This is a genomic window from Bradyrhizobium sp. LHD-71, from assembly GCF_031157255.1.
GTDB lineage: Bacteria > Pseudomonadota > Alphaproteobacteria > Rhizobiales > Xanthobacteraceae > P52-10.
This window is the reverse complement of the sequence record NZ_JAVIFX010000008.1, coordinates 113472-228814: the sequence shown is the minus strand read 5'-3', so window position 1 is coordinate 228814 and position 115343 is coordinate 113472. Positions and strand designations below refer to the sequence as shown.

The 115343-nt window shown below is 62.6% G+C and carries 98 protein-coding genes and 2 pseudogenes (1 of these 100 only partly in view); 34 read left to right on the top strand and 66 right to left on the bottom strand.

Annotated features, from left to right (window positions below):
- The first annotated feature begins 57 nt into the window (after positions 1-57).
- Entirely contained in the window at positions 58-516 is a 459-nt protein-coding gene (locus RCO31_RS11425) for a cupin domain-containing protein (protein WP_308968444.1), read from the top strand.
- A gap of 34 nt (positions 517-550) precedes the next feature.
- Here RCO31_RS11425 and RCO31_RS11420 read toward each other — a convergent pair whose 3' ends face one another.
- Together RCO31_RS11420 and RCO31_RS11415 are read right to left on the bottom strand one after the other, a co-directional pair.
- Positions 551-1792, bottom strand: a complete 1242-nt coding sequence (locus tag RCO31_RS11420) for a flavin-dependent oxidoreductase (RefSeq protein ID WP_308968443.1) — start codon at positions 1790-1792, stop codon at positions 551-553.
- Positions 1793-2538: 746 nt separating this feature from the next.
- Positions 2539-3114, bottom strand: a pseudogene (locus RCO31_RS11415) (sigma-70 family RNA polymerase sigma factor); the annotation flags it as partial.
- A gap of 930 nt (positions 3115-4044) precedes the next feature.
- Here RCO31_RS11415 and RCO31_RS11410 point away from each other — a divergent pair.
- Complete coding sequence (locus RCO31_RS11410; protein WP_308968442.1) at positions 4045-4878, top strand: alpha/beta hydrolase; 834 nt, start codon at positions 4045-4047, stop codon at positions 4876-4878.
- 429 nt (positions 4879-5307) lie between these two features.
- On the opposite strand, the gene RCO31_RS11405 is transcribed toward RCO31_RS11410, so the two are convergent.
- From RCO31_RS11405 to RCO31_RS11390, 4 genes are all read right to left on the bottom strand, one after another.
- Complete coding sequence (locus RCO31_RS11405) at positions 5308-6348, bottom strand: D-cysteine desulfhydrase family protein (RefSeq protein WP_308968441.1); 1041 nt, start codon at positions 6346-6348, stop codon at positions 5308-5310.
- A 189-nt stretch (positions 6349-6537) separates the two neighbouring features.
- The gene (locus RCO31_RS11400; RefSeq protein ID WP_308968440.1) at positions 6538-7311 is read right to left on the bottom strand and encodes an alpha/beta hydrolase; all 774 of its coding nucleotides are present in this window, start codon (positions 7309-7311) and stop codon (positions 6538-6540) included.
- A 10-nt stretch (positions 7312-7321) separates the two neighbouring features.
- Positions 7322-7909, bottom strand: coding sequence for a thiamine pyrophosphate-dependent enzyme (locus RCO31_RS11395; RefSeq protein ID WP_308968439.1), 588 nt, complete (start codon positions 7907-7909; stop codon positions 7322-7324).
- Between the two features lie 5 nt (positions 7910-7914).
- The gene (locus RCO31_RS11390; RefSeq protein ID WP_308968438.1) at positions 7915-8439 is read right to left on the bottom strand and encodes a thiamine pyrophosphate-binding protein; all 525 of its coding nucleotides are present in this window, start codon (positions 8437-8439) and stop codon (positions 7915-7917) included.
- A gap of 254 nt (positions 8440-8693) precedes the next feature.
- On the opposite strand from RCO31_RS11390, the gene RCO31_RS11385 reads away from it, so the two are divergent.
- Positions 8694-10001 (top strand): FAD-binding oxidoreductase, encoded by a 1308-nt coding sequence (locus RCO31_RS11385; protein ID WP_308968437.1) that lies wholly within the window; start codon positions 8694-8696, stop codon positions 9999-10001.
- 2 nt (positions 10002-10003) lie between these two features.
- Here RCO31_RS11385 and RCO31_RS11380 read toward each other — a convergent pair whose 3' ends face one another.
- From RCO31_RS11380 to RCO31_RS11360, 5 genes are read right to left on the bottom strand one after another with little or no spacing between them, the layout of a single operon-like run.
- On the bottom strand, positions 10004-11161 hold the full coding sequence (locus RCO31_RS11380) for a Xaa-Pro peptidase family protein (RefSeq protein WP_308968436.1): 1158 nt from the start codon (positions 11159-11161) through the stop codon (positions 10004-10006).
- 24 nt (positions 11162-11185) lie between these two features.
- Positions 11186-11974, bottom strand: coding sequence for an ABC transporter ATP-binding protein (locus RCO31_RS11375; protein WP_308968435.1), 789 nt, complete (start codon positions 11972-11974; stop codon positions 11186-11188).
- An 8-nt stretch (positions 11975-11982) separates the two neighbouring features.
- The gene (locus RCO31_RS11370; protein WP_308968434.1) at positions 11983-12828 is read right to left on the bottom strand and encodes an ABC transporter permease; all 846 of its coding nucleotides are present in this window, start codon (positions 12826-12828) and stop codon (positions 11983-11985) included.
- Between the two features lie 5 nt (positions 12829-12833).
- Positions 12834-13838, bottom strand: a complete 1005-nt coding sequence (locus tag RCO31_RS11365; RefSeq protein ID WP_308968433.1) for an ABC transporter substrate-binding protein — start codon at positions 13836-13838, stop codon at positions 12834-12836.
- A 40-nt stretch (positions 13839-13878) separates the two neighbouring features.
- Positions 13879-14961 (bottom strand): LLM class flavin-dependent oxidoreductase, encoded by a 1083-nt coding sequence (locus tag RCO31_RS11360; RefSeq protein WP_308968432.1) that lies wholly within the window; start codon positions 14959-14961, stop codon positions 13879-13881.
- A gap of 115 nt (positions 14962-15076) precedes the next feature.
- On the opposite strand from RCO31_RS11360, the gene RCO31_RS11355 reads away from it, so the two are divergent.
- A complete protein-coding gene (locus RCO31_RS11355) occupies positions 15077-16003 on the top strand; it encodes a LysR family transcriptional regulator (RefSeq protein WP_308968431.1) in 927 nt (308 codons plus the stop codon).
- A 51-nt stretch (positions 16004-16054) separates the two neighbouring features.
- Here RCO31_RS11355 and RCO31_RS11350 read toward each other — a convergent pair whose 3' ends face one another.
- Together RCO31_RS11350 and RCO31_RS11345 are read right to left on the bottom strand one after the other, a co-directional pair.
- Complete coding sequence (locus RCO31_RS11350; protein ID WP_308968430.1) at positions 16055-16234, bottom strand: hypothetical protein; 180 nt, start codon at positions 16232-16234, stop codon at positions 16055-16057.
- Between the two features lie 285 nt (positions 16235-16519).
- On the bottom strand, positions 16520-17938 hold the full coding sequence (locus RCO31_RS11345; protein WP_308968429.1) for a M20 family metallopeptidase: 1419 nt from the start codon (positions 17936-17938) through the stop codon (positions 16520-16522).
- Positions 17939-18142: 204 nt separating this feature from the next.
- On the opposite strand from RCO31_RS11345, the gene RCO31_RS11340 reads away from it, so the two are divergent.
- Both RCO31_RS11340 and ggt read left to right on the top strand, forming a co-directional pair.
- Positions 18143-18880 carry a sulfite exporter TauE/SafE family protein gene (locus RCO31_RS11340; protein WP_308968428.1) on the top strand — a complete coding sequence of 246 codons (738 nt, stop codon included), beginning with the start codon at positions 18143-18145 and terminating at the stop codon, positions 18878-18880.
- A 117-nt stretch (positions 18881-18997) separates the two neighbouring features.
- On the top strand, positions 18998-20632 hold the full coding sequence (ggt, locus tag RCO31_RS11335) for a gamma-glutamyltransferase (RefSeq protein ID WP_308968427.1): 1635 nt from the start codon (positions 18998-19000) through the stop codon (positions 20630-20632).
- Between the two features lie 84 nt (positions 20633-20716).
- Here ggt and dinB read toward each other — a convergent pair whose 3' ends face one another.
- The 3 genes from dinB to RCO31_RS11320 form a co-directional block, all read right to left on the bottom strand.
- Positions 20717-21964, bottom strand: a complete 1248-nt coding sequence (dinB, locus tag RCO31_RS11330; protein WP_308968426.1) for a DNA polymerase IV — start codon at positions 21962-21964, stop codon at positions 20717-20719.
- Between the two features lie 177 nt (positions 21965-22141).
- A complete protein-coding gene (locus RCO31_RS11325; RefSeq protein ID WP_308968425.1) occupies positions 22142-22930 on the bottom strand; it encodes an alpha/beta hydrolase in 789 nt (262 codons plus the stop codon).
- A 68-nt stretch (positions 22931-22998) separates the two neighbouring features.
- Positions 22999-24618 (bottom strand): FAD-dependent monooxygenase, encoded by a 1620-nt coding sequence (locus RCO31_RS11320; RefSeq protein WP_308968424.1) that lies wholly within the window; start codon positions 24616-24618, stop codon positions 22999-23001.
- A gap of 258 nt (positions 24619-24876) precedes the next feature.
- Here RCO31_RS11320 and RCO31_RS11315 point away from each other — a divergent pair, with 258 nt between their 5' ends.
- From RCO31_RS11315 to RCO31_RS11305, 3 genes are all read left to right on the top strand, one after another.
- A complete protein-coding gene (locus RCO31_RS11315; protein ID WP_308968423.1) occupies positions 24877-25833 on the top strand; it encodes a tripartite tricarboxylate transporter substrate binding protein in 957 nt (318 codons plus the stop codon).
- 190 nt (positions 25834-26023) lie between these two features.
- Positions 26024-26749 (top strand): cupin domain-containing protein, encoded by a 726-nt coding sequence (locus tag RCO31_RS11310; RefSeq protein WP_308968422.1) that lies wholly within the window; start codon positions 26024-26026, stop codon positions 26747-26749.
- A 75-nt stretch (positions 26750-26824) separates the two neighbouring features.
- Entirely contained in the window at positions 26825-28006 is a 1182-nt protein-coding gene (locus RCO31_RS11305) for a Xaa-Pro peptidase family protein (protein ID WP_308968421.1), read from the top strand.
- Between the two features lie 241 nt (positions 28007-28247).
- Here the strand turns inward: RCO31_RS11305 and RCO31_RS11300 are convergent, their stop codons facing one another.
- Both RCO31_RS11300 and RCO31_RS11295 read right to left on the bottom strand, forming a co-directional pair.
- Positions 28248-28889: a hydrolase gene (locus RCO31_RS11300; protein WP_308968459.1), complete on the bottom strand. Its 642-nt coding sequence runs from the start codon at positions 28887-28889 to the stop codon at positions 28248-28250.
- 199 nt (positions 28890-29088) lie between these two features.
- Positions 29089-30021, bottom strand: coding sequence for a LysR family transcriptional regulator (locus tag RCO31_RS11295; RefSeq protein WP_308968420.1), 933 nt, complete (start codon positions 30019-30021; stop codon positions 29089-29091).
- Between the two features lie 270 nt (positions 30022-30291).
- Here RCO31_RS11295 and RCO31_RS11290 point away from each other — a divergent pair.
- A pseudogene (locus RCO31_RS11290) lies at positions 30292-31313 on the top strand (LLM class flavin-dependent oxidoreductase).
- Positions 31314-31557: 244 nt separating this feature from the next.
- Positions 31558-32538 (top strand): MBL fold metallo-hydrolase, encoded by a 981-nt coding sequence (locus RCO31_RS11285; protein ID WP_308968419.1) that lies wholly within the window; start codon positions 31558-31560, stop codon positions 32536-32538.
- Between the two features lie 86 nt (positions 32539-32624).
- Here RCO31_RS11285 and RCO31_RS11280 read toward each other — a convergent pair whose 3' ends face one another.
- From RCO31_RS11280 to RCO31_RS11260, 5 genes are all read right to left on the bottom strand, one after another.
- Complete coding sequence (locus tag RCO31_RS11280) at positions 32625-33518, bottom strand: alpha/beta hydrolase (protein ID WP_308968418.1); 894 nt, start codon at positions 33516-33518, stop codon at positions 32625-32627.
- A 284-nt stretch (positions 33519-33802) separates the two neighbouring features.
- A complete protein-coding gene (locus RCO31_RS11275; RefSeq protein WP_308968417.1) occupies positions 33803-35524 on the bottom strand; it encodes a gamma-glutamyltransferase family protein in 1722 nt (573 codons plus the stop codon).
- 170 nt (positions 35525-35694) lie between these two features.
- The gene (locus tag RCO31_RS11270) at positions 35695-37167 is read right to left on the bottom strand and encodes an MmgE/PrpD family protein (protein ID WP_308968416.1); all 1473 of its coding nucleotides are present in this window, start codon (positions 37165-37167) and stop codon (positions 35695-35697) included.
- Positions 37168-37174: 7 nt separating this feature from the next.
- Positions 37175-38659: an FAD-dependent tricarballylate dehydrogenase TcuA gene (tcuA, locus tag RCO31_RS11265; protein WP_308968415.1), complete on the bottom strand. Its 1485-nt coding sequence runs from the start codon at positions 38657-38659 to the stop codon at positions 37175-37177.
- Positions 38660-38855: 196 nt separating this feature from the next.
- Positions 38856-39563 carry a GntR family transcriptional regulator gene (locus tag RCO31_RS11260; RefSeq protein ID WP_308968414.1) on the bottom strand — a complete coding sequence of 236 codons (708 nt, stop codon included), beginning with the start codon at positions 39561-39563 and terminating at the stop codon, positions 38856-38858.
- Between the two features lie 132 nt (positions 39564-39695).
- Here RCO31_RS11260 and RCO31_RS11255 point away from each other — a divergent pair, with 132 nt between their 5' ends.
- Positions 39696-41102: an MmgE/PrpD family protein gene (locus RCO31_RS11255; RefSeq protein WP_308968413.1), complete on the top strand. Its 1407-nt coding sequence runs from the start codon at positions 39696-39698 to the stop codon at positions 41100-41102.
- A 33-nt stretch (positions 41103-41135) separates the two neighbouring features.
- On the opposite strand, the gene RCO31_RS11250 is transcribed toward RCO31_RS11255, so the two are convergent.
- The 6 genes from RCO31_RS11250 to RCO31_RS11225 form a co-directional block, all read right to left on the bottom strand.
- Entirely contained in the window at positions 41136-42533 is a 1398-nt protein-coding gene (locus tag RCO31_RS11250; RefSeq protein ID WP_308968412.1) for an acyclic terpene utilization AtuA family protein, read from the bottom strand.
- A complete protein-coding gene (locus tag RCO31_RS11245) occupies positions 42530-42832 on the bottom strand; it encodes a DUF4387 domain-containing protein (protein ID WP_308968411.1) in 303 nt (100 codons plus the stop codon). Before RCO31_RS11245 ends, RCO31_RS11250 begins: the two co-directional genes overlap by 4 nt.
- A gap of 11 nt (positions 42833-42843) precedes the next feature.
- On the bottom strand, positions 42844-42966 hold the full coding sequence (locus RCO31_RS11240) for a hypothetical protein (protein WP_308968410.1): 123 nt from the start codon (positions 42964-42966) through the stop codon (positions 42844-42846).
- A complete protein-coding gene (locus RCO31_RS11235; RefSeq protein WP_308968409.1) occupies positions 42963-44051 on the bottom strand; it encodes an ABC transporter ATP-binding protein in 1089 nt (362 codons plus the stop codon). The genes RCO31_RS11240 and RCO31_RS11235 overlap by 4 nt, the downstream gene beginning before the upstream one ends.
- A 12-nt stretch (positions 44052-44063) precedes the next feature.
- Positions 44064-45791: an iron ABC transporter permease gene (locus RCO31_RS11230; RefSeq protein ID WP_308968408.1), complete on the bottom strand. Its 1728-nt coding sequence runs from the start codon at positions 45789-45791 to the stop codon at positions 44064-44066.
- Positions 45792-45907: 116 nt separating this feature from the next.
- The gene (locus tag RCO31_RS11225) at positions 45908-46957 is read right to left on the bottom strand and encodes an extracellular solute-binding protein (RefSeq protein ID WP_308968407.1); all 1050 of its coding nucleotides are present in this window, start codon (positions 46955-46957) and stop codon (positions 45908-45910) included.
- Positions 46958-47116: 159 nt separating this feature from the next.
- Here RCO31_RS11225 and RCO31_RS11220 point away from each other — a divergent pair, with 159 nt between their 5' ends.
- A complete protein-coding gene (locus RCO31_RS11220; protein WP_308968406.1) occupies positions 47117-48007 on the top strand; it encodes an oxaloacetate decarboxylase in 891 nt (296 codons plus the stop codon).
- A gap of 8 nt (positions 48008-48015) precedes the next feature.
- On the opposite strand, the gene RCO31_RS11215 is transcribed toward RCO31_RS11220, so the two are convergent.
- Complete coding sequence (locus RCO31_RS11215) at positions 48016-48714, bottom strand: GntR family transcriptional regulator (RefSeq protein WP_308968405.1); 699 nt, start codon at positions 48712-48714, stop codon at positions 48016-48018.
- A 350-nt stretch (positions 48715-49064) separates the two neighbouring features.
- Between RCO31_RS11215 and RCO31_RS11210 the strand changes: the two genes are divergently transcribed.
- Together RCO31_RS11210 and RCO31_RS11205 are read left to right on the top strand one after the other, a co-directional pair.
- Positions 49065-50249 (top strand): PrpF domain-containing protein, encoded by a 1185-nt coding sequence (locus RCO31_RS11210; RefSeq protein WP_308968404.1) that lies wholly within the window; start codon positions 49065-49067, stop codon positions 50247-50249.
- Complete coding sequence (locus RCO31_RS11205; protein WP_308968403.1) at positions 50246-51631, top strand: MmgE/PrpD family protein; 1386 nt, start codon at positions 50246-50248, stop codon at positions 51629-51631. Before RCO31_RS11210 ends, RCO31_RS11205 begins: the two co-directional genes overlap by 4 nt.
- Here the strand turns inward: RCO31_RS11205 and RCO31_RS11200 are convergent, their stop codons facing one another.
- The 9 genes from RCO31_RS11200 to RCO31_RS11160 are packed head-to-tail and all read right to left on the bottom strand — an operon-like array spanning position 51632 to position 63590.
- Positions 51632-52963, bottom strand: coding sequence for an FAD-binding oxidoreductase (locus tag RCO31_RS11200; RefSeq protein WP_308968402.1), 1332 nt, complete (start codon positions 52961-52963; stop codon positions 51632-51634).
- A 17-nt stretch (positions 52964-52980) separates the two neighbouring features.
- Entirely contained in the window at positions 52981-53847 is an 867-nt protein-coding gene (locus tag RCO31_RS11195) for an N-formylglutamate amidohydrolase (protein ID WP_308968401.1), read from the bottom strand.
- Complete coding sequence (locus RCO31_RS11190; RefSeq protein WP_308968400.1) at positions 53844-54539, bottom strand: SDR family NAD(P)-dependent oxidoreductase; 696 nt, start codon at positions 54537-54539, stop codon at positions 53844-53846. Before RCO31_RS11190 ends, RCO31_RS11195 begins: the two co-directional genes overlap by 4 nt.
- Complete coding sequence (locus RCO31_RS11185) at positions 54536-55519, bottom strand: oligopeptide/dipeptide ABC transporter ATP-binding protein (RefSeq protein WP_308968399.1); 984 nt, start codon at positions 55517-55519, stop codon at positions 54536-54538. Before RCO31_RS11185 ends, RCO31_RS11190 begins: the two co-directional genes overlap by 4 nt.
- Positions 55516-57357 carry a dipeptide/oligopeptide/nickel ABC transporter permease/ATP-binding protein gene (locus tag RCO31_RS11180; RefSeq protein WP_308968398.1) on the bottom strand — a complete coding sequence of 614 codons (1842 nt, stop codon included), beginning with the start codon at positions 57355-57357 and terminating at the stop codon, positions 55516-55518. The genes RCO31_RS11185 and RCO31_RS11180 overlap by 4 nt, the downstream gene beginning before the upstream one ends.
- The gene (locus tag RCO31_RS11175; protein ID WP_308968397.1) at positions 57357-58310 is read right to left on the bottom strand and encodes an ABC transporter permease; all 954 of its coding nucleotides are present in this window, start codon (positions 58308-58310) and stop codon (positions 57357-57359) included. Before RCO31_RS11175 ends, RCO31_RS11180 begins: the two co-directional genes overlap by 1 nt.
- A 5-nt stretch (positions 58311-58315) precedes the next feature.
- Entirely contained in the window at positions 58316-59836 is a 1521-nt protein-coding gene (locus RCO31_RS11170; RefSeq protein ID WP_308968396.1) for an ABC transporter substrate-binding protein, read from the bottom strand.
- Between the two features lie 38 nt (positions 59837-59874).
- Entirely contained in the window at positions 59875-61524 is a 1650-nt protein-coding gene (locus RCO31_RS11165; protein ID WP_308968395.1) for a hydantoinase B/oxoprolinase family protein, read from the bottom strand.
- Complete coding sequence (locus RCO31_RS11160; RefSeq protein WP_308968394.1) at positions 61521-63590, bottom strand: hydantoinase/oxoprolinase family protein; 2070 nt, start codon at positions 63588-63590, stop codon at positions 61521-61523. Before RCO31_RS11160 ends, RCO31_RS11165 begins: the two co-directional genes overlap by 4 nt.
- 135 nt (positions 63591-63725) lie before the next feature.
- Here RCO31_RS11160 and RCO31_RS11155 point away from each other — a divergent pair, with 135 nt between their 5' ends.
- Positions 63726-64586, top strand: coding sequence for an IclR family transcriptional regulator (locus RCO31_RS11155; protein WP_308968393.1), 861 nt, complete (start codon positions 63726-63728; stop codon positions 64584-64586).
- A 44-nt stretch (positions 64587-64630) separates the two neighbouring features.
- On the opposite strand, the gene RCO31_RS11150 is transcribed toward RCO31_RS11155, so the two are convergent.
- The 7 genes from RCO31_RS11150 to RCO31_RS11120 all read right to left on the bottom strand — a co-directional run bounded on the left by RCO31_RS11150 (position 64631) and on the right by RCO31_RS11120 (position 72719).
- Positions 64631-65608: a tripartite tricarboxylate transporter substrate binding protein gene (locus RCO31_RS11150; protein WP_308968392.1), complete on the bottom strand. Its 978-nt coding sequence runs from the start codon at positions 65606-65608 to the stop codon at positions 64631-64633.
- A gap of 40 nt (positions 65609-65648) precedes the next feature.
- A complete protein-coding gene (locus tag RCO31_RS11145; RefSeq protein WP_308968391.1) occupies positions 65649-66722 on the bottom strand; it encodes an acyl-CoA dehydrogenase family protein in 1074 nt (357 codons plus the stop codon).
- 9 nt (positions 66723-66731) lie between these two features.
- Positions 66732-67913 (bottom strand): acyl-CoA dehydrogenase family protein, encoded by a 1182-nt coding sequence (locus RCO31_RS11140; protein ID WP_308968390.1) that lies wholly within the window; start codon positions 67911-67913, stop codon positions 66732-66734.
- 39 nt (positions 67914-67952) lie between these two features.
- Positions 67953-68720, bottom strand: coding sequence for an enoyl-CoA hydratase/isomerase family protein (locus tag RCO31_RS11135; protein ID WP_308968389.1), 768 nt, complete (start codon positions 68718-68720; stop codon positions 67953-67955).
- Between the two features lie 14 nt (positions 68721-68734).
- The gene (locus RCO31_RS11130) at positions 68735-69997 is read right to left on the bottom strand and encodes a MaoC family dehydratase N-terminal domain-containing protein (protein ID WP_308968388.1); all 1263 of its coding nucleotides are present in this window, start codon (positions 69995-69997) and stop codon (positions 68735-68737) included.
- A gap of 45 nt (positions 69998-70042) precedes the next feature.
- Positions 70043-71557 (bottom strand): fatty acid--CoA ligase family protein, encoded by a 1515-nt coding sequence (locus RCO31_RS11125; RefSeq protein ID WP_308968387.1) that lies wholly within the window; start codon positions 71555-71557, stop codon positions 70043-70045.
- A gap of 154 nt (positions 71558-71711) precedes the next feature.
- The gene (locus tag RCO31_RS11120) at positions 71712-72719 is read right to left on the bottom strand and encodes a nitronate monooxygenase (protein ID WP_308968386.1); all 1008 of its coding nucleotides are present in this window, start codon (positions 72717-72719) and stop codon (positions 71712-71714) included.
- Between the two features lie 156 nt (positions 72720-72875).
- Here RCO31_RS11120 and RCO31_RS11115 point away from each other — a divergent pair, with 156 nt between their 5' ends.
- On the top strand, positions 72876-73640 hold the full coding sequence (locus tag RCO31_RS11115; protein WP_308968458.1) for an FCD domain-containing protein: 765 nt from the start codon (positions 72876-72878) through the stop codon (positions 73638-73640).
- 260 nt (positions 73641-73900) lie between these two features.
- Here RCO31_RS11115 and RCO31_RS11110 read toward each other — a convergent pair whose 3' ends face one another.
- The 3 genes from RCO31_RS11110 to RCO31_RS11100 form a co-directional block, all read right to left on the bottom strand.
- Entirely contained in the window at positions 73901-74629 is a 729-nt protein-coding gene (locus tag RCO31_RS11110; RefSeq protein ID WP_308968385.1) for a transporter substrate-binding domain-containing protein, read from the bottom strand.
- 175 nt (positions 74630-74804) lie between these two features.
- Positions 74805-75854 (bottom strand): aldose epimerase family protein, encoded by a 1050-nt coding sequence (locus tag RCO31_RS11105; protein WP_308968384.1) that lies wholly within the window; start codon positions 75852-75854, stop codon positions 74805-74807.
- Between the two features lie 67 nt (positions 75855-75921).
- The gene (locus RCO31_RS11100) at positions 75922-76905 is read right to left on the bottom strand and encodes an SMP-30/gluconolactonase/LRE family protein (RefSeq protein ID WP_308968383.1); all 984 of its coding nucleotides are present in this window, start codon (positions 76903-76905) and stop codon (positions 75922-75924) included.
- Between the two features lie 340 nt (positions 76906-77245).
- Here RCO31_RS11100 and RCO31_RS11095 point away from each other — a divergent pair, with 340 nt between their 5' ends.
- The 3 genes from RCO31_RS11095 to RCO31_RS11085 are packed head-to-tail and all read left to right on the top strand — an operon-like array spanning position 77246 to position 79107.
- On the top strand, positions 77246-77692 hold the full coding sequence (locus RCO31_RS11095) for a DoxX family protein (RefSeq protein ID WP_308968382.1): 447 nt from the start codon (positions 77246-77248) through the stop codon (positions 77690-77692).
- A 27-nt stretch (positions 77693-77719) separates the two neighbouring features.
- On the top strand, positions 77720-78175 hold the full coding sequence (locus RCO31_RS11090; protein WP_308968381.1) for a cupin domain-containing protein: 456 nt from the start codon (positions 77720-77722) through the stop codon (positions 78173-78175).
- A gap of 44 nt (positions 78176-78219) precedes the next feature.
- Complete coding sequence (locus RCO31_RS11085; RefSeq protein WP_308968380.1) at positions 78220-79107, top strand: VOC family protein; 888 nt, start codon at positions 78220-78222, stop codon at positions 79105-79107.
- 222 nt (positions 79108-79329) lie between these two features.
- Here RCO31_RS11085 and RCO31_RS11080 read toward each other — a convergent pair whose 3' ends face one another.
- The 7 genes from RCO31_RS11080 to RCO31_RS11050 form a co-directional block, all read right to left on the bottom strand.
- Positions 79330-79974: an aspartate/glutamate racemase family protein gene (locus tag RCO31_RS11080; protein ID WP_308968379.1), complete on the bottom strand. Its 645-nt coding sequence runs from the start codon at positions 79972-79974 to the stop codon at positions 79330-79332.
- A gap of 229 nt (positions 79975-80203) precedes the next feature.
- Positions 80204-80920 (bottom strand): polysaccharide deacetylase family protein, encoded by a 717-nt coding sequence (locus tag RCO31_RS11075; RefSeq protein ID WP_308968378.1) that lies wholly within the window; start codon positions 80918-80920, stop codon positions 80204-80206.
- 197 nt (positions 80921-81117) lie between these two features.
- Positions 81118-81927 (bottom strand): ABC transporter permease, encoded by an 810-nt coding sequence (locus tag RCO31_RS11070; protein ID WP_308968377.1) that lies wholly within the window; start codon positions 81925-81927, stop codon positions 81118-81120.
- Positions 81917-82774 (bottom strand): ABC transporter permease, encoded by an 858-nt coding sequence (locus RCO31_RS11065; protein WP_308968376.1) that lies wholly within the window; start codon positions 82772-82774, stop codon positions 81917-81919. Before RCO31_RS11065 ends, RCO31_RS11070 begins: the two co-directional genes overlap by 11 nt.
- Before the next feature lie 9 nt (positions 82775-82783).
- Positions 82784-83827 (bottom strand): ABC transporter substrate-binding protein, encoded by a 1044-nt coding sequence (locus RCO31_RS11060; protein WP_308968375.1) that lies wholly within the window; start codon positions 83825-83827, stop codon positions 82784-82786.
- 1 nt (position 83828) lies between these two features.
- Entirely contained in the window at positions 83829-84941 is a 1113-nt protein-coding gene (locus RCO31_RS11055; protein ID WP_308968374.1) for an ABC transporter ATP-binding protein, read from the bottom strand.
- A complete protein-coding gene (locus tag RCO31_RS11050; protein ID WP_308968373.1) occupies positions 84938-86467 on the bottom strand; it encodes an amidohydrolase family protein in 1530 nt (509 codons plus the stop codon). The genes RCO31_RS11055 and RCO31_RS11050 overlap by 4 nt, the downstream gene beginning before the upstream one ends.
- Before the next feature lie 205 nt (positions 86468-86672).
- On the opposite strand from RCO31_RS11050, the gene RCO31_RS11045 reads away from it, so the two are divergent.
- The 6 genes from RCO31_RS11045 (at position 86673) to RCO31_RS11020 (ending at position 95013) form a co-directional block, all read left to right on the top strand.
- On the top strand, positions 86673-87440 hold the full coding sequence (locus RCO31_RS11045; RefSeq protein WP_308968372.1) for a GntR family transcriptional regulator: 768 nt from the start codon (positions 86673-86675) through the stop codon (positions 87438-87440).
- A 9-nt stretch (positions 87441-87449) separates the two neighbouring features.
- Positions 87450-88832: an amidase gene (locus RCO31_RS11040; RefSeq protein WP_308968371.1), complete on the top strand. Its 1383-nt coding sequence runs from the start codon at positions 87450-87452 to the stop codon at positions 88830-88832.
- 805 nt (positions 88833-89637) lie between these two features.
- A complete protein-coding gene (locus tag RCO31_RS11035) occupies positions 89638-90096 on the top strand; it encodes a tripartite tricarboxylate transporter TctB family protein (protein WP_308968370.1) in 459 nt (152 codons plus the stop codon).
- A 16-nt stretch (positions 90097-90112) separates the two neighbouring features.
- Positions 90113-91612: a tripartite tricarboxylate transporter permease gene (locus RCO31_RS11030; RefSeq protein WP_308968369.1), complete on the top strand. Its 1500-nt coding sequence runs from the start codon at positions 90113-90115 to the stop codon at positions 91610-91612.
- Between the two features lie 202 nt (positions 91613-91814).
- Positions 91815-93629 carry an ATP-binding protein gene (locus RCO31_RS11025; RefSeq protein ID WP_308968368.1) on the top strand — a complete coding sequence of 605 codons (1815 nt, stop codon included), beginning with the start codon at positions 91815-91817 and terminating at the stop codon, positions 93627-93629.
- Positions 93622-95013, top strand: a complete 1392-nt coding sequence (locus RCO31_RS11020; protein ID WP_308968367.1) for a sigma-54 dependent transcriptional regulator — start codon at positions 93622-93624, stop codon at positions 95011-95013. Before RCO31_RS11025 ends, RCO31_RS11020 begins: the two co-directional genes overlap by 8 nt.
- Before the next feature lie 63 nt (positions 95014-95076).
- Here the strand turns inward: RCO31_RS11020 and RCO31_RS11015 are convergent, their stop codons facing one another.
- Both RCO31_RS11015 and RCO31_RS11010 read right to left on the bottom strand, forming a co-directional pair.
- Complete coding sequence (locus RCO31_RS11015) at positions 95077-96207, bottom strand: zinc-binding dehydrogenase (RefSeq protein WP_308968366.1); 1131 nt, start codon at positions 96205-96207, stop codon at positions 95077-95079.
- Between the two features lie 166 nt (positions 96208-96373).
- Complete coding sequence (locus RCO31_RS11010) at positions 96374-97336, bottom strand: tripartite tricarboxylate transporter substrate binding protein (protein WP_308968365.1); 963 nt, start codon at positions 97334-97336, stop codon at positions 96374-96376.
- A gap of 199 nt (positions 97337-97535) precedes the next feature.
- On the opposite strand from RCO31_RS11010, the gene RCO31_RS11005 reads away from it, so the two are divergent.
- From RCO31_RS11005 to RCO31_RS10985, 5 genes are all read left to right on the top strand, one after another.
- Positions 97536-98705: an acyl-CoA dehydrogenase family protein gene (locus RCO31_RS11005; RefSeq protein ID WP_308968364.1), complete on the top strand. Its 1170-nt coding sequence runs from the start codon at positions 97536-97538 to the stop codon at positions 98703-98705.
- A 42-nt stretch (positions 98706-98747) separates the two neighbouring features.
- Complete coding sequence (locus RCO31_RS11000; protein WP_308968363.1) at positions 98748-99530, top strand: enoyl-CoA hydratase-related protein; 783 nt, start codon at positions 98748-98750, stop codon at positions 99528-99530.
- Between the two features lie 26 nt (positions 99531-99556).
- Positions 99557-101347 (top strand): acyclic terpene utilization AtuA family protein, encoded by a 1791-nt coding sequence (locus RCO31_RS10995; protein WP_308968362.1) that lies wholly within the window; start codon positions 99557-99559, stop codon positions 101345-101347.
- Positions 101348-101459: 112 nt separating this feature from the next.
- Entirely contained in the window at positions 101460-102671 is a 1212-nt protein-coding gene (locus RCO31_RS10990; protein ID WP_308968361.1) for a CoA transferase, read from the top strand.
- Positions 102672-102780: 109 nt separating this feature from the next.
- On the top strand, positions 102781-103521 hold the full coding sequence (locus tag RCO31_RS10985; RefSeq protein ID WP_308968360.1) for a GntR family transcriptional regulator: 741 nt from the start codon (positions 102781-102783) through the stop codon (positions 103519-103521).
- A 95-nt stretch (positions 103522-103616) separates the two neighbouring features.
- Here the strand turns inward: RCO31_RS10985 and RCO31_RS10980 are convergent, their stop codons facing one another.
- On the bottom strand, positions 103617-105032 hold the full coding sequence (locus tag RCO31_RS10980) for an MmgE/PrpD family protein (protein WP_308968359.1): 1416 nt from the start codon (positions 105030-105032) through the stop codon (positions 103617-103619).
- The gene (locus RCO31_RS10975; RefSeq protein ID WP_308968358.1) at positions 105032-106051 is read right to left on the bottom strand and encodes an ABC transporter substrate-binding protein; all 1020 of its coding nucleotides are present in this window, start codon (positions 106049-106051) and stop codon (positions 105032-105034) included. The genes RCO31_RS10980 and RCO31_RS10975 overlap by 1 nt, the downstream gene beginning before the upstream one ends.
- A gap of 246 nt (positions 106052-106297) precedes the next feature.
- Here RCO31_RS10975 and RCO31_RS10970 point away from each other — a divergent pair, with 246 nt between their 5' ends.
- Entirely contained in the window at positions 106298-106678 is a 381-nt protein-coding gene (locus tag RCO31_RS10970; RefSeq protein ID WP_308968357.1) for an OB-fold domain-containing protein, read from the top strand.
- Between the two features lie 31 nt (positions 106679-106709).
- Positions 106710-107861 carry a thiolase gene (locus tag RCO31_RS10965; RefSeq protein WP_308968356.1) on the top strand — a complete coding sequence of 384 codons (1152 nt, stop codon included), beginning with the start codon at positions 106710-106712 and terminating at the stop codon, positions 107859-107861.
- A 10-nt stretch (positions 107862-107871) separates the two neighbouring features.
- Here RCO31_RS10965 and RCO31_RS10960 read toward each other — a convergent pair whose 3' ends face one another.
- The 3 genes from RCO31_RS10960 to RCO31_RS10950 all read right to left on the bottom strand — a co-directional run bounded on the left by RCO31_RS10960 (position 107872) and on the right by RCO31_RS10950 (position 111169).
- The gene (locus RCO31_RS10960) at positions 107872-108831 is read right to left on the bottom strand and encodes a tripartite tricarboxylate transporter substrate binding protein (protein ID WP_308968457.1); all 960 of its coding nucleotides are present in this window, start codon (positions 108829-108831) and stop codon (positions 107872-107874) included.
- Positions 108832-108941: 110 nt separating this feature from the next.
- The gene (locus tag RCO31_RS10955; protein WP_308968355.1) at positions 108942-110183 is read right to left on the bottom strand and encodes an acyl-CoA dehydrogenase; all 1242 of its coding nucleotides are present in this window, start codon (positions 110181-110183) and stop codon (positions 108942-108944) included.
- 32 nt (positions 110184-110215) lie between these two features.
- Entirely contained in the window at positions 110216-111169 is a 954-nt protein-coding gene (locus RCO31_RS10950; RefSeq protein ID WP_308968354.1) for a tripartite tricarboxylate transporter substrate binding protein, read from the bottom strand.
- A 263-nt stretch (positions 111170-111432) separates the two neighbouring features.
- Between RCO31_RS10950 and RCO31_RS10945 the strand changes: the two genes are divergently transcribed.
- Complete coding sequence (locus RCO31_RS10945) at positions 111433-112665, top strand: CoA transferase (RefSeq protein WP_308968353.1); 1233 nt, start codon at positions 111433-111435, stop codon at positions 112663-112665.
- 69 nt (positions 112666-112734) lie between these two features.
- On the opposite strand, the gene RCO31_RS10940 is transcribed toward RCO31_RS10945, so the two are convergent.
- From RCO31_RS10940 to RCO31_RS10930, 3 genes are all read right to left on the bottom strand, one after another.
- Complete coding sequence (locus RCO31_RS10940) at positions 112735-113598, bottom strand: CoA ester lyase (RefSeq protein ID WP_308968352.1); 864 nt, start codon at positions 113596-113598, stop codon at positions 112735-112737.
- Positions 113599-113601: 3 nt separating this feature from the next.
- The gene (locus RCO31_RS10935) at positions 113602-114768 is read right to left on the bottom strand and encodes an acyl-CoA dehydrogenase family protein (RefSeq protein ID WP_308968351.1); all 1167 of its coding nucleotides are present in this window, start codon (positions 114766-114768) and stop codon (positions 113602-113604) included.
- Positions 114769-114841: 73 nt separating this feature from the next.
- Positions 114842-115343, bottom strand: partial view of an FCD domain-containing protein gene (locus RCO31_RS10930; RefSeq protein WP_308968350.1) — the 3' portion only. The gene runs 269 nt beyond the window's last position; only the last 502 of its 771 coding nucleotides appear in the window; the start codon falls outside the window, past its right edge; the stop codon is at positions 114842-114844.

Sequence of the window (115343 nt, the reverse complement as noted above, 5' to 3'; positions counted from 1 at the left end):
TTCTTTTGACACAGTGCCAGACCTCCGGGTCTGGCACGCACCTGCGGAGGTCATGCCATGGCGACACTTTTGGAGAGCGCTGGCGTTACACGCGCCAATGAGGGCCTGCAGGGGATCAGCTGGAGCATTCTCGGCCAAACCTACGTGCCGAAGTCGCGGACCGAACATTCGTTCTCGTGGCATGCGACCTTCCCGCCGGGTACGTTCGTGCCCCCGCATATCCATCCTGACCAGGACGAGTATCTCTATATCCTTGAAGGCCGGCTCGAGTTCATGCTCGACGGCGCCGACGAATTTGCCACACCAGGTGACCTGGTAAGGCTGCCGATGGGCAAGCCGCACGGCATCTTCAACAAATCACAGCAAGTCGCGAAGGTGCTGTTCTGGGTATCACCGGCGCAAAAGCTGTTTGAGCTGTTCCAGGATATCCACAACATGAAGGAGCAAAAGCCCGAGGATGTGATCACGCTCGCTGCCGAGTACAACATCCACTTCCTGCCGCCTCCGCCGGGATAGACCCAGCCAGTTGGAACGATGCCATCAACTGCGGCTACCGCTTCGCCGCTCGCTCCGTCGCAAACCCCGCCTTCACGGCATAGCCGCGCACGATCGCCTCGCGGGCCTCGTAGCTGAGCACCGCATCGACATCTTTAAAGCCTTGCGGCGCCAGCTCTTCGACAGCGTCGATCACCCCCTCCGGACCGCCCCGTCGATTCGCAGCAACAATCTCCGCTGTCATCGGCAGGCGTTGCTTCTCGTAGGCCACCAGCGCCTGGCGTGGATGCTCGGCACGCACGAGCGCATCCGCAAGACAGCGTGCGTCCAAGATCGCCTGGGAAGCACCGTTTGAGCCGACTGGATACATCGGATGCGCGGCATCGCCCAGCAGCGTCACGCGCCCCTGCGACCAGTATGGCAGTGGATCTCGATCGCAACACGGATACTCCCAGAACTCCGGCGTCGCCGCGATCAGCGCGGCAAAATCGACATACGGAATGGAGAAGTTCTTCACATGCGGCATCAGCTCTTCACGCTTGCCCATCCGTGACCAGTCCTCGCGACGCTGCGGCGGCGTTGAACCGTCGCTGACCCGTACCAGCACCGCCCAATTGGTCAGCCGATGCGTTGGGACTGAGCCTTCCGCAATCGGATAGATCACCGCCTTGGCGTTGAGCCCGCCCGCGATGAGCATCGAGCGGCCGGTGAGGAACGCCGGCCAGTCGGCGGCGCCCCGCCACAACATCAGTCCATTCCAACAGGGCGGGCCTTCCTCGGGAAATAACGTCCGACGCAAGGTCGAATGAATGCCATCTGCGCCGATCAAAATGTCGCCCCGCGCGCTGGTAACTTTGGCGCCCGTACGATCGAAGAAGTGGGCCGTCACGCCACCTTCCTCCTGCGTGAAGGCGCCGAGCTGACAGCCGGTGTGAACAACATCGGCTCCGAGACGCTCGATCACGGCCTTGTGGATTACGCGCTGCAGTCGTCCACGATGAATTGAGAACTGCGGCACATCGTGGCCCGCGTCTATCCCGCGCTTTTCGTGCCAGACCTGCTGGCCATGCCGCGTCAAGTAGAACAGCTCTGCGGTACGAACGGCAACACTGTCGAGCCTCTCCAGCAATCCAAGCTCGGTTAGCTCGCGAATCGCGTGCGGCAGAGTATTGATGCCGACGCCGAGCTCGCGGATTGAATCCGACTGTTCGAAGAGCTCGCAATCAAATCCACGGTCCCGCAACATCAGCGCCGTGGTCAATCCGCCGATGCCACCACCGGCAATGATCGCCTTCATACTCTGCTCCGCGCACATGCATCATCTCTGCCCTCAGCCCGAGAGAGTGATGCCGTCGCGCGGCATTTTAACGAAATTTGTCGTTTCCGCTACGCCGTCGTCGTCGGCCCGCGCCCGCTCACCGGCGGCGCTGACTGTTTCGGCTTTGGCGGCATGTACGAGTCCGACCTTTTTGCTAAAACCTTGGCCAACCTTCGAACGCTAGAACCTTTGCGCCGTCCAGTACCCAGAGCATCGCGCGTTCGCCTCATGCCCCGACCACGTACCGCGTCCGGAACTGCTCGTCAGCTTGCCGGAACCTGCCGCAAACTTGTCCTGAACATGGACGGACGCGCGAACGGCACCGCCGGCCGTGACCTTACCTCTGAACCTCACAAGGTTGGGATGACTGACAATGCCGTCGGAAATATTGACGCTGAAGTTGTAGGGATCACAGGCTCCCTGCTGTGTGACAAAGTTCAAGCTCCAGGACCCGTCGTAGGGCGATCGTCCCGATCCGGCAGAGGCCGCGGTTACGAATGATACGAATGAAAGCGCTGACACGAGGCAAATAGCAGCAGTAGATTTCACGTTGAGCTCTCCTCAGGAAGGGTTCGTCTGCTTAAAGCGCCTGTCATGAATATGGACTTCAGGTTCGGTATTCAAAGCCCGCTCGGTTGACGTTCTGTAGAGGCAATTGCGGAAAATCCAGCCGCGCCATTCCTGAAAACTCTATTCGTCTTGTCTCTATCGCGAGACATCGCAGCCTCGAAACCGGCGTCCAAGAGAATGCTCGCCAGGTGTTTGCGTGCATAGAACACTCGGCTCTTCACGGTGGCCCGCGGGATGCCGACCATCTCGCTCACTTCGGCGATCGACTTTTCCCGATAGTAGAACAGATCGATGATTTCGCGATGAGCCGGCGACAGCTTGTCCAGACATGCCTGCAAAATGCAGTTCGTCTCCTTGCGATCGAGCGCCACTTCCGGACTGTCACCGGCATCCGCCACTCGAAGTACATGATGCTGGTCGATATGCTCGTGTGTGCGCTCTTTCAGCAGGTTCAACGCCTTGAACCGGGCGATCGAAAGCAGCCATGTGGAAACGCGCGAGCGGCCTTCGAATCTGTTTGCGGAGCGCCAAACATCCAGGAACACCTGACTGACGATATCGTCTGCAATTCCAGGATTGCGAACCATCCGATGGATGAAGCTGAAGACCTTTGCGCGGTGACGGGCGAACATGATGTGCATAGCGGCTTTGTCGCCTTCCGCAACGCTCTTCAGAAGCATCTCGTCAGAGGCCTCCTCTTGGAGGTTACGATCCGCTGCACGATCGGGCAACGCAAGCGCTCGACGACGCGTCGGCTTGCAGACGGCATAGGCCAACTCGTCATCGCCGGCCGCACCAGGCTGAGGACTTTTCAGGTTGCGATGTTTTCCGATCGAGTCAGCCTGCATCGCGATTGGGCGATCAGGCGCACCACCGGATGAACTGATTTTCCGCCGCAACCGACGAGCCGGGGTTTGCGCTTCTTGTTCAGCCTGGTACATGGTCATTTGCCCTCTCCGCCTGATGTTGACGAGATGGAGCAAGGATGCGTCGCGTTGCGTAGTCCGCGCTACTCTACGAGGGGCTCGTGCCTCTAACCTCCTGGTGTAGGGTGCACTAACCAGAAAGCATGATGCGGAGGGGTGCGCGGCGTAGCGACGCGTGCCGCGCATTGACCACGATTCGGTCGCTTGCGACCCGCTCACGGCCATCGCTTTCTGTTCGCACTAGCCCCAAGTACAGGTCAATCTATCCGCTTTGGCCAATGAACTAGACTGCTGCGCGATGTAGTTGCGCGGCATTTGCCGTAACCGTTCGTTGGAGACGTAACGGTTTCGGACAATCGTACGCAACACGGACAAATCGATTGTGTCGATTGCGACGACGCTCGGTCGCAGCTCGCCGAGACCTTTGCTGCGGCATGCAAGCGGCTGACCGGCGAAACCCTGATGATTGGCGGCGACGAACACGTTAACCGCAATCGCGATGCGGGCACAGCAATCGCTCTGGCGCAGCCGCAGGATGAGTTCGGTAATTTCGGGTCCATGTAACGGAGAGAAACGATGATCTGGAGCCTTCCACTCAACCAGTTGCCGATCGCATCGCGACGCAGCGTTCTCGTGACCGGACTCATGTCCGCGCTTTCAATCACCCCTCGCCTTTCTTCGGCGGCAGGCGGGGAGATCAAGACTTCATCTCAACCTAATCAAAGGAGCGAACCGATGACGACCGTAACGACGAACGATGGTGTCCATATCTTCTACAAGGACTGGGGCCCGAAGACCGCTCAGCCGATCGTCTTTCACCACGGCTGGCCACTAAGCTCCGACGACTGGGATACCCAGATGCTTTACTTCGTCGGTAAAGGCTACCGCGTCGTCGCCCATGACCGTCGCGGTCACGGCCGCTCCAGCCAGGTGAGCGACGGCCACGATATGGATCACTACGCCGCTGACGTTGCCGCAGTGGTCGACCAGCTCGGGCTTCGCAACGCCATTCACATCGGCCATTCCACTGGCGGCGGCGAGGCGGCGCGTTATGTCGCGCGTTACGGCAATGGCCGTGTGGCGAAGCTGGTGCTGATCGGCGCCGTGCCGCCGCTCATGCTGAAGACAGCAGCAAATCCTGGCGGCCTGCCGATCGAGGTTTTTGATGGCCTGCGCAAAGAGCTCGTCGCCAACAGAGCGCAATTCTATCTCGATTTCGCGAGCGGACCCTTCTACGGCTACAACCGTCCGGACGCCAAACCATCGCAGGCGATCATCCGGAATTGGTGGCGCCAGGGCATGATGGGCAGCGCCAAGGCGCACCACGACGGCATCAAGGCGTTCTCGGAAACAGACTTCAGCGAAGATCTGAAACGCATCACTGTACCCACGCTCGTTCTGCACGGTGATGACGATCAGATCGTGCCTGTCGCCGACTCAGCGCCCCTGTCGGCCAAGCTCCTGAAAAACAGCGCCCTGAAAATATACGAGAAGCTGCCGCACGGCATGTGCACGACCCATGCCGACGTCGTCAACGCCGAACTGCTCTCGTTCATTGCTGCGGCCTAGCCTTCTCGCGAACAGCAGCCGTTGATGTGCGGGGCCGCGAGGGCTGGACGAAGTGCTGATCTGACGAGTCAACCAATTGTTAGGAGAGAAAGAAATGTCGGAAGCATTCAATCCAAGAATCGCGACCTCAGTTCCCCGGAGAGCATCCTGCCGGACAACCTGGCTTACCCTATCCATCGCGACGCCGCTGTTGCTTCTCACGAGCCCAATCGCGGCTCAGGAGCTGCCTGTACCGCAATTCGAGAGTTACAATGGACGAGCACCGATCACCGCACCTGTGGGCCACCGGCAGCCGCGGGCCGCCGACATTCCTCAGGCGTCAAGGCCGGACCTGCTGGACGAGCGCGAGACGGCCACCCTAAAACGCAAGCTCATGATTTGCAGGGGCTGCTGAAGCAAACGATCAGGATCGGCTTCTCCCGAACGAAATCATGCTCCGTCAGCGCTGCTGAGTAGCGCGCTTCCGTAGGCAAAGAGTGCGGGTTCTCCGCCCGTATGAACGAACACGATGTGGTCGTCGCGCGTCCAGCGACCACTGCGGATCATCGCGATCAGGCCCGCAAGCCCTTTGCCTGAATAGACAGGATCGAGCACCAGGGCTTCCAACCGCCCTGCAAGTCTTATGGCTTCGATGGTCGCGTCATGGGGAACGCCGTAGGCGGGCCCCGCATGCCCGGCAACGACCTCGACTCGTTCATTTGAGAAGGACGTGCCGAGCATTTCCGCCGCCTCGGCCCCGTACCGCAAGACGTCTGCACGAACGCGATCCGGCTCCGCATCGATGTCGATGCCGACGATGTCCGTATTCGGCATCGCCAAGGCTGCTCCTACAACGAGACCCGCCTGCGTCCCACCACTGCCGGAACAGTGCGCGACTGCGCGCGGAGCGAACCCGCACGCCTGGCTCTGCCGGGCAATCTCCAAAACCGTTGTGGCGTAACCTATGGCGCCAAGGCCATTCGAGACGCCGTACGGCACCACGTAAGGGCGACGGCCTTCGTTCGACAGCTTCTCCGCGAGCGTCCTGATCGCGAGATTGCGATCGCCAGTCCACGGGACATGGTGAAGCTGAGCACCGAACAGTTTGTTCAGCAGGACATTGCCGGACGTTTCGTATTCCGGTGTGGGCGGTTTCAAACGGCCATGGTAGACGGCCAGATGGCACTCCAGACCGAGCTTGGCTGCGACGGCGGCCACCTGTCGCTGACTGTTCGACTGGACAACACCACCTGAAACGAGTGTGTCGGCCCCGGCATCGAGCGCTTCTCGCAGCACATAGTCCAGCTTGCGCAGCTTGTTACCGCCAAATCCAAGACCTGTGCAGTCCTCCCGCTTCACCCAAAGCTGAGGTCCACCAAGATGTTCGGTAAGCCTCTTGAGCGGCTGCAGAGGCGTCGGCAGATTTGCAAGGCCAACACGCCCATATCGGGCGAGCCGGTTCTCCAGGTCCGAATAGAGCGGCTGTTCCATGGCGAGAATGTAGACCCCGCTTCACGAGCCGACAAGAATTTGCCTACCCCGGCGCTACAGCATGATGATCGGTCTCGCGTTATGAGCATCGAAAGACGGACGAAGCGCTCGGCGGAAGCTCGTCGCTTGCGCGCAACAACGCCCAGGAACGGCAGCGCCACGTCCAACGTCCCGGAAGTCATCGAGAGTTCAACTCAGGAACATGCGCACAAGGGCGGCGTAGTCGTCCGCATTCAGCGTCGGCGACGCATGGCCGCCCCAGGGAAAGATGACTTTCCGGGCATGCAGGATGCGCTCGGCGATCGCATGCGACAGATAGACTGGCGTGACGCGGTCGTCCTCAGCGCAGGTAATCAGGGTCGGAATCTTGATCTCGCCCAATCGGTCGGCAAGATCGAAGCGGCAGATCGCATCGATCCGGCTGAGCACGATATCGGTCGCAGGAAAGCGCGCCAGCGATGCTTCTTCGGCGCGGCGGACGCTCGCTTCATTGGCCGTGAACCAGTCGGGCGGATACATTGAAAAAGACGACGCCCGCACATAGCCGTCAGGCCCGAGCTTTCGCAGCACATCCTTGCGAAATTCGAAGCTGCGAACGAAATAGGGGTCCGGTGCCGACCAGGTCGAGGAAAGCACTGCGCGAGAGATCCGCTCCGGCGCGTTCAACGCAATCCATTGGACGATGGCGCCGCCCGTCGAATGCCCGACGAAGTCCGCGCGCGTGATTCCCAGACCATCCATCAACGTGAGCGCATCGCGGGCCATCTGTTCAACCGAATAGGTGATCAGGCTCTGGACGCTCTCGCCGGTGCCGCGATGATCATGGGTAATCAGCCGAAACTGCGGTGCGAGGCGCGGCACCTGCGCAGCCCACGAGGTCTTCACCCCGCTCAGGCCGGTCACCAGCATCACTGGAGGGCCCGCGCCATGCTCTTCGTAATGGATGTCACCGATCATCGGCATTCGTTCGACCTCATGCCTTCTCGACTCCAAGCGCAATACGGAAGCGCCGCGCGATCGCTGTTCCATCCTTTACGGGCAGGCTCCATGGATCTTCGGACAAGGCGATCTTGGCAACAGCAAAGCACGGCCCTTCTTCCTTGAAGAGGAAGCTTGCAAGTTCATCCGCCTTGCCCTGTTCGGTGACGTGCATGGTTCGACTGATGCCGAAGCCGCGCGCGACCGCGCACAGGTCAGCCCGTTCCGACGTCAGCCCGGTCTGCCGCCCGGTTTCCCCGAAGCTTTCATTATCGAGCACCAGGATGGAAAGGTTCTTCGCACCCTGCGCGCTCACCACGCCGAGCGATCCGATGCCCATCAGCATCTCTCCATCCCCGGTCAACGCGAGCACGCGCCGGTCGGGGCGTGCGAGCGCGACACCGAGCGCGGTCGGCACCGCGAGCCCCATGCCGCCCCAGGAGTAAAGATATTCCGGACTGTCGCCTGCCGCGGAGCAATCCCAGGTGGGTGAACCGAGACCCGGAATCACCAGCGCATTGCCGCGTTGCGCCAGCAATGTTGCGACGAAGGGACGGCGATTGATCTTGTTCGACGTTGCCATTGTGCTCACTTCTGTCCGAAACCTTTGGCGCCGATCACCTGCTGCGAAACCAGCACCGCGCAGGAAAAGCCGCCCTGGAACGCGAGGTCCGCTGCACCGACGAAAGCCGGCGCAACATCCTTTGGATCGTCGGCCGGAAAGCATTTGACGCCGACCGCCTCGAGGACCGGTCGAGTCGCCTGGCCCATCTGTACCTGCCAGGGATTGAACTCACCCCACTGGCCGCGCATGGTCACCAGCATCAGACATGGTGCACGCATCACGGCGGGCAGACCGAGCGCATTGATGCAATTTCCGACGCCGGAAGATTGCATCGCGATCATCGAACGCTTGCCCCCCAGCCATTGGCCGGTCACGATGCCCATCCCCTCCTCTTCGGTGGTGAGCGTGATCAGCCGCATATCACGATCCGCCTTCACCAGATTGAGCAGCCGGGTCAGCCCACCATCGGGTATCGTGCATACGGTATCGATCTCGCGTTTCTTGATCTCGCGAAACACCTCATCCGACCAGTGCGTTTCCTCTGTCATTAACTGTAGTCCTGTTGCTGCTCGTTGATCCGTCGCGTTTCCCGACTGGTTCGCCTCAAGATAACGCCCATTTTACCTTCAGGCGCAAGTGCTGCCGTCACTGATATCTGCATGCCGACGTCACTCGAATGACGCTTGCGGCTGTAGCTTGCAAACGCGCTGGCACGAGGCACCGCTGCCCTCGCGTTTTGCCGGCGTGCTTTCCTGCTTCCGCTCGATGTGTCAGCATGCCGTCCAATCGATCGAGGCACTGCATGGGCCTGATTCAACGTCGCGTCACCAACGACACGAGCGCTCCTCCCTCGCTCTATGGCGCGGCCGGCGTCGAGCCGACGGTGCCGGCCGCCAAGGGGTGGGACAACCGTGTCGACGTCGCAATCGTCGGTGGCGGGATAACGGGCCTCTGGACGGCCTACAACCTTGCGACGAACGGCGCGAGCGTCGCTGTGCTGGAAAGCCATGAGGTCGGGCATGGCGCCTCCGGCCGCGCGTTCGGCCAGCTCGTCCCATATCTCAAGCACAGTCATGAAAAGATCATTGCCGATCTCGGCGAAGAGCGCGGCACAAGACTCTCGGCGGCTGTCGCTGTCGCGCCGGCCGAGGTGGCCGCGTTCATCGAGCGTTACCAGATCGCATGCGCGGCAACGCGTACCGGCATCCTCATCGGCGCGCGCACCAAAGCAGGATCCGCTCAGCTCGAAGCGACCGCCGCCGCACTGCGCGGCGCGCCGGCCAAGATGTTCTACGGCAGTGCCGCTGCTGATCTCGTCGGCAGCGATTTCTACCCGGCAGTGCTGCTCGATCCACGCGGCTTCCATCTCGATCCACTTGCCTATGCGCGCGGCCTCGCCCGGGCGGCGGCCGCACATGGCGCGTTGATCCACCCCGTCACGCGCGTCGACCGCATCGCCCCGCGCGGTTCGGAATGGGACATCATCTGCGGCACGCGCCAGCTCACCGCTGAAAAAGTGATCATCGCAACCAATGCGTATTCGGGACCGCTGTGGCCGGACCTCGCGCGCAGCGTGGTGCCGTTCCTGGTGCACGGAGCCGTCACCGAGCCACTGCCCGAAGGCGTGCTTGCGGACATCCTGCCGCAGGGACAGCCGCTGACCGATACGAGGCGTCTTTATTCGGGCGTGCGCAAGTTCGGCGGACGCCTGCACGTTTCGATCGACGGCGCATCTTTCGTCCCTGGTCGGGCGGACGCGGCAAGGATGGTTCAGCGACGACTGCGCGAGCTCTATCCCCGACTGCCCGCGCCACACGTCGAGAACAGCTGGAGCGGCTGGATCGCGCTCACCACGGATCAGTATCCGCACATTCATCGGCTGGCTGAAGGCGTGTGGAGCGCAGTCGGTTGCAACGGCCGCGGTCTCGCTGCCGCGAGCCTGCTCGGTCGCGACCTTGCGGCGCTCGCCCGCGGCGCCGGCGACAACGCGACAGTATTTCCGGTCAGACCGTTGCGGCCGCTGCCGCTGCACGATGCGGCGGCGCTGGTTGTCGCCACGGTGGTTTCGACCAAGCGATGGCTCGATCGCATCGATGCCACAACACGATAAGCTCATTCAACCGTCGCGATCTCGCGCGGCGTGGTCGAAAGACGCTCGACGCCGGTCTCCGTGATGATGACGTTGTCGATCAGACGCACACCGAGACCTTCCTCTTTGCTGAACAGGCCAGGCTCGACTGTCATCACCATATTGGCCTGCAGTACATCGTTGCTGCCGCCGAACATATTGGTCGGCTCGCCCCAGGAGGGCGGAAAGCCGGGCGCCATGCCGTAACCGGACGTGTGCTGCCGGTAGTGGTCGAGCCCGGCACGTGCGATCACGCTTTTCAGCGCCTCATGAGCGTTGATCGCCGGGGCTCCGGCCTTCATCTCGGCGATCGCCGCATCCGAAGCGTCGCAGACCACCCTATGCAGCTCCTTTAGCCGCGCGCCCGGTTTGCCGATCGACCATTGACGGCCGAGCGTGGAGGTGTAGCGCTTATACGCTCCCCCAAGCTCGACCAGTCCGGTGTCGCCGCGTTGCATGCGCCTCTCCGTCGGTCCGCCGAGCGCGAATGCGCTGCGCTCACCGGTCATCAGGTTCATCGTGCTCGCCGGCAAGAAACTGCCCGAGGACAGGATCTTCTGGTAGGCGGCGGCTGACAGTTCCAGTTCAGTTGCCCCCTCGCGCGCCACCGACAGCAGCGCGGTCCACGCGTCCGCGGCGATCCGCGCAGAGCGGCGATGGTAATCGAGTTCCTGCGCCGACTTGGTAAGCTTTAGGCCGTTGATCAGATTATTCGGCTCGGCAACCAGCGCTGGCCCGAGCAGGTCTCTCAGCTTCACGTAGTGATGCGGATGCAAGTAATAGGGCGGCACCTCCATGCCGACGCGGGCCGTCCTCAGTCCAAGTTCATCGGCGAACCTGGCGAAAGCCTCCATCGGATCTTCCGGCTCGCGGCCATTATAGCTGCGCACTTCATCCGCCATCGAGTCGGCCTCGAACTCGTTGCGCTCCATCTCACGCGTGAACACGGCGAGTTTACCGGGCGCGGCTGAAACCGGCAGGCACTGGAACGCCGTGTAGCTCTTGTTGTCCTGGCCGATCAGCCAGCGCATCGATACAGGATGGATCACCAGCAGCCAGTCGAGGCCGGCTTTGCCGATCGCTTCGCGTGTCCGGCTTAGCCGGCCTGCGAATTCTTCTTTCGTGAAATCTTGCTTGGACATTTCCGCTTTCCCTCAACAGGGTTCTTAGTCTGGCGCAGTGCCGTGCCGTCGCACTTCGCTTTCGATCAGGCTCCAGACGGCCGATTTGAGTTCGCCATACTGCGGCGAGAACTGCACCGCGATCTGTCGCGGCGCCGGCAGCTCGTTCGGAATGACTGCCTTGATCCGGCCGGGCCGGGCAGACATCACGACCAGGCGCGACGACAGGAGAAGCGCTTCATCGATCGAGTGGGTAATGAACACAATGGTTTTTCCGCTCTGCTGATGGATCTTGAGCAGCTCCTCCTGCATGACCTGTCGCGTCATGGCATCGAGCGCCGCGAACGGCTCGTCCATCAGCAACACCTCGGGATCGGCCGCCAGCATGCGCGCGATCGTCACGCGCTGCTGCATACCGCCGGAAAGCTCGGCCGGATAATGCTCCTCGAAGCCGCGAAGGTTGACCATCGCGATGAAATCTGCGGCACGCTCGCGACGTTCGGTTCGCGATAGTCCTTTCATACGCAAACCGAATTCCACATTGCCGCGCACCGTCTTCCATGGAAACAGCGCATAGGACTGGAAAATCATGCCGCAGCGCGGCTCGACTTTCAGGATCTTCTGTCCGCGCAACAGCACCTCGCCTGCTGTCGGCTGGATGAAACCGGCGAACATGTTGAGGATCGTCGATTTTCCACAACCCGATGCGCCGAGCAGACAGATGAACTCACCCTCGTCGATCTCGAGCGAAAGATCGTCGACTGCGAGGACCTGCTGGTCTTTGGCGTTTGTGAACGTCTTGCTGACCCTGTGCGCGGCAAGAATGGGCGACATTGTTTCCATCATGTTCTCTGATGCCGTTCCCAGGGCAACAACAGCCGCTCGAGCATGTTTGCAAGCTTATCGGTGACCAGCACGACGAGCGAGATGCACAACATGCCGACCAGGACGAGCGCGAGGTTGCCCCAGTCCTTGCCCTGCCAGATCAATGCGCCGAGGCCATTCTGTGCTGCGATCATTTCGGCGGAAAGGACGCAGGACCAGGAAATCGCCAGCGTGACTTTCAACCCGGCGATGATACCAGGCAGCGCGCCGGGCAGGATCACGTGCAGCATGACGCCAACATCGCTGGCCCCGAGGTTTCGCGCGGCCCGGATCAAAAGCGGATCCACCCGTCTGGTGCTCTCAACCGTATAGAGCAGGATATAGATCCACGACCCCATGAACACGATGGCAACCTTCTGCCCTTCGCCGATACCAAGCCAGAGCATGGTCAGCGGAATCCAGGTGATCGAGGGCAACGGTCGCAACAAGGAGACGAACGGATCCATCGCGGCTTTGGCGGGAGCCCACACCGCCATGATAACTCCGAGCGGGATCGCGACGATGCCGGCGAGCGCAAAACCGAGCAGAACACGCTGCGTGGACATCCAGATGTCCTTGCCGAGCTGACCGTTCGCAAGGTTCTCGAACCCCTCATTGATCACCCTGCCCGGCTTGGGAAGGAAGACGGGCGATACCCAGCCACGCTCGGTCGAGATGTACCAGACCCCCAGCACGGTCAGCACCGAAAGCGTGCTGATCGCGAGCAACAACGCCGACCGCCTGACCCGAGTGGCCGGTCGCTCAGCCGCTGCCGGCTGTTCGGCAAGCGCGCCGGTCGGCCGCTCGTTGGCTATGTCGGTCACGGAACTCACTTCGGGATAAAGCTCACATTCTCCCAGACCTTCACGTCCGGCGCTCTCGCTATCTTGCCATTGTCGGCCAGCCACTTGGACAGATACTCCATTTGTCCGGTATGCAGCCGCATGTGTTCCGGCCAGTTCTCGGCGCCGAAATATTTGAACTGTTTCATGGCAGCGAGCACGACCTGCGGATCCTGCCGGAAATAGTGCGCCACGGCCTTGGCCGTGTCTTCAGGATTCTCGTTGGTGTACTCCACTCCTTTGAAGATCGCCGTCGCGATCTTCCGCGCCTGGTCGGGGCTTTCATCGACCAGCTTGCGCGAGATGATCATGATATCGGGCGAGGCCATGGTGCCGAACTTCTTGTAGTTCGGCGTGTCCATGTCGGTGCCAAGCAGCTTGCCGCCGGGGGCTGCGTTCTTGACGTTGGTGAACAACGGCTCCCAGACACACGCCGCATCGACGTCGCCCCGCGCTATGGCACCGGCCATCTCGCCACCCGGCAGGTTGACGAACTGCACATCCTTTTCGGTCATGCCCTCGTTTTCGAGGAGACCGTTCAAGGTGATCTGCGCGGACGTGTTCGCCGCGACTTTCTTGCCTTTGAGATCCTTGAATGACGCGAAGCCTTGCCGCGCCCAACACCCTTCGTTACCGGGACTGTCATCGACATTGGCGAAAAAGTAGAACGACTTGTTATCGTTCGCCATTTCGCTGATCACGGCGATACGACCAAGATTGCTGAAGGCAACCGACCCTGCAGTCAGCGCGCGAATTCGATCCGCTGAGCTCGCAATTGCCTTCACTTCAAGATCGATGCCGAGCTCCTTGAAGTACCCCTTCTCGATTGCAAGCATGATCGGAACATGCCCCCACCAACCGTTCGACAGCGCAACGTCGAGCTTGACGTTTTGAGCGAGCGCCGGCGCTCTGCCGGCATCGATTGCAAAAACCAGGAAGTTGAGCAGGGCAAACGGGAGACTTGCGACAAGCAACCTCGGCAGGCGACCCATGGTGTTCTCCTAACGACTGTACGTTGGATTTCCGCGGCGGTCAGGCTGCCGCATGCTCCTTCACTTCAAAACGCGGGATCACCTTCTCGCCAATCAGGTCGATCGACCTCAGGACCTGATCATGCGTCGTTTCGCCCGCCTGCAGCACGAAGATCAGCTGGTCGAGTCCGGCTTCCGCCCATTGCTCAACCTGGCGACAGATCGAATCCGGGTTGCCGCCGATCGCCATGCCGTCAGCAAGCAGCTGATCGTTCGAGCGCGCTCGGAATTTCGCCACCACCGCTTCCTTGCCTCCGGCGGTCGCGAAGCGCACATGGTTGAGCTCGGCGTCGTTGTCGCCATTGTACCAGCGCGCTGCCGCGCAAGCGATGTCCTTGCCGATACGATCGTCCTCATGGCAGCAGGCGAGCGCGAACGCGGCGACATTCTCGTTCGACACTTTGCCGACAAAGCCCTTCGGATCGGCCGAGCGGATTGTCTCGCGATAGGTGCGAATTGCCGATCGGGTCTCACTGATGCTGTTGCGCGTCACACCGATGATGCCGACGCCCTGCTTCGCGGCATGCTCGTAGGTGCTGAGATTGGAGGCCGCGATCCATAGCGGCGGATGCGGCGCCTGAATCGGACGCGGCAGGATGTGCCGCGGCGGAAGATCGAAATGCTTGCCCTTATAGCCGGAGAAGTGCTCGCTCTCGAACATCTTCATCACGGCCTCGAGCGCCTCGTTTGCGATCGAAAAGCTTTCCTCCTTCTTCACGCCGAAGGCTTCGGTCATGTAGGGCGTCGAGCCGCGGCCGAAGCCGAACTCGACCCGACCGTTGCTCAGCAGGTCGGCAGTCGCGATCCGCTCGGCCAGCATGTAGGGATTGTGCGTGGTCAGCAGCAGGACCGCGAAGCCAAGCCTGATTCTGCTGGTGCGCTGACTGATCGCCGCATGCAGCAGATCCGGACACGGACTATGACCGATTTGCTTGAAGAAGTGCATTTCAGTCAGCCAGTAGTAGTGAAAACCCGCCGCCTCGCCGGCCACCGCCTGCTCGATCACATTACGATAAGTCGTCAACTCCGCGTTGGGCTCCCACGGCCGTGGAATCTGCAACTGCGTCATCAGGCCGAATTTCATTGCACACCTCCGCTCGACAGTTGGGAAGCCTAGTCGGCGGCGGCGCCTTGCGTCCAAGGCATAATCCTCATAGTGTTTATAACCTTTTGTTTCCGAGCCCTTGGGCGGTTGAACAATGGATGCGCGGGCGCTGCGCTATTTTCAGGCAGTCGTCGAGTTCGGCAGCTACAGCCGCGCTTCGGAATTTCTTCGGATCTCGCAGCCGGCAGTCAGCCGGCAAGTGGACCGGCTCGAGCAGGAGCTCGGCAAGCGGCTGCTCGTGCGCAACGGACTGGGCGCCACGCCGACCGACGCAGGGCGCCTGTTGTTCGAGCGCAGCCAGCATATCCTGCGACAACTCGAGGACGCCGCTGCGGAGATCAAGAGTGGCGCCGGCGGCTCAGCCGGCACGATCGTGATCGCGATTCCGCCGGGTGTGGGGCATTTCCTGTTGCCACCGCTGGTCGAGAGCTATCGCAAATCCTTCCCCAACACGTCGCTGAAAATCATCTCGGGCTACAGCGGTTACATCCACGAGGCGCTGGTGCGTGGCCGCGCGGACGTCGCCTGCCTGCACGGACCACTGCCACAGAAGGGCTTTCGCATTGTGCCGCTGCTGGAGGAAGAGGTGTTTCTGGTCGGCCAACGCGGTACGCTGCCGACGCGGCGCGCCTACGTCACGAGCGCGGAACTGCTCAATCTTCCCCTCATCCTTCCAAGCCGGTCGCACGCGTCGCGACGCATCCTGGAAGAGCGCGCTTTTGCCATCAATGCCACCGTGAACGTCATCATGGAGGTTGACGACACGTCGCTGGTCCGCACCCTGTTGCGTCAGGGTCTCGGGTTCAGCGTTCTGAGCCAAGGCGCCTTTGAGAATGAAATCGATCGCAAGGAGCTCGAAACGCGATCGATCCGACCGCGCATGTCGTGGCCGCTTGCCATGATGACAGCGTCGGGACGGCCGCGTTCCGAGCCGCTCGAAGCCTTGATGGTGACGATCCGGGAAAGAGTGCGCGACTTGATCGCCAGCGGCCATTGGCCGGCGAAACACGTCGACAAATGATTGAGGTCACTCAGGGCAGCGGTTTCTCATAAACCGGCAGCAACGGTTCCATCAGCCGCCAAGCACATTACCCCAGCCGTCAAATATGTATCCTTGCCAGGCGATGGTCCCGTCCTCGCATTCAACACCGTGGATGCGGAACGCCGCCGCATCTTCACCACTCCAGGTGATGATCGTATCCGTCAGGCGGTCATGAAGGACCGCAGGTTCAAACGGATTGAAGTCGTGCATCGGGTGAAGAGTTGGTGGCGGCTCTCGCATCGGCATAGGAGCATAACCGTCAGCCGAACATTCGGTTGCCTCTACTCATATTGAATTGAATCCGCGAGCCTTGAAGGGGACGCAATGTGCGTGAGCGTGGGCATGGCGTTCCAACCACCCGAGCGAGTGAACCGCGGTCACCAAATACCGCGGCCACCTCTATGACCGAGGTGGGCTGATGGATAGCGGTATTCGCACCAAAACGCGCAGCCTCGCTTCCGGGCTGCGCAATCTGTTGGCGGCGCGCCTCAGGACTTAGGTCAGGGACATGGTCAGCGGCGGCGCCACATTATCCGGCAGCGGGCAGACGTACGGCGTGCTAGTCGTGCGCTTTGCGAGGTCCGCCTTGGCTGCGGCGATCAGCTTCGGGTCCATCAAGCCCTTCACGCCGAGCTGGGCCATCGCCTTGGCGGCCTGCACCATCGCCTTGTGCGCGGCCGGCGTCTTGCCCTGAGCCACTACCTGCCAGGTGTGGAAGGGGGTGCCGATGGCGACAGTCGGCGCGTGCACCTGCACCGTCGGCACGACCCAGCTCACGTCACCAACGTCAGTCGATCCGACAAGAGGGTTGCGCTCGGCATCGAGTGGAACGATGAAATCCGCGAGCGGCCGATCGGTCGGATCCATACCGATCGCATGATAAACCGAGGTGATATCCTTCTCGGTCAGCGTCGAGCGAATCTTGGTAGCGAACTCTTTGTCTGTCGGATCGAAATGCGGCGGACCCAGCTCTTCCATAATATTGTGAAGTGCCTGCTCCAGCGGCGTGTTGCGCAGGACGTTGGAGACCGCGGAGACGATGTGCATCTCCATTCTTGTCTCGGTCATCAGCGCGGCGCCTTGCGCGACCTTCTGGACACGTTGCACCAGCTCGTTCATGCCGGGAAGATCGCGAGCGCGAATGGAGTAGCGCACGCGCGCATGTGCTTGCACCACGTTGGGCGCAATTCCGCCCGTATCGAGCAATGCATAGTGGATGCGGGCGTCGCTAGGCATGTGCTCGCGCATGTAGTTGACGCCGACATTCATCAATTCCACCGCATCGAGCGCGCTGCGGCCGAGATGCGGCGCAGCGGCAGCATGCGACGCGCGGCCGGTAAAGACGAAATCGGCGCGCGTGTTGGCGAGTGATGGCGTCACCACCACCTCCCAGAAACTGTGCGGATGCCAGGTGATGGCGATGTCGGCGTCAGCAAAGGCGCCGGCGCGCACCATGAATGCTTTCGCCGCGCCGCCCTCCTCCGCAGGACAGCCGTAATAGCGGACACGTCCCGGCACTTTGTTGGCGGCAAGCCAGTCCTTCACGGCGGTGGCAGCGAGCAGTGCGGCCGAGCCGAGCAGATTGTGACCGCAGCCATGGCCATGGCCTCCCGTTTCAACCGGGCGATGTTCGGCCACATCCGCTTCCTGGCTCAGACCAGGCAAGGCGTCATATTCGCCGAGGAAAGCTATGACGGGTCCGCCCTCACCCCATTCGCCGATCATGGCGGTGGGAATGCCGGCAATGTTCCTCGTGATACGGAAGCCCTGATGCTCCAGCTCGGCCAGATGCTCGGCGGACGAGCGCGCCTCGGTGTAGCACACTTCGGGCATCGCCCAGACCCTGTCACTCAGCTCGATGAAACGGCCCTTAATCGCGTCAACGCCACGCCAAATGTCACTGCGGTTGTCCATGCTGAGATCTCTGATCCTTAAGGTCGATGCACGTTATCATTTTCGGCGGCCTTCTATCCAGCGCGGCCGGATATCAGCCATGCAGCCGGCATTGTGGGAGGCTCGCCTTTCCCCTGCATAGCACACGACGTGACATCACAGTGGATTTGCGGACACCGCTTGCCCGATCATCGGTTGTCACAGCGAGTAGGTAGGAACCAGCCAATGGACCTCGAATTGCTCACCTTCATCGCGATCGGCTTCCTGGCGCAGCTGGTGGACGGCGCCCTTGGAATGGCGTTTGGAACCATCACGAGCTCGACCCTGGTCCTGCTCGGCACGGCTCCGGCCGTCGCGAGCGCGGCCGTGCATACGGCCGAGATTGCGACGACGGCGATGTCGGGAGCCTCGCACATCTGGAACAGGAATGTCGACCGACGACTGTTCGGTCAGCTCGCCATCACCGGCGTCGCGGGCGGAGTGTTTGGCGCCTACGTCCTTGCCGGTCTCCCCGAATCCATCATCAAGCCGATCGTCACGATCTATCTCGCGGTCATGTCGGCGATCATTATCGCCAGGGCGTTTGGCTGGCGCTCGGGGACGTGGCGGCCGCCCCGACCGTTGCTCGGTGCGACCGGCGGCTTTCTGGATGCCGCGGGCGGCGGCTGGGGACCATTGGTCGCTTCAACGCTGATTGCCGGAGGCGATCAGCCGCGGCGCGCGATCGGTTCGGTCAACCTGGCCGAATTCTTTGTCACGCTGAGCATTTCGGTGACCTTCGTCACTCAGCTCGATCTCGCACCTTACGCCAAACTAATCCTCGGCCTTGTCATCGGCGGCGCGCTCGCCGCACCGCTCGCCGGTTATCTGCTGCGCGTGCTGCCTATGCGCGCGGCCTTGGTCCTGGTTGCAATTGCCCTCACTGCCGTCAGCTCCCTCAATCTGATCGGCCTCCTGAGGTGAGGCCGATGGCGACGAGCTACAGGCGAAGCGACCGGGAAACAATTTCACGCAAGCAGTCTTTTGTGTCTACACTGCTCCGTTCGGTCGTCAGATTTCAACTGCACACGGAAGGCCATCATGGCACGACCTCAACTTCGCCGCCCCCGCTACAGAGCCATGATCGTTGCGCCGCAGCCGGAGGCCGCTGAAGCCGGCCACGTCACGCTCGAGGCCGGTGGCAATGCCCTCGATGCCGTGATTGCCTGCGCCCTCGCGCAAGGCGTGGTCGATCCCCTGATGTGCGGGCTCGGCGGCCTCGGCAGCCTGCACATCTTTGATCCGAAGCAAGGCGAGAGCCTCGTCTTCGACGGCCTGTCGACCTGCCCCGCCGCGTGCACACCGGGCATGTGGCAGAACATCTTCGAGAAGGAATGTGACGACGGATACGGTTTCGTCCTCAAGGGCGGCGTCAACGAGATCGGCCATACGGCGGTCACGACGCCCGGCATCGTTCGCGTCTTCGGCGATGCACACAGGACATTCGGCAGGCTGCCGTGGGCGGAGCTTTTCCATCCAGCCGTAAGTTTGGCAGAGGAAGGCTGGGTCGTCCGTCCCCACGTCGCCATGATGTTCGCCCTGAACGAAACGAAGGTTGGCCGCATACCCTATGCGAAGAAGCTCGCGCACACGGCGGACGGACGAAAGCTTTACTTGCACGCAGACGGTGCACCCAAGCGGCTTGGCGACGCGGTGACGAATCCGGACCTTGCCGACACGTTGCGAATGCTGGCGCGCCATGGCGCCGAGAGCTTCTATACCGGCGAGATCGCCAAACGCATGGCCGACGACATGGCCGCAAATGGTGGTCTCATGACGCTGGACGATCTTAAAAGCTTCAAGGTTCGGCGAAATGCACCGCTGACGATCCGCTACCGGGGTCGCACCATCGCAATGCCCCCTCCGCCCGCGGGTGGCATCTATGTCGCTCAGATCCTTCGCACGCTCGAACGTTTCGACCTGACCGGCCTTGAGCACAACGGGGCGGAGTACATTGCCGTCGTCGCCGAAGCGATGAAGATCGCCGGCGTCGACAAGGATCGCTTCATCGGCGATCCCGATTTCACCGAGCCGCCGCTCGGCAAGCTCTTGTCGGATGCGTATGCCGAAGAATGCGCGGCTAGGATCAGAAGCGGTGAGAAGACGCCACTTGCGCGCACAATGGCTGATTACAAGAACACGACGACGGTGTCCTGCATCGATGCGGATGGCATGGTCGTCTCCCTGACCCACACCAACGGCACGCCCTCCGGTGTCATTCCGCCCGGCCTCGGCTTCATGCTGAACGGCGCGATGAACTGGTATGACCCTCGTCCCGGCCGCGCAAGCTCGATCGCCCCCGGCAAACGGCGCTTTTCCTCCATGACTCCAACCATCGTTTTCGAGGATCGCACACCGGTCTTCACCGTTGGCGCGCCGGGCGGTGCGTGGATCGGCCCGGCGGTCCTGCAGGTGCTGGTCAACGTACTCGACTGGGGCATGCCGGTCGCAGATGCAGTTGCGGCTCCGCGCTTCAGCGCCACAAGCGATGCGATCGATATATCGAACCGCATTCCCCGGCGCGTACAAAGGGCACTCGAAGCCAGAGGCTATGAGGTCAGGCGATCGCCGCTGAGCTACCCGTTCGCCGCGCCGCACGGCATCAGTTGCTGGGATGGTGTGCTTGAAGGCGGCGCCGACCCGCAACGCGACGGTTATGCTGCCGGGATGGCCTGATTCGCGAGGTCGACGCTCCCGTCACGGGCGGCATCGCCGCTGAAGGCAAGCTGGGTGCCCGGCGCAACCCACACGACGTGACAATCACAGGTCCTTTTCGGCGAGTTCGCGAAATTCGTCGGGAACTGAACGAGCAATACCCAGCATCACCGAGCCGTATCCGATCGCATTCCAGCCGAACCGATCGCGGATCTTGTCGATCGCACGATCAGCCGCCGAGCGTGCCATGCCTATTTTGGTGCCAGGGCGACGGCGCTCATCGTGAAGCCCGAGCGGGAGTTCGAGTTCGATATCCCAGTGCGCCTCGAGATGTGACACGGAGATCGCCAGCAGCGAGATGATCTTCTCATCGGGATGTTCTGCCAGGACCGCGCGCACCAGATCCTCGGCAATCTCGGCAAGGATCGCGGTCGCGGAAATCGGCGCGTCAAGCGTGATCGATCGGGTGACTGAATTCAGACTGGCAAAGCGAACGCGAACCGTCACGGTTCGGCCGGGCCTGGACCTGGCGCGGAGCCGCGTGCCGATTCGATCAGCAAGGTGACGCAAAGTTGGTCGAAAAATATGCTCTTCGGCAGGCTTCCGACCGAGCGCCGATTGCGCCCCCGCCGACTGCGCGCGGCGGTCGACCTTGATCTTCCGTGGATCGCGATTCCACGCCAGCGCTGTAAGCTTATCTCGTGCGGCGGGACCGAGCAGCTGCTCAAGCGACCATCCGGGCGTCTTTGCCAGTTGGCCGATCGTGAGCACACCAGTCTCGGCAAGCCGCGCTTTCGTGACCGGACCCACGCCCCACATCAGTTCGACGGGCAAGCAATGCAGAAATTCCAGTTCAGCGTCGGGGTCGACGACCACCAGTCCGTCGGGCTTGGCCACCTGCGAAGCAATTTTTGCCAGATGCTTGGTGCGCGCCACACCGACTGAAATCGGAAGGCCGAGCTCTGCCCGCACGCGCTGGCGGATCGCGTTGGCAATTTCTGCGGGCGGACCGAAAAGATGGGTGCAGCCCGCAACATCGGCGAAAGCTTCGTCGATGGATATCCGTTCCACGAGCGGCGTGAAATCGCCCATCACCTTGATCGCGGCGTCGCCCAGCCGCTGGTATTCCTTGAAATGCCCGCCGACGAAGACGATCTGCGGGCAGAGCTCGCGCGCTTGTCGTCCCGGCATGCCTCCGCGCACCCCAAAGGCCTTCGCTTCGTACGACGCGGCAAGCACAACCCCACCGCCGACAGCGATGGGTTTGCCGCGTAACGCAGGGTCAAGCAGCTGCTCCACCGAGGCGTAGAAGGAGTCCAGGTCCGCATGCAGGATGGTGGCTGTCGTTGCCATCCCGAAGTTCGCCCGTGACGTTCTGAGAACACTTTGACGAGAACATAATGAGAACATTGACGGCTGGAGTCAAGCGGCCGCGCAATATGGCCGAAAACGCCGTCGCCGCCCGATAGGCCAGCACGATGATGCCGATCGAACGAGACGGTATCCATCCGCTTCTGGCAGCGCGACGGACTACGCCTTCTCCAGAAACGTCATGACTTCGGCCGCAGCCATTTCCGGAGCTTGCCGTGTCGCCACATGACCGATCCCCGGCATGACGACGACACTCGACTTGGAAATCATCTGGCCAAGCGCAATTGTGTGATCCGGCGGGATGAGACGGTCCGCGCCGCCGACCAGGATCAGAGTTGTCGCTTCGATCGGACCGAGATCGCCGGGCACGGGCCGCGAAAGGATCGCGGCGCGACGTTTCCTTTGCTCCTCGGTGCGGCTGCCGCCACAGAACCTGTCCGCTACCTCGGGGTAAGATGCGACGTATTCCGGAGGATAGTAGTGGCACGCGATTTCGGCTGCCGAACCCGGCAGCTCGGCGCGCAGCGCTGCAAGCTTCGAAAACACCCCCGGGTTGACTGACGACGGCGAAACATCGATCCGGAAGGTGCTTGCAAGCACCAGACGACCAATCAGTTGCGGATGCCGCCGGGCCAGCACCTGGGCAATCGCACCGCCGAGTGATGTGCCGAAGACGTGGACGCATTCGTATCCAAGCGCCGTAATCAGCCCGGCTGCGTCCTCGGCCAGTTCATCGAGACCGTACGGCACGGGCGGATTGCGTGTCGCGCCGGAGTCACGCTGATCATAGGCGATCACTGTGAATCGTCGCTCCAGCAGCCTCGCAAACGCATCGAACATGGTGCGATCGGCCTCCGCGCCGTGGATCAACAGGACCGGCTCGCCGGAGCCCCTCCGGCTGAAGGCAGTGGAAACGCCTCTGACGTCTACGACGGATACTGGCTGCATGGTTATGACGCGACTCTGCACCTGTTGCGTGGGAAAAGGCGAGTTGCCGGCACCGTCGATTGAACGTCTCAGGCCGCTCGCACGGCGGCCTCATGGCCGAGAAGGATCTTAAGCGCATCCGCGAGTGCAGACGCAGGTTTTGGCGACAATGCGCGACATCGCCAGGCGACATATCCGTCCGGGCGAACGAGAACCGCACCGCCCTCGACTACGCCGTAGGCTTCCATCCACGCGTTGTCGATATCGACAACATCATCGCCGATGACATAAGGCACAACACGCGGTGTGACCTGTCGGCTTGCCGCTTCGCGCCATGCAGCGCCGCCCGGCGCCGCAACCAGAACGAAGTCGCGCCCGAACAAATCAATCATCGACAGACGTTCGCCCTTGTGCTCGACCCAGACATGCGGCGCGCGACACCCTGGCGTTGCGGACGGTACGTATTCGGTGACGGGATCGTCGACGCGAGGCGGCGCCGAGCCGTCGGAGAGAACCGCTGCGGATTTGTAGCGCGCGCCGAAGACGAGGCCCTGTTCATTAAGATATTCTTGGCGCGGCAGCTTTGGCGCGCTCTGCCGCTCGGTTCTCTTCAGGCTGCTCATGTTCAGGTAGGTCGCCTTCACGACGTCTGTCGCATGCGGCCGGCGCTCGGCATCGTAGCTGTTGAGAAGCGATGGATCGGCGTAGCCTTCGAGCACGGCGGCAATCTTCCAGGCCAGATTATGTGCATCCTGCACGCCAAGGTTCAGTCCAAACCCGCCGCTCGGCGTGGTTTCGTGGGCCGCATCGCCTGCCAGAAATATCCGTCCCGCGCTGAATTTATCGGCGACCATGGCAGAGCATTTCCAGAAGCTGATGCCGAGAACCTCAACCGGCAAGTCCGGCACACCCACAGCCTGACGGACCAGTTCGATGCACCGTTCGGGCGGCAGGTTCTCTTTGCTGAAACCGTAGACACTCAGGCTATGAACCAGAAAGCCCCAGCGATCGCTGCCGTTGATGGTCAAGAACGTCGCGCGCAGATCGGGCTGATCAATGTAGTAAAGTGCTGCCGGCCGCTCATCGACCCAGGGCCGCAGATCGACACGGCAATGAACATTGACGGAGTCGTAGATATCCCGTTCGCCCGTCCGTTCGATGCCGATCATTGCGCGCAACGGGCTGTGGGCGCCATCGGCAGCGATCACGTACTTCGCAAGGACCCGACCGGTCTCGCCAGTCACGCGATTGGTGAGAACGCCCGTGACGCCATCTTCGGTCGGCAGGATCTCGGTCAATTCGGTGGAAAAGAGGAGACCGCCCGGAGCGAGCGCTTCGGCGTGCCGTCGTAGCACCGGTTCGAGCAGATCCTGTGAGCAGCCGCAATTTGCAGCTGGTGACGTCACGAGATTCTTCGGCGAACCGCGACCAGGCGTAAGGCGCTTGACCTCGTTGCCGGCGAGGCTTTCGGCCCACAAGATCATCTTGCCGAACCGTGGCGGCATTCCCGCAGCACGAATATCGGTTTCCAGGCCCATCTGACGGTACATCTCCATCGTACGCGCATTGATGCCGCGTGCCTTTGGCAGGATGGCTGTGCCGGGATGTCGCTCCACCAGCAGCGAACGCACACCTTGCTGCGACAACGCCAACGAAGCCGTCAGTCCGACGGGCCCGCCACCAACGATCAGTACAGGTGTAGTCAGCATTCTGGCGCTCCAGGCTCGTTCCACGCCGACGCAGCGATGCGGCAGTGGAAGGCACACCGCAATCCGCCCGCGACGACCGCCGGCATCTCAGTTTCTACGGATCGGTACTATTGACTTACCGATCTGTACATCCCAGGATCGACGGATGCAAGGCGCAGCACCCGACAAACGTATCTTCCTATTCAATCGGTGGCGCGGCGCACTCACGACGAAGGATCCGGCCGGCTCTTCCGCACGCCAACCATAAGGATCAGGCCCATGCACGTTGAGAGACGCGAGGCATTGAAATTTCTGCTGGCCGGCGTTCCGCTGTCTTTTGGTGCATGGGCGCAGACCAGCAATCTTCGCATCGTGGTTCCGTTCGCGGCCGGTTCCGGCACGGATAGCAGCGCGCGCGTCTTCGCGGAATCGCTGCGCAGCGTCACTGGCGGCACAGTCATTGTTGAGAACAAGCCGGGCGGAGCAACCATCATCGGTTCGCTTGAAGTCTCACGGTCCAAGCCCGACGGTTCGACCATCCTTTACGCAACGGGCGGCCATACGACGAACGCCGTTTTGATGCGCAATCTGCCCTACGATCCTGTGACAAGCTTCACGCCCATCACCATGCTTGCGCGCAGCCCCGGCTTCGCGTTGTTCGTGCCTGCCAACTCCCCTTTCAAGACGCTGGGGGAGTTTGTCGCCGCGGCTAAGAACGAACCGGGCAAGCTCACCTACGGCTCGGCAGGAAATGGCAATACGACGCATGTGATCGCTGCTCTGTTCTGCCGCAGCGCGGGCATTGAGATGACCCACATTCCCTATAAGGCCACGCCAACGATGGACCTGCTCGCGGGGACGATCGATACGATGTTCGTGTCGCCTTCGATCGTCATGCAATACCTGAAGGACGGCAAGCTGCGCGCACTGGCGGTTTCGAGCAAGGAGCGCTTGGCTGACATGCCGAATGCCCCGACGTTCATCGAGGCGGGAATTGACGCGGAAATCGCGGCATGGTCCGGCTTCTGGGGGCCACCGAAGATGCCGCCCGCCACAGTCAACTCGCTGTATCAGAGCATCGCCCAAGCAGCGCGCAAACCGTTCTACGAGGAATACACGCGCAACAACGGCGGCGAGATCGCGCTCATGCCACCCGAGCAGTTCGCCGACTATGTGGCCAGCGAAGTCGAGCGTTACCGCAAACTGCTGCCTTCGCTCGGCATCCAGGTCGACTGAGGCGCGGCCTTCATGCGGGGCATTTGGTCGTTGCTGCAGACGACACGAACAGGCGCGGCGTCCCGGCCGTTGCACGCCGCGAAGGCGTATGCTCAACTCCTGACCAATCGAACCTCAACTCAGCGAGGGAGCGCTGATCCTTGCCGAAGCCGTTGCGATATCCGGTTGGTACGGCGTACAAGGCGCCGGCATGACCACAAAGAAGCGCAACGCGCCACCGCTGCGGGGTGGCTGGACACGGGAACGAGATTTCCTGGACATCTCGAGCGAGCTTGGCGCAAAACTGCGCGAACTGCGGCAGACCGCGGGCATCTCGCTCAAGCAGGCGCAGGATCTGACGGGTGTCCCGCATGCGACGCTGTCGCGTATCGAGACCAACAAGATGGCGCCGACCTTGCCGCTGCTGGCCAAGGTGGTCGCCGGGCTGGGCGTGCCCTGGTCCGCGGTGCTGCCGCAGTCGATCGTCTCGGACGCTCCATCAGGCCCGGAGGTGTCGTTCTCGTCCGACCAGGCGTCGGGGATTCGACTGGGCCGGCGCGAAATCATTTCGCTGCACCCGGACAACCCGCTGACCGGGCGCATCGAGCCCTTCATCATGTCTACCCGCCACCGTACGCTCGAACAAGCCGGCGGTCTCCTGGGACATCCGCACACCGAATTCTGCTTCGTGCTCGAAGGGAAGCTGCGCCTCCACCTGCAGGGTCGGCGTGCCCGCGTACTGCATCCCGGCGAGAGCGCATTGTTCGATTCCACAATTCCGCACGCCTATACCTCAGCGAGCGAAGGCTCCGCACAGTTTCTTATTGTCGCCGTACCGCCAACGACGGTGATCGGCACGCGCAAAGCGGTCGACGTCGTTTCGCAACGACGATCGAATACCACACGATTTCGCCGGTCCGAGACGCATCAGACCTGACCCATACGAAGATCACGTCCGGCATGATGCAGCTCGGCGCCAACGATCCTTGAATGCAGGCACTCGGAGGCAATAATGTCGATCACCCCAGCTGATATCCGCGGCCCTGTTCCGTTCGACACGGATCACCTCGACCGGCTGCTCGACGAAGCAGGTATCGACGCACTGGTTGTGACATCGCAACACAACGTCCAGTACTTGCTCGGCGGGTATCGGTTCTTCTTCTTCGACACGATGGACGCAGTTGGTATCTCGCGATACCTGCCGGCGCTGGTCTATCGTAAGGGCCGTCCCGAGCAGGCCGCATATTTTGGTTACGCGGCGGAGACCGACGAGCGCGACCTCGGCAAATTCTGGCCGGCTAATCTGAATTTTGCAGAGATCGGCAGTCAGCAGACCATGCGACACGCGCTCGCGCACATCAGAAAACTCGACGGCGTCAGGCGCATCGGTGTTGAAGCAGCGTTTCTTCCCACTGACGCCGGCGATGTGCTTCGGCGCGGCTTGCCGAACTGCGACCTTGTCGACGCCGTGCTTCCGCTCGAGCGACTGCGTGCTTGCAAGACCGCCGAGGAGATCGCGCACTTGCGGGAGGCCTCCGAACAGGTGGTGGCGTCGATGCTGGCGACATTCGCCCGGTGCCAGCCGGGCATGACCAAGCTGGAGATCGCTGAAACGCTTCGCCGCGAGGAAGTTATCCGCGGCCTGGTGTTCGACTACTGCCTGCTCACCGCCGGCACGAGTCTCAATCGCGCACCCTCCGGACAGCGGTTGGTCCAGGGCGACATCATCTCACTCGACTCAGGTGGGAATTATAAGGGCTATATCGGCGATCTGTGCCGCATGGGTATTGTCGGCACCGAGCCCGATGCCGAGCTCGAAGAACTGCTCGGATTCGTCGAGGACATGCAGCAGGCCGCGCGCAAGGTCGTGCGGCCTGGAGCGCGCGGCGGTGACGTGATCGAGGTCGCAGAACGGATGCTGAATGCTTCGCCGCATCGCAAGTACACGCACTATATGGCCCATGGCATGGGCCTCGTGACTCACGAAGCGCCGCGGCTGATAAACAGCACGCGCATGTCGTACGAGGCCCATGACGCGGAGCGGCCGCTCGAAAGCGGAATGGTCGTTTCGATCGAAACTACGATGTCGCATCCGAAGCGCGGCTTCATCAAGCTCGAAGACACGATTCTGGTAACCGACGACGGACACGAATCTCTCGGTGACGGCGGCCGCGGCTGGAACGTGAATCATTAACTTGACGGCCACTTGCGCAGCACCGACGCGACCGAGATGGCGATGCTGCGCCCACGATGCGACGTAGTCGTTGAACGCTAGTGTCCCGAATCCGAAGTTCGCTATACTTTGCAGCGAGCTCAGAGCGAACTTCGAATTCGATCAGGACACTAGCAAGTTTATGATTCTAGTGTCGCTTATGGGTCAGAAATTCGCACGATGCACTCGCGGCAACGATGGTGCGAATTTCTGATCCACGACACTAGTGAGCGCCGAACATTGCCTTGACGTATTGCACGCCCACGCCGAAGGCGCCGCCATACTTCTTTGCGATGCCAGTGGTGACGTCGTAGGTCTCCTGTCGCGCCCAATCCCTCTGCAGTTCGGACAGATAGCCGAGCGCCGTAATCGGGCGCGCGCCGGCCTGGATCATGCGCTCGACCGCACGCTCGTGTGCCTCCGCAGTGCAATCACCGCAGGCATCCGTCACGACATAGACCTCGAAGCCCTGTTCCAGCGCCGACAGAACCGGGCCCATGCAACAGACTGAGGTCCACAGACCGCAGATCACCAGGCGATCCTTGCCGAGTGCGTTAATGCGGCGGATGAGATTCTCGTCTTCCCAGCCGTTCAACAAGGTCCGATCGGTGACCTCCGCGTCCGGGAAGGCTTCGGTGATTTCACTGAACAGCGGTCCCGCGAACGTATCCTTCGAAATTGTCGTAAGGATCGTCGGCACTTTGAAGCCCTTCGCCGTCTGAGCGAGAATCGCGACGTTTGTTCGCAGATTGGTGATGTCGATCGACTTTGTGTTGAATGCCATCTGCGACTGATGATCGATCAGCATCATGGCGTGATCTTTCGGACTCAGAAGCGCTTTTGCCGGCGTGGCGATCGCTTTGATGCTCACGTGCTTTCCTTTCCGGGGGCACTGAAAACTTCTTGATCTTGGTGGCCGAAGCTGTGCCGATAACCGCTCGGCCCCAACGCGCGGAGGAGTTACGATGAAGCTCTGCGCGGCGCGAGCGGCATTTATGCTGAAGCATTTCCGCAAGAATGCGCGTTGATCCGCGACCTCACTTGCGGCGAAGACGGCCCCGGGATTATCGTTGCTGTTCACCTGGCGCGGCTCTGCCCTCGATGAACGCCCGCCGCTTAGCGATTGCTTCCATGCAATGGGTCATGAAGGCGCTTATGCGCCCCGACTTGCGTATGTCTGGGTGGGTCAATATCCAGAGCTCGTCACTGATGTCAGGTTCTATCGATCCAACGCGTATGAGATCAGTTGCGGTGTCCCCGTGCATGCAAGGCAGGAAGCCAACCCCTATGCCCGCCGCGATCGCAGTCGCCATGCCGGCGACGGAATCACATCGGAACACGATTCTTTCGCCAGGTACCCGCGTCTCGACGAAGCCATAGGCTTTAAGACCGGACAGGTTCTTCCCGTATGATACCCATTGATGCTGATAGATCTCGCCTGGCAGTGGTCGGCCGTCGAGAAAATCGCTTCGGCGTCCATAGACCGCCCATGCAATGGTTGCGACCTTCCGGCCGAATAGATTTTCAGGTGGCGCTCCGGTGACTGCGCGGAAAGCGATATCAGATTCGCCACGAGCAAGATTGAGCAGGCAATTTCCGACGATGACGTCGACTCTTACGGATGGATTGGATGTCTGGAAGTCGGCAATGATCGGCGTGAGAAAATCCAGCATCAACGCGTCGCTGGTCGTCACGCGCAACTCACCGGCCCGGCTCTCAGCGTGCCCCGAAACACGTCGCGCAACGCTGACAACGTCGAGCTCGACGCGTTCGGCGAGAGCTATCAACTCGAGGCCGGCGGCGGTCGGCAGATATCCTGCGCGCCGTCGGTCAAAAAGGGTGACACCGAGAGCATCTTCAACCTGCGTAAGACGTCGGGAAACGGTGGACGTATTGAGACCGAGCGCTGTCCCTGCGAGCGCGAGAGACCCGCTCTGGCCGATTGCCTTGACAATCCGTAAATCGTCCCAAGATAGCTTACGCAGGGGATCGTTCATGGTCATCCTTCGATCACTGCAAGACTGAGGCTGCAGGGTTATCAACCAAGTCGTCAACTAACATGTCGGCGTCGCTGGCGTGTACCAGGCCGACCTGGATGAGATAGCGACGGATGGACCTTTCGGCGAGATGCAAAGAATCGAAGTACCGGCCTTTGGTTTATGACAAGTGGCCTCGCCGGAAGGCTGTCCCGTAGCTGATGCCAGACCGACACCTCCCAAGGTCATTCGGGTGCGTCGTCAGGGAAGCAGGAGAATGAGACTGTCCACATGAAGAAGATCGGTTTTCTTTCATTCGGCCACTGGTCGTCGCAGCCTCAATCAGAAACGCGCAACGCTGCTGATACGCTTCTGCAATCCATCGATCTCGCGGTCGCGGCCGAAGAGTTGGGCGCGGACGGCGCTTACTTCCGGGTTCATCATTTTGCCCGCCAGCTCGCTTCGCCCTTTCCCTTGCTGGCGGCCGTCGGCGCGAAGACCCGTCGCATCGAGATCGGGACGGCGGTGATCGACATGAGATACGAGAACCCGCTCTACATGATCGAAGACGCCGGCGCAGCCGACCTCATCGCCGGCGGACGCTTGCAATTGGGCATCAGCAGAGGATCGCCGGAACAGGTCATCGATGGATGGAAGTATTTCGGATATCAACCCGCTGAGGGGCAGGATGATGCGGACATGGGACGGCGCCACGCCGAGATCTTCCTCGACCTGCTGCGCGGGAAAGGCTTCGCCCAGCCGAATCCCCGCCCGATGTTTCCAAACCCGCCCGGGCTGCTGCGTCTCGAGCCGCATTCTGAGGGCTTGCGCGAACGGATATGGTGGGGTGCAGGCTCGAACGCCACGGCTGAGTGGGCGGCGAAGCTCGGGATGAACCTGCAGAGCTCGACGCTCAAGCAAGACGAGACCGGCGAACCTTTCCACGTGCAGCAGGCGGCCCAGATCCGCGCCTACCGCACCGCCTGGAAGACAGCCGGCCATACGCGCGAGTCTCGGGTTTCAGTCAGCCGCAGCATTTCGCGCTGCTGAACGATCGCGATCGCAGCTATTTCGGAACTGGTGGTGAAAGCGAGGACCAGATTGGATTCATTGACGAACGGAGCCGCGCAATCTTCGGCCGCAGCTATGCCGCCGAGCCGGACGTTCTTATCGAGCAGCTCAGAAAGGACGAAGCAATCGCAGAGGCCGATACACTGCTGCTGACAGTCCCAAATCAATTGGGTGTCGCCTACAACGCGCATGTGATCGAGGCAATCCTGACCCACATCGCCCCCGCTCTCGGCTGGCGGTGACGGAAACGCTCTTCCCTGCCACCGCGCAACACCTTCAACATTGTTCCGACGCCGATAGCAGCGGCGGTTATTACGAAAGCCCGTTCGGCCGTCCTCATAGTTAGCTATTCGGTCAATGCGCCGGGCGTGCGGCTCGCGGCCCCCTGTCGGCATCGATTCGTTCGTTGTCACGCATTCGCCTCGGTTGAAGCCCTACGATACGAGACTGGAAACCGTCACTGACGGGCCAACATGGGAGGCGACAATGAGGGATGCCAATTTGCTATCGCGCCGCCGTCTGTTGCAGGGGAGTTCGGCAATTCTTGCTGCGGGATTGGTGGGAGCTTCACCGGCGCTCGCCAAGGCTCCGATGAGCAATACCCAGGCGCCATACTTCTATCGCTTTAAAGTCGGCAACGCTGAAGCCACCGTCGTGTCGGACGGCCCGCTGCCGCTCGGCGATCCGACGCAGGCGTTTCTCGGACTAAGCAAGGAGGAAATCTCGCGTCAGCTCGACAGCAATTTCCTACCTCTGGAAAATGCCGTGCTTGAGCAGAACGCGCTGATCGTCAACACCGGCAGCCATCTCGTCCTGTTCGACACCGGGATGGGCACCGCGACGGACTTCGGGCCGACGACGGGCAAGCTGCTCAACAGCGTGAAACAGGCTGGTATCGATCCCAAAGATATCGATGCGGTGGTGATGAGCCATGCGCACATCGACCATCTCGGTGGTAACGTCGGCGACGACGGCAAGAGCAACTTCCCGAACGCACAATTCTACATTCAGCAATCCGATCTTGAGTTCTGGACCGACGAGAAGCTGGCCAGCGGCCCCCTCAAATCCTTCCTGGCGCAGGCGAAAAAGAACCTTCTTCCCGTGCGCGACCGCATCGTGTTCATCAAGGACGGTCAGGAGTTCCTGCCGGGCATCACCGCAATCGCCGCGCCCGGGCATACGGTCGGACACACGATCTTCAATATCTCCTCGGCCGGGAAATCGATCGCTTACATCGGCGATCTTACCCATCATCCCGTGCTGTTGATGGAGAAACCGTTGACCGAGTTCGCCTACGACACCGATCCCAAGCAATCAGCCCAGACGCGCGTGCGGCTGCTCAACACGCTGGCCGCAAACAAGACCCCGGTCGTCGCCTATCACTTCGCATGGCCTGGCGTGGGCCACATCGCAAAGCAAGGGGACGGCTTTCGCTACTTCCCCTCACCCATGCAGATGGCTTTGTAGAAGTATGCGCTCGCGCAGCTGCCACCCAAGTGTCGCAGCTGCGCGAGCGGCTTCCGAGGGGCCCGCGAGGCGATCGGGCGAGAGCCTCATCCCCTTAGCTTCTCGCAGATGAATGCACCGGCATTGACGAGAGCCTTACGTCCGGGCGCCAGATGCGCATTCCACAGCGGCCACGCATGGATCATGTGCGGCCAGATCTCGAGTGTGACCTCCACATCTGCCGCTCCCGTTGTCTCCGCAAGGCGCGTTGCGTCGGCGAGCAACGTTTCCGCCGAGCCGACCTGGATGAGGAGCGGCGGAAATCCTCTCAGGTCGGCATAAAGCGGTGAAACCCGCGGATCCGTGCGGCTGATCGTGCTCGGGAGATAGGCATCGACAAGCTCGCCAAGATAGGCCTTGTGAATGAGCGGATCGGCAGTGTCTTTGGTCTCGAGCGTCGAGCCTGACAGAGTGAGGTCGGTCCAGGGCGAGAGCAGCCAGGCGCAAGCGGGCAACGCGGCTTGCTCGCTCCGCAAACCATTGATGAGGCCCAGGGTAATGCCCCCGCCCGCGCTGTCGCCGGCGACAACGATGTTTTCTGCCGGAAACCCCTGCTCGCGCAGGAAACGCCATGCAGCCGCCGCATCTTCGAGTGCGGCCGGGAACGGATTTTCCGGCGCCAAGCGATAGCCGACAGCGAATGTGCGAATGCCTGCCGCCCGGCCGGCCTCCGTCACAAGGCGCCGGTGGCTGAGGATGGAGCCCGAACAATAGCCGCCGCCATGAAAGAACATCAGAACGCGCGACGCATCGCTTCCCGGCGCAATCGACCACTCGGCGCCGAATCCGTCGAGCTGTACGCCCTTCAACTCGATGTCGTCGGCGACAGGCCAGACCGATCCGACCTCGTCGAGTCGCTGTCGCCGCTCCTCCCATCCGACTGGCCGCGGTTTAGAAGTCAGCAGCTTACGAACGACGTCGATTTCGCTTTGATCGGCCATCCCGAGCTCCTTGCACAGAGGCAAGCCGCCGAGCCGGCGGCTGCCGCCAAATGATGGCAGTCGCAACAGCCTCGACGGTCACGCCATCATAGACTGCAGACATAGGATGCGGAATACGACGAGCCTCGATCGCGGCCTGCGGCTCACGCCGCCACCATCGCCCCGAACTGCCCGCAGCTTTGATCATTTTTGAATCGTTTCTGACTATCTTTTCACGGCTGTTAGCAGGACGGATGCTCTGCCGACCTGAGTCTCTCAGACAAAGCTCTGGAGAAAGGCTGTTCCTATAGGCCGAGCGCATAGGACGGCCGGCGTGGATCAGCTCCCCCCTTGAGGACGCCGTTTTCGAGGTCGGCGACGACGGTGCAGACGGCACCGGCCAGCCAGGTCCAGTCGGCCCACCATTCAATCCTGTGACCGAGGCTCGCGAGCGCCGCTCCGGTGGAGCGGTCGATCCGGCCTTCCAGCTTGAGCAGCCCGGGGTGGTACTCGTGCGGCTCAAAGGAGCCGGGATAGCTGTACGAAGCGGCGCGCGGCGCTTCGACGGCGTCCTGCACCTCCATCCCGAACACGTGGATGTTGAGGAATGCCTGAAGCATCGCCTGCGTTTGCACGTCGCCGCCGGGCGTACCGAACGGCATCTTCATCTTCCCCGGTTTGATCGCAATCGCGGGATTGGGCGTCAGCCGTGGACGCTTGCCGGGCGCCACGCTCGACGGATGATCCGGATCCGTCCAGCTTTGGCTGCCCCGCGGTGAAGGGATAATGCCCAGCTCCGGCACGACCGGTGCGTTGTACGAGCCATCGCTCGGCGTCGCCGCAAACACGTTGCCATGCCGATCGACGACCGAGACATGCGACGTGTCAAGCTCGGGCGCGGAAAAGGCGCGTTCGGGGATGAGCGCGGCGCCGCTTTGCGCGCGTTCAGCTGCCAGCTTGCGCGGATCTCCGGCCGGCGGAATCTCGGGCCACGCACGGTCAGGCCGGATCATGTTGCGTCGCCGCTCGGCGTACGCAGGCGACAACAGCGCTTCGATCGGCACATCGACCACACGCGGATCGCCGTAATAGGCTTCGCGATCCGCGAAGGCCAGCTTCACCGCCTCGGTGATGCGGTGCAGGTAACCAGGCGAATTGTGGCCAAGCGCACGCAGTTCGGCGGCATCGAGCAGGTTGAGAGCCTGCAGCAACGACGGCCCCTGGCACCAGGGACCGCAGGCATAAAGACGGATATCGCCGAACGTGGTCTCGACAGGCTCTTCGAAACCTGACCGGTAGTCCGCCAGATCCTCGGCCGAGAGAAAGCCGCCGTTCTCCTTCTGGAATTTGACGATCGCCTGCGCGATATCGCCGCGATAGAACGCCTCGCGAGCGGCGTCGAGGCCGGCGTTGCGCCCGCGGGCGCGCGCGGCACGCTCCTGGTCGGCCATATATTGAATGGTCGCCGCAAGCTCCTTCTGCACGAAAATCTCGCCGGACATCGGCGGGCGCCCCTTCGGCAGATAAAGCGCGACGTTGGATGGAAACATCCGATACTCTGCCTCGTGGTCGGTGATGACTTCCGACATGAGCGGGTAGACCGGAAATCCCTCGCGGGCGTAGTCGATCGCGGACTGCGCGACCTCTCCGAAGCTCATCGTGCCGAAGCGCTCGAGCGCAGCGATCCAGGCATCAGGCGCAGCTGGCACCACAGTGCGGAGAATCCCCTGCGGAATGGCACCGGCATAGTGCTTCTTGAAGAGGTCCTGAGGGATCGCCTTCGGCCACGGCCCCAGACCCGAGATCGTGAAGACGCGATCCTCGGCAGCGGAATAAATGATGATTGGCGCCACGCCCGCGAAGTTCACGTATTCCGGCTGCACGACGCTGAGCGCAATGCCGGTCGCAACTCCGGCGTCTATCGCGTTGCCGCCCGCCTCCAGAATTTTGAAGCCGGCTTCGGAGGCAAGGTAATGGCAGGCGGCCACCATGTGGCGCGTTCCCATGATCGTCGGGCGGTGGGCCATGTTGCAACGCTCCTTCGGCGAGAGTTCTGTTTTGGCAGGCCTCGACGGATCTTGCGCCAGGATCCGACATTGGCAAGCCCTAATCACGAATCGAGCGCGACCGCGCGACCACATTATCGCGCAAATGAAAGTTCGATTCGACGCTTCAAGTTAGTCGCCCGGAGGCCGGTCTAAGGGACCCAGGTCGTATCTGGCGCCTGCTCAGTCCCGACCGGTGCGAGCACGATCCGGCTCGGCGCCCGGGTGTGAAGCGGATTGACCTCGAGCAATTTCGTCACCTGCGCCACATCACTTGCCTCTTCCAGCGTCTCCAGGCACTCGAAGAGCGGAGCGACCTGCTCGCGCGGAAGCACACGTCCGGCACAATCCGAGAACTTGTCCCAGAGTTCCTGTGAGGACATCGGATACTCCCCGCCCCGCCCCGTCAGATTCTCGATGCGGCGCCGGACGGTGCGACCATCCTTCAGTTCGACGATGACTTCCGAGCCCCATTGTTGCTCGGCATCATCGCGCATCTCGGGATGCGGCTTCGCTTCGGTGATTTTCAGCAAGCGCGTGATCACCGGATCGAAATGTGCCTCTCCCTCGAAATCCTTCAGCCGGACTGCCCCATCCTTCAACGCGCGTGCGCAGACATATTGCACGCTGAACTTGGCCTCGAGCGAACTCTGTGGCTGCGGCGTGTCGGTATGCCTCAGACGCCTGCCGTGCGGCAGCAGCGTGATGTGTGCGACATCGTCCGGGCGCAGTCCATGCTCACGCCGCAACTCCTGCATCATGAAGATTGCTGAATGTGTGCTGCCACAGCAGGGATATTGCTTGAGACCAATCGAGGCGGCGGCGATTTCAAGCGGCTCGGCCCAGTTCTCGAAGATCTTCTCGACATCGTAGGTGCCTTTACCGTTGAAGACGTCGAGGAAGCCCTGCCTGTGCTCCATCGCATTGAGCGAGGCATCGAAGCCGCGCTCGGCCAGGAGCGCCGCCAGCAGGCCATTGCGGCCGCACTGGCCGATATGCAGCGGCTTGGTCATGGTACCAAAATTTGCCTTCAGCCCGCTCGCCAGCGAAGCCGCGATCGATAGCGCCATCGCCGTGCGTTGCGGATCGAGCTTCATCAGATGCGCGGCGGCCGCGACGGCTCCGAAAATGCCGAGCGTCGCCGTCGGATGCCAGCCCTTGTCGTAATGATGGAAGTTGACTGCCCGCGCGATCCGGATTTCGGTCTCGACGCCGACGACATAGGCCGTGATCAGCGCCCTCCCTGTCGCTCCACGCTCGTCGGCCAGCGCGAAGAGCAGCGGCACGAGCGGCACCGACTGGTGCCCACCCAGTTCGCCGCTGAAATCGTCGAAGTCGAGCGCGTGCGCCGCAGTGCCGTTCACCAATGTCGCATCTAGCGCACTGGTGCGCCGGGCCGTGCCCATAATCAACGCCTTGCCCGGAGCGTCGGCGACGCCCGGCGTCTCCTTGAGGATGCGCGTGCACGGCTCCCCGGCACCGGCGAGCGTAACGCCGATCGTATCGAGGATGCAGGTGCGCGCCTGCTCCAGCGCCTTGGGCGTCACCTGCTCGGTCGTGAAGCTTGCGATCAGCCCGCCGAGGCGGGTTACGATGGCTTCCGGCTTGGCTGCGGCTGCGCTCATGGCATCCTCACATCGTTGCGGCGCTGCGACCGGCGATACGCCCGAAGGTGGCGCCGGAGACCAGACCGGTCCCGGCCGGGTAGTTGTCATAGAAGAGGCCGCCAACCATCTCGCCGCAGCAGAACAGGCCCTTGATCGGGCGCCAGTCGGTGCCGACGACCTGCGCGTTCTCGTTCACCTTGAGACCACCGAAGGTGAACGTGATGCCGCCCGTCGCGCTATAGGCGACATAGGGCGGCTTATCGAGCTTCACCGCCCAGTTGCTCTTGGGCAATGCGAGACCCCGGGTGGCGACGCCGTCCTTCTTCGTCGGATCGTAGCGCTCGTCGGCTTCGTTCGCGGCAGTGTTGTACTCGGTGAGCGTGCGAAGCGCCTGCGCCTTGTCCTCGATGTCGAGCTGGTCGATCAGACCTTCCAACGTGTCGGACGTGATCGGTGAGCTTGTCTGGTAGCGCGGCTCGAGCAGGTGGATGACTTTCTGGTCGAAGATCTGCCAGGCCTTCGCGCCAGGCTCGGCCAGGATCGCGCGGCCGAACTTCGCATACGTGAAGAGCGCACCATCCTCGCCCTCGTCGACGAAGCGAAGGCCCTTGCGGTTCAACATCACGCTGTGCACGTAGCTCAGCCGGTTGCTGCGGTCGGTCATCTCGCGCGGCGCGAAATCGCCCCAGTCCGCGCTGATCGGCGTGGCGTGGCAGCCGCTCCACTGGCCCCAAGGCATGGCGCCGATCGCCATCGCCATACGCAGGCCGTCGCCCTGGTTGTGCGGCGTACCGCGCACCTTCGCGGCACCGACGAGCGGCCCGATATGCTGCGTACGCATCTGGACATTGGCTTCAAAGCCGCCGCAGCCCAACACCACCGATTTGGCGCAGTAGGTCTTGATGCCATCATCGTCGCGCACCTTGACGCCGCAGATCCGGCCGGTGGAGTCGGTCAGGAGCTCGATGGCCGCACTGCCGTAGCGGATGTCGATGCCCAGGCTTTCGGCGGTCCGAAACCAGCTGCCTGACAGGCCGACGCCCTCATGCGCCGCGCGGATCACGAGCCCACGCGCCCAGACCATCATGTTGCCTTTGCGCACGGCAGAGAGCGTGACGGCCGGCTCCATCTTGACGCGGCCGGTCTGGTTCATCCAGAAGACCGTGTCCTTCGAATTGTCGACCAGCACGCGCGACAACACCGGATCGGTGCGGCCGTTGGTGACGCGCATCAGGTCGCCGTGATAGTCGGCGCGCGTATAGGGCTGGATGCCCTCATAAAAATTTTCGAACTGGTCCTCGGCATCGGGCACGAGCGGACCGATCTCACGCGGATCGTCGAAGGCGAAGCGCAGCACGCCGCCGCTCCAGTGCGTATTGCCGCCGCGCATTTTGCGAGGAGCTTTCTCGAGGACGACAACACGTTTGGCGCCATTTTCCATGGCCGACACGGACGCGGCCAAGGCGGCGTTTCCCGCACCGACGACGATCACGTCGAAATCTTCCTGCATCTTCAGCTCCCTAACGCCCGCAGGCCAGCGCCCCCGTCTGACTGGCAGGAGCTTGTTCGGGAGTATGCATTCTGCTGAGTACGTTTGTATACATAAAAATGCAGAGCAGATCGCCGCTCGGCGGCGTCTCACGATGTCGCTGCAGGAATGGTCGCCTCGAAATCCGCCGCGGCTCAAGCTTCACGGCGCCAGCATCTCAAAGCGCGGGTTGCGAGTTGCCGGACGCCTCCAGCTCCTCCAGCCGCTTCACAATGTGAAGTCGCGAGTTTCGGATATGAGCGCGCATTGCGGTTTCGGAGAGATCAGGATCCCGGCTGCGCAAGGCCTCGAGGATCATCCTGTGCTCCTCATAAGCGGCCTTGGCGCGTCCGCCGAATGTGCTCGACCTGTATCGGTAGATGCGGAGAAGGTCATACATGTCGGCGCATAGCATCTGGATCAACCGCTCATTGCGGCTGGCCGTGACGATCTTGAAATGAAAGTCGAAGTCGCGCGTCTGCTGGTAATAGCCAGTGCCGGTCTGAACGTCCTGCAACTGCCCGTGCTCGGCGAGCAACTGATCAAGTTCGGCCAGCTCCGCCGGATTCATCATTTCGGCCGCGAGCCGACAGGCCATCCCTTCCAGGGCTTCGCGAACGAGCATCAGGTCGGTCAAGTCGCGCCAGGATAGCTTCGTCACATGCACGCCGATATTGGCCGTGCGCTGCAGGAGCTGCCGGCCTTCCAGGCGTCTTATCGCCTCTCGCAACGGGCCCCGGCTCACGCCGAAGGATATCGCCAGCCTCTGCTCGCTGAGCCGGCTTCCGGGCGCCAGCTCGCCGCTGATAATCGCGGCCTCCAGACGTTCGGTGACGGTGTCGACCAGCGATTTGGCTTTGACGCGACTGTTGAGAAGCTCGCTCATTGTGCCCATGCATCTAGCATACCGAAGAACCCGTCCTAAACGGGCACGTCAACTGTTGACAGTCCTACAATAGCGCTCCCTAATCGATCTGAGAAGCCGCCCAGAGGCGCGGCACTGACTCGGGGAGGTATCATGAGAGCCGCGCCAATCGCCCTATGGGATTCCGCCTTGAAGCCGGCCACCGCCTTGGCAGACATGGCTGCGGGCTTGCGTCTCGAAGCAGTCCCAGAAGCGGCGCGGCATCGCGGCAAGCTCTCCATTCTCGATGCACTCGGCGTCGGCCTCGCCTCGAACGCCTTCGTCTACGCCGACCGCGCGCTCGCGGGCATTAGCGCGCTGGCGGGCGAAGCTGGGTCGTGCAGCGTCATCGGACGCAAAGAACGCCTGCCGGTTCGCGACGCCGCTCTTGCCAACGGCATCCTCATCCACGGCCTCGACTTCGACGACACTCACCTTACCAGCATCGTTCATCCGACCGCCGCGTGTCTGCCCTGCGCCCTATCGCTCGGCGAGGCGCTGAACGTCGACGGCCCCAGCTTCCTCACCGCCTACATGGCGGGAATGGAGACCGCGGTGCGAGTCGGCGCCGCCGTCAAAGGCGGCTTCCATCACGTCGGCTTCCACGCCACCGGCATCGTCGCCCATTTCAGTTCGGCGGTGATCGCCGCCAAGCTGCTCGGTCTGAGCACGCGGCAGATCGTCGAGGCGCAGGGCATCGCCGCCAGCACGGCCTCGGGCGTGCAGGTCTTCCTCGAGGACGGCGCCTGGACCAAGCGCTTCCATCCCGGCTGGGGAGCCGTCGCCGGCATTACGGCAGCGCGACTGGCGGGCGCAGATTTCACCGGGCCGAGCCGACCCTATGAAGGCAAGTTCGGCCTGTTCGACACGCATCTGCAGGATAAGGCCGGTCACGCCGATCTCGACATCATGGTGACCGACCTCGGCACGCGCTGGCACTTCGCGGATACGGCGCTTAAGCCCTATCCGGTCTGCCATTTCATCCATGGCTGCGCCGATGCCGCGATCGAACTCAGCCGTTCGGTCGACTGGCGCGACATCGCCGCAGTCGAGGCTTTTCTGCCGAAGGATACGATGCCGATCGTCGCCGAGCCCGCGGCCGCGAAGGAACGCCCGACCACCGACTACGAAGCGAAATTCAGCGCGCAGTTCGTCGTCGCGACCTGCCTGATCAAGGGCCGCTTCAACCTGCCCGAGTTGCAGGAGGAAGCGCTGCGTGACCCGCAGGTCCGAGAACTCGCTACCCGCGTGGCATGCTCGATCGACAGTGCATCAGCGTTCCCACAATTCTTCTCCGGCGGCGTGAAGCTCACGCTCAAGGACGGGCGGGAGCTCTTCCGGCACATCCGCGTCAATAGCGGCGCCGGCGAGCGGGCGCTGGATACGGAGAGCGTCGCTGCGAAATTCATGGCCTCAGCCTCGCTCGCTGTCGACGGGACCAAAGCGGCTGCGGTGCAGGAGATCGTGCTGGACATCGAAAATCGCACGGTGGCCGAGCTTACTGCCGCTTTGCGAATTTAAGGCTGCCGCTTTCGCGGCCAACAGCCATCCGGATCAGCCGAACGTCTCCACCTCGACGGGAAAGAGGCTCGCCATATCGTCCACCTCCATCAAGTGGAAGACATTGAAGCGATAGGCCGGGCCGACCATCACTTCCGGCGGTGTGAAGGGGAAGGCGAGGTTGCCGGCCGTCGAAAGCCTGCCCTCATAGCCGTGATGCAGGAGGTACTGCTTCGTCGTGCGGATGACTTCCTCGGCGCGCTCGGGCGTCGGCGCGAGGCACTCGCCCAGTACGAAGGCCTCGCGCGGCATCTGCCCCGGCGCGCCGGCCCAGGCGCGGACGCCGTCGACACCGTAAAGGCGGAAGCCGAGGCGGTAATCCTCAGGCGAATCCTCGCACACCAGATTGCGGACGACCGTCGTGACCGCCGCGAAGATCTCTTCGTACCGGGCGATGAACCGCGGATCTGCGACCCCTGCGAGCAGCAGCGCGCGATGACCGAGGAACGAAGCTCCCTCGAGCTTCAGCGTCAGCCCGGATGCCGGTTCGAAGCGCGCGCCTTCGACGCGGGTGCGTCGCGAGTCGAGCGCTCGATAAGTCACGTCGCGCAGGTCGACGCGTCCCGCCGGCTCGCGGATTTCGAACGGGTCGGCCTGTTCGTAGAGGCTGTGTGCGGCGACCGAGGCCGGTGTCGCCGCGCGGCTCGGCGCCATGCTTTCGAGCTCGAACCCGTCATCGTCGAGAATGCCGAGGATAGTGTCGCGACCGCCGGGGCTGCAGCAGAGCGAGGCGCATTCGACGATCTTGGCCATGTGCATGGCGATGCCCGGCGGAAAGCCGAGCATGGCGGGGATGCTGGCGAAAATGCCGGTATCGCAGGCCCGCCCCAGCGCGACCACATCGACATCGGCTTCCAGCGCCCGCCTGAAGGCCTCGAGGCCGAGTTGACCGACGAGGTTGCTGGTCGCATCGACATCCGCCTCGGTCAGCGGCGGCATCGTATCCATCGGTCGAACACGCCCGGCCCGCAGTGCTTGCTTGACCACGCCTGGCGATACGTCGGCTGCGACTACGCCCATGCGGAAACGCAAGCCGTCTTCCGCTGCAATCTCCCGGATTATCGCCAGGGTCTGGTCGAGATGCGGCCTGGCCCCTGCCGAACCAGCCGAGCCGACAATGAGCGGGATATCGAGGCGCCGCGCCGCGTTCAGCACCTTGCGCAGATCGCGCTTCGCTCCACCGCGGGTCGGCGCCAGCTTGCCGCTGCCAAGATAGTTCGGGCCGATGTCGATCGAGCCCATGTCGACGCCGATCATATCGGGGGCACGGCCGAGCCCGGCTTCGAAAGCCGGTGTCGGAATGCCATAGCCGAGCTGGCCCGAGGCGCCAAGCGAGCGCAGTGGCCGCCGCCGCCGAGCGAAATCATCGAGAAGTCGCGCGATCGCCGTCATAGATCCATGTCCAGCAGCGGCGCGTGCTGCTGCGCGCCATAGACGTCGCGATCGCCGACATCACCTGAGACGATATCGCGCGGCAGCGTGATCTTCACCGCAAGCGCCGGCGCGTAGGCCAGCACCGCGACCTCGTTTTCGCTACGGCCATAGGCCAACGCCACCTTCTGTCGCAGCGTGGCGATGCGTGCACCGACATAGGCGAAGGTGGCCTCATCGGGAAGCATAAGATCGAACGTCAGCAGGCATGGTCCGGCATTCTTGCTGCGGATCACCTGCGCCATCGTATCCAGTCGCAAGCAAGCCTCCCTCAGGCGAGACGTCGCGAAAGCAACAGATCGACCGCCCGACCCGCCTCGGACAGGCCGGCATTGACGAACAACGCAGCGGCGAACTCTTCGAACTCGTCGGTTGCAATCCAACTGCTGGTCATACGCGATCCTCGTCGCCAAGCGCCACGAGCCGGCAGAACTCCGGCGCGAAGCGCAGCGTCACCTCGGCGCCGACGTCGAAATCGGACCGCGAATGCACCTTGAGCTTTGCCCCCGAGGCCTCGACAAGATATTCCGTATAGGCGCCGAGATAGTGGCTCTCGACCACATGGCCGCACAGGATATTATCGCTCTCGTCTGCTTTGCCGCGCGCTGCTCCGTGGCAGATGTCGATGCTCTCCGGGCGCAGCATGGCCTGATAGCGCGTTGCCGGCGGCGCGCCGGCATCGTCGAGGCGCAGCCGAACTCCTGCCGCCGTCGACCAACCCGAGCCGTTCATGCGCGTGACGTCGATGAAGCTGGCGCGACCGACGAAATCGGCGACGAAGCGGTTTGCCGGACGGCGATAGAGCTCTTTCGGCGTGCCGGCTTGCGTGATCCGACCGCCATCCATGACGATGACCCGGTCGGACATGGACAAGGCCTCCTCCTGGTCATGCGTCACGTAGACGGTCGCAACATCGAGCTCGCGCTGCAGCCGCTTGATTTCGGTCCGGGTGCCCTCGCGCAGCTTGGCGTCGAGATTGGACAGGGGCTCGTCGAAGAGCAGCACGCGCGGGCGCCCGACGATCGCGCGCGCCAGCGCAACACGCTGCTGCTGCCCGCCGGACAGTTGCGAGGGATGTCGGTCGCGCAGATGTCGCATGCCGACGATCTCCAGCGCTTCGTCGACCTGTCGCTCAACCTCCTGCGCCGCGACCTTTCGGATCGCGAGCGGGAAGCCGACGTTGCCGGCGACTGTCATGTGCGGCCAGATCGCATAGGACTGGAACACCATGCCGATCTGACGTTCATGCGCCGAGACGACCACGTCCTGCTCCGGTGCCGAGACTATCCTGTCGCCGATGCGAATGACTCCACCATTGGCGTCCTCCAGTCCGGCGATGCAGCGCAAGGTCGTCGTCTTTCCGCAGCCGGACGGCCCGAGCAGCGACATGAATTCGCCCTTGGCGACGTTGAAGGAAATGCCATGAACGACGGTGAGCGGACCGTAGCGCTTGGTGAGGTTCTCGATGCTGATGCTCATTGCAGACCTTCCTCAGCCGCGCCCGGCGGTCGAGACCATGCGCGTGATCAACGCCATGGCGACAAAAATGATCAGTGTGGCGACGACCGCGAGCGCACTCGCCAGTCCCCAATTCGCCTGCTCGAAGAACGACCAGATTGAGATCGAGATCACCGAGGTGTTGACCGAGTAGATCAGGATCGCCGAGGAGATCTCGCGAAAGAACGCCATGAAAAGCAGGAAATAGGCGCCCTGCAGCGACGGCGAGACCAGCGGCAGCAGGATCTTTCCAACGCCCTGCAGACGGGTCGCGCCATTGACCCAAGCCGCCTCTTCCAGGCTTTTGTCGATCTGCACCATCTGCCCGCCAATCGTTTCAGTGGCATAGGGCAGGAAACGCGTCACGAAGGCGATGATCATCAAAGTCAGCGTGCCGTAGAGTGGCAGCGGCAGATAGGCATAGGCCCAGAGCAAGCCGAGGCCGAGCACCACACCGGGCACACCGAAGGGCAGGCTGACCAGGAAATCCAGCGCGCGATAGCCGGGCGGGCGTAACCGCAAGGTGAAATAGCAGCAGAGCAACCCGAGCAGCACGCCCACCGCCGCGCCGACGCCCGACACGATCAGCGTATTGGTGAAACTGCCGACGGTCGAGCCACTCTCCCAGATGAAGACGTAGTTTCGAAGCGTATACATGCCGTCGAACGGGTTCACGGTGAACCACTTCAGCACAGAGGTGTAGAGCAGGATCACCATCGGCATGATGAGCCCGAGGAAGACGAAGCCGAAGCACAGGAGGTTCGCCGCCCAGCGCCAGTGGCCGAGCGGAATCTGCTTGATGCGCCCGGCCTTGCCGGTGACGGTGGTCAGCCGACCGGCGGTGGTGACGCGCCGCTGTGCCCAGATCGCCGCGCCGGTGATCAGGCTGAGTGCGACGCCGATCGCCGCCGCCAGCCCGTAATCGGTCGGCGAGAACCGGACCAGCAGATAGAGCTGCGTCGCCAGCATCGTCACCTGCCCCGGAATGCCGAGCAGCGCAGGAATCGCGAATTGCTCGATTGTCATGACGAAGGTCAGGATGAAGCTCGAAATCAGCGAATAGCCGAGCAGCGGCAACGTCACCCGCAGCAGTACTTCGTACGGCTTGGCACCAGCGGCATTCGCCGCCTCCTCGTAGATCGGGTCCATGCCGATAATCGGACCGCGCATTGTCAGGTAGACGAAAGGGACCTGGTGCAGGACCATGACGAAAACGATGCCCGCCGCGGTGTAGATGTCGGCGCGCAACCAGGGCATGCCGAGCATGTCGTCGACCACGGTATTGTAAATGCCTCCTGGCGCACCGACGATGATCCACGCCATGGCGAGGATGAAGGACGGGAAATAGAATGTGAGTCCGATCAGCGGCATCACGATCCGCCCGTAGCGGAAATCCGTTCGATGCAGGATGAGCGCTATCGCCGTGCCGATGATAATCGAGAGCACCGAGGTGAAGAGGCCGATCACCAACGTTGTGCTCATCGACGACAGGACGCCGCTCGAGGCGAGGCCCGCATAGTTGCGCAGGGTCCAGTCGCCGGGCAGGCCCGGCGCACTCGTGCGGAAGCTGCCATAGACGAGTGCGATCACCGGAATAGCCACCATCGCGGCGACAAGCACGAAGGTGACCCAGTAGACGCCCATCAGGACGCCGCGGGAGCTGCTCCGCCGGTTGGTGTCGGAGACCGGCAACCCATGAACAGTGGAGGCATCTACGGACATGATCGGCTCGCGGGACCGTCTTGTTTGCTGGAGCATTTTTTCGGATGCGCATCTGCGTGCGCTTCGCTTGAAACGATCGCTGCGCGAAACTGCCGTTCCGCGCAGCGATCACGCGCTCAGCGGATACCGAAAGTCGAACGCCACTTGTCCACGATGACTGTCTGGCGCGCCGGCGTCAGGATCTTCTCGCCGTCGACGACATTACTAAGGTCGGCCGTCGCGGGCAGCTTGCTCAGCGGCGGCGCGCCCTTCCGGGTCACCGACAGGCCGCAGTAATTCTGCAAATGCACCTGGCCTTCCGCGGTCATCAGCCAGTTCAAAAAAACCTTGGCCGCGTTCGGGTTCGGCGCCTTGGCCGCGACGAAGGCCTTGTTGGCCGAGAGCGTGGTGCCGGACTTCGGATAGACGAAGCCGATCGGCGCTCCATCCTCCAGCATCGGGTTGAGCGGCAGGTCGGTCAGTTCAGCGACACGCACGTCGCCGCGTACGACCGCCTGGATGATGCCACCCGACCCCTCGAAGAAGCGAACTTCGTTCGCCTTCAGGCGCTCGGGCGCGTCCTTGATGCCGATGTCCTCCCAGAAGGCGCAGATCTGCTGAATCGAGACCGAGCGCCAGGGCGGGTTCATGCCGACGCGGCCCTTCCACTTCGGGTCGAGCAAATCGATCCATTCCTTCGGCGCATCAGCCGGCCTGACCTGGCTCTTGTTCCAGATGATGCATTCGCGCGCATGCTGGATCGTGAACAGCATGTTGTTGTTGTTGTACTCCGGCGCGAAGTTGCCGATCTCCGGTGGAGTCCATTGCGCCATCCAGCCCTGCTTCAACCCTTCGTCGATGCGTTCGTCCGGAAAGGTGACGAGCACATCGCAGAGATTGCGGCCGGCGCTGAACTCGGTCTGGAAGCGTTCAATCAGCGGATTGCTGCCGAGTCTAATCTGCTCGGTGCGGATTCCGGGGACAGCATCGCGGAAACGCTGGAGCAGCGGCTCGATGCCGTTCGGTTGCCAGTTGTTGTAGACAACGACCTTCCCCTCCTTGCGTGCCGCCTCGAGATCGAGGCCTGCGGCTTGAGCCCGACGCGCACCAACGAGTCCGAGCGCCGCGCCGCCGACCAGGACGCTGCGACGGGTCAGGCCAAAGGCCGGATCATGCTTTTCAGCCATCACATTCACTCCCTGTTGCATCTCTGATCCGGATGCTTCGTCCGCAGATTGGCCTGCGAAATTGTCGACTGTCAACAGTTGACGCTAGCCACTGCTGACGAGCATAGTCCCGAGCGACAAGGTTTTGTCCCGCCCCCCGCAGCACGGAGCAGGTCCACCATGCTCAACACCTTCGAAACGTCTCAGCAGAGCAGCCGCCAGCGCCTGCGCGATCTCATAAACCGACGAGAGGTCTTTCTTCTGCCGGGCGCAGCCAATGCCTTGATGGCGCGCATTATCGAGGACCTCGGCTTCGAGGCCGTCTATCTGACGGGCGCGGGCTTCACGAACATGCAGCTCGGTATGCCGGATCTCGGCCTGCTTTCGGCGACCGAACTGGCTGAGGCTGCCGCCCGCATCAGCGACGTCACCAGGATCCCGCTGGTAGTCGACATCGACACCGGCTTTGGCAATGCGCTCAATGTCTCCCGCACCGTCCAACTGCTCGAACGGGCCGGCGCCGCCGCGCTGCAAATCGAGGATCAGGTCTTTCCGAAGAAGTGCGGGCATTTCACCGGCAAGGGCGTTGTCCCGCTGCCGGAAATGCTGGCCAAGATCCACGCCGCGCTTGACGCGCGCCGCGATCCCGACACGATCATCATTGCAAGAACCGATGCACGGGCGGTCGAAGGCTTCGAGCGGGCGATCGAACGCGCCCATGCCATGACCGAGGCCGGAGCGGACGTGATCTTTGTCGAGGCACCCGAGTCTGTCGAGGAGATGCGGGCGATCGGGAAGCTGCCCGCTCCCCAACTCGTCAATGTCGTGATGGGCGGCAGGACGCCGATGCTGCCACTCGAAGAACTCGGCACGATGGGATTTTCGATCGCGCTTTACGCGAACGCTGCGCTCCAGGCCATGATGAAGTCGGCCCAGGACGTGCTGGGCATACTCAAGCAGAACGGTTCGCTTGATGGCGCCGAAGACCGGCTGGCCAGCTTCGCCGAGCGCCAACGTATTGTCGGCAAGCCTCGGTTCGACGAACTCGAAGCCCGGTACAAAGGAGCCTAAAATCCGTCTCATGTGTCGTCCGGCCCGGCATTTCGGCGGCGTTCGCGCTCAAGGATGGCCCGACGCACGTCGAGGGCATCAATGATATGAGCGCGCATGAGACGGTCGGCCGACACATCGTCGCGCTTGGTGATCGCCTTGACGATGGCAGCGTGCTCCTTACGAGCGATGGCGGCGCGCCCGCCGGCCGCGAGTGTGGTTGGGCCGAGCAGTGCGATCGCGTCGTGGAGCGCATGCAGGCTCTTTTCAAGGTAGCGATTATGCGCCGCCACGTGGATCGCCTCGTGAAGCTCGCGGTTATGCCGATAGAGCGTCAGCGGGTCGCTTCCCAGCAACGTCTCTTCATCAAGCAGTTTCTGCAGCAGTGCGAGGTCGCGCGGTCGGGCATGCCGGGCCGCCATCGCCGCCGCCGTACCCTCGACGGCTGCCCGCATCTCGTAGAGCTCCTCGACAGCATCCAGATCGAGCACCGAGACCACGAGGCCTGCCCGAGGCCGCGCGTCGAGCAAGCCCTCAAGCTCCAGCCGTGAGAGCGCCTGGCGCGTCGGCGTTCGGCTGATGCCGAGGCGTTGCGCCAGTTCGATCTCACGCATGCGGCGCCCCGGTGGGAAGCGCCCCTCGACGATTTCCCGCCGCAAAGCCGCGTAGGCGTAGTCCGCAGCCGAAGCAAATTTGTCTCGGTCCGGCAGCACGGTTTCGTCGCTCATTTTCATCTCCTCGAACCGGCCGCCAGTGAATTCTGCGGAACAACCGGACGTCGCGACCGGCATCGAGCCCGCATCGCGGCGATAATTGAAACAGAACCGCCCTCCTACCATTTCGGTCACCCGAAGGGGCCGCACGCCGTTCACGCATCCAGCGGACGTTTCCCACCGCAACGGCCGCTTGAAACTCCACAGGCTGGCTTGCGCAGCGTGTCAAGCCGCGCCTTTGTTTCCACCCTGCACTGACCGCATGCGCGGCCAGCATTTGCGCGTCGACAACTCGTTAGCATTCTTGTACGTAGATGTATACAGAAGTATCCCGTAAAGGACGAGCCGATATAGAGGACGAGCCGATGCCCCAAAGCCGGTTGAAAGCGACTTTCATGCGCGGTGGCACTTCGAAGGCTGTCGTCTTCAACCGCGCCGACCTGCCCTCCGATCCGGCGCTCTGGGATCCGATCTTCCTCGCGGTGATGGGTTCTCCCGACGCAAACGGACGCCAGCTCAACGGCATGGGCGGAGGACTCTCCTCGGTGTCGAAGATCTGTGTCGTCGGGCCTGCAACGCGCCCCGACGCTGATGTCGACTACACGTTCGCGCAGGTTTCGGTGAAGGAGGCCTCGGTCGACTACAGCGGCAATTGTGGAAATATGTCCTCGGCCATGGGGCAATTCGCCGTCGAGCAAGGGCTGGTGCGCGCGCCGGCGAACGGCGAGGCCATCGTCCGCATCCACAATACCAACACCGGAAAGATCATCGTCGCTCGCTTCGCTGTGAGCGGCGGCGAATCGCAAACCGAGGGTGACTTCGCGATTGACGGCGTCGCCGGGAGCGGAGCGCCGGTGAGGCTCGAATTCGTCGATCCCGGCGGCACCAAGACGGGCCGCCTGCTGCCGACCGGCCGCGGCCGCGATATCCTCGAGATTCCGGGGCTCGGCCCGATCGAGGCCTCGCTGGTCGATGCGGCGAATCCGTGCGTCTTCGTGGCAGCCAGCGCGCTCGGCAAGCAGGGCGGCGAATTGCCGGATGCCCTCGAGCAGGATCCGCTTTTCCTGGAACGGATGGAGTCGATCCGCCGCGCCGCTTCCGTCGCGATGGGCATCGCGCCAGATCTTGCCGCCGCCGGCCGTATTCCCAGCGTGCCGAAAGTGGCGATGATCGCGGCGCCGGTCAGCACGCCGACACTATCCGGCCGGATGATCGAAGCCGCTGACATGTCACTCGCCATCCGCATGATCTCGATCGGTCAACCGCATCGGGCAGTGCCGATAACTGGCGCAACCTGCCTCGCGATCGCCGTGCGCATTGTTGGCTCGCTGCCCCACGCCCTGGCGCGGCCCGGCGACGGACCAATCGCGGTGGCGCATCCTTCCGGAATCACCATCGTCGATGCTGCCGTCGAAAACGCCGACGATCCTGCGCGCGTGCGAGCGATCCACGGCGCGGTCTACCGCACAGCGCGCAAGCTGTTCGAGGGCCAGGTCTTCTACCAACCGCCGCGCATGGCGCAGGCGAACCGGCCGGCGGCCGCGGAATGAGCCTGACGAGCGCTTTCGCCGAACATCTCTCGATGCTGGCCGTCAGGGGACTCGACGACGCTGCTCGTCAGAGTGCGATCTCGCTCGTCCTCGATGGTCTCGCCGTTGCAGCGCTCGGCGCGTCAGAGAAGAGTCCCTCGATACTGGCCGATTCTGCCCCAGTCCCGGACAGCGGCGCATCGGCCAGCTTGATCGGCAGAAGCAGACGCGCTGCACCGGCCGATGCAGCGCGCATCAACGGCGCCGCGATGCACGTGCTCGATTTCGAGCCGATGTGGAATCCGGCCAACCATTCGCTCTCGACCACGCTGCCCGCCGCGCTCGCTCTCGCCGAGACGTCCCCGATAGCTCACGACGCTCCGCTCGGCGAACGTATTCTGTCAGCCTTGGCCATCGGCATCGAGGCACAGGAGCGGCTGCGCCTGTCGTCGCGGCAGTTCGAACCGGGGACTCTGGTCTTCCATCCGCCCGGAGCTGTCGGCCCGCTCGGCAGCGCCGTCGCCTGCGGCCTGCTGATGCAGCTCGACATCGCGCAATTCGGGCACGCCATTGCCATCGCAGCGTCGCGGGCTGGGGGCGTCCAGGCCAATATCGGCAGCATGACCAAGGCGCTGCACTGCGGCCAGGCTGCTGCATCCGGACTGGAAAGCGCTGTACTTGCCGCTCGCGGCTTCACGGCGGACGCGGATGCGCTCGGTGATCCGCGCGGCTATGGCAAGGCCTTTTTCGGCGACGGCTTTACTCCGGAGGAACTGATCAAGGACCACGGCGCGCTGCAGATCGTGCATCCCGGCCCGGCCTATAAGCTCTATCCAAGCCAGTACGGCACGCATTTCGTCATCAGGGCGGCATTGGCGGCCCGAGCCGCGATGCCGGGCAATCAAACGATCGAACGCGTGGTGATCCACAGTCCGCCGATGGCCTATGTCGATCGTCCCAACCCCGCCACCGGACTCGCCGGAAAGTTCAGCTTCCAGTACACCGCCGCGATCGCGTTGCTCGACGGGGATGTCACCGTCGCCAGTTTCACCGACGCGCGCCGCTTCGCGCCTGATGTCGTCGACCTGTTGCCGCGCATCAACATCGTGCCCGACATGCAGCGCCAGGGTCGCTTCGACGCGATGACGCTGGCTATCGATGTGGAATGGCGTGGTGGCCGAACGCGCGGCACATGCGACGGACCGCCTGGAATCTGGGGCCGGCCAGTCTCGGCCGAGCAGCTCCAAGCCAAGGCGAGCGATTGCCTATCGACCGCGTTGGGCGCCGATGCCGCGGCAGAAATCATTGCGCTCGTCGGCAGATTCCCGAGCTTGGACTGTGCCGGCCTCGCGCGCCTGATGACGTGCCTCGCCCAGCCTGTGCGCGGAGCGAAGGCCGCGTAACTACATTGGCCCTGGCGGACCGAGATCGGTCCCATCCACCAAGCGCGAATAGCGAAAGGGATGCGGGTCAACGAGCGGCGTTGCGCCGGTGACGAGATCGGCCGCCAGCCGGCCAGCCGCCGGCCCGATGCCGAAACCATGGCCGCTGAAGCCTGTGGCGATAAAAAACCCCCGCAGCGCTTCGACCGGCGAGATCACGGGGATCGCGTCAGGTGTGGAATCGATCCAGCCGCCCCAGACCTCCGCAGCCTTGATTCCAGCAAGTGCGGGGTAGGCGCGCACGAGACCTCGCAACCCATCCTCGACCACGCCCATGTCAGGCTCGGGATCGAGCACGCGCATCTTCTCGAACGGTGAGACGCCGTCCAATGACCAGCTTCCGAACGCCTCCGGTCCCTGGAAGAACGAACGGCCGACGCGGAAGGTCAGGCCGGCCGAGCGACGCTTTACCAGCATCGGCCAGAACTGGCGCGCGTATCGCAATCCCTGCGGGGTAAGCTCCAACTGACCGCGACCGCGGACCGCAATCGTATAGCCATCATCAAGGCGACGGCGAATAACGGCGCCCGGCATGGACAAGCCTCCCTCCGTGACCGCGGTTGCAGGCGTCGTGTAGAACGCCGTCGAGCGCACGCCCGCCTGCGGCAGCTTGATGCCGTGCCGACGGCAGAACATGGACGTCCACGCGCCGCCCGCACAAAGCACCGCCTGAGTGCGGATGCGACCTTTCTCGGTCACCACGGCGGAGACGGCGCCGCCGGTCGTTTCCAGGCCGCGCGCCGCACATTGCTGATGGACGGTGGCGCCAGCGCGCCGTGCGGCCGCAGCGAGCGCGGGCGCGGCCTTCGCAGGCTCGGCGCGGCCATCGCTCGGCGAATGCACGCCGCCGATCCAACGCTCGGTTGCACCAGGCGTCATCGCCTGCGCCTCCTCGGCCGTCAGCATGCGGCTGTGAACCTGATGCTTTCGCGCCATGTTCACCCAGGCTTCCCAATCGGCAAGCTCGGCAGGCTTCTGGGTGACATAGAGCAGGCCCTGACGGCGAAAGCCGAGATCGGCGCCGATCTCCTCGCCAAGCTTGCCCCACATCTCGAGGCTGTGGCGGACCAGCGGCAGCTCCCGCTCGTCGCGGTTCTGCTGACGGCACCAGCCCCAGTTGCGGCTGGATTGTTCGCAGCCGATATGGCCTTTCTCCACCAGCGCGACGGAGTGACCGCGTTGCGTCAGCGCATAGGCGGCGGCCACGCCGATGATACCGCCGCCGATGACAACGACGTCGGCGGCGGCAGGCAGGTTGGAATCGCTGGCGATGCGATCGACAGGCGGCGACATGCTCCCATTCCTTTCAACTAGTTCGGCACATTGGTGCGCGTGCATGCAAACGCGACAACTCGTTCTGCCAGTGCAGCGAGATGCGCCTGCACCTTCGGGAAACGCCCGTTCCGGGCGCGTGTCGCATCGTCCATGTAAAGGCTGCGATTCATCTCGATCTGGAGGCTGTGAATGCCTCTGCTCGGATCGCCGTGCTTGCGCACAGATTCGGCGCCGACAAAATGGCGATTGCGCGTGACCTTGTAGCCGAAGCTGCTCAACGTCTCCGCGACAAGGTCGGTCATCTCGGCGCCGCAGGTCGTACCGTTGCGATCGCCGAGATCGAAATCGGATCGATGCTGCCCGGCGTCCGGTCCGCTGGTAATGAGCGACGTCATGCTGTGGCAGCTCAGGTGAACGGCGACGCCGCGCGTTTCACGAAACGTCCTCAACAAGCGCGAGACCTCGTTGTGATAGGGCCAGTAATAGCGGTCGAGCCGACTTCGAACCGCCTCCACGGTAAGCTTCGCATCATAGATCGGCTTGCTGCCGGCACAGATCGAGGGGATCAGGCCAATTCCCGCTTTCGATTTTGGCGACGGCTGCAGTGGCTGCGGCCAGGCCCCATCCAGGCTGTCGGGATCGATATCGAGTTCGTGTCGGTTGGCGTCGATATAGGCGTTGGGGAAGAAGGCATAAAGCCAAGTCGCGCCGGCATCGACCACGTCCGCGTAAGCCGCCTCGACGTGAGTCGAAACTGACCGCTGCAGATCCGTCAGCGAGGCAATGCTGCGGAAGTCCGGCGGATAGTCGCTGCCGCTGCGCGGAATCTCGAACAGCACCGGCGCCGGATTGGCGGGGTCACGGCGTGCAAAAACGCCAGGAAGAACGTCCATCTGGGTCATAAAGTGTCCTCGTGCCGCCAGTTCACCAAAAGTTCTGCAACGCTCGCCGTGTTCGGCAGATGCAGCACCGCCTCGATCAGCACCGCGACGTCCTCGGGCCGCGACATCTTCTCCCGCGGAACGTGCTGGACATGCATCGTCATGTCGGTGTCGACGAAGCCGGGACAGACAGCGGTGGCGCGAATGCCATGCTCCCACCCAAGCCGTCGTACCTCCTGCGTCAGTGCCATGACCGCAAATTTGCTCATCGCGTAGCCGAGATTCTCGTTGCGCACGCGCTTGCCGGAGAGCGAGGCGACGTTGACCACGCGGCCCTCGCCGGCGGCCATCAGATAGGGCCATGCCGCGCGAATGACTCGCATCGGCCCCTTGGCGTTCACGCTCCACATGTCGTCAAACGGCGTTTCGTCCGCATCCAGCAACCGGGCCTTGGGATTGATGCCGGCTGCATTCACGAGCGCGTCGACGCGATTGTACCTGGCGATTGTCGCCGCCACCCATTCTTCGGCGCTGCCGCTAAGGCCGGCATCGTAGGCGCAAGCTGTGAGCGCAGGATGTCGCGGCAGGCGTGACACATCGCGGACGCCCGCGCTGACCTGGTAGCCCGCGTCAAGCAGGCGCTGCAGCACGGCGCGCCCGATACCGCGCGTGGCGCCGGAGATCATGGCCACGCGCCCCTTCCCTTTCATCATGTTGCGATTTCCTCTGCGCGAAGACAGGCGATACGCCGGTCTCCTGTACCTTTCAGCGTTTGCAGGGTCGGCACGGTTTCGGCGCAGTCCGGCTGCGCCATCGGACAGCGCGTGCGGAAGACGCATCCGGTCGGTGGCGAGGCGATGCTTGGCACTTCGCCCATCAGCGGTACCGGCGCTGCGCGATGACGCAGCGATGGCGTGGCCGCCAGCAGCGCGCGCGTATAAGGATGGACCGGTGCAGCAAAGATTTCGCTCGCCGGTCCCTCCTCCATGACGCGCCCCAGATACATGACCACCAGACGGTCGCAGAGGTGCCGCACTACATGAAGGTCATGGCTGATGAAGAGCAGAGCCAGACCGAGGTCCGCCCGCAGGTCGGCCAGGAGGTTCACCACCTGCGCCTGGATCGAGACATCCAATGCCGAGACCGGTTCATCCGCCACGATGAACTCCGGGGCCGTCGCCAGCGCGCGCGCCACCGCGATGCGCTGCCGCTGCCCGCCGGAGAACTCATGCGGCAGCCGCCCCGCATCAGCGGGATTGAGACCCACCTGCCGCAGCAGCAATGCAACACGCTCCGCGACCTCGACGCCGGCCGCGAGGCGGTGGATGACGATACCGTCGCCGATCTGTGCACCGACAGTTCGCCGCGGATCGAGGCTGCCATAAGGATCCTGGAACACCATCTGCATCCGCCGCCGCAGCGTGCGCAGATGCGCCTGCGTTTGCTGAGCGAGATCCTCACCGTCGAACAACACCTGGCCTTCGGTCGGCGCCAGCAGCCCCAGCATCACGCGGCCGAGCGTGCTCTTGCCGCAGCCGGATTCGCCCACGACGCCGACGGTCTCTGCGCGCTGCACCTCGACATCCACGCCGCGCAACGCCATCACCGGCACGCTGCGCCCAAGGAACCGGCCGCGCCGATAGAAGGCTCGCGTCACGCCCACGGCGCGCGCCAGGGGTTGCGCCGCCCTCATACAAGCTCCTTCCAGCGCACGCAGCGGGAGCGCCGCACCAATGACACCTCAACCAGCGCCGGCGCCACTTCGCGGCAGATCTCGATCGCCCGCTCACAACGCGGCGCGAAGCGGCAGCCCGCCGGCATGTCCAAAGGCTGCGGTACGGTGCCGCGAATGGCGGCAAGCCGCTCCGCACCGCCTTCCGGCACGCTCGCCAGCAGTGCCGCCGTGTAAGGATGTCGGGGCGCGGCGAAGACGTCCGCAACCGGCCCTTCCTCCACGACCTCGCCCGCATACATCACCACCACCCGGTCGGCGATATCAGACACCACTGCGAGATTGTGCGTCACGAAGACCATTCCCATTCCGCCTTCCGCGCGCTTCAAATCCGTCAGCAGCGACAGGATCTGCGCCTGCACGGTGACGTCCAGCGCGGTGGTCGGCTCGTCCGCCAGCAACAGACGCGGATGGTTTGCGATTGCCGCCGCAATCATCGCACGTTGGCGCTGGCCGCCCGACACCTCGTGCGGATAGGCTTGCGCCTGCCGCTCCGGATCCGGCAGCCCGACCTGGCGCAGCAGCGGGACGACGCTTTCGCTGCTTTTGGCGCCATGAGCTCGCAGGCTCTCGGCGACCTGATCGCCAATGCGAAGCAGCGGGTTCAGGCTGCTCGACGGGTCCTGAAAAACCATGGCGAGGTCGCGTCCCCGCAACGCGCGCATCTGCGCCTCGGGCAGACGAAGCAGGTCACGTACGTGTCCGTCGCGTCCGGTGAAAAGGATTCGACCCGCCACGGGCACGACCGCGGCCGGCAGCAGCCCCATCACCGCGAGCACCGTCAGCGTCTTGCCCGAGCCGCTCTCGCCAACCACTGCAACGGTTTCCCCGCGCCCCACGCTGAAGCCCGCGTCGCGCACCAGCGTCACCGAACCGTGACGCCCCTTAACCTGCAGCGTCAGCCCTTCCACGCGCAGCAATGGCACAGATTCCACCGGCGCCGGCGGCAGCGCCGCCAGCTTTCGCAGAAAACCGGGGCTGCCCGTGGAGCGCCCGCGAGGATCGAGCACATCGCGCAGCCGATCACATAAAAGGTTCAGCACCAGCACCGCGCCGGCCAAGGCAAGGCACGGCCAAAGCAGCAGCAGCGGCGCCTGCTCCATCGTCGTCCGTGCGCCGCGGATCATCAGTCCCCAGGAAGGCGACGGCGGCACGACACCGAGACCAAGGAAGGACAACCCGCTTTCGAGCACCATCGCCGACGCGACCGTCAGCGAGAACTGCACGATCAGCGGTGGCGCGATGTTCGGCAGCAACGTCCGGGCCAGAATGCGTCGCGTCGGCGCCCCCAGCGCCTGCTGCGCCGTCACATAGTCCAACGCGCGCACCGACAACGTCTCCGCATAGGCGACGCGTGCGAAGCCCGGCGTGAACAGGATGGCCAGCGAAAAGATGAGCGTCCCTGTCCCCGGCCCCATCAGCGTCACGACCAGCAGCGCCAGAAGCAGTGGCGGGAAACAGAGCACGATCTCCGCTGCCCGCACCGTCAGCAGCTCGATCACGCCTCGAAAATATCCGCCGAGAATTCCGAGCGCCGTGCCGAGTGTTGCGGCCAACGCCGTCGCTGTGAAGGCCACCGCCAGCGACACACGCGCTCCCCACAAAATGCGCGACAGCACGTCCCGCCCGTACTCATCCTGTCCAAGCAAATGCGCCGCTGAGGGCCCGGCGAGGCGCCGGGCCACGTCCTGTCGTACCGGATCGGCCAGCGGCAACATCGGTGCGGCCAGCGCGAGCAGCAGGATCGCTGCCGCGAGCAGCCCTGGCACCGCCAGCGAGCGGAGGCGCAATCCGTTCATCACGCGTGCCTGACGCGCGGATCGATGACCGCGTAAAGTAAGTCGACGACGAAATTCAGAAGCACGAACAGTGTCGAGATGACGAGCACGATGCCCATCACCTCCGGATAGTCCCGAGCCTCGACGGCGCGGACGAGATAGCCCGACAGCCCGGGCCAATTGAACACGAACTCCACCAGCACCGTGCCGCCGAGCAGTGTACCGAGATGCAACGCTACCACCGTGACAACTGGCGTTAACGCGTTGCGCACCACGTGCCGGCGGATGATTCCGGCAGCCGACAGTCCCCGCGCCTGCGCCGCCCGCACATGATCGCGCTCCAGCACTTCGAGCACCGACGACCGCATCACGCGGAACACGACTGCGCCCAGTCCCACCGCAATGGTGCCTGCCGGCATCAGCAGCAGTACGATGTGCCGTCCCGGATCACGCGCGAAGGGCACGTAGCCGCCCGCGGACACAAGCTTCAACTCCTGCGCCAGCACCAGCACCGCGAGCGTACCGACCACGAAGACCGGTATTGAGAGAGCCAGCGCGGCAGCTCCGGACAACAGACGATCGAGCAGCCCGCCTGCTTGAAGCGCCGCCGCAACTCCGAGCGGCATGCCGAAAGCCAGCGAGATCAGCGCTGCCGCGATGATGAGCTCCAGCGTGCGCGGCAAGCGCAGCGCAATCTCGTCGGCGATCGGGTGTTCGTCCAGCAGCGACAGACCGAAATCGCCGCGCAGCAGCGCGCCCATGTAGCTGGCGTACTGTTCCCAGAGCGGCAGGTTCAATCCCAGCCGGTGCCGCAGTTCGTCCACCGCCGCAGGATCAGGCGCGATGCCGCCCTGAGACAGCAGCAACTCGGCCGGATCGCCGGGGATCAGGTGGATCACCAGGAAGACCAGCGACGCCACCACCCAGACAAGGCCGGCCGAGAGCAAAAGACGGCGCGCAGCATAGGCCAGCATCGGCTTTAGGCCACTTCCGCCGTTTCGAACGTCAGGCCCGAATAGAAGGTCAACGCGCCCGGCAGGTTCTTGAAACCGGTCACGCCCTTGCGCATCGCATAGCCCTGGCTCCGCCAGGTCAATCCGACCATCGGCACCTGCTCGATCGCTGTGCCTTCCATGTCCCGATAGATGGCGCGACGCTTGGCGTCATCGAACTCGGTGCGACCGGCTGCGAGTAGCTCGGTGATGCGGTCGATCTTCAAACCATGGCTGCGGACGTAGGACGGCGAGAGCGAGCCGTCGATGAAGTTGGCGATGCCATCAGGGTCATTGCTGTCCGCGGCGGTGCCCATCACGGCGACATCGTACTGGCCGCGATTGCCGATGGAGACGCGCGTCGACCAGTCCGGCAGGTTCAATTCGGCGCGGATGCCGACGGCGGCGAGATGTTGCTGCACCACCTCGGCAGTATCCTTGTGCATGCCATACTGCGCAGTGGACAATAGCGAGCAGGAGAAACCGTTCGCGTGGCCCGCTTCCGCAAGGAGTCGCTTCGACAGATCCGGATCGTGGTTCCACCCCTGCTTGAACTCCGCATTGTAGAAAGGACTGGAAGTGGCGATGGGAAGCTGCATGAGCGGCGAGCCGCGCCCGAAGAAGGCCGCGCGCACCAGTTCGTCGCGCCTGATGGCGTGTGCCACCGCCTTGCGCACCCGCGCATCGTTGAACGGCGGCCGCGCACCGTTGAAGATCAGGAACATGAAGGCGCCGTCGACTGTGTCGAGGTTCAACGCACCATCGGCGGCGATCGAGTCCATCGCTTGCCAGGGGACATATTCGATCAGGTCGACATCGCCCGAACGCAGTGCCGCGACGCGCAGGCTCTCGTCCTGATACGCGACGGCGCTAATTCCCGTAAGCTTCGGCAGACCGGCGCGGTAAAACCCCTTGAACGGCTTGAGCTCCAGCGAGACGCCGCGCTCCTGCGCATCCAGGACGAAGGGGCCGGCCCCAACGAAACTTCCTTGCGGGGAATTCCGCGAGATGATCGGCAGGTGATAGGACGCCATCCATACCGGCAGCGTCGCCACCGGGCTCCTCATGACGATGCGGACCGTGCGATCATCGGGTGTTTCCACCTTCGCCACCCGCTGCATCTCGGCGCGAAAATAGGCGGTGGAGCGTTCGGCGGCAATCTGCTCGATTGTCCACTTCACGTCAGCCGATGTGACCTTCTCGCCGTTCTGGAAGCGCGCGTCGCGAAGCTTGAACTCCCAACCGGTCTCACCGTGGGTATTCCAGGATTCTGCCAACTCGCCACGCAACGAACCGTCCAGCGCGTAGGAGGTGAGCCCACGATAGATCATCAGCTTCACCGTCGCAGCGGCGGTGCCGGTGTTCTGCCACGGCTGGATGCTGGGGGGAAAGCTCGACAGGCCGAATGTCAGCACTCCCGGACTAGCGGCGTGGGCCCGAGCCCCGCGGAGAAACGGCAGAGCGGCAGCGCCAGCCAGAACGGCGCGGCGGGAAACGGATGCACTCATTGCGTTCTTCTCCTTCTCCTTGCCAGACGTGTCTCTGTTCAGGCGCGATAGCGATAGACCTCCCGCGCGGTTGTTTCGGTGATGACGGCTTCGGCCAGATCGCGTGCCACAGCTTCGCGCACGCGTTTCTCCGGCGGACCGTAGCCGCCGGCGCCGGGACTCACCACGGCAAACCATTGTCCGGCCTTCAGTACGGCATTGTCTCGATCGAACACGACGCCAGGGCCGCACTCCACGGCGCCGTGGCCCCCCGGACCGCCACCCAGCAGGCCCCAGGACTCCGACGTCAGCCGCGAGACATCCACTCGCACCCGGCAGTCTGCGTCCGCGCGGTAGACGCGCCTCAGTCCCATGCCGCCGCGATAGGTGCCCACGCCGCCCGAGCCATCCACCAGCTCATAGCGCAACAAAGTGAGCGGATACTCCGTCTCCAACGCCTCTACCGGAAGGTTGGAGGTGTTGGTTACGTGCACGTGCACGCCGTCCATCCCGTCCTTTGTCGCACGTGCTCCGGCGCCACCGCCCATGGTCTCGAGATAGACCCAGATCGAACCGTCCTCCGGCTTCTGCCCGATGAAGGTCGCGACGGTGCAGACGGAGTTGGAACAGGCGGTCACGCGATCCGGGACGGCCTGCGCCAGCGCACCAATGATGAGATCGGAGACGCGCTGACAGGTCTGCACCCGTCCGTTGACCGCCGCAGGATGCGTACAGTTCAGAACAGTGCCTGCTGGCGCTGTCACGGTCAGCGGCCGCGCCAGGCCAGCATTTGGAAGGATCGTCGGATCCACCACCGACTTCACGACGTAGTAGGCGGTCGCAGCGAGCGCGGTCCAGGTCATGTTCAGTCCGGCGCGCAGCTGCGGCGGACTGTCGAAGTGCAACGACATCGAGTCGCCCTCAACTGTCACTTTGACCTGAAGCGGCAGATGCTCCGGCACTTCTGTGCTCTCGAAAACATCCGCAAACGTCCAGATCCCGTCAGGGATCGCGGCGATGCCGGCCCGCATCTTGCGCTCGGCATAATCGAGCAGCGCCGCCCCTGCTGCCATCACCGTGGTCGTGCCGTACTTCGCACAGAGCGCCTGGAAGCGCTGCACGCCGACGCGGTTCGCCGCCATCTGCGCACGAAGGTCGGAGAGCCGTTCACGCGGCACCTGGCAGTTCAGCAGAATGAGGTCGAGCACGTCCTTCTGCAGTTCACCCCCGCGATAGAGCCGCACGGGCGGAATGCGGAGTCCTTCCTGGTAGATGTGCGCGTGCCCGCGATCGGCAAAATCGGCATGGTGCGCCAGGTTCACCGTCCAGGCGGCAATGCGCGCCTCCACAAAGATCGGCTCGGCAAGCACGATGTCAGGCAAGTGCGTGCCGCCGCCCTCGTACGCATCGTTGCCAACAAAGACGTCACCCGGTCTCATATCCTCGACGCGGTGCAGCTTGAGGATATGCGGCACGATGCCGATGAAGCTGCCGAGATGAATCGGGATGTGCTCCGCCTGGCAGAGCGTGTTGCCTGCGGTGTCGAACAGCGCGGTCGAGCAGTCCCGCCGCTCTTTGATGTTCGTGGAGTAGGACGCTCGGATCAGCGCCTCCCCTGTCTCCTCGACGATGGACGAGAGCGCGGCGCCGATGACCTCGATCGTGATCGGGTCCAGCACGGCAGCGTCAGGCACAGAGACGTCGTTCATGGCGCCACCTCGAGAACGAGGTTCAAATAGGCATCCACCCGCGCATGCATTCCCGGCAGCACGACAGTCGTGGTGTCCATCTGCTCGACAATAGCAGGCCCGGTAAAGGCGTTGCCGGCGAGCAGTTCGTCACGGCCGTAGATCGGCGTAGGCACGAAGCCGCCGGCCTCGGGGAACCAGACGTCACGCATGCCGACGACGGCGCGACTTGCATCCTTGCCCGCATCGTCAAAGGCCTGCAACTCCGCCTTGCGCACACGGCCCGCGGCCTCCAGACGCAGCGTCACGATCTGCACTGGCTCGCCCTCCGCGACGAAACCGTAGCGCTGCCGGTGCGCTTCGGCGAAGCCGTCTGCGAGCGCAGCGATCGTCACCGCTGTCACTGGCCCTTCCGGCAGCGGCACGGCCAGCTCGTAGTTCTGACCGGCATAGCGCATGTCCGCCGTACGACTGAGACGCCTGTCTGCCGGTGCAACCTTCTCGTGCACGAACCATTCGCCCGCGCGTTCGGTGAGCCCTTTGAAGGCCGAAACGACATCGTCTACCGACGCATTTGTCGCCGGCAGCAGCTTGGTCGCGGCAAAATCCGCACGCAGGTCTGTCAGCAGCAGGCCCATGGCGCACAGGATGCCTGGATTGCGCGGTATCAGTACGCGCTTCATGTCGAGCTCGAGTGCGAGCCGCGCCGCGTGCAGCGGCCCGGCGCCGCCGAAGGCCAGCATGGTGTAATCGCGCGGGTCGTAGCCGCGCTGAACCGAGATCACGCGAATGGCTCGCGCCATATTTGCTGTGACGACCGAGATGATCCCCTGCGCCGTTTCCATCAGGCCCAGCCCGAGACGTTGGGCAAGCCTGCCGATCGCCTGCTTGGCCAGTCCCTGATCAACCTTCATGCGACCCGCGAGCAGGTATTCCGGATTGAGGGTCTGCAAAACGACATTGGCGTCGGTTGTCGCCGGCTCCTTGTTGCCGCGTCCATAGCAGACCGGCCCCGGATCGGCGCCGCAGCTTCGCGGCCCGACTTTCAGGAGGCCTCCCGCATCGATATAGGCAATCGAGCCGCCGCCGGCGCCGACTGTGTGGATGTCGAGCATCGGCGCCTTGATGGGATAGCCGTGCACGGTCGCCTCCGAGGCCAGCTTGCATGTCCCGTCGTTCAGCAACGCCACATCGGTCGACGTGCCGCCCATGTCGAACGTGATGAGATCCGTAAAGCCCGCCAGCGTTCCGATCGCCTGCGCGCCTACGACACCGGTGGACGGCCCGGAAAGGACCGCACGCACCGGCATCTTCGCCGCAGTGCCGAAACCGATGACGCCACCGTTCGACTGGGTCAGGTGTGGTGTCGCTTCCATTCCGAGTTCACGCAGGCGAGGCGTCAGGCGCTCGATGTAGTTGCGCATGACCGGGCCGAGATAGGCGTTCAGCACCACCGTAGAGAGGCGCTCGAACTCCCGGAATTCCGGCGCGATCTCGTGTCCTGCGCTGATGAAGACGCCCGGCATTTCCTCGCGCAGGATTTCAACGGCGCGCATCTCGTGCTCCGGCCGGATGAAACCGTACAGGAAGGAGACCGTAACTGCTTCGACCCCGGCTGCCTTCAGCGCTTTTGCTGCTGCGCGCATGCGCTTCTCATCCAGCGGCAGGTCGATCTTTCCGTCGTGCCGCACCCGCTCTGGCACCTCTATGCGGAGATCCCGCGGAACCAGCGTCGGCGGCTTGTCTGCCTGCATATCGTAGAGATCCGGACGCTTCTGCCGGCCGATCTCCAGCAGATCGCGAAAGCCGTCCGTCGTGACCAGCCCTGTGCGGACGCCGCGATGCTGGATCAGCGCATTCGTCGCGACCGTCGTGCCGTGACCGAAATACGTTACCGTCGCGCCAGGTTGCACTGCACCGGGAGCAACGCGCCGCATGCCTTCTTCGACGCCTTGCGCGATGCCGCGGGACGGATCGTCCGGCGTGGAGGAGACTTTCCAAACCTCCATCCGCCCTTCTTCTTCATCGAAGAGACAGACGTCGGTAAATGTCCCACCCGAGTCTACGCCGACGCGCCAACGCCCCATGCCGCACCGCTCCAGAGGATCGCTGTCGGCATTGTTTAATCAGCCAATAGCCTGCGCAAGACGAAATTTCTCTCACCGAGCACAATGTTGCATTCTTTTCGTATAGCGATAACTTCGTCGGGGAGTGCGCTCTCCATGGCTCAAAAAATGGACAAGAGGAACGGTCGAACAGGCAACGTGCGCGACCTGCCCGAGACCGCCGGTGTCCTGCATCGCGCGGCAGGTCTGTTGCGCATTCTCGCGCAGAGCGGCGTTGCGGGCATGCGCCTGACTGAGCTGGCCCAGGCAATCGGGCTACCGCGTCCGAGCGTGCATCGCGTGCTCCGCAGCCTGGTCGAGGAAAAGCTGGTCGACTTCGATGCTCGCAGCAAACGCTATACGCTGGCCCTCAGCCTGTTCGAGCTCGCCGCGCGCGCGGGCAATCGCTTGGGACTGCGCCAGATCTGCCGGCCGGTGCTGTTGCGCTTGACTGAATCACTCGGCGAAACGCACTTCCTGCTTGTACGGGACGGCTATGAAGCGGTGTGCATTGATCGCAGCACGGGGCGCCTGCCGATCCGCTCGTTCACCGGCGACATCGGCGGGCGTGTACCGCTTGGCATGGGTCAAGGCGCGATGGCGATCCTCGCCTTCCTGCCACAGGACGAGCAGGACGAGGTCATCCGCCACAACTTGCCGCGCTTGCGCGAGGTTAACGGCACCGATGAAGCAACGCTCCGCGCCCAGCTTGCCCGCGTGGCGCAGCAGGGCCATTGCGACAGGCCGTCAGGCGTCTTCCCCGGCATGACCGGCATTGGCGTGCCAATCCTGGATCGCGAAGGACGCGCGGTCGCTGCGCTCAGCATCGGCAGCCCCGTGGACCATCTGACGCCCGAACGCAGCAGCATCATCGCTCACCTGCTGAAGGCCGCAGTTTCGGCAATTTCTGCGCAGATCAATCCATTCGATCCGGTGCTGCGTCGCGCCAGCGCCGCAATGGAGATCGCATCGGATTGAGATGCCGAACCGACGTCGCTCGAAGCGAGGCGTAACGAGCAGCTTCACTCGGGTTTGATGTTATTCTCGACAATGATCCTGCCGAGCCGTTCGGATTCGGAATTCAGCGCATCCTGAAAGGTTTTCGCATCGGCGAAGCTCACCTCCGAGCCGCCCATCTGCAGTCTTTCGACGAAGGCCGGATCCTTGCTTGCTTCATCGATGATCCGGGTGAAGCGACTGAGGATCTCCGCCGGTGTGTTTTTCGGAGCGATGATTCCGCCGAACGTCGTGCCGCCAAGATCGGGGAAGCCTGCCTCATAAACCGTCGGCAGGTCCGGCAACCGCCGCAACCGCTGCTCGCCTGACGAGGCGAGCGGGACCAGCCGACCAGCCTCGATGTGGCTCAGCACGGACGGCGGATCCATGCCGATGCCGATGCCGACATCGCCCGCGATCAATGCGGCGCTTGCCGGCGCGCCACCCTTGTAGGGAATGTGCGTGACGTCGAGGCCCGCTTTCCTCGCGAAGGCGCTCATCGTCATGTGGTTGAGACTTCCGACGCCGATCGTCGCGTAGTTCGTGCCGAGGTTGGTTTTTAGATAGGCAACGAGCTCGCCGAGCGACTTGACCGGAACGACCTTCGGATTGACGACGGAGATCGTCGCCGTCGACTGGAACTGCGCAACGGCTTCGACGTCGCGACCGATCACGAGATCCTTTCCCAGAAACTTGTAGCCAATCATCGTCGACGAGGAGAAATAGCCAAAAGTGTAGCCGTTCGGTTGCGACGTCTGCACCGCGTTCACACCCAGAAAGCCGCCGGCACCCGGCCGGTTATCGACCACGACTGTGTAGCTGTACTTGCGATTCATGAAGTCGGCGAGCGCCCGGCTGTACAAATCCGTCGCGCCACCGGCCGTATATGGAACGATCAGCGTGATCGGCCGCGCCGGCCACTCTTGCGTCACCCCGTGCGTCGGCAGCATGCAGGAGGCAGCCACAACCTCCGCAACGAACATCAATGTCCTTGCAGCCGACATGAAGCACCTCCCCTTTTCTTTTCGCGTAGCCGGATACGCGCTACCAGCCGACCAGCCTCGCATAGCGTTCTCGATGCCGCCTCGCCGAGCCGTAGATTGTCGCGTCGAACATCGCACGCTTGAGCCAGATCTGAGCGTCATAATCCCAGGTGAAGCCGATGCCACCGTGCAGCTCGATGCAATCGCGTGACATCTGCAGGAAGCGATCGCATATGTGCGCTTTCGCCAGTGCGGCGCTGGCGGAGCATTCGTCGCGACGATGGTCGAAGGCATGTGCGGCATACCAGTAGAGCGCGCGACATGGCTCGACTTCGAGCGCGATATTGGCAAGCTGATGCTTGATCGCCTGAAACTGGACGAGCCGCATGCCGAACTGTTCGCGCTGGCCAAGATACGCCGTGGTCATCTCCAGCAGCCGCCGCGCGCCGCCGAAGGCATCCGCGGCCGTCAGGATCAACGCGGCATCGACCAGACGCACGGCGCCATCCGCCACGCAGCCGAGCGGAACGAACGGCGTGGCTGTGAAGCGAAGCCGCGCCATCGACCGCGTCCGGTCGACACCGTCCAACACTTTTGTGCCGATGCCGGACGCGTCGGGAAGGACGAGGCCAAGTTCGCCTCCGGCGAGCCCCACCACGATCAACCCGTTCGGCGCGACGTCGCCCACGAACCATTTTTCGCCGTTGAGCGTTCCGCCGTCGCCGCGCAGTGTCCAGTCGTCCGGCAACCAACGGCTTTCACCCTCGGCAAGTGCCACAGTACCTCTGAGCTTACCGGTGGCGAGTTGCGGCAGCCATTTCGCCGCGATATCCCGGTCGGATGCATGTGAAAGCGCAAACGCTACCAGCCAGTGGTTGACGATCGGCACGGCGGCCGCGGCAAAGCCGACACATTCCGCGACCAGCGCCGCGTCGATCATCTCGAGACCTGCGCCGCCATACTTGGGATCGATCGGCAGCCCCCACAGTTCGAGCCCGTCGAATTCCGTATGCGCGCCGTCGTCGGCGCGCCGGTTAATGAGCGAATGCAATCGCTGCGGCGGAAAGCCGGCTGCCAGTGCAGCCGCCACCGTCGACTGCAGCATCTGCTGCTGCTCGCTCAACGCAAAATTCATCCTGTCTCCTCAATTGACCGAACGCGGCAGGCCCAGTCCGCGTTCAGCGATGATGTTGCGCTGGATATTCGACGCGCCGCCTGCGATCGCGACCGCGATTGAGCCCATGAACTGCTGATTCCATTTCTCGATGCCGTCACTGCGCGCGCCGTCCGCGATCGGCGCCAGGAGGAAGCTGTCGCCCATCAGCTCGCGTGCACACTGGGCGATCTCGTGCCCGACATTGCTTCCGTACAGCTTGAACAGGAGCTGGATCAGCCCGGGATCTTCGCCACGCGCCGCCAGCGACGTCTGCCGGTAACTCGAATAGGTCAGAGCGGCGACCGAGCCGGCGATCCTCGCCAGCCGCTGCCTGATCTCGGCGTCCTCGATCGCCGGCGCGTCGCCGAGCCGCGCCTGTTTCGCGAGTCCAACGAGACGTTCGAACGGCTTGGCGATCCGATCCACGCCACCGATAAAGTTCCGCTCATGCTTTAACGTCGAGCGCGACACGCGCCAACCCTTGGCGCGCTCACCGACGATCCAATCTGCCGGCGTCCATGCATCGTTGAAGAACACCTCGCAGAATTCGGCCCCGCCGGTCATCTGCTTGAGCGGCCGTACGTCGATACCCGGCTGCTTGAGGTCGACCAACAGATAGGAAATGCCGGCGTGTTTTGCCGCCGCCGTCTCGGTCCTCGCAAGCATGAACATGTAGCGGGCGAGATGCGCGCCCGAGCTCCAGATCTTCTGGCCGTTGATGGTCCAGCGGCCGTCCTTTAACTCCGCGCGGGTGCGCAACGAAGCAAGATCGCTGCCCGCCGACGGCTCACTGTAGCCTTGCGCCCAGACGAATTCGCCAGTGACGGTGCGCGGAATGAAGCACGCCTTCTGTTCGGCCGTCCCATGCTCCAGCAAGGTCGGAAGCAGCAGCGTAACGCCGACGCCATCGACCTCGCGCGGCGCGCGCACGCGCTCGAACTCCTCACGGATGATCTGTCCTTTCAGGATGTCGACCACTTGCTCCGAGCCGCCATAGATCTTCGGCACGCTGCGATAGAGGTATCCGGCCTCGATCGCCGCCTCGCGAAAGACGCGCGCCTCCTCCGCGCGTTTTGCGCGATCGCGATTTGGGCCAGCCCAATATTGCCGCAAGAACGCACGCACCTCCGACCGAAAGATCTCGTAGTCTCTCGAATAGGCCAGATCCATTTGCTGTCTCACTCTACCTGTCGAAAGCCATTGATGTGCTCATTCCACCGCCGCCGCTTTCTTCTGCGCTCGAAGCATCGTCACGAATGCATCGGCCTCCGTTCGCAGTAGCGCGTTCTTGTCGGAGACCGTCGCGTTGGACTCGAACATCTGCTTGGTCAGTCGGAGTTGCAGCGGCGGATAGGCTGCGATCTGCGAGGCGAACCGCATGACGTCATCGAGAAAGCTGTCATCGGCGAACGCGCGCGTGATCAGGCCGATGCGCAACGCCTCTTCGGCGTCGATCTTTGCGGCGCTGAGACAGAGATCGACCGCCCGGCCGTGTCCGACCAAGCGCGGCAGAAGCGCAGTCGCACCGAGCTCCGGCATCAGCCCCAGCGAGACGAACGGAAAGGAATAGGTCGACGACCGCGAGCCAACGCGGATGTCAGCGCAGAGAATTTGTGTGACGCCGAGACCGACGGCGGCGCCCTGCACAGCCGCAATCACAGGCTTCGAGCGCGATATCAGGTGCAGCCAGCTGTCGTCCTGCGCCATTGATAGCGTAGCGACGTTGACAATACGTCCGGTGACGGGATCGCGCGGCTCCGGCGGCATCTTCATGTCGCGTCCCGCGCAGAACACCGGGCCAGCGTTTGTGATGACGATGGCGCCTATCGTGTCGTTGGCATTCGCCCGCTCGACCGCCTGCACCGTCTCGCGATACATCGGGACGCTCCAGGCGTTCCGGCGCTCCTGCCGGTCATAGGTGATAACCGCAACACTGCCGTGCTCCTCGTAGCGGATCATCTCGAAGGTCCCACTCATGGCTTCGACCCTCGTCACCGCGCCTGCGCGTAGCGTTCCACCTCATGGGCGTACATCGCGTCGATGTCGTCCGCAGCCGGACGCGGCAGCTCAACAGACTTGCTGCGGGTCGGCAGCAGAACCACGGCTTCGCCCGGCGTCACAATCGTGCCCCATTGGTTCTCGACCCAGATATCGATGTGAACCTCGTTGCGGTCGTTCTTCTGCTCTTTCCGCTTGACCTTGCCCTTTATCCAGTAAGTGTCGCCGGTGTAGACGAACTTGCGGTGCTGACAGGAAAGCTTCCAGAGCCAGCCATCGTCACCCATCCAGTTTGTGACAAGGTTCGTCAGAAACGTCTCCCGCATTCCGCCATAGTCGTACGAGATCGGAATCCCAAGCTCATTGGCCCATTCCTTCTCCCAATGCAGCCGCTGTACGGTGTCGGGAACGCCCAGCGGATTCGGCGTGTACATGCCGGGCGCCTTCTTGCGGATCTTGTAGGAGAGACGGAAGGCGCCAGGTGGCGTGAGCTGCATGCCCCAACCAATGTGCCAGATGATCAGGTCGCTGGTGCGCATCGGGCCGCGCACGATGGTCGGCAGCGCCTCTCCCTCCTTCACATCCTCGAAATAGAGCGGATTCGCCCCGCGGATCGTTTCCGCCTCGTAAGTCGCGTCGATCAGTTCGAGCTGCTCCTTCGTATAGGGCTTTGGCAGATCGTACTCTTTCTTGCGTTCGGCCGAGGCGCGCCGCTCGGCCCGCATCCAGGTGCCGCGTTGGATCGACGTCAGCTCGTCGTTCTGATTGCGGTAGATGTAACCCTTTACCTCTGACACGGTGCGGCCGCTGAACTTGCTGTTGTCGCGCACGATCACACCGATCAGCGCCGAACGTGTCCTCAGTCGGTCACCCGCGCGCAACGGCTGCCACCACTCGAACTCCATAACCGCCTGATACGAGCCGAGCCCGATCAGAGGATCGCCCTTCAGAAGCGCCTTCTGCTCCGCCGAAAGCGGCGGCGCGTCCGATTCACCCATGGTGTAGAGAAAATTGGGCGGTGCGATCAAATCACCCCAGCGCGTCGACTTGCCGTACTCGCGGTCGCACCACAATGGATTTTCATCGCCATAGCCGTAGGCAAAATGACGCGTACCGTCCCAGGTGACCTCGTAATTATGCGGCGGCGTCGGCCGGTTGAACTGGACACCGATGCGCTGCTTCAGCCGCGCGATGCCCTCCTCGGTCAGAACGCCGTAAGTGCTGCCTTGCTTTTTTTCTGCCGCGACCGTGCTCATGTCTTTCCTCCAAAGATCTGCAATCGTGGTTCTGGCTTCCGGCGATCACGCCGTGCGTACCTCGAACAGCTTGCGCAGTTCGGGCTGACTGACCTTGAGCGACGGCGTCCGCGGCAAGTCGGCAACTTCTCGGATCTCGACCGGCACCTGATAGGGCAGCAGCCGTTCGCGCAGGAAGGCGCGCAGACCGTCCGGGTCCAGCGCACCGGCATTCGACTTGGCGATGTAGGCGGCGACCGGCACCTGACCGAGGCGCGCGTCCGGCAGGGCGACGACGGCGGCTTCGCGCACGGCGGGATGCGCTTCGAGCGCGCGCACGATGTCGTCCGGAAATACTTTGAAGCCGCCGCGGATGATGGCGTTGTCGAATCGCCCCTTGATCCAGAGAAACCGTTCGGCATCGAGAACCGCGAGATCGGTCGTGCGTATCCACGATTTCCCGTCACCCAGATGCTTTGCGCGCAGCTCGAGCAAGCCCTCCTGGCCGGAATCGAGCACGGCGCCGGTGTCGGGATCGACGACCCGCCCTTCGCAGTCTGGGTTCATCCGGCCGACCGAACCGCGCTTGTCTTTATAGTGGTTGCGATGGTCGGCGATGGTCCAGCCGGCGACGCCGCCCGCAAATTCTGTCGCGCCGTAATTCTGCAGGACCGGAATGCCGAACCGCTCATAGAACGCATCCGCAAGTTCCGGCGGCAACGGCGCCGTGCCGCAACGAAACGCCGCCAGGCTCGAAAAGTCCCCCTTATCGACGTTCGCTTCCAGGATCATCCGCATCGCCGAAGGCGGCGCGCTGGCGACGTTGGGGCGGTGCCGCCGGATCGCGTCGACGAATTCCGCCACGCTGAATCGTTCGAGCAGCACGCTACTGCGCCCGGCAACGATACAATTCAACAACCCAAAGATGCCGCTGATGTGCGCGAACGGCGCGTTCAGAATCTGGACCCCGCGCCGCAGCTTCGGCGGATCTTCGGCGGAGCGCTTCTCGAAGACGGCGGCGCCGAACACCGCGTCCTCCAGCGTTCGCGTCGCGAGCGGAATACGCTTCGGCGTGCCGGTGGTTCCGCTGCTCATCATCTCGATGCCGACGCCCTGCGCGGGAATGTGCAGGTCCTCAGCGGCAATGGAATCGAATCCATCGAGCGGGCGGACCGGATTCGCCGCCACACCGGTCAATTGCAGCACCAGGCAGCCAATTTCAGTGGCCGCTGCCAGCAAGCCTGGTCTGCGGACGTCTTCCGGAGTGACGAACAGCGCCGGCGGCCGCAGCTGCAAGACGTCGGCTGAAAGGCGCTCGTCGGGAAGCAGCGGATTAAGCGTCACCACACAGCGTTCGGAGGCTATGACACCGAGAATTGACGCTGCAATCCTGGGATCGTTGCGCAGAAGCCCGCCGACACGGATTCCCGGCCCGAGCCCAGCCAGCAGGAGCGCGGCATCAATTCCGTCCATCGTCGCGGCGATGTCGCCCCAGCTCGTCCAGTTGCCCTTGAATTCGATCGCCGGCGCCGATCGATCGATCTGCGTCACGCTGCGGACGAACTCGCCCAGCTTCGACATTGTCATTCCGCTTAATTAGTTAACTAAGTTGACTATTTATGCGAGAACGGCCTTTGTCAAGGCGGTCATTAACCGCTTCACATGCCGGCATGGCGAGAGGATCAGGTCTTGCGCAGGTCCGCGGCGGCGTCCGGCCCGCGCTGCTGGCGAAGGCTCAGGGCCTTGCCACGTCGAGCACCTGCTCGACGAGACCCGCGGCGGCGGCCATGTCGCGAGCACGGCAGGCTTCGACGTATTCCGCACGGAGGCGTCGAACGAGCTCGGCGACCGTCGGAATATCCTTGATCAGATCGATGCCCTGGCCAGCGCTCCAGAGCGTCTTCCAGGGGCGCACATTGGCGGGAAGATGCTCGTGACTCATGCCCTTGGCCTTTGGCGCCGGCAGGTTTGATGGGTCGAGGCCGTTCTGCCGCATCGATTCCATCATCCAGTTCGCCGGTACGCCCGCGATCCTGCCGGTGTAGAGCAGGTCCGACGAGCTCTGGCTGACGAGCAGAGTCTTGTAGGCCTCCGGCGCGTCGGATTCCTGCGTAGCGATGAAGCGCGTGCCCATGTAGGCGAGATCGGCACCCAGGACTTCCGCGGCGCGGACCACAGCACCGGTTGAGACCGCTCCCGCCATGATGATCGTACCGTCGAACATCTGCCGCACACGCGGAATCAGCGCGAGGTGGCTGATCGTGCCGGAATGACCGCCACCTCCAGCGCCGATGCAGGTCAGCCCGTCCACGCCCGCCGCGATCGCCTTCTCGGCAAAGCGCAGGCTCGTCACGTCGTGGAAGACCTTGCCGCCCCAGTCGTGCACGCGCTTGACGATCTCGGTCGGATCGCCGGCCGCGGTGATGATGATCTCGACGTCGTTGCGGCCGCAGACGGCGAGATTACGCGCGAGCTCATCCGCCGGAAGGCGGGTGTTGAGGTTGATCGCTATCGGCGCGATGCGCCGTGTGGGTTCATGTCTCGCGACCTCATCAAGATCCTGACGAATCTTATCGACCCATCGCTCGAACTCCTCGAAACTGCGCGCGTTCTGCCGCGGCAGGCCGCCGATCACGCCGGCGAGACAGGCTTCGCGCACCAGCGCGGGCCCTGTCACCAGGAACATCGGCGCGCAAATGACCGGTAAGGTCAATGTCTCACGGATGGAATTCGCAAGCGCCATCTGGCGGCTCCCCATATCGTTATATAATTTAGCTAATTAAACCGCGACAGCACGCTCTGTGCAAGGCGTTTGCCGTCGCCCGAGTTTTGGCTTGTGCTCGCTGCCCTGAGCCGGGATACAGCCTGGGATCGACTTGGCGGAGATTCGGTGGACCAGATGTACGGAAATGCAGCAAGCGCGATCCGCGTGCCGAAGACCGCCGAGATCATCGCCGGAAGAATTCGCAAGGCAATCATCCGCGGTCAACTGAAGTCCGGCGACAGGCTCGCCTCTGAAGCTGAGCTCGTCGACGAGTATCAGGTGTCACGCCCCACGGTGCGCGAAGCGATCCGCATTCTGGAATCCGAGGGCTTCTTGCGAATCTCGCGCGGAGCGCGCGGCGGCGCCCACGTGGTCGCGCCGGGTCCCGAATTACTGGCGAAGGCGGCCGGCCTGACGCTGCAGTTCCGCGGCGCCACGCTTGCGGACATCTATGCGGCGCGATCGGTCATCGAGCCGCCTGCCGCGCGCTGGGCCGCCGAGTTGAACTCGAAGCGCGCCGCTGCCGCCTTGCGCAAGCAACTGCAGCGGGAACGCGAGGTCGCTGATCTCGACGCGCCACGCGCCCGCGCCATCACCGACTTTCATACGACGCTACTCGACGAATGCGGCAATGTCGCCCTCGGCATGGTGGGGCGGGCGCTATATGACGTCGTGTTGCGTCAACACGAGTTCTCTAACCGGCGTCAGACGTCTGCCACGAGCGAGGCGCGGAGAAAGCAGATTCAATTCGGCTACCGTTCCCAAGAGAAGCTGATCGAACTGATCGAGGCGCGCGACGGCGCTGCCGCCGAAGCGCACTGGATTCGGCACATGAAGGCCGCAGGTGACGTTTGGCTCTATGGAATCTCGAAGACGTCGGTAATCGATATCCTGGATTGAAACACCACCGATCCTTGCTTGATCATACAAGATCGCAGATCTGCCCGTTCCCGCATGATGATCGAAAGCCACATCACATGCCGTCGCTGTTCGGGATCACACCCTGAAACAGGCAGGTGATGAGTGGCAACTGATGACGTTCTCGTCGTGCAAGCTGCCATAGGCCGCCTATCGCCTCGATCGCCGTTCGAGAAAGGCGGCCGGGCTCGATCGCGCCTCTTGCATGTTGATCGCACTGCAGAAATTCTCGACGGCATAGCCTAGCGACGAACGAGATTTGCGAGAGCGTTGTCGAGCAGTCGATCGATCTGACCATGCGCCGCAAGAGCCTCGATCGCTTGGTTGAGAAGGTCGAGGAGAGCTCGATCGCCTTTCTTGACGGCGATGCCGAAAGGCTTTGGGTCGAACTTGTCGCCGATGTCGATGATCGAATATCGCTCCGGATGGACCGAGGCAGCACGCATCATTGTCAGATTGATCATGTCGTTCGAAGCTGCGTCGGCTTCACCCTTGTCGACCGCATCGAGGTTCCCGGCACTCAACGGTGTGATGACGAGCGTGGCCCCGCTAAGAGAGGGAAGCGCTTTGCGCATCCTGCGCAGTGAAACCGAGCCCTCAGTCACCGCGATGCGCTTGCCTTTCAGATCCTCAAAACGACTGATCGGGCTGCCCTTCGGAACGAGTAGCCCCTCTCGCGTCACGTAATAGGGCGTGGAGAAATCCACCTGCTCGGCGCGATCGGGCGTGATCGTCAACTGGGACAGGACGACATCGACGCGCCCCTCCTGCAGATCCTCGATGCGCTCGGCGTCGGTGACCTGGAAAAAGTCGACACGTTCTGCTGAGCCAAGGATCTTCTCGCCCACGGCCCGCGCAAGATCCGCCTCGAACCCCTCGATGGTGCCGGTCCGCGGATTCTTGTAACCCATGCCGGGGATATCAAAGGAAATACCGGCGATCAGCCGCCCGTTCGATTGGAACCGATCCATATTGCCCTCGCAGCCGTTCATCCCCCTCAGGTCAATGTGATTCTTTCAGCACGGCCGGGCAACTACCCGGCGCGATCGGGTGCTACCTTAGTTTCTGCTGCCCTAACGCAGGCCGAAGAAAGCGGACGACTGCCGGCTGCAGGGCGGTTAGCGTCAACGTAACGGCGCCCCCGATTCATTCGATGCCGAAGCGATATTCCGTCGTGCTCGTAAAGCGCTCGCCTGGACGCAAAACCGTGCATGGAAAGGTTGGCTGGTTCGGCGAATTCGGAAAGTGTTGCGTTTCAAGGCAAAAACCTGCGTGGCGACCATAAGCCTGTCCGGTCGGCCCGCGCAACGTTCCGTCAAGATGGTTGCCACTGTAAAACTGAACCGCCGGCTCCGTGGTGTGCACTTCGAGAACACGTCCGCTGCGCGGATCGCGCGCGCGGGCGGCGAACTGCAGTTCACCCTTCTGCGACGGGCCGAGAACGAAATTGTGATCATACCCAAGGGCGACTTCGAGCTGCTCATCCCGCTGGCGGATGCGCGCGCCGATCGGATACGGCTTCCGGAAATCGAAGGGCGTGTGCGCGACATCGCGGCTCTGTCCGATCGGGATGAGTTGGTTGTCGACCGGCGTGAAACGCTCAGCGGCGATCATCAGTTCGTGTTCGAGTATGTCGGCATTCGCTGAACCGCCTAAGTTGAAATACGAGTGGTTGGTGAAATTCACGACGGTCGGGCGATCAGCTTCGGCCTGATAGCCGATCCGCAATGTATTCCCGCCGGTCACGACATAGGTCACCTCAAGAGCGACCGCCCCTGGGAAACCCTGGTCTCCGTCTGGACTGGAGTGACGAAGAGTGAGGTGCGGTTCCGGGCTATCCGTCCAATCAACGACGCTCCAGATCGCCTTGTTAAACCCTGTTCGTCCGCCATGAAGGCAGTTATCACCGTCGTTCCGAGACAAGTGGTACTCGCTTCCGTCAAGGACGAACGACGCGCCACCAATCCGATTGGCAAAACGGCCGACTAGCGCACCGAGGTAGCTGTCTTGCGCAAGGTATTCGGCGAGCGACGGCAGCGCGAGGACGACGTTACGGCGCGCGCCGTTGCGGTCCGCGGATTCGATTCCGACGATCGTGCCGCCGTAGGTGATGACCTGAACCTTCAGTCCGGTTTCTATCCCTAACGTGTAGAGATCGACCGCCGCGCCATCTGGCATCACTCCGTACGATCGCATCGCAGCGTTTCCCGATTGCACCGTAGACTCCATGTTCAGCCTTGAAAGCAAACCCGTCTTTTGTACGTCAGGACGTCCGAACGCCGGCCACCTGAAGCTTGATCTGCCAGATCTGCGTGTCACCGAGAATCAACAGCACATCGTTGTCCGGCCCACCGAAGGTGAAATTGGCTACGCCTGGGGCCACGATCTCGCCAAGCAGATCGCCCTCCGGCGTGAACACCTGCACACCGGTCGCCGATGACGTGTAGACGCGACCTTGCAGGTCGAGCTTGATGCCGTCGGGAGCACCGGGGCTGACGACAGCGAACAGGCGTTCGTTATGCAAGCGACGGCCATCGCGCACGTCAAAGGCATGGACATGATGCGGCAGCCCGGCGAAATAGGTGCCCGGAGCCTGATTAGCGCCGGTATCGGTGACGTAGAGGACGGCTTCGTCCGGCGAGAAGGCAAGCCCGTTCGGCTTGTTGAAGCCGTCCACGACAACCGCGGTTTCGCCCGTAGCGGGATCATGTCGATAGACGTAAGCACCGACCTCCGACACGCCCTTGAAGCCTTGGACCTCCCCATAATTTGGATCGGTGAACCAAACAGTGCGATCGCTCTTCACCACGACATCGTTCGGCGAGTTGAAGTGAAGTCCCCGCCATTGATCGACCACGGTCTCGGTCGCGCGCGCCTTCAGGTCCATGCGGCTGATGCGTCCCGGCGTTTCGCGCGTGCCCTGCTCGCAGATCACAAGGTGGCCGTCGCGGTCAAGCGTCATGCCGTTCGCCATGTTCGAGGGACACCGAACTGTATCGAGCGCTTGTGCCTCAAAAGGAAACTCTTCACCCTGCAGCTGCAGGCGCCGTATGGCGACGTTCTTGAACCCGGGCTCGGGTACCGTGGTGAAATAGAGCGCATGCTCCGAGGCGACATATACCGGTCCTTCATGGGCGGTCGTCTGCGTCAAGACCAATCGTTGAGGGCCGGGGCCAAGCACCGCGTGGAAGTCGTCGCGATGGACGATGAACGTCGCCCCGTCGAGTTGATGGGGAGTATGTGCCATCACTGTCCTCATCCCGCCGGCCCGTCAGAGACCATTTAGCTGCGACCGCCTCCAAGGCTAGTGTCCCGTATCCGAAGTTCGCAATACTTCGCAGCATGCTCAGAGTGAACTTCGGATACGATAAGGACACTAGCAAAATCATAATTCTAGTGTCGTTTATGGTTCAGAAATTCGCTCCTCGGAGTCGCGGCAAGCGATGGAGCGAATTTCTGAACCACGACACTAGTCCAATAATCAACAAAATCGTTACAAGTCAGAACGAAGACGCCAATCGTCCCTCAGCTTACACTCACATAGGATTTGTGACCCGCGCCGTCTTCACAGAAGGTGAGAGCTATCGATGGACTGGCTGATCAATGACGCTCTGCCGATACTGGCGCGGATTTTCATCGTCTGTATCTTCCCATTCAGCTTCATCGACAAGATCATCAATTGGGACAATGCGCTGAAGCAGGCGAAATCAGGCTGGCTTCCCGGCGGCCCGGTTCTGTTGATTCTCGCCATGATCATCGAATTGTTCACGCCGCCTATGATCATTTTTGGCGTCTATGACGGCATCGCAGCGTTCGTTCTCGCCGGTTACTGCGTCATCACCGGCATCGTCTATCACACGTTCTGGACCTATCCACGCTTCTGGTCACCGCAGAGCGAGGGCTATCCGCATATCTGGGATTTCTTGAAGAATTTCGGACTGGTGGGCGGGCTCATCTTTGTCATGTACCAGAGTGGCTTCATCCAGACGTTGGGCGGCGAGATCGAGCGGGTCTCCGCGCTCGTCTTGTCATGAGATCACCGCATCCTCGAGAGGCAGTGAATGATAAATCCTGAAACTCCGACGATCAGCTATTGGCATTTGTGGGCCGACAATGAGGGTGTCACCCACCAGGTTCGCTGCAAGCTGACCAGCTTTGAATGGCAAGGCATGGGCGGCAAGGCGGCCTCCCAGTGGAACGATCACCTCCTCGTGGGACAGAACAGCCTGTTATTCAGCATTCTTCCGCGCGGCTGGAATGGGGACTGGCACAAGAATCCGAAGCCTCAATGGATCTCCGTCTTGTCGGGCCGCTGGTTCGTAGACTCGACGGACGGCGCCCACGTTGAGATGGGACCTGGTGAAGTCGCTTTCGGCGGTGATCAGGACGCGAAGCCGGATGCGCAAGGCCGCGTGGGACATCGCTCCGGCACGCTCGGCGATGAGCCCTGTGCGCTCATGATTGTGCAACTCGATCCCGAGATTTGGGCCGGGGCCAGGCCCGGCGATTTCAAGTAGAGAGCAACGCCGCAATGCCGGTAACGCAGCTTATCGAGGTTAGCGTGACGGTAGCCGATCTGGCGGGAACAGCCGCTTTTTACCGTAATTTGCTTGGGCTTGAGGTTGGACCTGAGCAGGCGTTGGACCCGGCTTGGAACTGCTTGCTCGGCCTCAAGGAAGGCACGGTGGTGCGTGCTGCCGATGTCGCGATAGGACAGCAGGTGATCAAGCTCGTGGCGTTCGATCCGCCGGGACTGGAATACCCTTCCGAGCGAGCCTCGAACGATCAATGGTTTCAGCATGTCGCGCTCGTCAGTGGCGACATTACGAGCCTCTGGGAAAGGCTGACGGGCGGCTCGCCTGGGGTGATCACAAAGGGCTCACCAGTGCGGCTGCCAGCCAATACCGGCGGCGTGACTGCGTTCAAGTTCCGCGACCCCGAAGGCCACCCGCTGGAGTTGATCTTCTTTCCTCGAGGCGTGGGCGACCCGCAATGGCAAGGCAAAACCGCTTCGGGCATTGTCGGTTACGATCACACGGCCATCGCAACCATGGACGTTGGTCGCAGCGTTGCCTTTTACACGGAACTGCTCGGCTTCAAGGTCGGTGCCCGGTCATTGAACACGGGAGTCGAGCAGGATCGCCTCGATGGATTGAGGGATTGCCAGCTCGATGTGGTGGCACTCGAGCCCGCATCCAGGGTCACGCCGCATGTGGAGCTCCTGCATTACCGGAGACCGCCAGGCCGAACCTCGACGTCGGAGGTCCGTGCCAATGATGTGGCTTCCGCGCGCCAAATTCACAATGTTGACGATCTCGATGCGCTTGTCGGACGGCTCGAGACAGAAGGCGTGACGTTTGTGTCACCAGGCATGGCGACCTTGAAGGACGGCCGAAAAGCAGCGACCATCCGCGACCCGGACGGACACATGATCGTACTCATGGAATAAGAGCGGCGTCCGTCCAGGCCGCCATGCGCTTCTGCTTCCCATTTCAACGTCATCGATCGTACGGCGATGCCCTGCGCTGTTTGTGCAGTTGCAACAGAGTCTTCAAGTAAATGAATGGTCCCGAAGACGGGCCTAGCTGGATCACGAGATACTGGAATGGTCATGCCGGGGCGGCTGATAGGCCGGCCAGATCCACCCGCGTCGGCAACTCAACCGAAAGCTCTAGAGACTATTAAGAATTGATCGCATCGCCGCAGGAATGGGTGAGATGATCGGGACAGCGAACACATGCTGCAGATCGCGCGCTGCTTCCCCGAGCGGACCGCCGCCGATGATGACTGCCTGCGAGCCGTCATCCTCGATGCAACGGCGCACGGTTTCCGCAAGCGCCTCCCGCTGCCGATGCCTGTCGTTCACCAGATCGATCGGATCTGCGGAGGTTAGGCGGAGCCCCGTGTATTGCCGCGCAAAACCTGACGCCATTACGCGCTGATCGATGGCCGACCGCAGCTCCGGCGTCGTCGTTGCGATACCGAAGCGACGGCCGTCCGCAGCCGCCTCGCAAATAGAGCACTCGGCGATGCCGGCAGCAGGCGTGCGGCAGCGCGCGCGAATCGCTGAAAGGCCGGGATCGCCGAACGCCGCGATGAGAAAACCGTCATAGCTGCCATCGTTCCACGCGGCAATCTCGAGGACCTCGTCGGCAGCCGCTTCCAGTGCAACCGGATCGACGATCATCGCCGGCGCGCGGCGCGCCGTGGCGCCCGTCACGCGACATTGTTGCCCTGCAGTCGCCTGGGCGATGCCGACCATCATGTCGGTCGTTGCTGCGGAGCTGTTTGGATTAATCAGCAGGATACTGCGCATGCTTGTTCAGCTTTGGATGTCTCACGATGGCTGCATCGAGGCCTCCGCCGATCGATCCCTTGTGCGGATGAAGGGCACAAAATCCTTGCGCGATTGGTCGATGTCCGTTCGACGAACTTTCGCCGCGCGCACGTTGCCGGCCCGAGCACGGAGTTCGAAACAGCGTTATCATGCCAAAACGTTTGCGCTGCGCGATCACGCTCTTCTCTGCTCTCGCTGGCTTCGCCGGTCAGGGCGCGCTGTTCTTGCTGTTGGCGGCGAAGTGTGCCGCTATATCGCTCCGGCGCGCAATCCAGACCTTTTCGCCGCAGGAGGAGAGAAGATCCAGAATCGCTTGAACAGCGGCAAAGCGCGCAGGCCTACCGCAGATCCGCAGATGGAACCCGACCGTGAGCATCGCCGAACGCCCCCGCTCTCCTTCCGCCAGCAGTGTCGCGAGCGCGGCCGCGACATATGTCGAAAAGTCCTCCGGACGCACAAAGCCGTTCGGATGGAAGAACTTCATGTCGTTGGTGTCAAAACCATAAGGAAGGATGAGCATCCTTCCCGTCGAGGTCTTACTCCAATAGGGAAGATCGTCGTCGAGCGCGTTGGAGTCGTAGGTAAAGCCCAGTTCGGTCAACAGGTCGCGCGTCCACGGACTTTGGCTTCCGCGAGTCATGAAACCGATAGGCATCACGCCACTGGCCCCGGCGATGATGTCGCGCGTCTTTTCGATGTCGCGCCGCTCGACTTCAGGATCGGTGTACAGGGAATGAGCCAGCCAGCGCCAACCGTGGACGGCAGGCTCGTGCCCGGCATCGATCACAGCGCGCGCCAGCTCCGGAACGCGCTCGACGGCACGACCGCACATCATGAAGGTCGACGATATCTTGTTTTCGGAGAACGCATCGAGAAACCGCCAGAGCCCGACGCGCATACCGTAATCGAAGACCTGTTCCTGCACGAGATCCCGCACGCCCGGTGGAGATACGGAGACGACCTCACCAAGGCGTTCGGTTTCCGCATCGCCTTGCTCGATCGCAAGTTCCGCCCCCTCCTCGAAATTCACGACGAGGGAAACGGCCACCCGGGCGCCGTTCGGCCAGATGATGTCCGGCCTCGAGCGCCCGTAACCGCATAGATTCCTAACGATTGCCATGGTCAGCGGGCTCCGACCTGCCGCGTGACGCCGCCGAAAGCCTCGGCGCAGATCAGGCCGATGAGCGTCACGATGACGATCACACCGGACATCGCGGCAACACGCACGTCGAGGCTGCCCTCCAGGATCGCCCAGAGCTTGATCGGCAGAACCTCGGTCCGAGCATCGGCGAGAAACAGCGAGACGGGAACGTTATCAAACGATGACAGGAAAGCTACGAAGGCGCTGGCGAGGATACCGCGCTTGATCAACGGCAACGTGACCCGGCGAAACGTATACCAGCGGCTCGCCCCGAGACTGAGCGAGCAGGTGATCAGGATCGGATTGAGCTGCTGGATCGATGCACCGACCATGCGAATGACGAACGGCACGCAGATGATCGTATGGCCTAGCACCAGCGTCGCGACCGACAACCGGATTCCAAGCACATTGAATACCAGCAGAAGCGACAAGCCGAACGCCATCGCAGGCAAGACCATCGGCGACATGAACAGTGCGTCGAGAACGCGGGCGACCTTCGACTGATTGCGCGCGAGACCGATGGCGGCCACACCTCCGAGGATCGTCGAGAGCAAGGTTGCAAGTCCCGCTACTTTCAAGCTGGTCAGCGCCGGCTCGATGATCTCGCGGGATTGAAGCAGCTCGAGGTACCAGCGTAGCGACCAGCTCGACGGAGGAAACTTCAACGTGATGCCGCCGGTGAACGAGATCACAAGCACGACGAACGTCGGCGCGAGCAGAAGCAGCATGCCGAATGCGGCAAGTGCGTGGACGGCGGCGTCGTAGAAACGATCGGCAAGGCTAGACTGCATCGATACCCCGTGCGAAGCGGCGCGAGGTTGTACCGACCAGGAACACGATTCCGATCACTGCAACCGTGAAGATCAGCGACAGCGCTGCCGAGAACGGCCAGTCCTGCACGCCGACGGCCTGCTGATAGATATACGACGGCATCAGGACGATGCGGCCGCCGCCGACGAGCGTCTGGGTGATGAAGGCCGTCGCGGCCGCCGCAAACACCAGGAGCCACCCGGCGATGGCTCCCGGCACCGTCAGCGGAAGCACCACCGTGAAAAAGATGCGAAAGCGCCCCGCTCCGAGTCCTTCTGCGGCTTTAACAAGGTTTGGATTGAGCCGCAGCAAGCTGTTGATCACCGGCAGCGCCATCAGCGGAAGCTGGATTTGCGTCAGGGCGACAACCAGACCGCCCCATGTGTAGAGCAGGCGCGCTGGACTATCCCACAACCCCAGCGTCAGCATCGTCGAGTTCACGATGCCATCGCGTCCCAGGATAACGATCCACGCAAAAGTGCGCACCACCGAGCTCGTGAGCAGTGGAAGTATGATGAGGAACGTGATGAGCGCACGCCCAATCTTCCCGCTGCCGAGATAAGCCAATCCGATCGGATACGCGAGCAAGAGAGATAGCATGGCGACTTCGGCGCCAAGCAGTAGCGTCTCCAGCAGGACCGTTACGCTAAACTGATCGCGAAAAAACTTCACATACTGAATCGGCGACAGTTCCAGAAACTGCGGAGTACGAAACAGGCTGATGAAGACAAGCACGATGAGCGGCAGCACGAAGGCGGCGAGGAACAGCGCCGCCAGCGGCAATGCTGGCAGCAATTGTCTCGGCTCATGCGTGGCGGATCCGGACATCGCAAACTGCTAGATGCGGACTTCCTTAGTGAAACGAGTGATCCATTCGCCGCGCAGCGGCTGGAATTTTGTCCAGTCGAGCAGCACGCTCTTTGCTACCAGATCGTCCACGCTCTTCGCCACAGTCAGGTTGGCGCCGGTGAGTGGTACGTTCTTGTTGGTGGGCATCATCACCCATGGTGAGGCTTCAAGCGCCTTCTGCACTTCGAAGGACATGACCGCGTCGAGGTAATCGAGGACCAGTTTCGGGGCCTGATTGTTCTTGACGATCTGTGCGCTGGAACGAACGGCAACGGCGCCGGTCTTTGGACTGGCAAACGCGATATCAACGCCCTTCGCGGCGAGCAGTGCCACGTTGTTCCAGTAGTTGAATGCGATGTCGATCTCGCCCTGCTGAAACAGGGCGGCCAGCGCACCAGGCGAGGCCGCAATCGCACCGACGTTTGGCAGCAACTTCTTCATCGCCTCGAATGCCGGCTCGATGTTCGTCTCCGAACCGCCATTCATTTTGGCGATTTCGACCATGAACGCAGTTCCGAGGCTGGAGCCGAGACCCGTGATGCCGACACGCCCCTTGTACTCGGGCTTCCACAAGTCTTCCCAGGACGTCGGCGGCGTTTTGACCTTCTTGGGATTGTAGGCGATCCCGATGAGCTGGACGGTGATGACCGGTGCATAGCCGTCAGGGTGACGGAAAGCTTGCGGGATGTCGGCAAAACCCTTGGACTTCTCGGCAGGAAACTTCTCGAGGACGCCGCTCTCGATCGCCGGGACCAGAGGACCCTCATCGAACAGCACGACATCGAAGGGCGGTGCGTTGCGCGAAGCCTGGATTTTTCCGATCTGATCAACGCCAAGCAACGGCGTGAAGCTGACGCTTCCGCCACTTGACTTCGCGAAAGCTGGACCGACGACGCCCTTGAAGGCTTCATCAAAGCTGCCCGGATATGTGGTCGCGACGATCTGAGTTGCCGCGTGGGACATGTCGGAGAAGCCGATGCCGGCAGCCAAAGCGGCCGAGTTGCCGAGAAACGCGCGTCGAGAGAGGTTCATATCAGAACTCCTTTGCTCCATTCACAGAAAAGGTCTCCGCAGGCGCGCTGAACACGCCAACGGCGGTCATGTCGTTGATGGCGACCCATGCGCCGGATCCGACCCGGGCATGGGCGATGGACGACAACCGAGCCTGATTAATCTTGACGGCCTCACCTGTAGGCGTGACGCCCTCAACGACGTTGACGGATCCGAGCGGCATCGTCGCGCGAACGGTTATCGGGATCGCACCCGGCTTATTGGAATCGACAAGGGAGATATTCTCCGGCCGAACTGAGAGCACCACGGCGCTGCCACGACAATGCTGTGTGGACTTCGCCAGGCGGATTTCCGGCCCTGCGGCGAGCCGCACGCAGTCGTCCGCCGTTACAGATCCCCGCAAGAAATTGGCGTGTCCGATGAAGCTGTTGACGAACAGGCTTGCCGGTCGGTCGTAAAGTGCATCGGGCGCGTCGATCTGCTCGATGCGCCCCTTGTTGAGAACGACGATCCGGTCCGCCATCGACAGGGCCTCTTCCTGATCGTGCGTGACCATGATCGAGGTGACGCCATAGCCTTTCAAGAGACTCTTGATTTCGATCTGCATATCGAGCCGCAGATTCTTGTCGAGCGCCGAGAACGGCTCGTCGAGCAGGACGAGCCCTGGCTCAATAGCCAGCGCGCGTGCAAGGGCAACACGCTGCTGTTGTCCGCCGGATAACTGTCCCGGCAACCGCGAAGCGAAGCCCCCCATTTGGACGAGATCGAGCATCTCGGCGACGCGTGTCTTGACGATCGCGCTCGACGTCTTGCGCGCACGCAGGCCATAGGCGACGTTCTCGAACACGCTCAGATGCGGAAACAAGGCATAGTTCTGAAACACCATGCCAATTCGACGTCGGTTAGCCGGAATGCGCTCTACCCGGTTGCCATCGAACAGCACCTCACCCTTCGTGGGTCGCAGGAAGCCCGCAATGATCTGCAGCATGGTGGTCTTGCCGCACCCCGATGGCCCGAGCAACGCGATCAGCTCTGCCGCCGCAATCGAGAGGCTGACGTCCTCCAGCGCGATCGTTGAACCGAAGGCATGCCCGACACCTTCGAGCGCGAGCGCATGACCGCGTGTGTTGCTCATGAGCAGCAGCCCGTCGTAACGTAATCGCCGACGACACCGCGCGTGACGTCCGAGCTGATCGGCAGCGACAGGCAGCGCTCGTAGATGCGTTCAAGCCCCTCGAGCAGAGGCTGCGACGACGCCTCGGAGGCGCAGATGCGATCCAGAAGGTTTTCGTGTGCCGCTTTGAATTTTGCGATGAGACTGGCTTCATTGACCGTGGTCAGGCGCCCATCGCGCATGACCACTCGCCCGTCAACAACAACCGCATCGATCCCCGCTCCGGCTTCGCCGTGAACAAGTTGGCGGACTGGCACATTCAAGGGAACCATCGGCATGCTCGATTTCCGGTAGAGAACCAGATCGGCCTTGTATCCCGGAGCAAGACGGCCGATTTCGTGCTCGCGCCCGAGCGCCCGTGCGCCTCCGATAGTCGCGGCGTCCCAGATCTCGGCCGCGGTCGGCCATGCGCGGTGATCCGTCGTTCGTATGCGGCCGATCCCGGCTCCGAATTTCAAGGTCAACAGCATAGAGCATGTGAACGTGACGCCGCAGCCGTCCGATCCCATGCTGACATTGATACCGGCATCACGCAGCGCGCGAAAATCCGCCGCGCCCGAGCCTATCGACGCGTTGCTCCACGGATTGTACTGAACGCTCGCGCCGGATTTCGCGATCAGCTCTCGGTCGCGCGGCGAAAGCCAAACGCCATGTACCAAAGCCGTGGCCGATTTCAGGAAGCCGAGCGCGTCGAGATGCTCGACCATGCTCTTGCCCCAGAAAAGCTCGGCGGTGACCGCCTGCATTCGCGTTTCGAGGACATGCACGATGACCGGCAGATCGAGTTCGTCGGCAAGCGCGCGACATGCGCGAAGGAAATCATCCGTACAGCGCTGCGGTGCGGACGGCGCCACGATGACACCGACACGCGCCGAGCGCGGGTGGTGTGTTTTCGCGAGATCGCGCACAAGTTCGAGCAGCGCGCCGCCTCGCGGCCGCGGCAGGCCGCGCAACCATTGCAGGGTATCCGGCGCGAAGCTTTCCTCGACGAACGGCCAGCTATCAACCACAGGCTTGTCGATCATCGAGAAGCCGAGATAGACGCGCAGGCCCGAGTCCTCGTATGCCTGAAGCGCAGCTTCAACATGGCTGCGGTCGAAGGTCTGACCTAGGCTCATGTCGTCGACGATGGTCGTCGCACCGGTCCGCAACGACTCGATAGCCGTCATCATTGTCCGCAGGTAGATCTCGTCGGCGGTCACCGGCAATGGCACGACCGGCCGCAGATGCGCCATCATCACTTCCATGGGCAGGTTCTCGACCCGCCCCTTGATGAAGTGGTCCCAGGAATGAAGATGACCGTTGATGAGACCGGCCGTCGCAATCAGATCGCCGCCTGCGATGCGCTCGTCGGCCTGCCCGATGGTGCCCGCTGGCTCGATGGCCTTGATGCGATCGCCGTCGATCAGGACATCATGCCGCTCGGACGTAACCGGCGAGGTCCCGTCCCGCATAACTGTCACACCACTCAGCAACACACTTGCCATCACACCCTCTCGGAAGAGCCAGGTGCAATCGCCATGCCAACGCGACGAGCCGGCCATCTCCTTGATTTTGCTGTCGGCAGACATTGGCGCCAATTATTGGCGCCAATGGAGTGGCTAAATTGTTGTCACTAGCTGCGCGAATTTGGAGCAGGAACTTCGCGCCGATCGGTGTCAATATCGGCGACGGATTCGCAAGATCGAAGGCATGAAGCGAACTCATACAGTGAAGCGCAAGCGGAAGCGCGCAGGACCGTCGTCGCCGCTTCTCGATCCGCGCAATATGGACGACGATCCGGTCGTCCAGGGCATCCTTACGGCCATCAGTCAAAAGCGGCTGAAGCCTGGCACAAAACTCGGCGAAGATCGCCTCGCCAAGGCGCTCGGCACCACGCGCATTCATATCCGGCAGGCGCTCGCGCATCTTGCCTCGCGCAAGATCGTTATGCAGTTCCTCAACCGCGGGGCCTTTGTGTATCGGCCGACTTGGGACGAAGCGCGTGAGATGTTTGCAGCACGACGCGTGATCGAGGCGGCCACGGTGAGTGCCGCGATCGACCTGCTGGACAAGAACGGCCGGGCGGAGCTGAAGGCCCATATGGCGCGCGAGGCCGGTCACGACCGCAACGATCGCTGGGCATCCCTGTCGCTGACGGCGGACTTTCACATCCTGATCGCCAAGCTGGCGGGCAATCGCGTTCTGCTCGACATGACGCGCGAGCTGATGCTTCGAACGTCGCTGGCGATCGCAACTTTCGAGCGGCCGGGATCGCCGGATTGCTCGCCCGACGCTCACCCGGACATCGGCAGCCTTGTCCTCGCGCGGAACAAGACGGCGGCAATTCACGCCATGGCACATCACCTCGAGGAAATCGAGGAGCGTATCAAACCCGACGGCGACACGCGCGATGACGACGACCTCACGACGATCTTCAAGGAAATCGGCGTCCGCTCAGTGAATTCGGCGAACGCATAGGCGAATGCAATGGCTGACGCTACCCTGCCGCTCAAGACGGCCACTGAACTTGTGAGCGGACTCAGGTCTGGCCGCCTGAGTGCACAAGCTGTCCTCGACGCGCATCTCGATCGGATCGAAAAACTAGACCCCGATCTTTCGGCCTTCATCACGATCGATGCAGACGCGGCACATCGGGAGGCGGAGCGCCTCGACGCAATTCCGGCAGATGCAAGAGGCCTGCTTCACGGCCTGCCCATCGGCGTGAAGGACCTTGTGGACACTGCGTCCTTGCGCACAACGTATGGCTCACTCCTTTACGCCGAACATGTTCCACAGACCGACGATCTCGTGGTCGCCCGCCTGAAGGCGGCCGGTGCGATCATCGTCGGCAAGACAAATACGCCGGAGTTCGGCTTCGGAGCCGTCTGCCAGAACCGGCTTTGCGGCCCGACCCGCAATCTGTTCGACCGAACGCTGACGTCGGGCGGCTCTTCGGGCGGTTCGGCTGTCGCGGTCGCGAGCGGCATGGTGCCGCTCGCACATGGCACCGATTTCGGCGGATCGGTGCGCACGCCAGCGAGCTTCTGCGGCGCCGTCGCCATTCGACCGACGCCGGGACGCATCCCATCTCCGGGTCGGAAGCTCGCCTGGGACACACTCGCAACCCATGGCGCCATGGCGCGAACCGTCGACGATTGCGCCTTGATGTTGACGGCGATGACCGGCTCGCACCCGGATGACCCGACGTCCACCGTTTCGGACGCGCCACAAGCTGTGGGACGGCTGCGAATTGCGGCAACTCATGACTTCGGCATCGCACCGGTCTCTGCGGACGTACGCGAGCGCTTTCAGGAAGCACTCGAGTTCCTCGGGAGCTGTGGGGAGAAGGCTGTTGTCGCTTCACCTGATTGCAGTGGGGCGATCGCCGCATTTAAGACGCTACGGGCTGCGCATGTGTGTCATTCCTACCGGGCTGCGGTAAACACTTCCGACCACCGCCTTACGCCAACGGCGGCGTGGAATGTCGCGCAAGGCGATCGCATTTCCGCACAGGACTATCTGAACGCTGAAGAAATTCGCGGTCGCCTTTATCGCAACTTCAGGGCTTTCTTTGCAGACCATGATCTGTTGATCGCGCCCGCCGCGTCAGTGCTTCCCTGGCCGAACGAGATGTCCGACATCCTTTCGATCGACGGGACGGAGCTGCCCACAATCATCGACTATCTAGCGATAACCTTCATCGTGTCGCTCGTCGGTTTCCCTGTACTGTCGATTCCAGCTCCGCAAGGGAGCCATCGTCTCCCCTTCGGGCTCCAGGTTGTCGCGAGACCTGGAGCGGAAGCAACATTAGTGGCATTCGGCTGCGCCTTGGAAGCCGAAGGCTTTCGTCACCAATTCGCTCGCGAATAATCACACCGTTTTTGGGCGATCACCGTCGCGGTGATCCAGGATCCCGCACGTGTCAGGTGGCTGGCTGTGGCAAATAGCAGGCCGGCTCGACGCGCTGCCTAGCTGAGAAACTTGTCCAAGTCGAATGAAAGCGAGAAATCGTTGGTAGCGGGGGACCGCTACCATCTTTCCCACACCGCACCTACGATAATGCTTCCGCTTCTCTGCGTAAGTGTCAGTTCACAGCTGAAGAGCCACATCGGCGGTGGTGGCTATCCTGTATCCATTGAGATGAGATTAGCTTCGATCATATGGTCCCGGCCAAGCCAACAGGCGGCACGAAGGGGCAGCGCTTCGGCGCAGAGCCGGACCCATACGTCGTGCCGCTTGCAAGTCAACGAGCGCCGGTGGCTTTAACTGCCACCGATCGTATGGGCCCCTGCTTTCGCCTCGTAGCCAAGCGAGTGAAAGCGCACTGAACGCGTAGTAGGAATCGCGAACCTCTTGGCGGCGACTGCCTGGCGGCAGGCAACGCAGTAGGTTGCCGTGCGCGCACGCAGCACCTGCAGGGCCTACTAGCGGATATCCGCGTGTTGTCGTGGCTTGATTGGCATGTTTCCGCCGCTCCTTGCGCGCCCGCAATCCGGCACCCCGCCTAGTTGACTGATTGCAGGGCTGTTTCCCGGCCACGCAGCATATCGCGCGACTGGCACGACGATTGCTCAGCCGACGCGACGCGATCGTTGTCGATGACGATCGATACCGCGCAGGCTTCGATGAACGCAACGCGGTCAATCAAAAGTTCCAAGATGAGGGAGTTGCATCAGTGGTGATCCGTAACCAGCGCGCTTTTGGGGCGGGCGTGCTCTTTCTTGCAGCCGCCTCCTTCTACTTCTTCACCTCGTTCAACTACGTGACGGGCACGGCGGGAAGGATGGGGCCAGGTTTCTTTCCGAAGACGGTCAGCATCCTGCTGGCGCTGGTCAGCGTCGGCATCATCATCTCCGCGGTGTCGCCGAGAGCGACAATCGAGAAGCTGGAGCCGTGGGATTTCAAGGGACTGTTCTGGATTGCGGGTTCGGTGGTCCTGTTCGGAGTTGCACTTGATCCGCTCGGGCTCGTTTGCGCGCTTGTGTTGCTGATCATCGTTTCAAGCCTCGCAAGTCCGGAGTTCGGCTGGCGCGGCGCGATCATCAACACCATCGTGCTGGTGATCTTCTGCCTGGGCGTCTTTGTCTACGGGATCAACCTGCAGTTCCCCGTCTGGCCAGTCTGGTTTCGATAGGCGAGAGTCGTTGCAAATGGACCTCTTCACACATCTCGCCATCGGGTTCGGAACAGCACTGAAGCTGTCCAACCTCGCCTACGCCTTCGTCGGTTGCCTGCTCGGCACCCTGATCGGCGTACTGCCTGGCCTCGGTCCGTTGACGACCATCGCCATGCTCCTGCCGATCACCTACGCGCTGTCGCCGGATGCGGCGCTGATCATGTTGGCGGGCATCTACTACGGGGCACAGTATGGCGGATCGACAACCGCCATCGTTGTGAACCTGCCCGGCGAATCTTCCTCGGTCGTCACCACGATCGATGGTTACCAGATGGCCCGGAAGGGCCGCGCGGGCGTCGCGCTGTCGACCGCCGCTATCGGTTCGTTCTTCGCCGGGTGCGTGGCGACGCTTGCGATTGCCGCACTTGCCACTCCGCTCGCGTCGGTCGCGTTGCAGTTCGGACCCAAGGAATACTTCTCGCTGATGATCCTCGGCCTGCTGCTAGCGACGGTGCTGTCGAACGGGCCGTTCATCGAAGGCGTGGCTATGATCCTGTTCGGCACCCTGCTGAGCCTCACCGGAACCGACGTCAACACCGGCACGCAACGCTTTGCCTTCGATCTTCCGCAGTTGTTCGATGGCCTCGACTTCGTGCCGCTGGCGATGGGCATCTTCGGTTTCGCCGAGATCGTGAAGAACCTCGAGCCGCAGGAAGCGCGTACGGTGATGAACGGAAAGATCACCAGCATGTTTCCGACGCGCGACGACTTCAAGCGGATGTCGCCGGCGATCGTTCGAGGAACGCTGATCGGATCCGTTCTCGGCATTCTGCCCGGCGGCGGCGCGGTGCTTTCTTCCTTCGCATCCTACACGGTGGAGAAGAAGCTCTCGAAACGTCCGGAGGAGTTCGGCAAGGGCGCTATTGAAGGCGTGGCAGGCCCCGAATCTGCCAACAATGCCGGCGCGCAGACATCATTCATTCCGCTACTGACGCTGGGTCTGCCTTCCAACGTTGTGATGGCGCTGATGGTCGGTGCGATGACCATTCACAACATCCAGCCAGGACCGCAGGTGATGACCAAGAACCCCGAACTGTTCTGGGGCCTGATCGTGTCGATGTGGATCGGCAATCTCATGCTGGTGGTCCTGAACCTGCCGCTGGTCGGGCTTTGGGTGAAGCTGCTGACCATCCCTTATCGGTACCTCTACCCGGCGATCATGGTGTTCTGCTGTATCGGCGTCTACTCGCTGAAGAACGACACGTTCGAGGTCTACGAAGCTGCGCTGTTCTGCATCTTCGGCTATCTGCTCATCAAGCTGCAGTTACCACCGGCGCCGATGCTGCTCGGTCTGGTGCTTGGACCGCAGATCGAAGAGAATTTCCGCCGCGCCATGCTGCTCTCGCGCGGCGATGCAACAGTGTTCTTCACTTCGCCGCTCTCGGCAACCTTGCTGGCGGTCGCAGCGATCGCAATCGTCCTGATCACGCTGCCACAGATCAGAGCGACGAGAGAGGAAGCGCTGAAGGAATAACATCGCTGGCGCCGGGCAACTGCGGATGTCGTTGACCGGCGTCAGTTTATCCCCGGGGGAGGTTCCACGACGGCGTGAGAGGACAGCACGATCGCTCGCCTTCCCCGAGCAGCATCTGGACGATAGTGCTCTCCGCCGTGTAGCATTTGATGCATTTTCCTGGGTTTCCTGGCTGGGCATGTCCGTATCGTTCCAATCTTTTATGCAGAAGCGACAGACAGCTGCCTTCGTCCTGCTCGCGCTGCTCCTGGTTCTTGCGGGTTCCTTTTCGGCCCAGCGGCTCTGGCGCGAAAGCGGCCTGCGTGCCTTGCAGGCCATCAACGAACCGCGGATCCAGGTCGTCGCAAATGTCGTGCGGGCGGAAATCAGTCGGCAAGACCACCTGCCATCCGTGCTTTCGTTCGACCCCGATGTGCAGCGTGCTCTTGCCGCGCCGCTAGACACCGCACTGCGCGACAAGCTCAACGACAAACTTGCACGGGTGAGCCGCGAGGCCGACACGCGTGCACTCTACGTGATCTCGCCATCAGGAGAGATCTTCGCCGGAGATGATCCGGCGGGCCTGGATACCCGTGCCGGGCGCGATCTGAGCGGCCGTCCGTATCTTAGAAGCGCCATGGAAACCGGCCGCGGCACCTTTCTTGGCATTGATCAGGCGTCGAACCGCGCCAGCTACTACATCGCCCGCTCAGTCGGCAGTGCGCCCGTGCTCGGGGTAGCCGTGGTTCGCATCGAGTTCGACGGCATCGAGGCGGGCTGGGTAAGAGCCGGCGAGCGGGTGCTGATCACCGACGCAAGCGGGACCGTCTTTCTGTCGAGCGATCCGTCGTTCAAGTACCGCCAGCTCGATGCGGCCGCTCACCATCGGCCCGAAGGAACCGAGCGTAGCGCCTATCCCAATCGGTACAAGAAGCCGATCGATTTTGAGCGGGTCGAGTCGCGCGGCGATGGCCAGGTCGTTCGGGTTCGGACGCCGCAAGGCGAGCACTCGTATCTGTATCAGGCAATGCCGTTGGAGGATTACGGGTGGACGATTCACCGCCTGTCTGATCTCGCTACGATCGAATCCGACGAGCGCGACGGCGCTATCATCGGCGCGGCGATTTCCGTCATCGTCGTATCGGCATTGCTCTACCTGCGGCAGCGGCACGCGGCGCTGGTGGCCGCGCGCAAGGCCAGCGCGGAACTATCGTCAATCGTCGCCGAGCGGACGCGTGAACTGCGCGAAGCCAACGTGGCGTTGCGCTCGGAAGTCGAGGAGCGACGGAGAACCGAGGCGCGGCTCCGTGACACCCAAAATTCGCTCGTGCAAGCCGGCAAGCTCGCGGCACTTGGACAGATGTCGGCAGCGATCGCACACGAGATCAACCAGCCACTGGCCGCAATCCGTACCTTCGTCGCAAGCACAAAGGTCTATTCCTCCCGTGGCGACACCTCGCGCGTCGCGGGCAACCTCGACCTGATCAACGGACTTGCAGAACGGATGGCAAACATCACGTCACACCTGAAGACCTTTGCCCGCAAGAGCGAGCCTGGCCGGGCCGAGACGCTCGATGTGGAACGCGCCGTGCGCGGGGCAATGCTGCTGATCGAGAGCCAGATCGGACTGTCCCGCACGACGATCGAAACATCGGTCCCGCACGGTCTGTTCATCAGGGGCCACACCGTGCAACTGGAGCAGGTCATCGTCAACCTCTTGCAGAATGCAACGCACGCGGTTGCGGGTGTCGCAAAGCCCGTGATCAACCTCTGCGTCAGCGCCACGAACAATGTCGTCAGCATCAAGATCGCAGACAATGGCGGCGGCATTCCACGCGAGCACCTCGACCAGATTTTCGATCCGTTCTTCACCACCAAGGCGATCGGCAAAGGGCTCGGTCTCGGGCTGTCGATCTCCTACGGGATCGTGCGTGATTTCGACGGCGAGATCCGCGCGAGAAACCGCGAGGAGGGCGGCACGGAAATGATCATCGAGCTGCCGAGGTACCACCCCGAAAACGCGCTACTCCATGCCTGACCGCGATCGCGTCCTGCTCATCGATGATGAGATCGCCATGCGTCAGGCGATTGGCCAGTGGCTCAATCTCGCGGGGATCGAGGTTGATTCGCATGCGTCGGCTGCGACCGCGCTCGGTGCGCTGACCGCTGATTTCGACGGCGTGGTTGTGACCGACCTCAAGATGGAAGGCATGGACGGGATGGGATTGCTGCGCCGCGCGCAGGAGGTTGATCCCGACTTACCGGTGATCATGATCACCGGGCACGGCGATATTCCGATCGCAGTCGAAGCGATGCGGCTTGGCGCCTATGATTTTATCGAGAAGCCGTACGAGCCCGAGCGACTGCTCGAAATCGTCCGCCGTTCCATGGAAAAGCGCCGCCTCGTGCTGGAGAACCGCAGGCTGCGCCGGTCGGTGGTCGCGCCCACGCTTGCCTCGCGGATTGTTGGCGTATCGCGCGCTGCGGAGTCGCTACGCGAGCAGGTGGGCGAGCTCGCCGGAACGGACGTGAGCGTCGTCATCTACGGCGAAACCGGGGCAGGCAAAGATCTGGTGGCGCGCTGCCTGCACGATCTTGGGCGGCGCGCGAAGGGCAACTATGTCGCGGTCAATTGCGCGGCGGTTCCGGAAACCATGGCCGAGAGCGAGTTCTTCGGCCATGATGCGGGGGCGTTCACCGGGGCTCTCAGGGCGCGGCCGGGCCGGATCGAGCATGCCCATGACGGGACGCTGTTTCTGGACGAGATCGACAGCATGCCCCTGGCCATGCAGGGCAAGCTGCTGCGCGTGCTGCAAGAGCGGCAGCTCGAACGGCTTGGCTCGAACCGCAGCATCAAGGTCGACTTCCGCGCAGTCGCGGCGAGCAAGATCGATTTGAACGAGGCACAGGGTCGTAACGCATTCCGCTCCGACCTCTATTTCCGCCTATGCGTCGCCGAATTACACATCCCACCGCTGCGCGAACGAGGCGACGATATTCTTTTGCTGTTCGACTACTTCGCCAGTGCTGCTGCCAAGACTTACCAGCGCGAATTCCGGCCGCTCACCGTTGCGCAGTCGGACAAGCTCCTCCGGCGTGACTGGCCCGGAAATATCCGCGAGCTGCGGAACGTCGCCGAACGCCATGTGCTCGGACTCGAGCGTGGGGCGGCGCCTGCATCGGAGCCCGTCCCGGGGCGCACACTTGCGGAACGGGTGGAGGCCTTCGAGAAAGCGACAATAGAGGAGTGCCTGGCCGAATCCGGCGGACGGATCAACCTGGCTATGGAGAAGCTCGGCGTGCCGCGTCGCACGCTGGCCGACAAGATGGCCCGCTATGATCTTGACCGGAAACGTTACGTCGAGGCCGATCAGCAGACGAACGATTCCGATGCGAATCGCAGCAAGCCGCGATCTCGGTAGCCTGGGCTTGTCGCGAGATCAGGAGCGGCGCATCTACTTTACCGTTCCAGTGGGCAACCAGCGCTAGCCGTTTGGCAACAGAATCTGTCGGACGACCTCCCCACGATCGAGCAGATCGAGACTGAGGTTGAGTTTGTCGAAGGCGATCACGTCGCTCTTGAGTTCGTTCACCGGCATCTGCCCCCTCTGATAGAGAGCAAGGTAGCGCGGAATATCACGGCCTGGCACACAGCTTCCCATGAAGGACCCCCGGAACACCTTCTCCTCCGTCACGAGCGCGGCGTGTGCATACTGGTACATCTCATTCGATGCCCCGAGACCCACACAGATCACCTCTCCACCTTTGCGAGTGATCGCGTTGGCCGTCGCCATCGCGGACTTCGCGCCCGACACCTCGAAGGTGAAATCGACTCCGCCTTTCGTCAGATCGAGCACGGCTTCGACCAGATGAGGATCCTGCGCCGGAACCATGTGCGTCGCTCCCAGCTTGTGGGCAAGCGCAAGCTTTCCCTCGTTGATATCGATGCCGACGATGGGCGACGCCCCGGAAACCTTCGCGGCCATGACGGCGTTGAGCCCGACGCCGCCGAGGCCGATCACCGCAACGGCCTGCCCGGGCCTGACCTTGGCGGAGTTGAATACGCTTCCGGCGCCGGTGACGACGGCGCATCCGAACATGGCGGCAACGTCGAGCGGTACGCTCGAATCGATCTTGATCAGCGAATTCGGCACCGTCACCGCATACTGGGCAAATGCCGACACGCCGCTGTAATGAAACACCGGCTGTCCGCTGCGGCTGAGACGACGGGCCCCGTTCGATAGAAGCCCCTGCGTTCTCGGCGCTGTCACGCCCTCACAGAGGACGGGCCGGCTTTCAAAGCAGGGGCGGCATTTGCCGCACCCCGAAACCACGGTCATGACGACGTGATCGCCCGGCCGGAGATCGCCGACATTGCGGCCGACGTCGCGGACGATGCCGGCGCCCTCATGCCCGCCGACCACCGGAAGCTTGCGCCTTCTTAATCCAGCCACCTGCGACAGATCGGAATGGCAGAGACCCGCGGCTTGCACCTCGACAAGAACTTCGTCCTCACCTGGACCGTCGAGTTCGACCTCCTCGATCCTGAACGGTTTTGTTTCGGAATAGGGTTTGGGAAGGCCTTGTTCGTACATGACCGCGGCAGTCATTCGCATGTCGATCAACTCCATCCGGCAACGCTGCATCGCTCCGGCGCGAAGCGAATGCCGCGGAAAGCCGATCCTTCAAGTCGCGGCCGACAGGATCAAGTCAGGATTGCTGCATCCCAGCCCGACAAATCCTCATGTCATAGCGCGCTGCACGACGCTGCATCGCCCGGCTCTATTCGGGTGCGATGCCGGAGCTCTGGATCACCTTGCCGATGCGTTCGAAGTCCTTCTGCATGAACTCCCGAAAATCCCGCTGCACCGGCGGGTTGACGACGCCACCCAGACCGAGAAACTTCTGCCGAAGTGTGGGTTCGGTCAGCACGGACACCGACTTCTCGTACAGAAAATCGACCACGGGCTGGGGCGTCCCGGCAGGCGCAAACAACGCATGATAGTCGAGCGCCTGATAGTTCGGCAGGGTCTCCTTCACCGTCTTGACCCCGGGCAATGCCTCAACCCGGTCATCGCCCGTGATCGCCAGCGCCTTCAGCCGGCGGTCCTGTATGAAGGCCAGCGACTGCGCGACCGAACTGACGATGACATCGACGCGCCCCTGCGACACGTCGAGCATGCCCTGCAGGCCGCCCTTGTAGGGCACGCGCAGCAGATCCAAGTTGGCCTCCTTCGCGAGCGTAAGCATTCCCAATTCGCCATAGTAGGCGAAGCTGAGCTGTCCCGGCGACTTACGCGCGAGATCGATGAAGTCCTGCAAGTTGTTTGCAGGGTGGTCGGCACGCGTGACGATCGCGGCCTGCAGGAGGCAGGTCTGCGTGATCGGCACGAACGACTCGATCGGGTGAAAAGGACGTTCCTTGAAAAGGTAGTATGAATTGATCATGAGGTTGCCTAGCGTATAGAGCAACGTGTACCCGTCCGGCCGCGCCTTCGCGACCACCGTACCGCCGATCATTCCGGCAGCGCCGCCTCTGTTATCGACAATGACCTTCTGCCCGATGCCGTTTCCCAGCGCCTCTGCAAACATGCGCGCGAGAGAATCCGTTCCGCCACCCGCCGGATAGGGCAGGACAATCGTGACGAGGCGCGACGGATAGGTCTCCGCGCCCGCAGATCGCGCGGATGACAGCACGGCCGGAGCAGCCAAAAGGCCCGTACAAAACATTCGACGATCGAGCATTCCCCACCTCTTTGTCGCTTTTTGAAGCTGCCGCCGCATTGTCCCGGCGATTCTCTGTGTGCCACCGCAAGAAACGCTCCAGGCGCCTGTTGCGAAGGCTGAGTTGTTCTATTAATAGTCCAACCATCCTAGATCGGTCAATGCGTCCCGCGGCCCCTGCTCTTGCGACGCGAACCGGGAATGCTGAACGAGGTACAGAATGAGCGGCCTGGAGATGACGCCGGAGCGGCAACAGATCAAGAACGCCGTCGAGGAGATCTGCAATCGCTACGACGACAAGTATTGGCGCGAGCTTGATCGGACGCACACGTTTCCGGAGGAGTTTCGTGCGGAGATCGCCAAGGGCGGCTGGCTTGGCATCGCGATGCCGCAGGAGTACGGCGGCGCCGGCCTCGGGATCACCGAGGCGGCGCTCTTCATCCAGACGGTGGCAGGCTCGGCCGGCACACAAGCGGCAGCGTCCGCCGTCCAGATCAATATCTTCGGGCCTCATCCCATCGTCGTTCACGGCACCGACGAGCAGAAGCGCCGCATGTTGCCCCCGCTCATCAACGGAGAGCATCGCTGCGCTTTCGGCGTCACCGAGCCGGACGCCGGTCTCGATACGACACACATCAAGACACGCGCAGTCCTGAAAGACGGACGTTACATCGTCAACGGACAGAAAGTCTGGACGACAACCGCACAGACCGCGAGCAAGATCCTGCTGCTGACGCGAACCACCTCGTATGAGAACAGCAAGCGCCCCACCGACGGAATGACGTTGTTCTACACCGATTTCGATCGCAGCCGCATCAAGGTCACCGAGATCGACAAGATGGGGCGCGCCGCCGTCGACTCGAACTCGATCTTCATCGAAGATCTGTCTATCCCGGTCGAGGACCGCGTCGGCCGCGAGGGCGAGGGATTCAGGATTCTTCTCGATGGCCTGAATCCCGAACGTATCCTGATCGCCGCCGCCTGCGTCGGCATCGGACGCCGCGCCCTCGAGAAGGCCGCTGCCTACGCCAACGAGCGCCACGTCTTCGGCCGCCCGATCGGAAAGAACCAGGCTATTCAGCATCCGCTGGCGGAGAGCTGGATGGAACTCGAAGCGGCCGACCTGATGGTCTGGCACGCCGCTCGTCTTTACGACACCGGCCAGCCGTGCGGAGCATACGCCAATGCCGCCAAATATCTGGCCGCCGAGGCATCATTCCGTGCGTGCGACCGGGCCGTTCGGACCCACGGCGGCTTCGGCTACGCCAAGGAATACAACGTCGAACGCTACTTCCGGGAATCGATGCTGCCGCGCATCGGACCGGTCACGCGCGAACTGATCCTCTGCTTCATCGCCGAGAAGCAGCTTGGCCTGCCGAAATCATACTAGTTCGGTGCTCAACCCCCTCCAAATGCAGGTCTCAGGTGTTGCATGACAGCAGATGACGACGTTCTCTTCAGCCGGCGAGGGCCGATCCTTCGCATCACCATCAATCGCCCGCAGCGTCGCAACGCCCTGACGGACCGCGTCTTCCACCTGATGACGGATGCCCTCGTCGCGGCGCCGAAGGATGGCACGACACGTGCGATCGTCATCACCGGTGCCGGCGATCGTTCGTTTTGCGCCGGCGCCGATCTTACGCCCGGCGACACGCCGTTTGTCCCCGACTATTCGCAACTGAGCACGCCGTTCGCGAATCTCCTTCGGGCGGCGGTCAACTGCGATCTGCCTCTGATCGCTCGCGTCAATGGCTATTGCTTTGCGGGCGGCATGGGCATCTTCGGAATATGCGACCTCGCGGTCGCAGCCGACACCGCCTCGTTCGGCTTGCCGGAGGCGAAGATCGGGATTTTTCCGATGCAGGTGCTAGCTGTCCTGAGGGACATCCTGCCTGCGAGGGTGCTGCAGGAGCTGTGTTACACGGCCAAGCCGCTGTCTGCGATCCGCATGCTGGAGCTCGGCACCCTCAATGCCGTCGCACCGGCCGACAAGCTGGACGAGGCCGTCGACAGTCTCACCAATACGATCGTCGGCAACTCACCGGCGGCTATCCGCAGAGGCAAGTATGCGCTGCGAGCGATCGCCGGCATGTCCTTCCAGCAGATGATGTCCTTCACCGAGACCGCCCTGACGTCGATGATCATGACGGAGGACGCCAAGGAAGGTCTGCGCGCGTTCAACGAACGACGCCCCCCACAGTGGAAAGACCGATAAGCAAGGAAGCAGACGGGAGAGATCGCATGAAGGAGAGAGTTCGCATTGGCGGCGGAGGCGGTTTCTGGGGCGACAGCGCCCGCGGTCCGGAGCAGCTGATCAAGCACGGAGCGATCGACTATCTGGTGCTCGACTATCTCGCCGAGCTCACGCTCTCGATCATGGCCAAGCAACGCCAACGCAACGACAAGGCAGGATACGCTACCGACTTTGTCGTGGATGTCATGGCTCCGCTCATGATGGAGATCAAGCGGAAGGGCATCCGCGTCGTAGCCAATGCCGGCGGCATGAACGCGCAGGCCTGCGCCGCCGCGGTCCGGCACCTCGCAATGGAGAAAGGAATTGAGCTGAAGATCGGCGTCGTCGAGGGTGACGATCTCATCTGCCAACCCGAACTGCTGAAGGGCGCCAACGAGATGTATACGGGGCTGCCCCTCCCCGATCAGATCACGAGCGCAAACGCTTATCTTGGCGCCTTCCCGATCGCCGCCGCGCTGGCGCGAGGCGCGGACGTCGTCATCACCGGCCGTTGCGTCGACAGCGCTCTGGCGCTGGGCGTGCTGATTCATGAATTTAACTGGAAAGAGCACGACTTCGACCAGCTCGCGGCCGGCTCGGTCGTTGGTCACATCCTCGAGTGCGGAACGCAAACCACCGGCGGCCTATACACCGACTGGCGGCTGATCCCCGGGCGCGAGGACGTCGGCTATCCGATCGCCGACGTGTCACCGGACGGAAGCTTCGTCCTCACCAAGCCTGAAGGCACGGGCGGCCTCGTGACGCCCTTGATCGTGGCCGAGCAAATGCTCTACGAGGTACAGGATCCCGGCAACTACCTGCTTCCGGACGTAACATGCGATATCCGCGACGTCCGTCTTCGCCAGGTCGGCCCCAATCAGGTGAGCGTATCAGGCGCGAAAGGAACCGCGCCGGGCGACTGCTACAAGACCAGCATCACCTACGAGGACGGATACCGCGCATCGGCTACTCTGACGATCGTCGGGCGCGATGCCGTCGAGCGCGCCGAGCACATCGGTCACGCCTTGCTGGAGCGCACGCGGCAGATCTTTCGCGAACGCAACCTTGGCGACTACGAAGAAACACACATCGATCTGCTTGGAAGCGAGCGTTCGCTCTACGGTGCGACCGCGCAGGCGGCCATTCAGAAAACCCGCGAAATCGTGCTGCGGATCGCGGTACGTCACAAGGACGAAGCGGCCGTCAATATCTTTGGCCGCGAGATTGCCCCGTTCGGCACGTCGGGCACGCCGGGGACCACCGGTTTCAGCGGCAGACAAAAGGCCCAGAAGGTCTATCGCCTGTTCTCGACGCTTCTTAGCAAGGACAGGCTTTCCGTCACCGTCGACGTGGATGGCGAAAGACAAAACTTTGCGCCTGCGATGTTTTCGCAGCGGCCAACGGCGTCCGCGAGAGCCGAGACGAGAATCACGCATTATCGGGGCCCGACCGTCCGGATGCCGCTGTCATCGGTCGCCGTCGCGCGCAGCGGAGACAAGGGCGACACGTGCTGTCTCGCTGTCATCGCCCGATGCCCCGATTTCTTCCCCATTCTGCTCGAGCAGGTCACGCCGCAGCGCGTGGCGGACCATCTGGCGCACCTCGTGGCCGGCCCCATCGAACGCTACGAGGTGCCCGGCACCAGCGCGCTGAACTTCATGCTCTTTCAGGCGCTGGGCGGCGGCGGCGCCGGCTCGCTGCGCAATGATCCACTTGGCAAGGCGTTCGCGCAAATCCTGCTCGATCTGGAGATCGACGTTCCGGCGGCGCTCAGCAAGCGGCCGGAGATCGCAGCTTGAACCTCCAACGTGGCGATCGTTCGCACTTCGGGATGAGCGAGGCCTCGTCCCGGTCGACCAATGAAGATTTGAAACCCGCGTCAATGAAAGGGCGGTTGTCAGGATGACGGAAGTGAAGTCACGGATCGGTCCCTTGGCCGGCATCAAGGTCGTCGATCTCAGCAGCGTGCTGATGGGGCCGCTATGCACGCAGATCCTGGCCGACAACGGTGCCGAGGTCATCAAGATCGAACGGCTGGAGGGCGATACGACACGGGGGATCGGCCCATCACGCTCGCCGGGAATGGGGCCGTTGTTCCTGCATCTCAATCGCTCCAAAAAATCCGTTTCGCTGGACTTGAAGGACCCGCGGTGCCGCGAGGCGGCGCTGCGCTTGATCAAAGACGCCGACGTGATCGTGCACAATCTGCGGCCGCGCGTCATCGAGCGGCTTGGCTTCGGATTCGAGGCCGTCAGCCACGTCAACCCGAAGATCGTCTATTGCAGCCTCTATGGATTTGACCAGAAGGGGCCTGCCGCCGATCACCCGGCGTATGACGACCTGATCCAGGGCGCTGCCGCGCTGCCTTCCCTGCAGAAACAGGCCGGGAGCACTGTCCCCCGCTACGTTGCCATGAACATCGCGGACCGGCTCGTCGGCATATCGGCGGCGTACGCAATCTCGATGGGGCTGTTGGCAAGCCACAGAACCGGAACGGCGCAGAAGATCGACGTGCCTATGTTCGAAACGCTGACCGCGCATGTTCTTTCCGACCACCTGTACGGCAGGACATTCGTTCCACCCGTCGCCGGTGCGGGGTATCCCCGTTTGCTCGCGGAAGACCGTCGGCCGTTTGCCACGTCCGACGGCCACATCTGCATGGCCATCTACACCGACAGGCACTGGCGGGCATTCCTCGCGGAAGTTGGGCGCGAGGATCTGATGAAGGACCCGAGATTCAAGTCGATCGGCACGCGAACCGAAGCCGTCGCGTATGTCTACGGGTTCCTTGCCGAGACCCTGGCCGCCAGCTCCACACAGTTCTGGCTGTCCATGTGCAACCGCCTGGACATCCCCGCGGCGCGCCTGAACACGATCGACGAGTTGTTGAGCGACCCTCAATGCTCAGCGGCAGAACTGGTCGGCGAGGTGAACCATCCTACCGAAGGCCGCCTGATGGCGATACGCAATCCCATTCTCTGGCAGGATGCGGCACTCGCTCCCGGCCATGCACCGCTCCTTGGCCAGCACACGCTGGAAGCACTCCAGTCGATCGGTCTCTCTGCCGAGGACATCACGCACATGCAAGCCGACGGGGTCATCAACTTGCATCCCGGGAAATAGTGCGGCTTCGACCGCTGCCCGGCGGATGCGGAACGTTTGCCAGTCCGTCGTCGTCATGCGAAAAGGCGGGTCAACCGTCCTTTTTCGAGCAACCGTCTGGACTAACATCGTGAACGCTTCCGGCCTGCGGCCCGGCCCCGTAACGCTGTATGCCCAGTTGGCCGCGATCCTGCGCTCACGCATCCTGAGCGGCGCCTGGCGTAACGGGCATGAGCTCCCCAACCTGGATGAGCTCGCACAGGAGCATTCCGTTGCGCGCGTGACAGTACGACAGGCCATCCAGGTTCTTTCGCACGAAGGGCTGCTGTCCAGTCAGCGCGGGCGCAGGACCATTGTCACATATCAGCCTTCCGACCAGCCGGTCGCATGGTCGATCGGTGCCGTGGAAAAGGACGCTGCGGATTTCTCCGTGCTGGTGCTCTCGAAGGACGAGGTCGACGGCTCGCAGATACCTTCACGCGATATCTTCCACGGCACCTTGTCGGGCAAGTACGTCCTGGTTCGGAAGGTCGACAAGATCGGTGGCGAACCGTATGCGGTCTCATCGAACTACGTCTCGTCGCCGCTGTTCCGGAAATTTCCGAGGGGAGCCGAGCAGAAGCAGAAGCTCGCGAGGCTGATCAAGGATCACGCCGGGAAAACCGCGGCGAACTGGCAGGAGCGCGTCACGGTTGGCACCGCCGACTACATCGAGGCCGGCATTCTCGAATGCCCGCTGTCCGCACCCGTCGCGCGGGTCGCGCGCATCTGCACGGATCCGGCCAAGCGCATCATCTATGTCGGATTTTTCGCCTATATCGGATCGTACTATATGATCGAGCGCAACATCACCCAACTGATCAATCGGTGATCGCGGCAGTGAGAGCGTAGTTTGGATGCTTCAGCATCGCGCCGGTGCCCGGAAGCACCGGTCTTGAGCGCGAACGGCTGGTCGGAGATTCTTTTTCAGGCAAGCAGACGCGAGAGCGATGCCGTGTTCTCGAGCTGCTCCAGGCGATCGATCGTTGCGACAATATCGTCGACCCGCGCGGAGGATGGTGGGTTGCGCGCCGCCATGGCGCATTCGCGAAACTTGCGATGCCGCTGATCGAGAGACATTGGATGGTCGGGATGGCCGAGCGCAACGGAGCATTCACCGACGTGAACGTGGCCGTCGCGCGTCTTGATCTCCACATGCGCGTTCTCGAACGTGGCAGGGCCGCTCAACCGCTCGTCCAGCACCCATCGCACCTTCGGCATGGCCGTCTCGATCACATCGTCGGCAAGCGCCGTGTCGCGGTAGAGCATCAGCGGAACACCGCGGTGACGGATCGCAGCACCGATGACGAAGCCCAGCGTGCTGAGCAGATCCATCCGCTTCGCCGGAATGTCGCCGCGCACCGCCGTCTTGCACAGGCGGCGCGTGCTCTCGCCGATGTGCACGGCGACCTCGACGATGTCGTCGAAGACCAGGTTCGCTTTCGCCATGACATCGAGCACGGCCGTCAGGCTGCGGTGCAAATGGCGGATCGCAGGCCACGGCTTGAGCGAGACCCGCGCCGTTTCGAAGCGCGTGCCCAGGCCATCGATCAGCTGATCGCGATCGTACTCGCCGCGGAAGAAAACCTTGTAAAAGCCGTACGGTCCGTCAAACACGCCGGCATCGCCGCGCACGCCGCGCGCCGCTAGTTCCGCCGCCAGCACACCGTTACGATACGACAGGCCGTCACGGATCGAGCGGACGCTGGAGCCGCCCTGATGCAGACTGGCCAGCGTTCCGCCGTTCATCGGCAGCGCGAGGCCGAGCGCATGACGATGCTGCTCGGCCGTGCCCCGCAGCATCTTCATCGCGGCGGCGGTCGCACCGAACAGGCCGACGACCGGCGCACGAAACCATGGATAGTCGTCGAGCCGGCCGCCGATCGCCATCGCCACCCGGCTGGTGATGTCGTTGCCAAGCGCGATCGCCGTGATCAGTTCGCGACCCGAAACCCCGCCACGCTGCTCGGCGAGCGCCAGGGCCGGCGCCAGCGATGTCGACGTCGGGTGGCAGACCGCCCTGTCATGGGTGTCGTCGAAGTCATACTGATGAACCGACGCAGCATTGACGAACGTCGCAGATACGGCGGGGACTTTCCGCGATCCGCTGCCGATCAGCGTGCTCGTCGCGCGACCACCCTGCTCCAGCACGATGTCCGCGACCGCCCGGACCTCGTCGGTCCAAGTCCCTGCGTAGATACAGGCAAGCGTGTCGAGGATGCATATCTTGGTATGCGCCACCACGTCGGCCGGCAGCTCCTCATAGGAGGCGCGCGTCAGATGCGCGGCAATGATCTCGGCGGCGTCGGGCGACGACTGGCCTGCGGCTGCGGACATGGTCATCAGATGGCCATCCGCAGGAAGCGCTTGAAGTCGATGTCGCGCAGGCCGGGCACCGATTGCGTTTCCTGCAGGATCTTCCGCTCCTGCTCCATGTCGGCTTCGGTCAGGATCGGCCGCGACCAATTCTCGCTGTCTTCCTCGAAAACACTGTCAAGGGTCGCCGCATCGAAGGTGCTGTAAGCTTTGCCGAGCGCCTGCTTGGCGTCAGCGGGCTTCTCCCTGATGAACACCGCAAGATCCGCAAGCAACGCCTGAAGCTTGCGGACCACCTCCGGATTGGTCTTCGCGTAGGCCTCAGAGGTCTGCAGGCAGGCCGAGCTCGACGGCATGAGCTCCGCCGGAAACTGGGCCCGCGGCCCACTGATCCAGACCGCCCCCGAACCCTTCACGACCGGCGCGATCGAGAACGGGGCGGCCCCGATCATGCCGTGGATCGCGCCGGTCTCCAGCGCCGCCGACATCGCCGGTTGCGCCATGTAGACCAGCTTCGGCTTGGCGCCGACCTGCGCGGCGCCGTTCTTGACCGGTCCGGTGTAGGCCGACGTCGCGCTCGGCGTCGCAATCGTCAATCCATCGAGCGCCTTGAGACGATCGGCCACCGGCGCTTCCGGCTTCACGCCGAGCTTCTTGATCACCGCCGTCGCCAGCACCAGCGAACCGGACAGGCCGCGATAGAGATTTCCGACAACGATAATCTCCTGACCGCGCGCACGCGCCGTCAGCGCCTCGCTGGGACCGGAGCCGGCGAAATCGACAGACCGCGCGAGCAATGCGGTGGTCGCCGCATTGCCGCTTTCCGAAACAATCAGCCTGGGCTTGAGGCCGTGCTTTGCGAACAGGCCGCCATGCTCTGCGATACGCAGACCGCCGAACGGCAGGCCGCTCGAGCTCATGGAGATGCTGACTTCCGCTGGCCCTGTTTGTGCCAGGGCGCGCGTGAACGGTGCCGCGAGCAAGGCGCCTTGAGCGGCGATGCGAAGCGCCGCGCGTCTGTTCAACGGCCGCGACAGGGTCATCATGATCGTCTTTCTCCCGCGTTCGGACGCCCTCATTTCTCGCGATCAATATTATCGGGAAAACGAGCGCGATGAAGGTAAGAAGCGTATGTGACGTCGTGAGTATTTTTGATGGGCAGCCCGAGCATTTGTAACTTGCCGCAGAATTGGCTCCGCGAAAGAGTGAGGCCGCTCCTGAACGAATGCCTCGTTGCACGAGGTCGCAGGCGCGCGTCACGACGCTTTCAAGACCAGAAGGGAATTGCTGATATGACCGATCAGCAGCCGGGATCGATCCAGCCCGAGAAGGATTACAGGCAGTTTCTCGACGAGGGTCGGTTCATGATTCTGAAAAGCCGCGAGAGCGGCCGCCATTTCTTTCCCCCACGCGTCGCCGAGCCGGTCAGCGGCAGCACCGACCTGGAGTGGGTACCGGCGTTAGGCACCGGCATCGTCTATTCCACCTCAGTGATGCGCGAGCGTCCGCCGCTGCAAAGCTACAACGTTGCTCTCATCGATCTCGAAGAAGGCCCACGGATGATGAGCCGGGTCGAGGGCGTTCCACCGGAGCAGGTCAGGATCGGCATGCGCGTCAGGGCGAAGATCGTCAAGGACGATACGCAATCGCTGCTGGTCTTCGTCCCGGCCTGAGTCTTAAGCGCACAATCAACCGGATCATCCGATGGAAAATTTTCCAAGAGCCAAGACGGCGATTGTTGGCGCCGCGACCCACGGCATCGGCGAGGCGCGCGGTTTCTCGGCGATGGATATCGCCACTCATGCAAGCCTCAAGGCGCTGAAGTCGGCGGGGCTCAAGCTGTCCGACGTCGATGCCGTGTTCATCTGCCTGCCGAACGAATTCCTGTCCGGCCTTTCGTTTGCGCAGTATCTCGGGCTGCATCCGAAAATCACCGAAAACAACCGCACAGGCGGTTCCGCATTCCTGACCCACGTGACGTGGGCCGCGCTCGCGCTCGAAGCCGGATTAAGTGACGTCGCTCTGATCGCCTATGGCAGCGTCCAGCGAACGACGCTCGGACGGCTGCAGAGCGGCGCCGGCGTCGACCCCTACGAAGGCCCTTACAAGCCGAAGATGCCAGTGACGGGTTATGCGCTGGCGGCCGCCCGCCACATGCATCAGTACGGCACGACACCCGAGCAGCTTGCCGAAGTCGCGGTCTCCGCGCGCAAATGGGCGCAGCTCAATCCCGACGCATTCGACCGCGGCGAGCTGACGGTCGACGATGTGCTGAAGGCGCGGCGCGTAGCCGACCCGTTCGGCGTGCGCGATTGCTGTCTCGTCACCGACGGCGCGGCGGCCATCGTCATGACCCGCGCTGATCGCGCCAGGGACCTCGTCCGCAAGCCGGCCTACGTGCTGGGATCGACCGCGTCGACGTTCCACTACAACATCGCCTCGATGCCGGACCTGACCGTCTCGGCTGCATCGGAGTCAGGTCCGAGGGCTTTCGCGCAGGCGAAGGCGAAGCCATCCGACATCGACGTGCTCGAGCTCTACGACGCATTCACGATCAACACCATCCTGTTCCTCGAGGATCTCGGCTTCTGCCCCAAGGGCGAAGGCGGGCGGTTCGTGCAGGGTGGCCGGATCGCGCCCGGCGGCAGCCTACCGGTGAACACCAACGGCGGCGGACTGTCCTGCGTTCATCCCGGAATGTACGGCCTGTTCACGCTCGTCGAGGCGACCGAACAACTCATGGGGACCGCCGGCGCGCGCCAGATCAAGAATGCGAAGCTCGCGCTTGCGCACGGCAACGGCGGCGTCCTGTCGAGCCAGGTAACGGCAATCCTCGGCACGGAAGAGACGATCTGAACGTCGCCTCTCAATCGATGACCAGACCGACGTCCTTGGTGATCCTCGCCGCGTCGTCATAGGCCTTCTGGATGCGTCCACCCCATTCCGGGCCGTCGATGAACTCCGGCTTGCCGTCGGTACCGTCGAACGTCTTGCGGTAGAGCTCGCCCTGCACGACCTTCTCCTGCGCCCGGCGCAACGTCGCAACCACCGGATCCGGCGTTCCCGCGGTCACGGCGAGACCCGTATAGATCAGGATCTTCAGGTCGCCATAACCTTGCTCGACCGAGGTGCGCACATCGGGAATGAAGCTCAGACGCTCATCCCCGAGAACCGCGATCGCACGCAGGCTGCCGGCCTCGACGTGCGATTTGATCGAGGTTGCGGTCGAGAAGATGATGCCGACCCTGCTACCGAGCACGTCGACCAGTGCCGGGGCAATACCCCGATAGGAAACATGCGTCATCTGCACGCCGAGCTTCTTTGCCCACGCCTCGGCATAGATATGGGCGGGGCTGCCGATGCCGGAACTCGTGTAGGGGGTCCCGGCATTCGCCCGCAGGTAGGCGGCGAGTTCGTCCAGATTCTTGACGTCGATCATTTTGGGATTGACCAGCACGAGCATCGACGACGTGATCAGGTTGCCCAACGGCGTCACCTGCTTGGTGAGATCGAACGTTCTTTTCTGCGCGACATGCGAGATCGCGGTGGTGCTCGCGAACAGCAGCAGCGTATGTCCGTCCGGCGCGCTTCGCTCCAGCGCCTCGAGACCGACGACTCCTGTGGCACCTGGCTTGTTCTCCACGACCACCGGGCGTCCCAATTCCTTGGTCAGCCCTTCCGCCGCGGCACGCCCGACAAGGTCGGTGGGGCCGCCGGGAGCGAATGGAACGATCAGGGTCACCGGTTTCGTCGGATAGCTCTGTGCCAGCGCCGCACCGGCGGCCAACGTCCACATGCACGCAAGAACCAAAGCCCTGGCGATCATCACCGGTCCTCTCCCAGCCTTGAAGTAGGCAGAACCGTAACAAGTCGTGGCATCCGCTCCGAGTTAGTTTTTATGATGCCCCGCGATAGGTTTTGTCCGCTTGCGAAAACTCAACGCCCCTTCGTTGGAATCTTGTTGAAGGGCACACCCTTGTCGACGCGGATGTCTCCAGGCAGGCCGAGCACGCGCTCCGCGATGATATTGCGCAGGATCTCATCGGTCCCGCCAGCGATCCTGACCGCCGGCGCCCGAAACAGCATGGATGGAAACTGACCGCCCAACGGATGCTCGGGATCGGTCAACTGGCCTGCTGCGCCTCGCAGATCCATGGCAAAGGCAGCGATCTCCTGCAGCATAGTGCCGCCGACGAGCTTGCCGATGGAATTCTCCGGTCCGGGCCGCTCACCGCGCGACAGCGCGGAAATCGCCCGGTATGTCGTGTGGGTCAGGCCGGAGGCCCGCGCCGCCCAGGTCGCGAGCCGCGAACGCACGGCCGGATCATCCACCGCGAGTCCCTCTTCTGTCTCGATCTCGCAACAGAGCGCGAAAAGCTCGGGAAAGCCTGTTGCGACCGTTGCGCCGATGGACATCCGCTCGTTCATCAGCGTGGTCAACGACACGTTCCAGCCGTTGCCGACTGCGCCGAGCCGCTGGCTGTCGGGAATGCGGACGTCCGTGAAATACACTTCGTTGAAATCCGATTGGCCGCTGATCTGCTTGATTGGACGGATCTCGATCCCGGGACTCTTCATGTTGAGGAAGAACATTGTCAGTCCCTGGTGCTTCGGCACCGCTGGATCAGTCCGCGTGATAAGGATGCCGTACTCGGCGTGTTGCGCGCCCGAAGTCCAGATCTTCTGGCCGTTGACAATCCAGCTCTTACCGTCGCGCTCGGCGCGCGTGCGCAAGCCGGCGAGGTCCGAACCACCCCAAGGCTCCGAGAAAAGCTGGCACCAGATTTCCTCGCCGGAGGCGATCTTCGGCAGAAGTCCGCGTTTCTGCTCTTCGGTGGCGTAGGTCATCAGCGTCGGCCCGCACATGCCCTGCCCGACCGCGAAGATCGCGCCGAGCCGGCCGAACACGCCTTCTTCCTGCTGCCAGATCACACGTTCGATCGGCAGTGCGCCGCGCCCGCCATAATCCTTCGGCCAATGCAGGCAGGCCCAGCCTGCATCCGCCTTCTTCTTCTGCCACGCGCAGGAGACTTGAACGACATCCCTATTTTTCAGCTGGAAGCGTCCGGAGGGCACGCGACCGAGTTCGTCCGCGAGCTCGACGGGGGCATTGGCGGCGATCCATGCGCGCGCAGACGCGCGAAAAGCGGCTTCCTGCGGGGTATCATCGAAATTCATTGGTGCGTTTCTCGCAGTCGCTCGGGGTTGCGCTATTGCGCCCCTGCAAATCGCCTGATGTCTTCGGCAAACCGCCGCGCGCCGTCCTGCGTGTAGGCCACGAACTCGTCGATCGAACCTTCGTAAGGCTCGACCATCGCGGTCTCGAGTTGCTTCCTGACCTTGTCGGACCGGATGCTTTGCCGAAACTCTGCCCGCAGGCGCTCGATGATCGGCTTCGGCGTCCGCGCCGGCGCCAGCACTACGAACCACCCCTCCTCGAACAGCTCGGGATGTCCCAGTTCCTTGAAGGTCGGGATATCCGGCAGATATCTCGATCTCACATTCGAAGTGATGGCGATCGGCTTCAATAGCGGCTGCTGTTTGACGAAATTGGTCGTGCCGAAGAACCCTTGAATCTGATTGGTCAGCAGTGGGGCGATGACGTCCGCTCCGCTCTTGTACGGTATTTCCTGCCAACCGATCCTGGCCGCCACCTTGAAGCGCTCACCGAGCAGCATCTGCTGGGTGCCGCGTCCGAGCGAACCATAGTTGGCACGCGCGCCTTGCGCCTTCAGGTAGGCGGTGAAGCTTTCGAGCGAACCGGACGGGACAGTCGAAGGCGCCACAAGCACATAGGCGGTCGTTCCGACCGCTGCGACGATGACGAAATCGTCGACGCTGTAGCCCGCCTCAGGCATCGAAAGCGCCGTGGTGTGGAAGGCATTGGTGTGAAACAGCAGCGTGTAGCCGTCGGGCGCTGCGGCCAGCGCCGCGCGCGTCGCGAGCACCGAACTGCCGCCGACCTTGTTCTCCACCACCACCGGCTGGTTGATCCGCTCACTTAGGCTGGCGGCGGCGACGCGCGCCATCGCGTCGCTCGATGCGCCCGGCGCGTAAGGGGTGAGCAGCGTGATCCGTCGGGAGGGGTAGTCCTCCGCCATGACGCCGTCGCCGAGGACCAGGGCGAGACACAGCGCGAGCGCGGTCTTCATCAGTCGGGACATAATTACGCAATGCTCCTCATGATGTCGGACCATGTGGAACGGCAGGCACGAAACCCGCCGCAAATCATCGCGCGCCGCTGGTCGGCGCTTCACCGATAACAATTGTCTCCAGCAATTCCGGCAAGCGACTTTTCCTGATGACCCTTGCTACATTTGCGCGACGCGAATTCGCCCCATCGATTTGCAATCATCTAAATCATTTTGAATCTCGCGAAACAAAGATAGACTGAGCGCAAGACAGCGACGACGCGAGGGAGGAAACGATGCTTCATGCAAAGCCCGGGCAACAAGGGCGACAAGGCGACCAGGGCTATCCTCTGTCGGGCATCACCGTCATCGATCTCTCGCATGTCTATAACGGTCCCTACGCGACATTCCTGATGGCCATGGCCGGCGCAGAGGTGATCAAGGTGGAGCCGCATCACGGCGAGCACCTACGCAGCCGCGGCGACATGGGAGGCGCGGCGCTGCCCTTTGCCATGCTGAATTCCAACAAGAAGCCGGTGACGCTGAACCTGAAGACCGAGGCTGGGCGGGCGCTCCTGAAGGAGATGGCCGCCAAGGCCGACATTCTCGTCGAGAATTTCGCACCGGGCGTCACCGACCGGTTGGGGATCGGCCCGTCGGGGCTCCTGAAGATCAATCCGCGCCTGATCTACGGCTCGAGCTCAGGATACGGCAAGACCGGACCCTATCGCGATTATCCCGCCATGGATCTCGTGATGCAGGCGATGTGCGGTGTCATCAACTCCACCGGCTTTCCGGACCAGCCGCCAGTAAAATCCGGCGCAGCCATGTGCGACTTCTCGGCCGGCATCCATCTCTATGCGGCGATCATGACCGCGCTCTACGAGCGCGAGCGGACGGGCAAGGGTCGCGTGGTCGAGGTCTCCATGCAGGATGCGACCTACGCCTCGCTCGCCTCTAACCTCGGCATGCTGCACGCCCGGGGCGAGGCCGCACCGGACCGGACCGGCAATCGCCACGGCGGTCTTGGCATCTCGCCCTACAATGTCTACCCGACGAAGGACGGCTATGTCGTTCTCAACGCACCAGGCGACCAGCATTTCCGCGCGATCCTCGACGTCATGGGCCGATCCGATCTCAAGGACGATCCGCGCTTCGTGACGCGCTCGACGCGGGTCGTGCATTTTTCCGATGTGGACGCACTCATCGAGAACTGGACGAAGACGCTTGCGAAGAGCGAGGTGGCCGAGCGCATGCTGGCGGCTTCCGTCCCCTGCGCGCCGGTGCGCAACTTGAGCGAAGTGATGCACGACGAGAACATGCATGCACGCGGCAGCCTGCAATGGATCGACCATCCCGATCTCGGCCGAGTCGTGCTGCCGCACTCGCCGCTCGTTTTCGAAGGCACTGAACGCCGCGGGATCGAGCCCAGCCTGCCGCTTGGCGCCAGCAACGAAGCCATCTTCGGCGATTGGCTCGGCCATTCGAACGAGGAATTGGCAGAGCTGAAGAAGGACGGTGTTATCTGAAGCACGAGATCAATTTTTTGAGGTCCACCGGCACCTCGCTGCCGCAGTCCGGAAGGACCCCTGCGAGTTCTAGCGGCCGGCTCTCGTAAGCACGCGCGTCGCATTGCGCAGGTGCGGCCGGTCAAGCATCTTGCCGTCGAGCGCCGCAGCACCCGCGCCCGGATTGCTCTCGAACACGCTCACGACCCGTCGCGCCCATTCCACCTCGGCCGCCGTCGGCGTGAAGGCGCGGTTGATCGTTTCGATCTGATCGGGGTGGATGGCCGCCTTCGCCGTGAACCCGGCCCTCGCCGCGTCGGCGGCTTCCTGCTCCAGCGCCTGCGCGTTGCGGAAGTCGGTGAACACCGCATCGACTGCAACGGTCGACGTGGCGGTCGCCGCCAGCAGGCACATGGTGCGCGCCAGTTGATACGGAAACGTGTACTCGCCGCCGCTGGACCGGTTCTGCGATGCACCGATGTCCGCAGCAAGATCCTCGCCGCCCCACATCATTCCATAAAGACGCGGAATGACGGGCGCGGAATAGCTCGCCAGCGTCAGCATCGCGGCGCTGATCTCGGTGACGATTGGAAGGACGGCAATGCCGCCGATTGGAAGGCCATCGCGTGCCTCAAGCGCAGTCAGATAGCTCGCCAGCAGCCGCACGTCATCGCCATGGCGGCATTTCGGCAGCACGAGGCCAAACGGCCGCGCCCGCACGACGGCGGCAAGATCCGAAAGTGCATCGTCCGTATCCAGCGCATTGATGCGCACGAACAGCTTCTTCGCACCGTGTTCGGAACCGAGCGCCTCGACGCAGGCCCTGCGGGCGAAGTCCTTGCGATCGGCGGCGATCGCATCCTCGAGATCGAGGATCAGGGCATCGGCCGAACTCGCAAGAGCCTTGGCGACCTTGCGAGGATCGTCGACGGGCACAAACAATAACGAGCGCATGGTCTAGAACGTACCCATCGCGAGGAAGCCGTCCTTGTCGGGGAAATCGGTCATCAACTGCTTGCCGACCAGCTCCTTCAGCGTTTCGGTCGTGCCGCCGCCCAACGTGCCGTAGCGTGCGCCGCGATAGAAGCGAGACACCGGATATTCGTCGGTGAAGCCGTAACCGCCATGCACCTGAATGGCCTCGCTGGTGACGCGGATGGCCATCTCGTTGCAGTAGATCTTGGCGATCGCGGCTTCATAGGGATCGGGGAACGGATTTGCGGTCGCGCAGGCACGATAGAGCATGGAGCGACCGACCTCGATGTCGCGATACATCTCGGCGAGCTTCCAGCGCATGCCCTGAAACTCGCCGATCGGGCGGCCGAACGCCGTCCGATCGCGCGCATAATGGATGGCCTCCTCAAAAGCGCCCTCGGCCAGGCCAAGCGAGATGCTGGGGTTGAGGCAACGCTGGGTATTGAAGGCGTTCAGCAGCTTCTTGAAGCCATCCTCACGAAGGATGAGATTCTCCAGCGGCAGTTCGCAGTTTTCGAAGGTGATCGACGCGAGGTTCTCTCCGCCCATCGTATGGTGGCGGCCGGTGACGATGAATCCTGGCGTGTCCCTCTCGATCAGCACGCAACCGATTCCGGCGCGGCCGGGCTGCTTGTTGATCCGGGTGAAGACGATGAACATGCCGGCCTCGTCCACGCGGCTGATCAGTGTCTTGGCGCCGTTGAGCAACAGCTTGTCGCCGCGAACCTCGGTGTTGGTCCGATAGTTGGCGACGTCGGTGCCGGCATGCGGCTCTGTCATGCAGATCGCCAGGATCAGATCGCCCGAACAGACCTTCGGCAGGACGCGCCGCTTGATACTTTCCGGTGCGAACGACGCGATAATCTTCGTCTGGGTGCCGACCTCACCGAGCACTGCCATCGCCGTGGTGTAACAGCCCTTGGCGATCTCTTCGAGGACCAGCGCAGTATCGAAGACCGGTAGGCCGAGGCCGCCATACTCCTCCGGCACCGCCATGCCGAGGATACCGAGTTCAGCGAGCTCCTTCATGTTCTCCCAGGGAAACGAACCGTCCATGTACTTCAGCGCCCGCCCCTTGAACCTGTCCTGGGTCAGCGCGCGAACGGTCCCTACCATGGTCCGCTGATCTTCCGTCAGTTTGAACTGCACAGCTCTTTCTCCAATCCTCTATATCATTTGCAATGCCCGCCGAATGACGTCCTTGCCGGACGATCGGTTGGCGCTACCTGATCGAGCGCCCCGGTTTGGCGACGACGCGCGTCGGCCTTCCCACCAGATGCTTGAAGCGACGGCGGACGAGGGTCTCAAGCTCGGTCACGTGCTCCCGCATCGCGATCGCTGCTTCCGCGCTGTCGCGTTTGCGGCAGGCCGCGAGGATGCGCTCGTGCGCCTCGATGACATGCCGCTGGTTGCCGACGGAATAGCTGACGCCGTGATGCTCGCCGCTGGCGAGAATGCTCATGGTCGACCAGAACACCTCGAGCACGCGATTGCCGCTCGCCCTGGCGATGATGTCGTGAAACACCCTGTTCTCTTCGAGGAAACTTTCCTGATCGCCGTCGATCTTTTTCATCCGATCGATCGACGCCTGCAGCTCGGCGAAATCCGCCTTCGTTCCGTTCGTCGCCGCCTCGGCGGCCAGCGAGGGTTCGATCACCTCGCGTGCATGCAGCACCGTAACGAACGGAACGTCGTGCAGCCGCAGGAAGACGGACAGGTTGTGC

Coding starts and splice junctions, on each gene's coding strand:
- RCO31_RS11115 (WP_308968458.1), top strand. CDS start 72,876: ATGTACGGAAATGCAGCAAGCGCGATCCGCGTGCCGAAGACCGCCGAG.
- tcuA (WP_308968415.1), bottom strand. CDS start 38,659: ATGCAGGAAGATTTCGACGTGATCGTCGTCGGTGCGGGAAACGCCGCC.
- RCO31_RS11240 (WP_308968410.1), bottom strand. CDS start 42,966: ATGACCAGCAGTTGGATTGCAACCGACGAGTTCGAAGAGTTCGCCGCT.
- RCO31_RS11185 (WP_308968399.1), bottom strand. CDS start 55,519: ATGAGGGCGGCGCAACCCCTGGCGCGCGCCGTGGGCGTGACGCGAGCC.
- RCO31_RS11005 (WP_308968364.1), top strand. CDS start 97,536: ATGAGCGGCCTGGAGATGACGCCGGAGCGGCAACAGATCAAGAACGCC.
- RCO31_RS11410 (WP_308968442.1), top strand. CDS start 4,045: ATGACGACCGTAACGACGAACGATGGTGTCCATATCTTCTACAAGGAC.
- RCO31_RS11090 (WP_308968381.1), top strand. CDS start 77,720: ATGATAAATCCTGAAACTCCGACGATCAGCTATTGGCATTTGTGGGCC.
- RCO31_RS11015 (WP_308968366.1), bottom strand. CDS start 96,207: ATGCGAATGACTGCCGCGGTCATGTACGAACAAGGCCTTCCCAAACCC.
- RCO31_RS11260 (WP_308968414.1), bottom strand. CDS start 39,563: ATGAGCGAGCTTCTCAACAGTCGCGTCAAAGCCAAATCGCTGGTCGAC.
- RCO31_RS11270 (WP_308968416.1), bottom strand. CDS start 37,167: ATGAGCGCAGCCGCAGCCAAGCCGGAAGCCATCGTAACCCGCCTCGGC.
- RCO31_RS11375 (WP_308968435.1), bottom strand. CDS start 11,974: ATGTCGCCCATTCTTGCCGCGCACAGGGTCAGCAAGACGTTCACAAAC.
- RCO31_RS11195 (WP_308968401.1), bottom strand. CDS start 53,847: ATGACCCAGATGGACGTTCTTCCTGGCGTTTTTGCACGCCGTGACCCC.
- RCO31_RS11380 (WP_308968436.1), bottom strand. CDS start 11,161: ATGTCCAAGCAAGATTTCACGAAAGAAGAATTCGCAGGCCGGCTAAGC.
- RCO31_RS11165 (WP_308968395.1), bottom strand. CDS start 61,524: ATGAACGACGTCTCTGTGCCTGACGCTGCCGTGCTGGACCCGATCACG.
- RCO31_RS11200 (WP_308968402.1), bottom strand. CDS start 52,963: ATGTCGCCGCCTGTCGATCGCATCGCCAGCGATTCCAACCTGCCTGCC.
- RCO31_RS11010 (WP_308968365.1), bottom strand. CDS start 97,336: ATGCTCGATCGTCGAATGTTTTGTACGGGCCTTTTGGCTGCTCCGGCC.
- ggt (WP_308968427.1), top strand. CDS start 18,998: ATGGCACGACCTCAACTTCGCCGCCCCCGCTACAGAGCCATGATCGTT.
- RCO31_RS11255 (WP_308968413.1), top strand. CDS start 39,696: ATGAGAGCCGCGCCAATCGCCCTATGGGATTCCGCCTTGAAGCCGGCC.
- RCO31_RS11210 (WP_308968404.1), top strand. CDS start 49,065: ATGCCCCAAAGCCGGTTGAAAGCGACTTTCATGCGCGGTGGCACTTCG.
- RCO31_RS11095 (WP_308968382.1), top strand. CDS start 77,246: ATGGACTGGCTGATCAATGACGCTCTGCCGATACTGGCGCGGATTTTC.
- RCO31_RS11145 (WP_308968391.1), bottom strand. CDS start 66,722: ATGAATTTTGCGTTGAGCGAGCAGCAGCAGATGCTGCAGTCGACGGTG.
- RCO31_RS11315 (WP_308968423.1), top strand. CDS start 24,877: ATGCACGTTGAGAGACGCGAGGCATTGAAATTTCTGCTGGCCGGCGTT.
- RCO31_RS11130 (WP_308968388.1), bottom strand. CDS start 69,997: ATGAGCACGGTCGCGGCAGAAAAAAAGCAAGGCAGCACTTACGGCGTT.
- RCO31_RS11025 (WP_308968368.1), top strand. CDS start 91,815: ATGCAGAAGCGACAGACAGCTGCCTTCGTCCTGCTCGCGCTGCTCCTG.
- RCO31_RS11295 (WP_308968420.1), bottom strand. CDS start 30,021: ATGAACGATCCCCTGCGTAAGCTATCTTGGGACGATTTACGGATTGTC.
- RCO31_RS11275 (WP_308968417.1), bottom strand. CDS start 35,524: ATGGCCCACCGCCCGACGATCATGGGAACGCGCCACATGGTGGCCGCC.
- RCO31_RS11155 (WP_308968393.1), top strand. CDS start 63,726: ATGGCTCAAAAAATGGACAAGAGGAACGGTCGAACAGGCAACGTGCGC.
- RCO31_RS11235 (WP_308968409.1), bottom strand. CDS start 44,051: ATGAGCATCAGCATCGAGAACCTCACCAAGCGCTACGGTCCGCTCACC.
- RCO31_RS11350 (WP_308968430.1), bottom strand. CDS start 16,234: ATGCACGACTTCAATCCGTTTGAACCTGCGGTCCTTCATGACCGCCTG.
- RCO31_RS11405 (WP_308968441.1), bottom strand. CDS start 6,348: ATGGAACAGCCGCTCTATTCGGACCTGGAGAACCGGCTCGCCCGATAT.
- RCO31_RS11180 (WP_308968398.1), bottom strand. CDS start 57,357: ATGAACGGATTGCGCCTCCGCTCGCTGGCGGTGCCAGGGCTGCTCGCG.
- RCO31_RS11045 (WP_308968372.1), top strand. CDS start 86,673: ATGAAGCGAACTCATACAGTGAAGCGCAAGCGGAAGCGCGCAGGACCG.
- RCO31_RS11080 (WP_308968379.1), bottom strand. CDS start 79,974: ATGCGCAGTATCCTGCTGATTAATCCAAACAGCTCCGCAGCAACGACC.
- RCO31_RS11385 (WP_308968437.1), top strand. CDS start 8,694: ATGGGCCTGATTCAACGTCGCGTCACCAACGACACGAGCGCTCCTCCC.
- RCO31_RS11040 (WP_308968371.1), top strand. CDS start 87,450: ATGGCTGACGCTACCCTGCCGCTCAAGACGGCCACTGAACTTGTGAGC.
- RCO31_RS11190 (WP_308968400.1), bottom strand. CDS start 54,539: ATGATGAAAGGGAAGGGGCGCGTGGCCATGATCTCCGGCGCCACGCGC.
- RCO31_RS11230 (WP_308968408.1), bottom strand. CDS start 45,791: ATGTCCGTAGATGCCTCCACTGTTCATGGGTTGCCGGTCTCCGACACC.
- RCO31_RS11060 (WP_308968375.1), bottom strand. CDS start 83,827: ATGAACCTCTCTCGACGCGCGTTTCTCGGCAACTCGGCCGCTTTGGCT.
- RCO31_RS11135 (WP_308968389.1), bottom strand. CDS start 68,720: ATGAGTGGGACCTTCGAGATGATCCGCTACGAGGAGCACGGCAGTGTT.
- RCO31_RS11120 (WP_308968386.1), bottom strand. CDS start 72,719: ATGGCGCTTGCGAATTCCATCCGTGAGACATTGACCTTACCGGTCATT.
- RCO31_RS10965 (WP_308968356.1), top strand. CDS start 106,710: ATGGAAAATTTTCCAAGAGCCAAGACGGCGATTGTTGGCGCCGCGACC.
- RCO31_RS11175 (WP_308968397.1), bottom strand. CDS start 58,310: ATGCTGGCCTATGCTGCGCGCCGTCTTTTGCTCTCGGCCGGCCTTGTC.
- RCO31_RS10955 (WP_308968355.1), bottom strand. CDS start 110,183: ATGAATTTCGATGATACCCCGCAGGAAGCCGCTTTTCGCGCGTCTGCG.
- RCO31_RS10950 (WP_308968354.1), bottom strand. CDS start 111,169: ATGTCCCGACTGATGAAGACCGCGCTCGCGCTGTGTCTCGCCCTGGTC.
- RCO31_RS11150 (WP_308968392.1), bottom strand. CDS start 65,608: ATGTCGGCTGCAAGGACATTGATGTTCGTTGCGGAGGTTGTGGCTGCC.
- RCO31_RS11100 (WP_308968383.1), bottom strand. CDS start 76,905: ATGGCACATACTCCCCATCAACTCGACGGGGCGACGTTCATCGTCCAT.
- RCO31_RS11030 (WP_308968369.1), top strand. CDS start 90,113: ATGGACCTCTTCACACATCTCGCCATCGGGTTCGGAACAGCACTGAAG.
- RCO31_RS11070 (WP_308968377.1), bottom strand. CDS start 81,927: ATGCAGTCTAGCCTTGCCGATCGTTTCTACGACGCCGCCGTCCACGCA.
- RCO31_RS11425 (WP_308968444.1), top strand. CDS start 58: ATGGCGACACTTTTGGAGAGCGCTGGCGTTACACGCGCCAATGAGGGC.
- RCO31_RS11360 (WP_308968432.1), bottom strand. CDS start 14,961: ATGAAATTCGGCCTGATGACGCAGTTGCAGATTCCACGGCCGTGGGAG.
- RCO31_RS11345 (WP_308968429.1), bottom strand. CDS start 17,938: ATGGACAACCGCAGTGACATTTGGCGTGGCGTTGACGCGATTAAGGGC.
- RCO31_RS11105 (WP_308968384.1), bottom strand. CDS start 75,854: ATGCGATCGTACGGAGTGATGCCAGATGGCGCGGCGGTCGATCTCTAC.
- RCO31_RS11340 (WP_308968428.1), top strand. CDS start 18,143: ATGGACCTCGAATTGCTCACCTTCATCGCGATCGGCTTCCTGGCGCAG.
- RCO31_RS10980 (WP_308968359.1), bottom strand. CDS start 105,032: ATGACCATGTCCGCAGCCGCAGGCCAGTCGTCGCCCGACGCCGCCGAG.
- RCO31_RS10945 (WP_308968353.1), top strand. CDS start 111,433: ATGCTTCATGCAAAGCCCGGGCAACAAGGGCGACAAGGCGACCAGGGC.
- RCO31_RS11390 (WP_308968438.1), bottom strand. CDS start 8,439: ATGACAGAGGAAACGCACTGGTCGGATGAGGTGTTTCGCGAGATCAAG.
- RCO31_RS11420 (WP_308968443.1), bottom strand. CDS start 1,792: ATGAAGGCGATCATTGCCGGTGGTGGCATCGGCGGATTGACCACGGCG.
- RCO31_RS11205 (WP_308968403.1), top strand. CDS start 50,246: ATGAGCCTGACGAGCGCTTTCGCCGAACATCTCTCGATGCTGGCCGTC.
- RCO31_RS11125 (WP_308968387.1), bottom strand. CDS start 71,557: ATGTCGAAGCTGGGCGAGTTCGTCCGCAGCGTGACGCAGATCGATCGA.
- RCO31_RS11250 (WP_308968412.1), bottom strand. CDS start 42,533: ATGACGGCGATCGCGCGACTTCTCGATGATTTCGCTCGGCGGCGGCGG.
- RCO31_RS10975 (WP_308968358.1), bottom strand. CDS start 106,051: ATGATGACCCTGTCGCGGCCGTTGAACAGACGCGCGGCGCTTCGCATC.
- RCO31_RS11110 (WP_308968385.1), bottom strand. CDS start 74,629: ATGGATCGGTTCCAATCGAACGGGCGGCTGATCGCCGGTATTTCCTTT.
- RCO31_RS11355 (WP_308968431.1), top strand. CDS start 15,077: ATGGATGCGCGGGCGCTGCGCTATTTTCAGGCAGTCGTCGAGTTCGGC.
- RCO31_RS11050 (WP_308968373.1), bottom strand. CDS start 86,467: ATGGCAAGTGTGTTGCTGAGTGGTGTGACAGTTATGCGGGACGGGACC.
- RCO31_RS11305 (WP_308968421.1), top strand. CDS start 26,825: ATGTCGATCACCCCAGCTGATATCCGCGGCCCTGTTCCGTTCGACACG.
- RCO31_RS11400 (WP_308968440.1), bottom strand. CDS start 7,311: ATGCCGATGATCGGTGACATCCATTACGAAGAGCATGGCGCGGGCCCT.
- RCO31_RS11055 (WP_308968374.1), bottom strand. CDS start 84,941: ATGAGCAACACACGCGGTCATGCGCTCGCGCTCGAAGGTGTCGGGCAT.
- RCO31_RS10940 (WP_308968352.1), bottom strand. CDS start 113,598: ATGCGCTCGTTATTGTTTGTGCCCGTCGACGATCCTCGCAAGGTCGCC.
- RCO31_RS10995 (WP_308968362.1), top strand. CDS start 99,557: ATGAAGGAGAGAGTTCGCATTGGCGGCGGAGGCGGTTTCTGGGGCGAC.
- RCO31_RS11325 (WP_308968425.1), bottom strand. CDS start 22,930: ATGCAGCCAGTATCCGTCGTAGACGTCAGAGGCGTTTCCACTGCCTTC.
- RCO31_RS10960 (WP_308968457.1), bottom strand. CDS start 108,831: ATGATCGCCAGGGCTTTGGTTCTTGCGTGCATGTGGACGTTGGCCGCC.
- dinB (WP_308968426.1), bottom strand. CDS start 21,964: ATGGCAACGACAGCCACCATCCTGCATGCGGACCTGGACTCCTTCTAC.
- RCO31_RS11285 (WP_308968419.1), top strand. CDS start 31,558: ATGAGGGATGCCAATTTGCTATCGCGCCGCCGTCTGTTGCAGGGGAGT.
- RCO31_RS11395 (WP_308968439.1), bottom strand. CDS start 7,909: ATGGCAACGTCGAACAAGATCAATCGCCGTCCCTTCGTCGCAACATTG.
- RCO31_RS11225 (WP_308968407.1), bottom strand. CDS start 46,957: ATGGCTGAAAAGCATGATCCGGCCTTTGGCCTGACCCGTCGCAGCGTC.
- RCO31_RS11020 (WP_308968367.1), top strand. CDS start 93,622: ATGCCTGACCGCGATCGCGTCCTGCTCATCGATGATGAGATCGCCATG.
- RCO31_RS11365 (WP_308968433.1), bottom strand. CDS start 13,838: ATGGGTCGCCTGCCGAGGTTGCTTGTCGCAAGTCTCCCGTTTGCCCTG.
- RCO31_RS11160 (WP_308968394.1), bottom strand. CDS start 63,590: ATGGGGCGTTGGCGCGTCGGCGTAGACTCGGGTGGGACATTTACCGAC.
- RCO31_RS11220 (WP_308968406.1), top strand. CDS start 47,117: ATGCTCAACACCTTCGAAACGTCTCAGCAGAGCAGCCGCCAGCGCCTG.
- RCO31_RS11170 (WP_308968396.1), bottom strand. CDS start 59,836: ATGAGTGCATCCGTTTCCCGCCGCGCCGTTCTGGCTGGCGCTGCCGCT.
- RCO31_RS11065 (WP_308968376.1), bottom strand. CDS start 82,774: ATGTCCGGATCCGCCACGCATGAGCCGAGACAATTGCTGCCAGCATTG.
- RCO31_RS10970 (WP_308968357.1), top strand. CDS start 106,298: ATGACCGATCAGCAGCCGGGATCGATCCAGCCCGAGAAGGATTACAGG.
- RCO31_RS11310 (WP_308968422.1), top strand. CDS start 26,024: ATGACCACAAAGAAGCGCAACGCGCCACCGCTGCGGGGTGGCTGGACA.
- RCO31_RS11215 (WP_308968405.1), bottom strand. CDS start 48,714: ATGAGCGACGAAACCGTGCTGCCGGACCGAGACAAATTTGCTTCGGCT.
- RCO31_RS11000 (WP_308968363.1), top strand. CDS start 98,748: ATGACAGCAGATGACGACGTTCTCTTCAGCCGGCGAGGGCCGATCCTT.
- RCO31_RS11280 (WP_308968418.1), bottom strand. CDS start 33,518: ATGGCCGATCAAAGCGAAATCGACGTCGTTCGTAAGCTGCTGACTTCT.
- RCO31_RS11140 (WP_308968390.1), bottom strand. CDS start 67,913: ATGGATCTGGCCTATTCGAGAGACTACGAGATCTTTCGGTCGGAGGTG.
- RCO31_RS11320 (WP_308968424.1), bottom strand. CDS start 24,618: ATGCTGACTACACCTGTACTGATCGTTGGTGGCGGGCCCGTCGGACTG.